At 39.1% G+C, this 115,343-nt stretch carries 106 protein-coding genes and 1 tRNA gene (2 of these 107 cut by a window edge); 61 read left to right on the top strand and 46 right to left on the bottom strand.

Features of this window, described 5'->3' with window-relative positions:
* From V6260_RS06445 to V6260_RS06435, 3 genes are all read right to left on the bottom strand, one after another.
* Nucleotides 1–1,005 carry the 5' portion of an MBL fold metallo-hydrolase gene (locus V6260_RS06445; RefSeq protein ID WP_341593214.1) on the bottom strand. 18 nt of this gene lie to the left of the window's left edge, so the window shows 1,005 of its 1,023 coding nt (coding positions 1–1,005); its start codon is at nt 1,003–1,005; its stop codon lies off the left edge, out of view.
* 62 nt (nt 1,006–1,067) lie between these two features.
* Complete coding sequence (locus V6260_RS06440; protein WP_341593213.1) at nt 1,068–1,367, bottom strand: cell division protein ZapA; 300 nt, start codon at nt 1,365–1,367, stop codon at nt 1,068–1,070.
* Nucleotides 1,367–1,597, bottom strand: a complete 231-nt coding sequence (locus V6260_RS06435; RefSeq protein WP_341593212.1) for a cell division protein ZapB — start codon at nt 1,595–1,597, stop codon at nt 1,367–1,369. Before V6260_RS06435 ends, V6260_RS06440 begins: the two co-directional genes overlap by 1 nt.
* Nucleotides 1,598–1,825: 228 nt before the next feature.
* On the opposite strand from V6260_RS06435, the gene V6260_RS06430 reads away from it, so the two are divergent.
* A complete protein-coding gene (locus tag V6260_RS06430) occupies nt 1,826–2,665 on the top strand; it encodes a 23S rRNA (adenine(2030)-N(6))-methyltransferase RlmJ (protein WP_341593211.1) in 840 nt (279 codons plus the stop codon).
* A gap of 109 nt (nt 2,666–2,774) precedes the next feature.
* On the opposite strand, the gene V6260_RS06425 is transcribed toward V6260_RS06430, so the two are convergent.
* Both V6260_RS06425 and V6260_RS06420 read right to left on the bottom strand, forming a co-directional pair.
* Nucleotides 2,775–3,593, bottom strand: coding sequence for an META domain-containing protein (locus tag V6260_RS06425; RefSeq protein WP_341593210.1), 819 nt, complete (start codon nt 3,591–3,593; stop codon nt 2,775–2,777).
* A gap of 116 nt (nt 3,594–3,709) precedes the next feature.
* Entirely contained in the window at nt 3,710–4,276 is a 567-nt protein-coding gene (locus tag V6260_RS06420; protein ID WP_341593209.1) for a PhnA domain-containing protein, read from the bottom strand.
* Between the two features lie 232 nt (nt 4,277–4,508).
* On the opposite strand from V6260_RS06420, the gene V6260_RS06415 reads away from it, so the two are divergent.
* From V6260_RS06415 to V6260_RS06385, 7 genes are all read left to right on the top strand, one after another.
* Nucleotides 4,509–5,774: an EAL and HDOD domain-containing protein gene (locus V6260_RS06415; RefSeq protein ID WP_341593208.1), complete on the top strand. Its 1,266-nt coding sequence runs from the start codon at nt 4,509–4,511 to the stop codon at nt 5,772–5,774.
* A gap of 2 nt (nt 5,775–5,776) precedes the next feature.
* Nucleotides 5,777–6,388 (top strand): paraquat-inducible protein A, encoded by a 612-nt coding sequence (locus V6260_RS06410; RefSeq protein ID WP_341593207.1) that lies wholly within the window; start codon nt 5,777–5,779, stop codon nt 6,386–6,388.
* A 14-nt stretch (nt 6,389–6,402) separates the two neighbouring features.
* A complete protein-coding gene (locus tag V6260_RS06405; RefSeq protein ID WP_341593206.1) occupies nt 6,403–6,846 on the top strand; it encodes a hypothetical protein in 444 nt (147 codons plus the stop codon).
* A gap of 111 nt (nt 6,847–6,957) precedes the next feature.
* Entirely contained in the window at nt 6,958–8,322 is a 1,365-nt protein-coding gene (locus V6260_RS06400) for a TolC family protein (protein WP_341593205.1), read from the top strand.
* Entirely contained in the window at nt 8,312–9,835 is a 1,524-nt protein-coding gene (locus tag V6260_RS06395) for an efflux RND transporter periplasmic adaptor subunit (protein ID WP_341593204.1), read from the top strand. The genes V6260_RS06400 and V6260_RS06395 overlap by 11 nt, the downstream gene beginning before the upstream one ends.
* Nucleotides 9,836–9,843: 8 nt before the next feature.
* On the top strand, nt 9,844–12,963 hold the full coding sequence (locus tag V6260_RS06390; protein WP_341593203.1) for an efflux RND transporter permease subunit: 3,120 nt from the start codon (nt 9,844–9,846) through the stop codon (nt 12,961–12,963).
* A gap of 224 nt (nt 12,964–13,187) precedes the next feature.
* Nucleotides 13,188–13,643: a hypothetical protein gene (locus V6260_RS06385; protein ID WP_341593202.1), complete on the top strand. Its 456-nt coding sequence runs from the start codon at nt 13,188–13,190 to the stop codon at nt 13,641–13,643.
* 39 nt (nt 13,644–13,682) lie between these two features.
* Here the strand turns inward: V6260_RS06385 and V6260_RS06380 are convergent, their stop codons facing one another.
* From V6260_RS06380 to V6260_RS06370, 3 genes are all read right to left on the bottom strand, one after another.
* Nucleotides 13,683–15,170, bottom strand: a complete 1,488-nt coding sequence (locus V6260_RS06380) for an exopolyphosphatase (protein WP_341593201.1) — start codon at nt 15,168–15,170, stop codon at nt 13,683–13,685.
* Nucleotides 15,163–17,250, bottom strand: coding sequence for a polyphosphate kinase 1 (gene ppk1 / locus V6260_RS06375; RefSeq protein WP_341593200.1), 2,088 nt, complete (start codon nt 17,248–17,250; stop codon nt 15,163–15,165). Before ppk1 ends, V6260_RS06380 begins: the two co-directional genes overlap by 8 nt.
* A gap of 96 nt (nt 17,251–17,346) precedes the next feature.
* Complete coding sequence (locus V6260_RS06370; RefSeq protein WP_341593199.1) at nt 17,347–17,853, bottom strand: glycine cleavage system protein R; 507 nt, start codon at nt 17,851–17,853, stop codon at nt 17,347–17,349.
* Between the two features lie 375 nt (nt 17,854–18,228).
* Here V6260_RS06370 and V6260_RS06365 point away from each other — a divergent pair, with 375 nt between their 5' ends.
* The 7 genes from V6260_RS06365 (at nt 18,229) to V6260_RS06335 (ending at nt 26,876) form a co-directional block, all read left to right on the top strand.
* Entirely contained in the window at nt 18,229–20,463 is a 2,235-nt protein-coding gene (locus tag V6260_RS06365; protein WP_341593198.1) for an ABC transporter permease subunit, read from the top strand.
* A 15-nt stretch (nt 20,464–20,478) separates the two neighbouring features.
* Complete coding sequence (pstA, locus tag V6260_RS06360) at nt 20,479–22,128, top strand: phosphate ABC transporter permease PstA (protein WP_341593197.1); 1,650 nt, start codon at nt 20,479–20,481, stop codon at nt 22,126–22,128.
* A 27-nt stretch (nt 22,129–22,155) separates the two neighbouring features.
* Nucleotides 22,156–22,983 (top strand): phosphate ABC transporter ATP-binding protein PstB, encoded by an 828-nt coding sequence (gene pstB / locus V6260_RS06355; protein WP_002957840.1) that lies wholly within the window; start codon nt 22,156–22,158, stop codon nt 22,981–22,983.
* Between the two features lie 46 nt (nt 22,984–23,029).
* Entirely contained in the window at nt 23,030–23,731 is a 702-nt protein-coding gene (phoU, locus tag V6260_RS06350; protein ID WP_341593196.1) for a phosphate signaling complex protein PhoU, read from the top strand.
* Between the two features lie 150 nt (nt 23,732–23,881).
* On the top strand, nt 23,882–24,559 hold the full coding sequence (locus tag V6260_RS06345; RefSeq protein WP_210998763.1) for a TIGR00153 family protein: 678 nt from the start codon (nt 23,882–23,884) through the stop codon (nt 24,557–24,559).
* Between the two features lie 39 nt (nt 24,560–24,598).
* Nucleotides 24,599–25,867, top strand: a complete 1,269-nt coding sequence (locus tag V6260_RS06340) for an inorganic phosphate transporter (protein ID WP_341593195.1) — start codon at nt 24,599–24,601, stop codon at nt 25,865–25,867.
* Between the two features lie 82 nt (nt 25,868–25,949).
* Nucleotides 25,950–26,876 carry a hydrogen peroxide-inducible genes activator gene (locus V6260_RS06335; protein WP_341593194.1) on the top strand — a complete coding sequence of 309 codons (927 nt, stop codon included), beginning with the start codon at nt 25,950–25,952 and terminating at the stop codon, nt 26,874–26,876.
* 18 nt (nt 26,877–26,894) lie between these two features.
* Here V6260_RS06335 and V6260_RS06330 read toward each other — a convergent pair whose 3' ends face one another.
* Entirely contained in the window at nt 26,895–27,107 is a 213-nt protein-coding gene (locus V6260_RS06330; protein ID WP_341593193.1) for a hypothetical protein, read from the bottom strand.
* Nucleotides 27,108–27,285: 178 nt separating this feature from the next.
* Nucleotides 27,286–29,817 (bottom strand): two-component system response regulator, encoded by a 2,532-nt coding sequence (locus V6260_RS06325; RefSeq protein ID WP_341593192.1) that lies wholly within the window; start codon nt 29,815–29,817, stop codon nt 27,286–27,288.
* A 187-nt stretch (nt 29,818–30,004) separates the two neighbouring features.
* Between V6260_RS06325 and queA the strand changes: the two genes are divergently transcribed.
* The 7 genes from queA (at nt 30,005) to V6260_RS06290 (ending at nt 38,331) form a co-directional block, all read left to right on the top strand.
* Nucleotides 30,005–31,036 carry a tRNA preQ1(34) S-adenosylmethionine ribosyltransferase-isomerase QueA gene (gene queA / locus V6260_RS06320; RefSeq protein ID WP_341593191.1) on the top strand — a complete coding sequence of 344 codons (1,032 nt, stop codon included), beginning with the start codon at nt 30,005–30,007 and terminating at the stop codon, nt 31,034–31,036.
* Between the two features lie 183 nt (nt 31,037–31,219).
* Nucleotides 31,220–32,344, top strand: a complete 1,125-nt coding sequence (gene tgt, locus V6260_RS06315; RefSeq protein WP_341593190.1) for a tRNA guanosine(34) transglycosylase Tgt — start codon at nt 31,220–31,222, stop codon at nt 32,342–32,344.
* A gap of 25 nt (nt 32,345–32,369) precedes the next feature.
* Nucleotides 32,370–32,705 (top strand): preprotein translocase subunit YajC, encoded by a 336-nt coding sequence (gene yajC, locus V6260_RS06310; protein WP_341593189.1) that lies wholly within the window; start codon nt 32,370–32,372, stop codon nt 32,703–32,705.
* Nucleotides 32,706–32,724: 19 nt separating this feature from the next.
* Nucleotides 32,725–34,584 carry a protein translocase subunit SecD gene (secD, locus tag V6260_RS06305; RefSeq protein WP_341593188.1) on the top strand — a complete coding sequence of 620 codons (1,860 nt, stop codon included), beginning with the start codon at nt 32,725–32,727 and terminating at the stop codon, nt 34,582–34,584.
* A 9-nt stretch (nt 34,585–34,593) separates the two neighbouring features.
* Complete coding sequence (gene secF, locus V6260_RS06300) at nt 34,594–35,541, top strand: protein translocase subunit SecF (protein ID WP_341593187.1); 948 nt, start codon at nt 34,594–34,596, stop codon at nt 35,539–35,541.
* A 174-nt stretch (nt 35,542–35,715) separates the two neighbouring features.
* Nucleotides 35,716–37,503: a bifunctional diguanylate cyclase/phosphodiesterase gene (locus V6260_RS06295; RefSeq protein ID WP_341593186.1), complete on the top strand. Its 1,788-nt coding sequence runs from the start codon at nt 35,716–35,718 to the stop codon at nt 37,501–37,503.
* Nucleotides 37,504–37,521: 18 nt separating this feature from the next.
* A complete protein-coding gene (locus tag V6260_RS06290) occupies nt 37,522–38,331 on the top strand; it encodes a transporter substrate-binding domain-containing protein (protein WP_341593185.1) in 810 nt (269 codons plus the stop codon).
* Nucleotides 38,332–38,394: 63 nt separating this feature from the next.
* Here the strand turns inward: V6260_RS06290 and suhB are convergent, their stop codons facing one another.
* The gene (gene suhB, locus V6260_RS06285) at nt 38,395–39,198 is read right to left on the bottom strand and encodes an inositol-1-monophosphatase (RefSeq protein WP_341593184.1); all 804 of its coding nucleotides are present in this window, start codon (nt 39,196–39,198) and stop codon (nt 38,395–38,397) included.
* Between the two features lie 243 nt (nt 39,199–39,441).
* Between suhB and V6260_RS06280 the strand changes: the two genes are divergently transcribed.
* Complete coding sequence (locus tag V6260_RS06280) at nt 39,442–39,858, top strand: VOC family protein (RefSeq protein WP_341593183.1); 417 nt, start codon at nt 39,442–39,444, stop codon at nt 39,856–39,858.
* Between the two features lie 40 nt (nt 39,859–39,898).
* Here V6260_RS06280 and V6260_RS06275 read toward each other — a convergent pair whose 3' ends face one another.
* Complete coding sequence (locus V6260_RS06275; RefSeq protein WP_341593182.1) at nt 39,899–40,561, bottom strand: LiaF domain-containing protein; 663 nt, start codon at nt 40,559–40,561, stop codon at nt 39,899–39,901.
* A gap of 318 nt (nt 40,562–40,879) precedes the next feature.
* On the opposite strand from V6260_RS06275, the gene V6260_RS06270 reads away from it, so the two are divergent.
* From V6260_RS06270 to V6260_RS06260, 3 genes are all read left to right on the top strand, one after another.
* Nucleotides 40,880–41,443 carry a BON domain-containing protein gene (locus tag V6260_RS06270; protein ID WP_341593181.1) on the top strand — a complete coding sequence of 188 codons (564 nt, stop codon included), beginning with the start codon at nt 40,880–40,882 and terminating at the stop codon, nt 41,441–41,443.
* 64 nt (nt 41,444–41,507) lie between these two features.
* On the top strand, nt 41,508–41,666 hold the full coding sequence (locus tag V6260_RS06265) for a YqaE/Pmp3 family membrane protein (protein ID WP_004587604.1): 159 nt from the start codon (nt 41,508–41,510) through the stop codon (nt 41,664–41,666).
* Nucleotides 41,667–41,913: 247 nt separating this feature from the next.
* Nucleotides 41,914–41,990, top strand: a tRNA-Ile gene (locus V6260_RS06260).
* 218 nt (nt 41,991–42,208) lie between these two features.
* Here the strand turns inward: V6260_RS06260 and V6260_RS06255 are convergent.
* Nucleotides 42,209–43,030 (bottom strand): DUF4437 domain-containing protein, encoded by an 822-nt coding sequence (locus V6260_RS06255; protein ID WP_341593180.1) that lies wholly within the window; start codon nt 43,028–43,030, stop codon nt 42,209–42,211.
* Nucleotides 43,031–43,179: 149 nt separating this feature from the next.
* Here V6260_RS06255 and V6260_RS06250 point away from each other — a divergent pair, with 149 nt between their 5' ends.
* Entirely contained in the window at nt 43,180–44,133 is a 954-nt protein-coding gene (locus V6260_RS06250; protein WP_341593179.1) for a LysR family transcriptional regulator, read from the top strand.
* Between the two features lie 35 nt (nt 44,134–44,168).
* On the opposite strand, the gene V6260_RS06245 is transcribed toward V6260_RS06250, so the two are convergent.
* The gene (locus V6260_RS06245) at nt 44,169–44,498 is read right to left on the bottom strand and encodes a 5-carboxymethyl-2-hydroxymuconate Delta-isomerase (RefSeq protein ID WP_341593178.1); all 330 of its coding nucleotides are present in this window, start codon (nt 44,496–44,498) and stop codon (nt 44,169–44,171) included.
* A gap of 208 nt (nt 44,499–44,706) precedes the next feature.
* Here V6260_RS06245 and V6260_RS06240 point away from each other — a divergent pair, with 208 nt between their 5' ends.
* The 6 genes from V6260_RS06240 (at nt 44,707) to V6260_RS06215 (ending at nt 49,760) form a co-directional block, all read left to right on the top strand.
* A complete protein-coding gene (locus V6260_RS06240) occupies nt 44,707–45,192 on the top strand; it encodes a CreA family protein (protein ID WP_002957817.1) in 486 nt (161 codons plus the stop codon).
* Between the two features lie 47 nt (nt 45,193–45,239).
* Nucleotides 45,240–46,013, top strand: a complete 774-nt coding sequence (locus V6260_RS06235; protein WP_341593177.1) for a hypothetical protein — start codon at nt 45,240–45,242, stop codon at nt 46,011–46,013.
* An 11-nt stretch (nt 46,014–46,024) separates the two neighbouring features.
* Nucleotides 46,025–46,663 (top strand): LysE family translocator, encoded by a 639-nt coding sequence (locus tag V6260_RS06230; RefSeq protein ID WP_341593176.1) that lies wholly within the window; start codon nt 46,025–46,027, stop codon nt 46,661–46,663.
* A 27-nt stretch (nt 46,664–46,690) separates the two neighbouring features.
* Nucleotides 46,691–47,185: a gamma-glutamylcyclotransferase family protein gene (locus V6260_RS06225; protein ID WP_341593175.1), complete on the top strand. Its 495-nt coding sequence runs from the start codon at nt 46,691–46,693 to the stop codon at nt 47,183–47,185.
* 15 nt (nt 47,186–47,200) lie between these two features.
* The gene (locus tag V6260_RS06220) at nt 47,201–48,742 is read left to right on the top strand and encodes a serine hydrolase (protein ID WP_341593174.1); all 1,542 of its coding nucleotides are present in this window, start codon (nt 47,201–47,203) and stop codon (nt 48,740–48,742) included.
* 94 nt (nt 48,743–48,836) lie between these two features.
* The gene (locus V6260_RS06215; protein WP_341593173.1) at nt 48,837–49,760 is read left to right on the top strand and encodes a histone deacetylase family protein; all 924 of its coding nucleotides are present in this window, start codon (nt 48,837–48,839) and stop codon (nt 49,758–49,760) included.
* Here V6260_RS06215 and V6260_RS06210 read toward each other — a convergent pair.
* The gene (locus tag V6260_RS06210) at nt 49,740–50,039 is read right to left on the bottom strand and encodes a hypothetical protein (protein WP_341593172.1); all 300 of its coding nucleotides are present in this window, start codon (nt 50,037–50,039) and stop codon (nt 49,740–49,742) included. The genes V6260_RS06215 and V6260_RS06210 overlap by 21 nt on opposite strands.
* Nucleotides 50,040–50,117: 78 nt before the next feature.
* On the opposite strand from V6260_RS06210, the gene V6260_RS06205 reads away from it, so the two are divergent.
* Entirely contained in the window at nt 50,118–52,649 is a 2,532-nt protein-coding gene (locus V6260_RS06205) for an EAL domain-containing protein (RefSeq protein WP_341593171.1), read from the top strand.
* Here V6260_RS06205 and V6260_RS06200 read toward each other — a convergent pair.
* The 13 genes from V6260_RS06200 to rsmD all read right to left on the bottom strand — a co-directional run bounded on the left by V6260_RS06200 (nt 52,628) and on the right by rsmD (nt 68,334).
* The gene (locus tag V6260_RS06200) at nt 52,628–53,437 is read right to left on the bottom strand and encodes a DUF2797 domain-containing protein (protein WP_341593170.1); all 810 of its coding nucleotides are present in this window, start codon (nt 53,435–53,437) and stop codon (nt 52,628–52,630) included. The genes V6260_RS06205 and V6260_RS06200 overlap by 22 nt on opposite strands.
* A 22-nt stretch (nt 53,438–53,459) precedes the next feature.
* Nucleotides 53,460–56,000, bottom strand: a complete 2,541-nt coding sequence (locus V6260_RS06195) for an EAL domain-containing protein (RefSeq protein ID WP_341593169.1) — start codon at nt 55,998–56,000, stop codon at nt 53,460–53,462.
* 109 nt (nt 56,001–56,109) lie between these two features.
* A complete protein-coding gene (gene purD, locus V6260_RS06190; RefSeq protein WP_341593168.1) occupies nt 56,110–57,393 on the bottom strand; it encodes a phosphoribosylamine--glycine ligase in 1,284 nt (427 codons plus the stop codon).
* 15 nt (nt 57,394–57,408) lie between these two features.
* Nucleotides 57,409–58,230, bottom strand: a complete 822-nt coding sequence (locus V6260_RS06185; RefSeq protein ID WP_341593167.1) for a methyltransferase — start codon at nt 58,228–58,230, stop codon at nt 57,409–57,411.
* Between the two features lie 106 nt (nt 58,231–58,336).
* On the bottom strand, nt 58,337–59,923 hold the full coding sequence (purH, locus tag V6260_RS06180; RefSeq protein WP_341593166.1) for a bifunctional phosphoribosylaminoimidazolecarboxamide formyltransferase/IMP cyclohydrolase: 1,587 nt from the start codon (nt 59,921–59,923) through the stop codon (nt 58,337–58,339).
* A 322-nt stretch (nt 59,924–60,245) separates the two neighbouring features.
* Entirely contained in the window at nt 60,246–60,536 is a 291-nt protein-coding gene (gene fis, locus V6260_RS06175; RefSeq protein WP_002957804.1) for a DNA-binding transcriptional regulator Fis, read from the bottom strand.
* A gap of 19 nt (nt 60,537–60,555) precedes the next feature.
* Nucleotides 60,556–61,527, bottom strand: coding sequence for a tRNA dihydrouridine synthase DusB (gene dusB, locus V6260_RS06170; RefSeq protein ID WP_341593253.1), 972 nt, complete (start codon nt 61,525–61,527; stop codon nt 60,556–60,558).
* A gap of 282 nt (nt 61,528–61,809) precedes the next feature.
* A complete protein-coding gene (gene prmA, locus V6260_RS06165) occupies nt 61,810–62,691 on the bottom strand; it encodes a 50S ribosomal protein L11 methyltransferase (protein WP_341593165.1) in 882 nt (293 codons plus the stop codon).
* A 67-nt stretch (nt 62,692–62,758) separates the two neighbouring features.
* On the bottom strand, nt 62,759–64,606 hold the full coding sequence (rpoD, locus tag V6260_RS06160) for an RNA polymerase sigma factor RpoD (RefSeq protein ID WP_341593164.1): 1,848 nt from the start codon (nt 64,604–64,606) through the stop codon (nt 62,759–62,761).
* A gap of 304 nt (nt 64,607–64,910) precedes the next feature.
* Nucleotides 64,911–66,662, bottom strand: a complete 1,752-nt coding sequence (gene dnaG, locus V6260_RS06155) for a DNA primase (protein ID WP_341593163.1) — start codon at nt 66,660–66,662, stop codon at nt 64,911–64,913.
* Nucleotides 66,663–66,901: 239 nt separating this feature from the next.
* Nucleotides 66,902–67,348, bottom strand: coding sequence for a GatB/YqeY domain-containing protein (locus tag V6260_RS06150; RefSeq protein ID WP_007376027.1), 447 nt, complete (start codon nt 67,346–67,348; stop codon nt 66,902–66,904).
* A 19-nt stretch (nt 67,349–67,367) separates the two neighbouring features.
* The gene (rpsU, locus tag V6260_RS06145) at nt 67,368–67,583 is read right to left on the bottom strand and encodes a 30S ribosomal protein S21 (RefSeq protein WP_002957797.1); all 216 of its coding nucleotides are present in this window, start codon (nt 67,581–67,583) and stop codon (nt 67,368–67,370) included.
* A gap of 145 nt (nt 67,584–67,728) precedes the next feature.
* The gene (gene rsmD, locus V6260_RS06140) at nt 67,729–68,334 is read right to left on the bottom strand and encodes a 16S rRNA (guanine(966)-N(2))-methyltransferase RsmD (RefSeq protein ID WP_341593162.1); all 606 of its coding nucleotides are present in this window, start codon (nt 68,332–68,334) and stop codon (nt 67,729–67,731) included.
* A gap of 206 nt (nt 68,335–68,540) precedes the next feature.
* Here rsmD and ftsY point away from each other — a divergent pair, with 206 nt between their 5' ends.
* The 4 genes from ftsY (at nt 68,541) to rpoH (ending at nt 73,320) form a co-directional block, all read left to right on the top strand.
* A complete protein-coding gene (ftsY, locus tag V6260_RS06135; protein ID WP_341593252.1) occupies nt 68,541–70,412 on the top strand; it encodes a signal recognition particle-docking protein FtsY in 1,872 nt (623 codons plus the stop codon).
* Nucleotides 70,413–70,499: 87 nt separating this feature from the next.
* Entirely contained in the window at nt 70,500–71,177 is a 678-nt protein-coding gene (ftsE, locus tag V6260_RS06130; protein WP_341593161.1) for a cell division ATP-binding protein FtsE, read from the top strand.
* Nucleotides 71,174–72,160, top strand: coding sequence for a permease-like cell division protein FtsX (gene ftsX, locus V6260_RS06125; RefSeq protein ID WP_341593160.1), 987 nt, complete (start codon nt 71,174–71,176; stop codon nt 72,158–72,160). The genes ftsE and ftsX overlap by 4 nt, the downstream gene beginning before the upstream one ends.
* Nucleotides 72,161–72,456: 296 nt before the next feature.
* Nucleotides 72,457–73,320: an RNA polymerase sigma factor RpoH gene (gene rpoH / locus V6260_RS06120; protein WP_341593159.1), complete on the top strand. Its 864-nt coding sequence runs from the start codon at nt 72,457–72,459 to the stop codon at nt 73,318–73,320.
* A 230-nt stretch (nt 73,321–73,550) separates the two neighbouring features.
* On the opposite strand, the gene V6260_RS06115 is transcribed toward rpoH, so the two are convergent.
* Genes V6260_RS06115 through gpmM form a run of 4 tightly spaced genes read right to left on the bottom strand, consistent with a single transcriptional unit; the run spans nt 73,551 to nt 78,359 of the window.
* Nucleotides 73,551–74,312, bottom strand: a complete 762-nt coding sequence (locus V6260_RS06115; protein WP_341593158.1) for a divergent polysaccharide deacetylase family protein — start codon at nt 74,310–74,312, stop codon at nt 73,551–73,553.
* 58 nt (nt 74,313–74,370) lie between these two features.
* The gene (locus tag V6260_RS06110; protein ID WP_341593157.1) at nt 74,371–75,636 is read right to left on the bottom strand and encodes a S41 family peptidase; all 1,266 of its coding nucleotides are present in this window, start codon (nt 75,634–75,636) and stop codon (nt 74,371–74,373) included.
* Between the two features lie 35 nt (nt 75,637–75,671).
* Entirely contained in the window at nt 75,672–76,811 is a 1,140-nt protein-coding gene (locus V6260_RS06105) for a murein hydrolase activator EnvC family protein (RefSeq protein WP_341593156.1), read from the bottom strand.
* A gap of 3 nt (nt 76,812–76,814) precedes the next feature.
* The gene (gene gpmM / locus V6260_RS06100) at nt 76,815–78,359 is read right to left on the bottom strand and encodes a 2,3-bisphosphoglycerate-independent phosphoglycerate mutase (RefSeq protein WP_341593155.1); all 1,545 of its coding nucleotides are present in this window, start codon (nt 78,357–78,359) and stop codon (nt 76,815–76,817) included.
* Between the two features lie 338 nt (nt 78,360–78,697).
* On the opposite strand from gpmM, the gene V6260_RS06095 reads away from it, so the two are divergent.
* The 4 genes from V6260_RS06095 to gpsA are packed head-to-tail and all read left to right on the top strand — an operon-like array spanning nt 78,698 to nt 80,950.
* Complete coding sequence (locus tag V6260_RS06095) at nt 78,698–79,129, top strand: rhodanese-like domain-containing protein (protein ID WP_341593154.1); 432 nt, start codon at nt 78,698–78,700, stop codon at nt 79,127–79,129.
* A gap of 31 nt (nt 79,130–79,160) precedes the next feature.
* Entirely contained in the window at nt 79,161–79,418 is a 258-nt protein-coding gene (gene grxC / locus V6260_RS06090; protein WP_341593153.1) for a glutaredoxin 3, read from the top strand.
* 35 nt (nt 79,419–79,453) lie between these two features.
* Nucleotides 79,454–79,939: a protein-export chaperone SecB gene (gene secB, locus V6260_RS06085; RefSeq protein WP_010553360.1), complete on the top strand. Its 486-nt coding sequence runs from the start codon at nt 79,454–79,456 to the stop codon at nt 79,937–79,939.
* A 3-nt stretch (nt 79,940–79,942) separates the two neighbouring features.
* The gene (gene gpsA / locus V6260_RS06080) at nt 79,943–80,950 is read left to right on the top strand and encodes an NAD(P)H-dependent glycerol-3-phosphate dehydrogenase (RefSeq protein ID WP_341593152.1); all 1,008 of its coding nucleotides are present in this window, start codon (nt 79,943–79,945) and stop codon (nt 80,948–80,950) included.
* 67 nt (nt 80,951–81,017) lie between these two features.
* Here gpsA and trmL read toward each other — a convergent pair whose 3' ends face one another.
* Nucleotides 81,018–81,482, bottom strand: a complete 465-nt coding sequence (trmL, locus tag V6260_RS06075; protein WP_101217074.1) for a tRNA (uridine(34)/cytosine(34)/5-carboxymethylaminomethyluridine(34)-2'-O)-methyltransferase TrmL — start codon at nt 81,480–81,482, stop codon at nt 81,018–81,020.
* Nucleotides 81,483–81,643: 161 nt separating this feature from the next.
* Here trmL and V6260_RS06070 point away from each other — a divergent pair, with 161 nt between their 5' ends.
* Nucleotides 81,644–82,510: a cation diffusion facilitator family transporter gene (locus V6260_RS06070; protein ID WP_341593251.1), complete on the top strand. Its 867-nt coding sequence runs from the start codon at nt 81,644–81,646 to the stop codon at nt 82,508–82,510.
* Here V6260_RS06070 and V6260_RS06065 read toward each other — a convergent pair.
* From V6260_RS06065 to V6260_RS06055, 3 genes are read right to left on the bottom strand one after another with little or no spacing between them, the layout of a single operon-like run.
* Entirely contained in the window at nt 82,470–83,417 is a 948-nt protein-coding gene (locus tag V6260_RS06065; RefSeq protein WP_341593151.1) for an alpha/beta fold hydrolase, read from the bottom strand. The genes V6260_RS06070 and V6260_RS06065 overlap by 41 nt on opposite strands.
* Nucleotides 83,418–83,420: 3 nt before the next feature.
* The gene (locus tag V6260_RS06060) at nt 83,421–84,836 is read right to left on the bottom strand and encodes an ATP-binding protein (protein ID WP_341593150.1); all 1,416 of its coding nucleotides are present in this window, start codon (nt 84,834–84,836) and stop codon (nt 83,421–83,423) included.
* Nucleotides 84,814–85,503, bottom strand: a complete 690-nt coding sequence (locus V6260_RS06055) for a response regulator (RefSeq protein ID WP_341593149.1) — start codon at nt 85,501–85,503, stop codon at nt 84,814–84,816. The genes V6260_RS06060 and V6260_RS06055 overlap by 23 nt, the downstream gene beginning before the upstream one ends.
* Nucleotides 85,504–85,692: 189 nt before the next feature.
* Here V6260_RS06055 and V6260_RS06050 point away from each other — a divergent pair, with 189 nt between their 5' ends.
* Nucleotides 85,693–86,181, top strand: coding sequence for a periplasmic heavy metal sensor (locus tag V6260_RS06050; RefSeq protein WP_039488264.1), 489 nt, complete (start codon nt 85,693–85,695; stop codon nt 86,179–86,181).
* Between the two features lie 72 nt (nt 86,182–86,253).
* Here the strand turns inward: V6260_RS06050 and yacG are convergent, their stop codons facing one another.
* From yacG to nadC, 7 genes are all read right to left on the bottom strand, one after another.
* Complete coding sequence (yacG, locus tag V6260_RS06045; RefSeq protein ID WP_341593148.1) at nt 86,254–86,484, bottom strand: DNA gyrase inhibitor YacG; 231 nt, start codon at nt 86,482–86,484, stop codon at nt 86,254–86,256.
* 55 nt (nt 86,485–86,539) lie between these two features.
* Nucleotides 86,540–88,216, bottom strand: coding sequence for a type IV-A pilus assembly ATPase PilB (gene pilB / locus V6260_RS06040; RefSeq protein ID WP_341593147.1), 1,677 nt, complete (start codon nt 88,214–88,216; stop codon nt 86,540–86,542).
* 128 nt (nt 88,217–88,344) lie between these two features.
* On the bottom strand, nt 88,345–88,995 hold the full coding sequence (coaE, locus tag V6260_RS06035) for a dephospho-CoA kinase (protein WP_341593146.1): 651 nt from the start codon (nt 88,993–88,995) through the stop codon (nt 88,345–88,347).
* 1 nt (nt 88,996) lies between these two features.
* Nucleotides 88,997–89,881: an A24 family peptidase gene (locus tag V6260_RS06030; protein ID WP_341593145.1), complete on the bottom strand. Its 885-nt coding sequence runs from the start codon at nt 89,879–89,881 to the stop codon at nt 88,997–88,999.
* Nucleotides 89,882–89,897: 16 nt separating this feature from the next.
* A complete protein-coding gene (locus V6260_RS06025) occupies nt 89,898–91,121 on the bottom strand; it encodes a type II secretion system F family protein (protein ID WP_341593144.1) in 1,224 nt (407 codons plus the stop codon).
* A 110-nt stretch (nt 91,122–91,231) separates the two neighbouring features.
* A complete protein-coding gene (locus V6260_RS06020; RefSeq protein WP_341593143.1) occupies nt 91,232–91,690 on the bottom strand; it encodes a pilin in 459 nt (152 codons plus the stop codon).
* A gap of 329 nt (nt 91,691–92,019) precedes the next feature.
* On the bottom strand, nt 92,020–92,865 hold the full coding sequence (gene nadC / locus V6260_RS06015; RefSeq protein ID WP_341593142.1) for a carboxylating nicotinate-nucleotide diphosphorylase: 846 nt from the start codon (nt 92,863–92,865) through the stop codon (nt 92,020–92,022).
* 267 nt (nt 92,866–93,132) lie between these two features.
* Between nadC and ampD the strand changes: the two genes are divergently transcribed.
* The 11 genes from ampD to V6260_RS05960 all read left to right on the top strand — a co-directional run bounded on the left by ampD (nt 93,133) and on the right by V6260_RS05960 (nt 108,177).
* The gene (gene ampD, locus V6260_RS06010; protein WP_341593141.1) at nt 93,133–93,687 is read left to right on the top strand and encodes a 1,6-anhydro-N-acetylmuramyl-L-alanine amidase AmpD; all 555 of its coding nucleotides are present in this window, start codon (nt 93,133–93,135) and stop codon (nt 93,685–93,687) included.
* A gap of 13 nt (nt 93,688–93,700) precedes the next feature.
* Complete coding sequence (ampE, locus tag V6260_RS06005; protein WP_341593140.1) at nt 93,701–94,552, top strand: beta-lactamase regulator AmpE; 852 nt, start codon at nt 93,701–93,703, stop codon at nt 94,550–94,552.
* 380 nt (nt 94,553–94,932) lie between these two features.
* Complete coding sequence (gene pdhR, locus V6260_RS06000; RefSeq protein WP_341593139.1) at nt 94,933–95,682, top strand: pyruvate dehydrogenase complex transcriptional repressor PdhR; 750 nt, start codon at nt 94,933–94,935, stop codon at nt 95,680–95,682.
* A gap of 90 nt (nt 95,683–95,772) precedes the next feature.
* Nucleotides 95,773–98,439, top strand: coding sequence for a pyruvate dehydrogenase (acetyl-transferring), homodimeric type (gene aceE, locus V6260_RS05995; protein ID WP_341593138.1), 2,667 nt, complete (start codon nt 95,773–95,775; stop codon nt 98,437–98,439).
* 10 nt (nt 98,440–98,449) lie between these two features.
* The gene (gene aceF, locus V6260_RS05990; RefSeq protein WP_341593137.1) at nt 98,450–100,354 is read left to right on the top strand and encodes a pyruvate dehydrogenase complex dihydrolipoyllysine-residue acetyltransferase; all 1,905 of its coding nucleotides are present in this window, start codon (nt 98,450–98,452) and stop codon (nt 100,352–100,354) included.
* Nucleotides 100,355–100,529: 175 nt separating this feature from the next.
* Nucleotides 100,530–101,957 (top strand): dihydrolipoyl dehydrogenase, encoded by a 1,428-nt coding sequence (gene lpdA / locus V6260_RS05985; protein ID WP_341593136.1) that lies wholly within the window; start codon nt 100,530–100,532, stop codon nt 101,955–101,957.
* 137 nt (nt 101,958–102,094) lie between these two features.
* On the top strand, nt 102,095–102,769 hold the full coding sequence (locus V6260_RS05980) for a tRNA-uridine aminocarboxypropyltransferase (RefSeq protein ID WP_425355703.1): 675 nt from the start codon (nt 102,095–102,097) through the stop codon (nt 102,767–102,769).
* 780 nt (nt 102,770–103,549) lie between these two features.
* A complete protein-coding gene (locus V6260_RS05975) occupies nt 103,550–104,554 on the top strand; it encodes a Fe(3+) ABC transporter substrate-binding protein (protein ID WP_341593134.1) in 1,005 nt (334 codons plus the stop codon).
* Nucleotides 104,554–106,185 carry an iron ABC transporter permease gene (locus V6260_RS05970; protein WP_341593133.1) on the top strand — a complete coding sequence of 544 codons (1,632 nt, stop codon included), beginning with the start codon at nt 104,554–104,556 and terminating at the stop codon, nt 106,183–106,185. The genes V6260_RS05975 and V6260_RS05970 overlap by 1 nt, the downstream gene beginning before the upstream one ends.
* The gene (locus tag V6260_RS05965) at nt 106,186–107,232 is read left to right on the top strand and encodes an ABC transporter ATP-binding protein (protein WP_341593132.1); all 1,047 of its coding nucleotides are present in this window, start codon (nt 106,186–106,188) and stop codon (nt 107,230–107,232) included.
* A gap of 45 nt (nt 107,233–107,277) precedes the next feature.
* Nucleotides 107,278–108,177, top strand: a complete 900-nt coding sequence (locus V6260_RS05960) for a Dyp-type peroxidase (protein WP_341593131.1) — start codon at nt 107,278–107,280, stop codon at nt 108,175–108,177.
* Here the strand turns inward: V6260_RS05960 and argR are convergent.
* Nucleotides 108,174–108,641 (bottom strand): transcriptional regulator ArgR, encoded by a 468-nt coding sequence (argR, locus tag V6260_RS05955; protein ID WP_304182617.1) that lies wholly within the window; start codon nt 108,639–108,641, stop codon nt 108,174–108,176. The genes V6260_RS05960 and argR overlap by 4 nt on opposite strands.
* 224 nt (nt 108,642–108,865) lie before the next feature.
* Between argR and mdh the strand changes: the two genes are divergently transcribed.
* On the top strand, nt 108,866–109,798 hold the full coding sequence (gene mdh, locus V6260_RS05950) for a malate dehydrogenase (RefSeq protein ID WP_341593130.1): 933 nt from the start codon (nt 108,866–108,868) through the stop codon (nt 109,796–109,798).
* Between the two features lie 93 nt (nt 109,799–109,891).
* Here mdh and ispB read toward each other — a convergent pair whose 3' ends face one another.
* Nucleotides 109,892–110,863, bottom strand: coding sequence for an octaprenyl diphosphate synthase (gene ispB / locus V6260_RS05945; protein ID WP_341593129.1), 972 nt, complete (start codon nt 110,861–110,863; stop codon nt 109,892–109,894).
* 422 nt (nt 110,864–111,285) lie between these two features.
* Here ispB and rplU point away from each other — a divergent pair, with 422 nt between their 5' ends.
* From rplU to V6260_RS05920, 5 genes are all read left to right on the top strand, one after another.
* The gene (gene rplU / locus V6260_RS05940; RefSeq protein ID WP_004587921.1) at nt 111,286–111,597 is read left to right on the top strand and encodes a 50S ribosomal protein L21; all 312 of its coding nucleotides are present in this window, start codon (nt 111,286–111,288) and stop codon (nt 111,595–111,597) included.
* A gap of 16 nt (nt 111,598–111,613) precedes the next feature.
* Entirely contained in the window at nt 111,614–111,871 is a 258-nt protein-coding gene (gene rpmA / locus V6260_RS05935; protein WP_008114963.1) for a 50S ribosomal protein L27, read from the top strand.
* A 140-nt stretch (nt 111,872–112,011) separates the two neighbouring features.
* Nucleotides 112,012–113,169 carry an Obg family GTPase CgtA gene (cgtA, locus tag V6260_RS05930; RefSeq protein WP_341593128.1) on the top strand — a complete coding sequence of 386 codons (1,158 nt, stop codon included), beginning with the start codon at nt 112,012–112,014 and terminating at the stop codon, nt 113,167–113,169.
* A 73-nt stretch (nt 113,170–113,242) separates the two neighbouring features.
* Nucleotides 113,243–113,731, top strand: coding sequence for a type 3 dihydrofolate reductase (gene folA, locus V6260_RS05925; RefSeq protein WP_341593127.1), 489 nt, complete (start codon nt 113,243–113,245; stop codon nt 113,729–113,731).
* Nucleotides 113,732–113,811: 80 nt separating this feature from the next.
* Nucleotides 113,812–114,186, top strand: coding sequence for a DUF3718 domain-containing protein (locus V6260_RS05920; RefSeq protein WP_341593126.1), 375 nt, complete (start codon nt 113,812–113,814; stop codon nt 114,184–114,186).
* 78 nt (nt 114,187–114,264) lie between these two features.
* On the opposite strand, the gene V6260_RS05915 is transcribed toward V6260_RS05920, so the two are convergent.
* Nucleotides 114,265–115,343, bottom strand: the 3' end of a protein-coding gene (locus V6260_RS05915) for a S9 family peptidase (protein ID WP_341593125.1). Its footprint extends 1,669 nt past the window's final position; only the last 1,079 of its 2,748 coding nucleotides appear in the window; its start codon lies beyond the right edge, outside the window — the gene reads right to left on this strand; it ends in the stop codon at nt 114,265–114,267.

The raw sequence follows: 115,343 nt of genomic DNA, 5'->3' as shown, positions 1-115,343 counted from the left end.
GCGATTAAGGCCTGCTTGCAAAAAAAAGTTGCTTGATTTTGCATTAAGCTCTTCCTGTTTATAAGGTTCAATAACTGACTCAGGAAAAGAGAGCATTAATTGCTCAACACTTTGATCTTTATTGTTTTCAACGTGCTCTGTTAGGGCTGTTAAAAATGAGAGTGGCTGTTTCAGCTGCTCTTTTGTTAATGTTCTGCCGTGGCCTGGTAAAATAACAGTGATTTTCTCATCATTAATATATTGTTTAAGTAGAGCTTGCCAGCTTTTGAGTTCGCCGTGTCCAGGATAGGGTAGCCAGTCAACTATATCACCACCAATAAGCACGCTGCCATTATTCGCCATAATAGTTAGATCGCCATTGGTATGGGCCTGGTGCGGTTCAATAACTATCTCGAAATTACCTAGATCAATGGTTTCACGATTATCTATTGTTATTTTCGGTTTGCTGAGTTGATACTCTCGCCAGCGAAAAAGTCGCTTTTTTGCAAGCTCTAACTTGCCACGCCACTTAATTTTTTCATCTGTAGGAAGGTTAGCTAATCGCTGATAGCTCAGCTCAATGCTTTTTTCATAGGTATCTAGTTTGTCACTATATTCTTTTTGGTAACGGTTGAAATTAATATTTACCTGTTGATGAACAATTAGCTTAGCATCAGGATAAAAACTTTGCATAACAGCCATGCCTAATAAGTGGTCGTCATGATAATGAGTGGCAACTAAATAGCATAAAGGTGTTTTGAGGCGCTTTTTTAAATCTTCGGCAAGTTGTTCAACCGCGGCAAAGTTGGCGCTAGTATCGACGAGCAAAGCGCATTTATCGCCTTTGATTAAGATTTGGTTAGAGTCATAAAAGCGAAGTTGCTCTTGTTGTTTTAAGAACTGAATATTAGGGTTAATTGTGTCCCAAGTGACGGCCGCATAGGTATTTTTTACCGATAGTAAAGTGCACATTAAAAGTAAGTACTTACATGTAGAATAGGTTATGTTTGAAATGTTTAACTTCATTTACTATCTCTATGCTGATGTTTAATTACTGAATAAAAAATAAAAAGCGCATATTGCGCTTTTTATTTTTTATGATCATTTACTAAATGCTGACTGAGTTTATCAATCAGTTTGTCTTGATACTGTTGTTCAGCAGTGGCCTGTGTTTTTGCTTCTAGCAATTCGTGGCTCAAGTTTAATGCTGCCATTAATAGAGCTTTTTGATCGTTTCTAACGGTTGAGCGTTGCTTCATTTGCTCTACTAAGTCATTTAGATTTTTAGCTGCTGCTATTAGCGCATCTTCTTGCCCTTCGGGGCAAGCGAATTGCTGCTTTTTTCCTAGCAATTCAACAGTGACCCGCTGGTTTTGCAGCTCAGACATTAGCTACCCTGTTGTGCACTTTGCAACTTATCAAGAAGACCTGATAAAGTGGTGCTGGTATCTTTTTGTTTTTCTTCGTTTTCTAAAGCCTCGAGTTGTAGTAACTCGTTGTCATCAGCAAGTTTTGCATTTTGCTCTTTTAAGTTAATAACATCTGTTTGTAATTGGTTATTACGTTCGATTAAAGAATCGATCAGCTGTTCGAGTTGTTGGAGAGTAGTGTTATTCATAAAGGCGCTCATATAACTGTAATTAATGTCATGCAAATGTAAAGCAAAGTGTGTTGATTTGCCAGTATTTACGGTGGTTTTAGCTGATTTTTCTTCTGTGTTAAGGGATAATTCATTATATGAGCTTTTTCATTCAGAGATGGTTCACTTAAACTCGGTGTAAGTTGCCAAAGCATAGGGCTTGTGGTTCACTTGCACTATTAAATTGCGTATGGCGAAAAATAAATAATGCTTAGTTACAGACACTCATTTCATGCCGGTAACCCTGCCGATGTGCTTAAACACTTGGTGTTAGCACAGGTATTAGGCTATCAGACAATTAAAGATAAACCGCTTGATTATATAGATACGCATTCGGGAGCTGGCTTTTTTGAGTTGGCGGCCGCAGATGCGCAAAAAACACAAGAGTATCAAAATGGCATCGAAAAATTGTGGCAACATAAAAGTGAACATCCAGCGCTTAATGAATACATTGAATTAATTAAGAGATTTAACGACACTGATGAACTTACGTTTTATCCAGGTTCACCAAAAATTGCAGAACATTATTTGCGCCGCCAAGATAAGGGTTGGTTTTTTGAGTTGCATCCGCGCGATTTATTATTACTTGAAGAAAATATGCAAGGTAAGCGCTCTATTCGTGTGCGCGGAGAAGATGGTTTTACCGGTTTAGTGGGATTATTACCACCAGCATCTCGCAGAGCGTGTGTGTTAATTGACCCACCATACGAAATTAAGGATGACTACGAAACGGTTGTAAAAACCTTAGTTAAAGCTCATCAGCGTTTTGCTACAGGTACTTATATGATTTGGTATCCGGTAGTAGACAGAGAACGCATTGATAATATGGAGCAGAGCTTAATTAATTCCGGGATGCGCAACATTCAGTTATTTGAATTAGGCACCGAAGCGGATACTGACGTACACGGGATGACAGCATCGGGCATGATTGTAATTAACCCTCCATGGAAGTTAAAGCAAACAATGGATGCAATAATGCCTGAGCTTGTTAGTTTGTTAAGTGAGCCAAGTGGTTTTTACAGAAGTGAACAACTCGTTGATGAGTAGCTTTAAATAGCGCTTATAATGAATGATAAAATGCCCTAGTTTCGCAGGGCATTTTATTTGAAGCAAATGCGAATGTGTTAGGTAACACTTATATCTAAGGGACTAAATATTAATTAACATAAACTGCGTTAAAAGTAGCAAGCGTACTACCGCTGTTGCTTTTAAGTTTTAGTGACTCGCCTGTAATTTCCCACTTTGAAGTATTGTTAAGTACGTTAGACATAGCTGCCTCTTGGTCCATATTCTCCGAACACATCTTTTTTGTACTCGCTAATTGACTAAGTGTAATTGTTTGCTGATTGGTGCTATAACTTCCGCTAAAGTTATTGCAGCCTAAAAAGCCATTAACACGGTAGTCTTTGTCGAACTGAATAAACGGCTCTTTAGTTGTAACATTTACAGTTTGAGCATTTATTGTTATTGCTTTCCAGTACGTATTTGTAAGCGTTACGTCTGGCTTTTCAAGGGATACTTTTGAAAGCTCAACTTTATAAGGGCCAGTTAGCTGTGATTCGGTAAATGGGTCGTTATTTGTTGTGCTTGTGTAAAGTACTTTGTCTTTATTTATGATTCTGGCGCTTAGGTTATAGCGGTGTTTATCATTAACTTTGCTGTCATCATAGATTAGTTCTACAGTAAATGGTGGGGCTTGGGTAATATCAATTACTTCTTGGGCTATTATATCGGCTTTTACATCCATTTTAGATACATTCGAAAGCGTAACTATTAACTGTGAACCAGGGCGAAGCATACTGCGATCTTTGTAGCTAACTTGGGCAGTTAGAGTAGATATTGCTTTTGCTTGCTCTATATTTTCAGTCGACTTAGTTTGTTGATCACAACCGGTTATAGCAAAAGCGCTCAGCGCAAATAAACTAAGTCCTGTAAGTACTTTTTTACGTGAATGTAATGCTTGATGCTTTTCCATGTTTGTTATCCTTACTCAATATTATCTCCTAGTGTATTACCTAGTGACTTAATCATTCCTTAACTTATTTTAAACATAAAAAAAGGCGCATTAGCGCCTTTTATAATTAAAAACGATTATTTTTTAACAAACTTCGTTAAAATCACAATGCGCTGGCCGTCAACTCGCCCTTCAATATGTTCAGGGTTGCTGGTTAGGCCAATATTTCGAACCGCTGTTCCACGTTTGGCGGTAAGGCTACTGCCTTTAACGTCTAAATCTTTAATTAGAGTAACGGTATCTCCTGCTTGCAGTACTACACCGTTGCTATCTACATGCTTTAAATCGTCATCTTCAGCAAGTACTTTTTTAGCCCACGTTAGCGTGTCTTCTTCAAGGTAAATCATGTCTAGTGCGTCTTGTGCCCAGCCATTATCCGGTGCTAAACGCGAAAGCATTCTGTAAGCCACAACTTGTACTGCAGGCGTTTGGCTCCACATGCTATCGTTTAAACAATGCCAATGTGTAGGCGTTATTTCGCTGTTATTCTCGATTTGATCTTTACATGTTTGACACGTGTAAATACATTTATCTGAGTGGGTTTCAGTTACAGGTGGTACTTCATAAACAGATAAGTTTTCAGTTGCTGCACACAGTTCACATTGATTATTACTACGTTCAATCAGGGCTTTTTCAATACTCATGGGGGCTCTTTCTAGTTCTAGTCGAGTTAACATTTGCTGCTATTATACCCCATTATAATGCTCTGGTGCTATTAGTCCCTTGATTTTGTGTGGGTATACACATAATTTAAATTTGTTCTAGTATGTGTATACGTAGAGTTACATACTATAGTTATGCATGTATAAATTATAGTCTACCGATTTTACCTAAAATGGTTCCAAATTTTTAAATGCATTTAAAGAGGTTGTATCATTGAAATTATCGAGCGAAGTTCTAGAAAATAAGTTATTAAAGCATCACGTAGCTAGGCAACCTATTCTTGATGTCAAAAAAAAGCTTTTTGCATATGAATTACTTTACCGAGACTCTGAAGAGAACGCATTCCCTATAAATACTTCAGATGAGCAGGCAACTAGTCGGCTTTTTTTTAATACCTTAATGCTTGTAGGCTTTGAAAAGTTGACAGCTAAGCAACGTGCTTTTATTAATTTATCTACGGATGCTTTACTTAATGATTTTCCGAAGCTGCTCAACCCGTCCGATACAGTAATTGAGATAGTTGAGCGGGCAAGCAATATTAGTTTGATTGCTGAGAGAGTTAAATACTTAAAAAAGGATGGCTATGTATTTGCTTTAGATGATTATGATGGCGATCCAAAATGGCGCCCTTTATTAGAGCTTATGACCTATGTGAAGCTTGAAATTGATGATCCTGTCGAAAAAACGAATGCGCATATTAAAGAGTTGAAGTGCGAGTTTCCTAATATAAAAATTATTGTTGAACGAATAGAGACTTATGAACAATTTAAGATTCTCGAAGGTTCAGGGTGTGATTACTTTCAAGGATACTTTTTTGCTCGCCCCGAAATGGTTGTTTACAGTGGTGTTGAACCTTCTAAAGTTACAGTGTTTGAGCTTTTACGTTGTACAGCTAAAGAGCATCTTTGCTTTGAAGAGGTACATCAACGTGTAGCTAAAGATGTAGCGATTACGGCGAGAATTTTAAAGCTGGCTAATATTCGCATTGGTAATGCTAATTTACACATAACTTCTATTCCTCAAGCCGTGGTTTATTTAGGTGAAGATACAATTAGGCAATTTGTCCGCGTGTTAGCGCTTAGTGAGCTAGGGCTTGAAAAGCCTTCCGAATTAACAAAGCTTGCACTAGTGCGTGCACAATCAATGGCGCTAATATTAACGAAGGTAGATAAAAGTTTAAGTCAGCAAGGTTATTTAGTCGGATTATTTTCAGTACTCGATGCTATTTTAGACACAGAGTTGAGCGTAATAATTAAGGAGTTCACTTTCGACTCAATTATTACAGATGCTCTTATTTCTTTAAGAGGTAGCTTAGGTGAATGCCTCAAGTTAGTTAAGCTTATTGAGCAAAAAGACTATAGCGAAGTAAAATTTGTAGTATCTAAAATGGACTCTGAGTTAGTAATAGAGGATGTTTATAGTTTCACTTTAGATGCAATGCTTTATAGTGATGAGATTTTAGACGCTATTGCAGAATAAATATGCGTAATTGGTTATCGGTTATAAGTGTAGTAATTGCACTAGGTTTACTTTTTCCTGGTATTACAAAACCAGTGTTAAGCATTGAAGGTAATATTGATAAATCAAAACTAGCGCAAGCGGGTATTGAAATGCTTGCCGAAGAAGGTGATGGGCGTACCCGAAGTATGTTAATGATGTTCTCGAACATGTTAGGGCTTGATAAGTTAGAAGGCGAAATAAGCGCTTACAGCAAAACACAAAGTATTTTAGGCACGGTTAAAGAGCTGGCCAATAACAACAACTTATTTGTAGCTGCTTTGGTGGCGTTATTTTCTATTGTTATTCCTAGCTTAAAGCTACTTATGCAGCTGCTTTATTGTTGTATACCTGTGGGAGGTGTTAAGCAAAAACTTGGTTTGGTTATATGTGCACTGAGTAAATGGAGTATGGTTGATGTATTTGTTATTGCATTAATAGTAACCTACCTTGCTGGAAACGCACACGGGCAAAGTGGTGAGTTACTTATTATGAATGCTCAATTTGGCGAAGGTTTTTGGTATTTTTGCGCATATTGTATTTTTGCAATTTTAGCGAGTAACTTAATAAAAACACCAATTACAGTTTCTAAATAACGACTTAAAAATTTGTGGCAATAACTGAGTTGCCATATAATTACACCGACATTTATTTTAAAGGCACTACATTGCAGCGTTTTCATTTAAGCTTACTTATCATCACCTTGTTACTCACTTTTGTGGGTCAAGCTGCTGCGTCTGTAGCTATGGTGTGTGAAATGCCGCATGACAGATCTAAAACATTCGCGCACAGTAAAATGGATATGTCGCAAAGTGATTTTAAAATGCATGAGAATATGTCTCATAACATGGCAGCAATGGATTGTTGTGACAACGAAAACACATCTAAAAATGAATGCAAATGCCCCATAAACGGCTGCGCTACAAACTCAATGCTTAACGTAGAAAGTTTATTTAGCATTACCTTGCTTGAGTCTGAGAAGGTTAACTTAAGCGTCCCATCCACACAAATTACTATACCTCGCTCACTTTACCGACCTCCTATGTTTGCTTAATTGCAGGATAGGTGTATTTAAAATTTAGATCTTTAAGCTTCAACAGCTGCTAATCACCTTTTCTGCCTTGAAATAAGACTTTTGTTTTCTTTATTTTGGCCGGAGTAGGTAATGAACCTCGTTATAAACTTTAAAATAATATTATGTAGTACTGTGTTTTTAAGTACGGTAGCTAAAGCGCAAAGTACCTTTGATTTTCAAACACAAAATTCACCCCGTTCAGTCCAAACGCTTAGCTTAGCGCAGGCGTTAAATTATGCACTTACAAACGAGCCATGGCTAAAAGCTAGCAGCGAAATGCAAGCGGCCACTGTGTCAAAAGGTATTGCTGCGGGCAGCCTACCCGATCCCGTTTTAACCGTTGGGTTATTAAATTTACCCACGAATGGATATGCGTTTGATCAAGAAGGGATGACGCAGCTAAAAGTAGATTTAAGCCAAACATTTAGTCGTGGTAATAGCCGATCCTTACAAACAAAAGCGTTAACTCAATTAGCGCAGCAGTATCCTTGGCAACGCGCCGATAGGCTTGCTCAGGTTAAAGCAATTGTAATTGAGTCATGGCTAAATGCTTACAGGGCACAACGCAGTATTGACCTAATTGAGCAAGACAAAGGTTTGTTTTCTCAGCTAATAGAAATAACAGAGGCAAGTTACGCAAGTACCTTAGGTAAAACCCGTCAGCAAAACATTATTCGAGCACAATTAGAGCTTACCCGCCTTGAGGATAAGCTTATTACGCTTGAGCAGCAATTTGAAAGTGCTAAAAGTCGCCTTGCACAGTGGCTACCTATGGATATGTTAATGCAGCCGCTTAATAGTGACTTTATTAAAACAACCCCCTTAATTGACTTTTCACAGTTAGAATTTAACCAGTTAATACCGCTTTTAATAGCTCATCCGGCAATTGTTGCTATAGAAAAAACAGTCACAGCTAAACAAACCGAAGTTACCCTTGCCAAGCAAAGTTACAAGCCTCAAGTGGGTGTTAATGTGGGTTATGGATATCGAGATGATACGCCTGTGGGAGAATCGCGAGCAGATCTACTCTCAATAGGGTTGAGTATCGACTTGCCACTATTTACCGATAATAGACAAGATCAGCAAGTTAAAGCCGCTATTGCAACTGCAGAGGCATTTAAAACACAAAAGTTGGTTGCTCTTCAAAAGCTAAAAGGGATGTATTTTAAAGAGTACAGCCAGTTAGCACGGCTAAAAAAACGTGAGCAGCTTTATAAAAACACATTATTACCACAAGTAGCAGAGCAAGCCCAAGCTACACTAAATGCATATACCCGCGATGATGGTGATTTTTCTGAGGTAATGCGTGCGCGTATTAGTGAGCTAAACGCCAAAATAGATGCCTTAAATATTACCGTCGACCAGCAAATTATTACTGCCCGACTTAATTACTATGCAAGTAGTTTAGATACCCAAGTAATGGCTGAGCAAGTAGGAGAAACCAATGAATATTAATTTAAAACTCCTTATAGCGGGCGTTGTGGGGGCGGGTGTTTTGGCGATAACACAGCAGTTTTTAATAGATAGCTCAGCAGCAGGTGAGCAGCAACATGCCTCAAAAGAGCCGCTTTATTGGGTTGCGCCAATGGATAGTAATTATAAACGCGATGAACCGGGGCTTTCGCCTATGGGGATGGATTTAGTACCTGTTTATAAAGATGATGCTAACAATAGCCCAGGTACCGTAACTATTTCTCCAGAGGTGGTTAATAACTTGGGCGTAAGAACCAGTAAGGTACAGCTAAAAACTCTGCAAAGCGATATTAATACCGTGGGATATGTACAGTACAACCAAGATCAGTTAATTCATATTCATCCACGAGTAGAAGGGTGGTTAGAAACTTTATTTGTAAAAGCACAAGGCGCACAAGTTAAAGCGGGTGAGCCTTTGTATACCTTATATTCCCCTCAGTTGGTGAACGCTCAAGAAGAGTTTTTACTAGCAGTAAATCGTAATAATAAGGTGCTAATAAGGGCGGCAAAAGCACGTTTAGAATCATTAAATGTGTCTGATGGGTTTATACAGCGTCTTCAAAATAATAAAAAAGTAATGCAAAACATTACATTTTACGCCCGTGAAAGTGGCGTGGTTGATGAGCTAAATGTACGGGAAGGTTTTTTTGTAAAACCAGGTACATCAATGATGAGTATTGCTCAGTTAGATGAAGTGTGGGTAGAGGCGGAGGTATTTGAGCGACAAGCGGCGCAAGTAAGTGTTGGCATACCCGTTACTATGACCCTTGATTATTTAAAGGGAGAAAGGTGGCAAGGCAAAGTCGATTATATTTACCCCGCGCTTGACGCTAAAAACCGTACCTTGCGTGTAAGGCTCAGATTTAATAATAAAGATCACCGTTTAAAACCTAATATGTTTGCACAAGTAAGCATTCATTCAAGTGCGAGTGAAGCTCACCTCACTGTACCAAAAGAAGCGGTTATTCGCACTCAGCATCAAAACCGAGTTGTTATCGCAAAGGGAGAGGGGAGATTTAAATCGGTGCAAGTAGATGTTGGGCATATTAATAGTACCGAAGCGGTTATTTTATCAGGCGTTTTAGAGGGCGATACGGTTGTTACCTCGGCGCAGTTTTTAATTGATTCTGAGTCGAGTAAAAGCTCTGACTTTAAGCGAATGGACATGCCTAATTTAGACTCTAGTTCACACTCGGGTATGAACATGGATATGAAGGCAACTATGCAGCCACAAACAGCCACAGTTAACGGTACTATTAATACAATAAACTTACAAAATCGTGTCATTAATATTAGCCGTGAGGCCATACCAAAATGGAATCGAGAGCCTGCCACTATGGATTTTATACTATCGCCAGAGGTAGATATCAGCCTGCTTAAACATCCTCAGTATATTAATTTTACGTTTAGCATTATTAACGATGAATTTGTGATTACAGAGGTAAAAATCGCAAAGCCAAATAGCCACTCTACTATGCAACACAGTTCTCACTAGGAGCCATTATGATAACTGCCATTATTCGCTGGTCTGTTAGCAATCGCTTTTTTGTGTTGTTGCTTACATTAATACTCATGGGGGGAGGGTTATATGTAGTAAAAAATACTCCTGTAGATGCGCTGCCTGATTTATCTGATGTGCAGGTGATTATTAAAACCTCGTATCCTGGGCAAGCCCCTCAAGTTGTGCAAGACCAAGTTACATTCCCGCTGACTTCGGCAATGCTTTCTGTGCCAGGGGCGCAAACAGTGAGAGGCTTTTCGTTTTTTGGCGACTCATATGTTTACGTTATTTTTGATGAAAAAACCGATTTGTATTGGGCGCGAAGCCGCGTGCAAGAATACTTAAGTCAAGTAGCAAAACGCCTTCCTGAAACGGCTAATGCAGAGCTTGGCCCCGATGCAACGGGTGTTGGTTGGATTTACTTATATGCACTGGTTGATAAAACAAATAAGCATGACATTAGCCAATTAAGAAGCTTGCAAGATTGGTTTTTAAAGTTTGAATTACAAACCGTGCCGGGGGTGTCAGAAGTTGCAGCCGTAGGTGGCATGGTTAAGCAATATCAAGTAAATGTAGAGCCCGATAAGTTACGCGCATATGGTATTCCGCTAAGCCTAATTCAAACGGCTATAAAGCAAGGCAATCAAGAAATGGGCGCCTCTGTGGTAGAAATGGCAGAAGCTGAATACATGGTAACAAGCACCGGCTATATAAAAAGTGTAGCCGATTTAGAGGCTATTCCTCTTGGTGTAAATGCTAATGGTACTGCGCTGCAATTGCGAGATGTAGCCGACATACGGTTAGGGCCGCAAATGCGCCGCGGTATAGCCGAGTTAAATGGAGAAGGCGAAGTAACTGGCGGCATAGTTATTATGCGTTATGGCGAAAATGCACAAAAAACAATTGAATTGGTAAAAGCAAAATTAGCATCACTCAAAAAAGGATTACCAGAGGGCGTTGAAATAGTTCCTGTGTACGATCGTTCTAACTTAATAAATAACGCAATTGATAACCTAACCAGTAAATTAATTGAAGAGCTGATTGTAGTTGCATTAGTGTGTGTGGTGTTTTTGTTTCATGTGCGCTCATCTTTAGTGGCTATTATTACCCTGCCACTAGGTATTTTAACTGCGTTTATTATTATGTATTGGCAAGGGATTAACGCCAATATAATGTCGTTAGGGGGCATTGCCATTGCAATAGGTGCAATGACCGACGGCGCGATAGTCATGATTGAAAATATGCATAAGCATATGGAAAAAACGCCATTAACCAACGAAAATCGCTGGGAGATAGTTGTTAAAGCGGCTAGTGAAGTAGGCCCAGCGTTGTTTTTTAGTTTACTTATTATAACCGTAAGCTTTATGCCGGTATTTATTTTAGAAGCGCAAGAAGGGCGTATGTTTGCACCTTTGGCTTACACAAAAACCTATGCAATGGCTGCCTCTGCGGGGCTTGCAATTACACTTGTGCCAGTTTTAATGGGCTACTTTATACGTGGAAAGGTGCTTAAGGAGAAAAAGAATCCAGTAAACCGTTTATTAGTTATGGCGTATAAGCCGCTATTAAATAAAGTACTTAAGTTTCCTAAAGTAACTTTGCTACTAGCCTGCGTGGTTGCTGTTATAGGTTTTTATCCGCTAGATAAAATGGGAAGTGAATTTATACCCCCGCTTGATGAGGGGGATTTAATGTATATGCCCACTACTTACCCTGGTTTATCGATAGGCAAAGCACGTGAAATTTTGCAGCAAACCGATAAGCTAATTGCCACGGTGCCAGAGGTTAAATCGGTATTTGGGAAAGTGGGCCGCGCCGAAACCGCGACCGACCCAGCGCCGCTCACGATGATTGAAACCTTCATTCAATTAAAGCCAAAAGGTGAGTGGCGCGAGGGAATGACTCTTGAAAAACTTAAAAAAGAGCTTGATAGCTTGGTTAAATTTCCCGGGCTAACAAATGCGTGGGTTATGCCAATTAAAACGCGTATTGATATGCTTGCAACGGGTATTAAAACCCCGGTAGGCATTAAAGTGGCTGGGCCAAAGTTGAGTGAAATTCAAAAAATAGGTCAACAAATAGAAGTGTTACTAAAAGACGTGCCAGGCACTGCATCGGTTTACTCTGAGCGAGTAGCAGGTGGACGCTACATTAAAGTAGACATAAACCGAGAAAAAGCCGCTCGCTATAGTTTAAATATTAGCGATGTACAGCAAGTCGTTGCAACGGCTATTGGCGGAATGAACGTAACACAAACAATAGAGGGGCAAGAGCGCTACCCGGTAAATTTACGTTATCCGCAAGCATACAGAGACTCACCAGAAGAGCTCATGTTACTTCCTATAGTTACGCCTTCTGGGCAGCGCATAGCTCTTGCTGATGTAGCCGATGTATTTATTGAAAATGGTCCGCCCGGAATAAAAAGTGAAAATGCACGTGTAAATGGTTGGGCGCTTATTGATATTGACGGTGTTGATATTGGCACTTACGTACAAAATGCTCAGCAAGTATTAAATAAGCACTTGGTATTGCCTGCTGGTTATTCTATTACATGGGCTGGGCAATACGAATATATGCAGCGAGCCAAAGACAAACTTACTTACGTATTACCACTTACTTTAGCGATTATTATTGTATTGCTTTACCTTAATTTTAGAAGCTTTGCTGAAGTGACTATTATTATGGCTACGTTGCCACTGGCGATGATTGGTGGCATATGGTTAATGTATTTAGAAGGATTTAATTTTTCAGTAGCAGTAGGCGTAGGCTTTATTGCCTTAGCCGGTGTTGCCGTTGAAATAGGCGTAATTATGTTGGTGTATTTAAATCAGGCCTATCAAGAAAAATCCTTAGAAGCTGAGCAAATAGGTGAGCCGCTTAGTTTAATACAGTTACAACAAGCAATTATTGAAGGCGCAGGGCTGCGGGTGCGCCCAGTAATGATGACGGTAGCGACTATTATTATTGGCTTGCTACCAGTGCTTTATGGTACAGGTACTGGCAGCGAAGTAATGAGCCGAATTGCAGCGCCTATGGTTGGTGGCATGATTAGCGCAATTGCCCTTACTTTGGTTGTTATTCCTGCCGTTTACTTATTATGGCGCAGGCAAGGGCTTAAATAACGAGGCAATAGAGCAATGTATTATTTTTTAACCTGATCTGCGCCTTGCAACTAGGCTCAGGTTACTTATGCATTGCTCTATAAAAATTACCTATAGTTTGTAAGTTGTTCTATTAAATGATTTATTATTATTTTTATTAATTTTAAGTTTTTGTTTTTAATTGTTTTTTTAGTTGGCATGTTTTGCGCAACAAAGTAGTACAGTCAACTTAGTAAGGAACACACATGCAAGTTAAAACAATTAAAGAAGTGTACGATTGGACCGTTTTATTTCACACACAAATGGCGGCAAATTTTTATAGTGTAAAGGACATACTTGATGAACATAACGCGATGCTGGTGGACTATTACCTAAATTACGAAAAAAAGCTCGCTGAGGATTTAGTGGGTTTTAAAGCTATTACCGAAATTAATACTTTAGATACTTATAGTTATGAGTACTTTGCAGAAAACCCTGACCTGATCACGTTTGAAGATATTAGTAAAGATCAGCAGTTTGATGAAAAAGTAATTCAAAACTACTTATCAAGTCAGCATCAAAAGGTGATTGAGCTATATAAATATTTATTAGAGCGCGCCGAAACTGGTAATGGTCAGGAAAAGCTTGAGCAAATATTAGAGCTGGAAGAGCAAGGCTTAAAGCAAATGATGCAAAGCACAAACCGCCATATGGATATGTAGTTACAAAAAGCAGGGGGTTGGTCACCCTGCTTTTTTGATCTAAGAGCAGTTAAACGCGATACCAACCTTTTTTAAATAGCGTTGCTCTAGCGCTAAATCGGCTTGAAGTAGGGTGTGCTCTTGAAGATAGTTATCGCAAAACTTTATAAATAATCCAGTGCTATTTGCGCTAATTTCCATATTTGGTTTTTGGCTAACTTGTCGTTTTTGATTAAATAAAATCGCTAAACGTAAAATAGTAATAAGCTTAAGTACCTGCTGCTGAGAAATAGTTATAAATTCAGAAAGTTCATCGAGTTTTATTTTTTTACGGTAAAAACGAATAAGTGAGCTGAGTATTAACTGCTCTTGCTGTGTAAAGCCCGGTAATTGGCTATTAGCAACAATGTAAGCACTGTGCTTATTAATACCTGATGAATTAATAGATAGACCAATTTCATGTAGTTTTGCTGCCCAAATGAGTAATGCAACATCGTCATCATTGTTAAGTTGCCAAGGGGATTTTAAGCGCTCATAGAGCCAAATCGCGGTATCTGAAACTCGTGTCGCGTGAGCTTTATCTACCGTGTATCTGTCGCTAACATTATTTATGGTATTACTGCGAATATCTTTGTCAGCTAACTTTTGCTGCATTTCATGAAGCAATCCCTCTCGCAGTGAAAAATCACTATAAGTTAGCTCGGTGATTGCAAACTCTCTAAAAATTGCAATTAATATGGCAAGCCCGCCACACATACTTTGCTGGCGTTCTGGTGTTAGTCCCTCAATTTCTAAATTATCAATTTTTTTTGCTTTTATAAATTGTTGTTTCAGAGTTAATAAATCGTCGTAAGTTATACAAGGGTGATGAGGGTTTTGAGCGCTCACCATAGCCAATATCGATTTTATCGTTCCTGAGGTACCAATAACGCTTTTCCAGCCCTGTGATACATAATTGGCAAAAATAGCTTCTATTTCTTGCTCTGCTTTTATTTCAGCTTTATTAAAGCGCTTAGCGTTTATGATGCCGTCACTAAAAAATTGATTGGTGTAACTAACACATCCCATATTGCGGCTTGTAAGTAGTTTATGTTTAAAATGCTTACCAACTATAAGTTCTGTACTCCCGCCCCCTATATCAATAACAAGACGGTTATCTTCGTTATGTACATAATGAGCAACCCCTTGATAAATCAGCCGTGCTTCTTCTTGCCCCGCAATTACATCAATATGAAAAGGAAATACTTTATTGGCCTGCGTTAAAAAAGCATGAATATTTTTAGCTCTGCGAAAAGTATAGGTTGCTGCTACTTTTACGTTGCAGGCAGGGAAGTCTTGCAGTGTTTTTGCAAACTGCTTAAGCACAATTAAGGCGCGATCAATTGCTTGCTGGCTGAGCCTAAACTTATCATCTAGGCCATCTGCTAAATATACACGCTGCTTTTCTTTATGTAGAATTTGTAGTGTGCCGTCAACTTCGCGAGCAACCACTAAATGAAAGCTATTTGAGCCTAAGTCGACGGCTGCTATTGAGGGATGATCATTCATTATTATAGTTGTGTTCCCATTTTTTTAGATGGTCGTAAATTGCAATTTGCGAGCGTATTTTTTTTCTGTTTCCGCGTCTTACATACGTATTTTTTTGCTCGCTGTCGATTAGCCGTGCTTTAGTGCGGTCTTTAAATTGTAGCTCTAAAATATCAATAATGAGCTGTTTTAATTTAGCATCTAAAATTGGTACGCCCACTTCAACACGATGATCTAGGTTACGTGTCATCCAATCGGCAGATGAAATATATACTTTGTCGTCACCGTTATTACCAAACACCATGACTCTAGGATGCTCTAAAAAGCGATCAACAATACTTATTACTCTTATATTGTCGCTAAACTTAGCAAGGCCTGGTATTAACGAGCACATGCCACGAACAATGATGCGTATTTTAACGCCTCTGCGGCCTGCGTAATAAAGCTTATCAACAAGCTGTTTATCAACTAAGTTATTTATTTTTAATGTGATTTTACCGGGGTTGCCGTTTTCTACATGCTGAATTTCTTTATCGATTAAATCCAGCAGCATATCGCGCGCATTAATGGGAGAGAGCATAAGGTATTCAAAATTGAATGGCTTATAGCTGCTTTCTATAAATTTAAATACACTATCGCATTCCTCGCAAATACCAGAGTGCTTAGTGAAAAGGCTAAAGTCGGTGTAAATCTTTGCTGTTTTTTCGTGAAAATTTCCGGTGCCTATATGTGCATATTTCACTATTTTATTTTTTTCTTTGCGATGAATAATACACAGCTTACTGTGCACTTTTAGTGCAGCAATACCAAAAATTACCTTTATGCCCGCGCTGCTTAGCACTTTTGCCCACTCAATATTATTTTGCTCATCAAAACGGGCTTTAAGCTCAACCATTACGGTTACTTTTTTACCATTTTTTGCCGCATTGATAAGTGAGGATATAAGCCGTGATTTACTTGCAACGCGGTAAATATTTACTTTAATTTGTGTCACTACTGGGTCAAACGCTGCTTGACGTACAAACTCTAGCAAATGATTAAAGGTATGATATGGGTAGTAAAGTAATATATCTTGCTCGGTTATGGCGTCAAATACGCTGGTGTGTTTATTAAAAGCAGTGCTTTGTAATGCCGGGAGCGGTTTGTTTTCAAGATATTGGCGGCCAACATTTGGAAAGGCTATAAAGTCTCTAAAGTTTCGATAGCGCCCGGCTGGAATAAGTGCATCGTGGTGAGTCACATTTAAACGTTTTTTCATTACTTTTAACATGCTTTCAGGCATCGCTTCATCGTATACAAGGCGTACAGGTTCAGCATAAATACGCTGCTTTAGGCCCTTTGACATTTTATCAAGCAAGCCCTCTTCTAACTCATCATCAAGATTATATTCGGCATCGCGGGTTAATTTTATTGCGTGCCCTTGAATAGTTTCAAAGTTAAAAAAGTTACTAAATACATCATTTAAAAAGTATGAGATTACGTCATCTAGCATCACTATTGTTTTACGACGGCGTGTTTTTTCTGGCGGTAAAATTATAAAGCGCGGAACCCGATCTGTAGGTACTTCAAGCATAGCAAAGTGACTTTTCTCATCACTCATTTCTACAAAGAAGTAGGTCATTGTGTCGTTTATGAAATCAGAATAATCTTTATTTTCGTCGAGTAGAATTGGGGATATATGCTGTAATACATTGTCGTGAAAATATTTTTTTAGCCAATTTGAGTGAAACTCAGTTAGCTTTTCGGGGCGATCGACATGAATATTATGGGTGGTAAGGTCGTTTAAAATTTGTTGATGAATTTGATTGAATTTTTTACCAAGCTGCAATACTTTTTTTTGTATTTGGCTTATGAGTACTTCATCTTCTTCAAAATTAGCATCGGGAAGTTTATTTAATAAAATACGACGCTTCACATCGGCAACACGCACCCTAAAAAACTCATCAAGATTATTAGAAAAAATACCTAAAAACCGCATGCGTTCAATAATAGGGTTGTTTTTGTCTTTTGCTTCTTGCAATACGCGTTCGTTAAACGAAAGCCAACTTAGCTCTTTAGCAAAGTACTCGAGGGCTTGAGTTTGTTTGATATGGGCGTTCATACTTTATTCCGTGATTAGATGCAGAATAAAATATAGTGCCGATTAATGACATTAACATGACATGCGTGTCACATTTGTGACACGCATAGAGGGAAGTTAAACTTCTTCTGTATCTACAATCAAGTCACTTGTTATTGATTCGAGTGCTTCAATAACTTCATCTTTATCCATACCATTTGGCAAAGTAACGGTAGCAACAGCACTAAAAATAGGAACACCCCAATTAGGTGCACTCTGTTGCCTTGAGTTTAAATGGGTAATGTTAGCGCCTTTATGGCGAATAACGCTTGCAAGCTCTTGGACAATTCCTGGGCGATCGTTGCCTGTTATAACCAAGTTGATTTGCTCTAGCGTGGATGGTTCAATTTCTGTGTTTCCGGTTTCAATACGGACGTCAAGCTTAGGTAATTTATTTAAAGCACTTTGTAGTGGCTGAAAATGTTCCTCAGCAACTTCAAGTTGAATTATACCTGCAAAATGACCTAGTAGATGACTTAAGTTACTGCTCAACCAGTTACCATGATTTTGTAACACGACTGACGAGATGTTTTCTACTAAACCAGGGCGATCTTTCCCTAAAATAGTTATTACTAACTGCTTCATAAATAATTCTCTTTTTAAGCCCAAAGAAAGCAAATGCGTAGGCATTAGGTGTTGTCGAATCTAAGGTGTACTTTTGTACTTGGCATAATTTATCTTTTATTAAATTAATAAAAAATAGCTATATGGATTACATGCAGTATCAATACTCATTATTGTTTACCTGAGTACTTAGTGAGTATTGACCTCGATAAATGCTTTGTCCAATTATTTTATAATTTAGTTCATTAGTATGAATTAAAAATTTAAAACCAATCCAGTCATTCTATTTATTCGCACAGTTTGTAATTGTGCGAAGCGGTTATTATTACGACTGTAACAATACTGTCATCTTGATGAAATATAATTTATAAAACGTTAAGATTTAAGGGTGTTTTGATGACTTCAAATCCGAATAAACCGACTTTTAATACGGATCGAAGCCGTCTATTTAAAGATCGGTTTGCCAAATTTGGTATAACCGCAGGTGGGGTAATGGTATTAGTAGCATTGCTATTAATATTCTTCTACCTTCTTTATGTAGTACAGCCAATTTTTGAATCAGCAAAAGTAGAAAAACGCGATAGCTTTCATGTCGCTAATTCGCAGCAAATAGCAGGCCTAGGTGTAGAAGAGCAAACTGAAGTTGCTTACCTACTAAGCAAGCAAGGGCAAGTTGATTTTTATAGTGTTGATACCGGCAGTTTTGGTAAAAAGCTCAAAACACTTGATGCGCAATTACCAAGCGATGCGACAAGTTTTGCAACCAGCGCTCCCTTTCAGGGGCATTATGCGTATGGTTTAGAAAACGGCAGCGTAATGGTTGTTGCACCTAAATTTTTAGTCACCTTTCCTAATAACGAGCGTAAATTAACGCCTCGTTTAGACTTTCCTCTAGGGGAAATGGCTCTGAAAGTAGATGAACAAGGCGCCGCAATTAAACGTTTTGCATTTAGCCACTACGAAGACAGAACAGCTGTTGTCGCACTTACAGAAGACAAACGGGTGCTGTTTAGCAGTTTTGTTGCTGAAGAAAATATGTTTACTGGCGAAGTTGAGTGGGTTGTTGAGCGCACAGAGCTAGATGTTGAAGGACGTGTAGATGAGCTATTAATGTCGCCAGATACAACCCGTACTTTTGTACGTTCTGCTAATCAAGTTTATGTATACGATACACGTGACCCAAGTGATGTAGAGCAGATTCAGTTACTTTCAGCTAACGAAGAAAATGCCAATATTGTATCTGCACAATTACTAGCAGGTGCAAACTCATTAATGCTTGCCAATGATAACGGCGAGGTTTCGCAGTGGTTTGAAGTAAACACTGATACTGGCCGTGAATATCAAAAAATACGTTCGTTTGAAACGACTAAGCAAAATAAATTAAATGTATTTACAGAGTTCTACCGTCGTACTTTTTTTACGACCAGCAGTAATGGTGAGCTTGGCGTTTACTATACAACAAGCGAAGCAAAATTATGGCAAGGTAAAGTAAGTGAAGGCGCAATACAAAACTTTGCAATTTCACCGCGTTCAAATGCTGCATTAATTTTAGCGGATAACAAACTAACCGTTTTAGAAATACATAACGAGCATCCAGAAGTTACTTGGTCAGCGCTTTGGCAAGAAGTATGGTATGAAGGTTACCCAGAGCCAGGTTATATATGGCAGTCAACATCAGCCAGTGATGACTTTGAATCTAAGTTTTCATTAGTGCCAATTTCGTTTGGTACGTTAAAAGCAGCCCTTTACGCGATGTTATTTGCTGTACCAATCGCGCTTTCGGCGGCTATTTACACGGCATACTTTATGTCGAGCAAATTACGTAAAGTGGTTAAGCCTACGGTAGAAATAATGGAGGCATTACCCACCGTTATTTTAGGTTTTTTAGCCGGTCTTTGGTTAGCTCCATTGATAGAAGAGCACTTACCTGCAATTGTTGGGTTACTCATATTATTACCTTTAGGTATGTTAGCGACTGGTTTAGCTTGGACTAAATTACCAACAAAAATCCGCCATCGAATTCCTGAAGGATCTCATTCAATTATCCTTATTCCGGTCGTTTTACTTATTGGCTGGTTTTCGTTTGCGATGAGTGGATTTGTTGAGCTTTGGATGTTTGACGGCAATGTACGTCAGTACTTAACAAATGAGCTAGGTATGACATTCGATCAACGTAACTCGCTGGTTGTAGGTATTGCGATGGGATTTGCGGTTATTCCAACCATATTCTCAATTGCAGAAGACGCCGTATTTAGTGTTCCAAAGCATTTATCAAATGGCTCATTAGCATTAGGTGCAACACAGTGGCAAACACTAATACGTGTTGTATTACTAACAGCCAGCCCTGGTATTTTCTCTGCGGTAATGATGGGACTTGGCCGCGCCGTTGGCGAAACCATGATTGTACTTATGGCAACGGGCAATACACCTATTATGGATTGGAGCATCTTCCAAGGTATGCGTACGCTTGCAGCAAATATTGCCGTTGAAATGCCTGAGTCAGAAGTAGGTAGTTCGCATTACAGAATATTGTTCTTAGCAGCCTTTGTACTATTCATATTCACATTCATTTTTAACACAGTCGCTGAGTTTGTTCGCCAGCAACTGCGTGAAAAATATAGCTCAATGTAAGCGGAGAGACATGACATGGTAAAGCAGTGGTTTAAGTCTGGTTCTCCTTGGATTTGGATGACCGGTGGTGCAGTGAGCATCAGTTTAATTTCAGTTTTAGGCTTATTAGCAATGATAGCCTGGAAAGGATTAAGTTTTTTCTGGCCTTCAGAAGTTGTGCAGTTTGAACTTGAAGGGTCAATTTCAAAACAAACCGTTATTGGTGAAGTTTATGACCGTGAATTAGTACCAAAAACGCGTTTAGCCGCGACAGGTATTGACGTTAGCGGATTTGAAAAAGAAGAAATAGAGCGCTTGCTTATTAAAACAGGTAATCGTGAGTATGTAGATTTAGACTTTCGTTGGATATTAGAAACCGACATTACTAATAAAACAACGCCAGCAACGCTTGCTGTATTTGAGCGTAGTAAAAACGGTAATTTTTATGGTTATGTTGAAAGTGTAATTAAAGATGGTAAAGCAGTCGAAGGCGATAAAATTGAAGTTCTACATGAACTTGTAGAGCGTGCCGTGGATTTAAATGACGAAGCACTTGATTTACAAAATGGTGACATTGGGCATATTAACTATGAGCTTGAGCGTCTTCGTTTAAAAGAAAAGGGCTACTTACTAGATAACGCACTCACTGATGAACGTGTTGCTGAGCTTGCTCAAGAGCGTGCTGAATTGCGTGCGCAGTATGGTGTACTTGAAAAAGATTTATTTGCACTACGTAAACAAGCTAAACGTGACCACGTAACTGTAAAAGATATGCGCGGTGAAGTAGTTACTATTCCAATGTATCAAATACTTGATGTTTGGTTTCCAAATGACATGGGCTTTTTTGCAAAGCTAGGGCACTACTTTGTGCAGCTAGGTAAGTTTGTATCTGATGACCCACGAGAAGCAAATACAGAGGGCGGTGTTTTCCCTGCTATATTTGGTACTGTGTTTATGGTTATGCTGATGGCTGTAATCGTGACGCCGTTTGGTGTTGTTGCTGCAATTTACTTACACGAGTATGCCGCTAAAAATGCAGTCACTAAAATGATTCGTATTGCGGTGATTAACTTGGCCGGTGTTCCTTCAATTGTATACGGTGTATTTGGCCTCGGCTTTTTTGTATACATGTTAGGTGGCAGCTTAGACCAATTATTTTACCCTGAAGCGGCACCAACGCCAGTATTTGGTACGCCTGGTGTAATGTGGTCGGCGTTAACGCTTGCTATATTAACTTTGCCAGTTGTTATTGTATCGACTGAAGAGGGCTTATCTCGTATTCCAAGTACCGTACGTGACGGTTCACTAGCGCTTGGCGCAACAAAGGTTGAAACGTTATGGCGCATAATTATTCCAATGGCAAGCCCTGCAATTATGACTGGTTTAATACTGGCAGTTGCGCGTGCTGCAGGTGAAGTAGCACCATTAATGTTAGTAGGCGTTGTAAAAATGGCCCCTACATTACCACTTGATGGTAACTTCCCGTATTTTCACTTAGATAGAAAGTTCATGCACTTAGGCTTTCATATATACGATGTTGGCTTCCAAAGCCCTAATGTTGAAGCGGCACGTCCGCTGGTATACGCCACTGCCTTTTTATTGGTGTCGGTGATTATTACCCTAAACATAACGGCTATTGGTATACGTAACCATTTACGTGAAAAATTCAGATCGCTTGAACACTAATTAGTAAAGATTTTATAGGTAACAAAAATGATTACAGTCGCTCCACAAGTAAACCAAGCTAATATTGGTCAAAAGTTAGACCTAGAAAATTTAACGGATGATCAAAAAGCGCTAGAGATTAAAGACCTCGATCTTTACTACGGTGATAAGCAAGCGCTTAATAAAGTAAATATGAACATTCCTAAAGGCCAAGTAACTGCGTTTATCGGGCCATCGGGCTGTGGTAAATCAACATTATTGCGTTGTATTAACCGGATGAATGATTTGGTTGATATTTGCCGTATTGAAGGTGAGATATTACTCCATGGTCAAAATATTTACGATAAGAGCGTAGATGTAGCTGCACTTCGTCGTAATGTAGGTATGGTGTTCCAGCGCCCTAATCCATTTCCTAAATCAATTTATGAAAATGTAGTTTATGGTCTGCGCTTACAAGGCATTAAAGAGAAACGTAAATTAGATGAAGTGGTAGAGCAATCACTTCGTGGTGCTGCTTTGTGGGATGAAGTAAAAGACAGATTACACGATAGTGCGTTTGGCTTGTCGGGTGGTCAGCAACAACGTTTAGTTATTGCTCGCTCAATTGCAATTGAGCCTGAGGTACTCTTACTTGATGAACCAACATCAGCGCTCGACCCTATTTCTACTTTGGTAATCGAAGAGCTAATAAACGATTTAAAGAACAAATTTACCGTTGTTATTGTTACACACAACATGCAACAAGCAGCGCGTGTATCTGATCAAACAGCCTTTATGTATATGGGGGAATTGATTGAATACTCAGACACAAATACCTTATTTACTACACCAACGAAGAAAAAGACTGAAGATTATATTACCGGTCGTTACGGTTAACTAGCCCGTTATATCGTGTTGTACAAGATTAAAAGAGAAGGTAACTATGGAACATAATATTAATAAGCATATTTCTGGGCGCTTTAACCAAGAACTAGAAAATGTACGTAATCATGTATTGAGTATGGGTGGTTTAGTTGAGCAGCAATTAAATAGCGCGCTCGATGCAGTGAGCCGTAACGATGCTGAGCTTGCTCAAAAGGTACGTCAGAATGATTACAAAGTAAATGCAATGGAAGTCAGCATCGATGAAGAATGTACGCGCATCATTGCTCGTCGTCAACCAGCGGCAAGCGACCTGCGTCTAGTGATTGCAATTGCTAAAACAATTGCGGATTTAGAGCGTATTGGCGATGAAGCTGAGCGAATTGCAAAAGTAGCTCTTGATTCATTTACTAAAGATCAACAAGACTTGTTAGTAAATATTGAAAACATGGGTCGTCAAGTTTTAAAAATGCTACATGATGTACTTGATGCATTTGCGCGTATGGATGTGCAACGTGCATTTGAAGTACACAAAGAAGATGCAAAAGTTGACCGTGAATATGAAGCGATCACACGTCAAATAATGACTTATATGATGGAAGATCCACGTTCAATTCCTAAAATAATGGATTTGGTGTGGTCAGTTCGCTCATTAGAGCGCATTGGCGATAGGTGTCAAAATATTGCGGAATACATCATTTATTTTGTAAACGGCAAAGATATTCGTCATACATCTCAAGAAGATATAGAGAAATCGTTATAAGATTTTATCTATCATTCTTTTTTACTAAAGCGGCTTAGTGCCGCTTTATGCATTGTTAGCCATGGTGAAATAATAAAAAGCGTTCACAATCGTGGTTAATACTGTAAAATTCATGCTGCAAAGCATATCAATTTGATTAAAGGGTCAGTTATGCCTACAAACGCGTTTTTAGGAGTATTTGCAAAATCTCCTATCAAACCAATGGAAGAACACATCAAGAAAGTACATCAAGCAAGTAAAGCTTTGATACCTTTCTTTAATCACGTTTTTAAAGAAGAATGGGAACAAGCAGAAGAGCTTCGTTTAACTATTCGTAATTTAGAGCGTGAAGCTGATGATATGAAAAGAGATATACGTTTACAGTTACCGCGCGGTTTATTTATGCCGGTAGAACGTACAGATCTGCTCGAACTAGTAACTCAACAAGATAAAATTGCCAATAAAGCAAAAGATATTGCTGGACGAGTAATTGGTCGTGAAATGACCATCCCTACAGTAATGCAAGCAGACTTTTTAGCTTATTTAACTCGCTGTGTCGATGCTACTAAACAGGCATCTAAAGCGATTAATGAGTTAGAAGAATTGCTAGAAACGGGTTTTAAAGGTCGTGAAGTGACCTTAGTAGAAAAAATGCTCGTTGAATTGGATGCAATAGAACAAGACACGGATGAAATGCAAATAAAAGTACGCCTCCAACTACGAGCAGTAGAAGGTGAGCTAAACCCTATCGATGTAATGTTTTTATATAAAATCATCGAATGGGTTGGCGAGCTTGCAGATATTGCAGAGCGCGTAGGATCACGTCTTGAGCTGATGTTAGCTCGTTAATTTAAAATCAGTTCAAACACGAAAGATTAAGGTTACACAATGGATATCATTGCATCTTACGGCACGGTATTAATTTTAATTGCCGCTGCAGTCGGCTTTTTTATGGCTTATGGTATTGGCGCGAACGACGTTGCTAATGCGATGGGTACTTCAGTAGGTTCTAAAGCACTTACAATCAAACAAGCAATTTTTATTGCGATGGTTTTTGAATTCGCAGGGGCTTATTTAGCCGGTGGTGAGGTTACATCAACGATTCGTAAAGGAATCATTGATGCTGCTCCATTTGCTGCACTCCCTGATTTAATGGTTTTAGGTATGATCTCTGCGTTATTTGCAGCGGGTACTTGGCTATTAATTGCCTCGTTTTTAGGTTGGCCGGTATCAACTACTCACTCAATCATTGGTGCTATCATTGGTTTTGCATTAGTTGCAGTAGGCACTGAGGCAATTCAGTGGGATAAAGTAGGTGGTATTGTTGGTAGTTGGATTATAACGCCGGCTATATCGGGCTTTATTGCATACTTAATATTTATGAGTGCACAAAAACTAATTTTTGATACAGATGCACCACTTAAAAATGCTAAACGTTATGTACCACTTTATATGGGCTTAGCGGGCTTTATTATGGCGCTTGTAACCATTAAAAAAGGTTTAAAACACGTAGGTATTAATATTGGTTCTGTAGAGGGCTATGCTCTTGCAGTTGCAGTAGCTGTAATTGTGGCTATTATTGGTAAAATTGCTATTTCTCGATTAAATATCGATCCTAAAGCTGATAAGCAAATGCAGTTTAATAATGTAGAAAAAGTATTTGCGGTATTAATGGTACTAACTGCTTGTTGTATGGCATTTGCGCATGGCTCTAACGATGTAGCTAATGCAATCGGTCCACTAGCTGCTGTTGTAAATATTGTTGAAAACAACGGTGAAATAGCTAAGAAAGCTGCTATTGCTTGGTGGATTTTACCGCTAGGTGGTTTTGGTATTGTGGCGGGCCTTGCTATTTTAGGTAAAAAAGTAATTAAAACCATTGGTGAAGGTATTACACATTTAACGCCGAGCCGTGGTTTTGCTGCTGAATTAGCTGCTGCGTCTACCGTTGTTATTGCATCAGGTACAGGTATGCCTATCTCGACTACACAAACCTTAGTGGGTGCGGTGTTGGGCGTAGGTATGGCGCGCGGTATTGGTGCACTTAACATGGGCGTTATCAGAAACATTGTAGTTTCTTGGGTAATTACATTGCCAGTTGGCGCTGCCCTTGCTATTGTTATTTTCTACGTACTAAGAACCGCGTTTGGGGTTTAATAAAAAAGTACTTAAAGACTTTTAGCTTGAAAAGATCTCAGCGCCCTAGGTGTTGGGATCTTTTTATTTGTGGAAAGAAAAAATGACTAATCTTCCAAGTATTAAGCAGCTGCAATATTTATTAGCTGTTCATCAACATCAACACTTTGGCAGAGCTGCTAGCGCCTGCTTCATTGGTCAATCTACGCTAAGTAGTGCAATTCAAAATCTTGAAGAAACGTTGGGTTGTCAGCTTATCGAGCGCGAAAATCGCAGCCTTATGTTTACCAGCATTGGTGAAGAAGTTGTTGAGCGTTCTCGTAAAATAATTAACGATACAATTAGTTTAAAAGAGCTCACTAAAAGCTTTTTAACACCGCTAAATGGTAAGTTAACCGTGGGTGTTATACCTACAATCGCGAGCTTTATAGCTGCGCCGCTTTATCATTTTTGCAAAGAAACCTTTTGTGATTTAGAGCTGGTATTAATAGAGGATACGAGTGACAAACTGCTTGATAAACTTGAGCATGGTCATATTGATTTAGCGTTACTTGCACTACCATACGAGACAGATAAATTTCATACGCAAGTGCTGGCTAAGGATCAATTTAGTTTAGTGCATCATAAGGACTACAGTGCTGCCAAGGGCGTAGTAGACTTTAATTTGTTGCCAGAGGCTAGCGTATTCTTACTCGAGCGTGAGCACTGTATGACAGGCCATGCGCTCAGTGCATGTCATTTAAACCGTGCTAGTTGTATTAACCCATTTGAAGCAGCAAGCTTACATACATTACTCAGTATGGTTGAGCATCAGCTTGGGGTGACTTTTTTACCACAGATGGCGATTAATGCGGGTATTTTAGATAATAAAAATATGGTGGCTACACCATCACAAAGTGATGCATATAGAGATATTGGCATTTTGTGGCGTAAAACTACGGGCCGAATCCGAGACTTTAGGCTGTTTAGTCAAAAGCTTGAGGTGTTTTTAAAGTATCAATGTAGTTTAGGTTCTTCAAAATCAGAATAATAAGTGAACTAAAGCAGCCTACAAAGGCTGCTTTTGATTTTGAAGATGAATTTCAAAAGGCTCAAGTTCAGGTAAAAATAATAAATAAATCCATACCACCAAGTTAAAGTAAGGCACGCAGCCTAATACAGTAAAAACCTTAACTGGGTAGCCTTTAATGTTCGCGTAGCGGTAACATTGATACGCGATTGCAAAATGTATAATCAGTAATAACATAACTAATTGTGTCATATCTTCCTCTTTAAAAGCTTTAATAGCTTGAAATTAACTATAAAATCAGTACTACGTCGCCAAAAGGTAATGTCATGTTTTTAAAGTGAAATGCATAAAAGGGTACGACATTCTTATTTGATACTGAAAGTATAGGCAATAAAGGTAATATTGGTAGTAATAAAATGATTAAAATTGTTTATTTTGGACTAGCTTGTTGTTGGTAAAACGTTTTACTTTTTGAAATTTTTTCAAGTTCATCTTTTACTTTTTCAACAGGCATTGGGCGTGCAATAAAGTAGCCTTGCCCATAGTCGACGCCAATCTCTTTTAACGCAAAAAATATCTCTTCGTTTTCAACGTACTCCGCTACAGAGCGCTTATCGAGAGACCGACTAATATCATTTATTGCTTTTACTAACGCCAAATCTATAGGGTCATTAAGCATGTCGCTTACAAATGAGCCATCAATTTTTACATGCTGTGCTGGTAGCTGTTTTAAATAATTAAATGTACTAAAGCCAGTTCCAAAATCATCGATAGAAAAATGACAGCCTAAGCTATTAAGCTTCTCAATCATTTTGCGAGTGGCCTTTAAGTTATTAATACTCGCAGACTCAGTTATTTCAAAAATTATCCGCGAAGCAGGCACGTTATACTTTTCAAGGTTAGATTCAATTAATGGCAGTAAGCGTTCGTCTAAGAAAGATTGTGCTGACAAATTAATAGCAACTTGGTTTAATTCCGGATGTTTTGCCACGCAGGCAATAGCATTACGTACAACACATTGATCCATCATAAATGTATCGTTTAGCATTTCTAATGAGGGAATAAATTGGTTTGGATATATTAATTCCCCCTTGTATTTTAAGCGTAATAAAGCTTCAAAGTAGGCAACTTTATTTTCTTTAAAATCCCAAATAGGTTGATAATGCAATTCTATATGGTTTTGCTGTAGAGCCTGTCTGATTTCATGCCCCCACTCAAGTCCGGTTTGTAGAGTGTTATTTTGCGAATCTTCTTTTGAGTAGCAATGTACTAAATTACGACCTAGGTTTTTGGCAATATACAAAGCAATATCGGCTTGTTTTAGGCATTCATTAGGATCGCAGTTCTGCGGTGTTATTTGAGTTAATCCAATAGAGCAGCTAATAGTGTATATCTGATCTTCTGATTCAAAAGTATGCTTTTCTATCGCACTACACACACCTTCTGCAACAAGGTGTGCATCTAGTAAATTCATGTCAGTAAGTATTACTGCAAACTCATCACCACCAATTCTACAAACTAGGTGCTCATCACCAATATTTGCTTTAAATAAGTGCGCTACTTCTTTTAGTACTATATCGCCTTGATGATGTCCTTTACTGTCATTTATAATTTTAAAGTGATCAAGATCAATATAAATAATAGCGTGTTCAGCACCATCATAAGTGTATTTATCTTGGCATATTTTATTAAGCTGTTGATCAAAGTAATAACGGTTGTGTAAGCCTGTAAGTGGGTCATGGTGTGCTAAATGGCGAAGTTGCAGCTCTGCTTGCTTTCGTTCGTGTATATTATCGATAGTTGCAGTAATAGTTGCGTTATTTCGACTATTTTTAATCAATTGAAGCCGGCATTCTACCCAGATTAAATTACCATTTTTATGAGTAAGCTTTACTTCTATTTGTTGCTTTTTCTCGCCGCCATTTAAAATATCATGAATAGTATTATTAAGCTTTTCTTGATCCTTAACACTGCAATAACTGCTTAGAGATTGCTGTAATGATGACTTAACACCAAAGCCACTTAGCGTCTCCCATGCTGGATTAATAAAGCGGATCAGGCCTTGTTGATCAAGCTCTAGCACTACGGTGTTTAGATGTAACAAAATACGCTGATGCGCCGAAAATAGCTCTTTATAACGAACTTCACTAGCACTTAACTGCTCTACTTTATGAGCAAACTCTGCGTAGCTGACCATAAAGTCTTCACGACGAGCTGCATGATCACACACTTTATTTAAAAATGAAGGGTCGTATGGTGCTCTAATAAAGTCGGTAACGCCTGAGAGTAAAAGCTGTTCTGCGTAATCGGCATCATCACTTTCAATAATTGTTACAATGGCCTGTTTAGAATTATGTTGAAGTATTTCTTCAACTAATAAACTTGAGCTTTGAGCGCTAGAAGAGGTTGCATCAAGTAGCACAATTGAAAACTGCTGTTGATTGTATGCATTAAGAGCAGCTTTGGCCGTTGTAACATGTGTAATGGCAAAGTTTAGCTTTAGTTGCTCGCTAATAGTGTCTGCGGTTTCTTGAATTGGCTCTAAAAGTAATAAGTTTAGCCTGCTACTTTTTTCTAAATGAGTAGAAAGTACATTAGCGAGTACTTGCGGCAACATGTCTTTATGCTCAAACGGTAATACAGCATCTATGCCGTAACTTCTTGCTGTGGTTTCTGCTATGCGTTCACAATAAATTGGCGGGGTAAGCAGTATAGGTGTATTTTTTGGGGTTTTTAAAAGCCCGGAGCGAATCATCCTAGAAAAGCGCCAACCATCAATTTTTCCAACATTAAGGCCTGTTATTATTATATCAACAGGCTGCTGTTTTAATAGCTTGAGAGCCTGCTGACTATCTTGCGCATCAATGAAGATAAAGACATTTAAGCTTTCTAAGGTGGTCCTAATCGCATGACGTTCAGCACTACTTGCGTTTAATATTAGCAATTTAAGCTGATTTGCCACGTGTTGATTACCTCTTATGTAACTTATAATATTTTTAGCCGAACAAGAATAGTGATATTTAACCATAAGAACAAGAGAATTTCATGCCAAACTCGCAAACAGACATTATAAGTTTGGCTGATTTCTTGAGCTTGATATCCGATACATATACACTTGGCGCGATTTTAAATGATGTGGATTACTAATTATGCGCGTGGCTGACTTTAGCTTTGACTTACCTGATGAATTAATAGCTCGTTTTCCTAAAGCGGATAGAACCAGTAGCCGCCTACTCACTTTAGATGGCCCAAGCGGAACTTTAGAACACAAAGTGTTTAGCGATATACTTGATTTAGTAAATGAAGGTGATTTATTAGTCTTTAACAACACACGCGTTATTCCAGCACGTATGTTTGGTCAAAAAGCCTCTGGCGGAAAAGTTGAAGTACTTGTAGAGCGAGTATTAGATGAACATCGCGTTCTTGCGCATGTAAGGGCAAGTAAGTCGCTTAAGGTCGGTAACGAGGTTATTTTAGAAGGCAAAGCCAAAGCAATAATGGTTGCACGTCACGATACGTTATTTGAGCTTGAGTTCGATCATAGCCAAAACGTGCTAGATACACTCAATGATATTGGCCATATGCCACTGCCTCCTTATATTGACCGACCGGATACCGATTCTGACCGTGAGCGTTACCAAACTGTTTATGGAGAAAAACCAGGTGCAGTTGCTGCACCAACTGCAGGTCTACATTTTGACGATAAGTTAATGACAGCACTGAAAGATAAAGGTGTAAACATGGCTTTTGTTACGCTACACGTTGGTGCTGGTACTTTTCAGCCAGTACGTGTTGATAGTGTTGATGAGCATGTAATGCACTCAGAGTACATAGAAGTACCTGATGACGTAGTTGCAGCTGTTGCGCAAACTAAAGCAAATGGTGGGCGTATAATTGCGGTAGGCACAACTTCAGTTCGTTCGTTAGAGTCGGCTGCTAAAGTTCATGGCGGCAAGTTAGATACGTATTTTGGTGATACTGATATATTTATTTTTCCGGGTTATCAATTTAATGTGGTTGATGCCATGGTCACTAATTTTCACTTACCAGAATCAACACTTATAATGTTAGTCAGCGCATTTAGCGGCCAAGACAATATTATGGGCGCTTATAATACTGCAATAGAGCAGAAGTACCGCTTTTTTAGTTATGGCGACGCGATGTTTTTAACGCGTAAGTAACAAAATATTGTTTAATACTCAGTAGAATGCATTAAAAACCCCAGCTTAGTTGTTGGGGTTTTTGTTTGTGGTAATTGTCTAAGCTGAATTTACCGCAGCTAATAGTATTAGTGAGGCAAAAAGGGTAGAATCGAGCGGTTAAATTATAGCTTGTTGGACTGTTTTTCCGACATTGAGGATGATATGAAATTTGAATTAGATTGTACTGACGGAAAAGCGCGCCGCGGCCGCTTGATTTTTGATCGTGGTGTAATAGAAACACCTGCTTTTATGCCTGTTGGTACTTACGGTACTGTAAAAGGTATGACGCCAGATGAAGTTAAAGCCACTGGTGCGCAAATATGTTTAGGTAATACCTTTCATTTAATGCTTCGCCCAGGTACTGAGATCATCAAGCAACATGGTGATTTACACGACTTTATGAATTGGGACTTCCCAATTTTAACTGACTCAGGCGGTTTTCAAGTATTTAGCTTAGGCGCAATGCGTAAAATTACTGAAGAAGGCGTTTTATTTCAATCTCCAGTAAATGGTGATGAAATTATGATGTCGCCAGAAAAGTCGATGGAAGTACAGCGCGACTTAGGCTCAGACATCGTTATGATTTTTGACGAGTGTACGCCATATCCAGCTACTGAAAAAGAAGCTAAAGATTCTATGGAGCTATCTCTTCGTTGGGCTAAGCGCTCAAAAGAAGGGCATGGCGATAATCCATCTGCTTTATTTGGTATTATCCAAGGTGGTATGTATCCAGAATTACGTGCACAATCACAAGCAGGTCTTGAAGAAATTGGTTTTGACGGTTATGCATTAGGCGGCTTATCAGTAGGTGAGCCTAAAAACGAGATGATGAACATCCTTGATCATTGTGCGTTTAAAATGCCAGAAGATAAGCCTCGTTACCTTATGGGTGTAGGCAAGCCAGAAGACTTAGTTGAGTCGGTTCGCCGTGGTATCGACATGTTTGATTGTGTTATGCCAACGCGTAATGCACGTAATGGTCACTTATTTATTACCACAGGTATTGTTAAAATTCGCAATGCAGTACACAAAAAAGATACAGGACCACTAGATCCTGAGTGTGATTGCCATACCTGTAAAAACTATTCACGAGCTTATTTGCATCACCTTGATAAATGTAACGAAATTTTAGGTGCGCGACTAAACACAATTCATAATTTACGTTACTATCAACGTGTTATGGAAGGTTTACGTAATGCGATTAGCGAAGGTAAATTAGAAGAATTTGTACAAGATTTTTATGCTCGCCGAGGCCAAGAAGTGCCAGAGCTTGCAGATATAAATTAAAATTTAAAAATATAGAGGAAGTATTATGAGTTTATTTATTTCGAACGCACACGCAGCAGCTGGTCAACCTGCAGCCGGCGGTGGCTGGGAAATGCTGATAATGTTGGCAGTTTTTGGTTTAGTTTTTTACTTTTTGATTTACCGCCCACAAGCTAAGCGCGTTAAAGAGCACAAAAGTTTAATGAGTGCTATGGCTAAAGGTGACGAAGTCCTTACCCAAGGTGGTTTAGTGGGTAAAATAGTAAAAATTTCTGAAGATAAAGACTTCATTGTTATCTCATTAAATGAGCAAGCTGAAGTAACAGTACAAAAATCTGCAGTATCAGCAGTATTGCCAAAAGGCACAATGAAGTCGCTATAAAAATAATAAGGACGACCCCGTGTTAAACAAGTTTCCAGTTTGGAAGTATTTACTTGTTTTAGCTGTGGTAGCCATTGGCCTTTTATATGCCTCTCCAAACTTGTATGGTCGCGATCCGGCTATACAAGTTTCAGGTGCTAAAGGCGCTGATGTCGATCTCAGTGTTGTAGACAAAGTAAATGCAATCTTAGAAAAAAATAATGTAACCGTTAAATCAACAATACTTGAAGATGGACAAATTTTAGTTCGTTTTAAAAATGTTGAAGAACAGCTAAAAGCGCACGACTTACTGCGCGATACGCTTAGTGATGATTACATTTCTGCTATTAATATGGCACCTGCCCAACCAGCTTGGCTAAAAGCGGTTGGTGGTAACCCTATGAAGCTAGGTCTCGATTTAAGTGGTGGCGTACATTTCACCATGGAAATCGACATGGCAACAGCGGTTGATAACCAACTTGAGCAAATGGAACAAGATTTTCGCAGTGATTTGCGCGAAGAAAAACTACGTTACCGTACTGTTCGCCGCGTAGCTGGTTCTGATCGTATGCGTGTAGAAATGCGTACCGAAGAGGACAAAAATGCAGCAGAGAGCTTCTTAGAAACTCGCTACCCGTTAAATGTCTATGTTGATGACAGCAGTAACGATAAAGCATTTTTTGCGACAATGAGTGAACAGAAACTCAAAGAAATTCGTGACTACGCCATTAAACAAAATGAAACAATTATTCGTAATCGTATCAACCAAATTGGTGTTGCAGAGCCAAACGTACAACGCCAAGGCGCTGAGCGTATTATTGTTCAGTTACCAGGTATTCAAGATACAGCGCGTGCTAAAGAAATTTTAGGCGCGACAGCAACACTTGAATTTCGTGAAGTAGACGAAAACGCTGATATTAGCGCAGCTGCTCAAGGTCGTATCCCAGCGGGTACTGAAATGATCATGAGCCGCGACGGTTATCCTGTTGTACTTAAAAAGCGTATTATTCTAGAAGGCAGTCATATTACTGGCGCGCAATCAGGCGCAGATGAATACCAACGCCCGCAAGTGAGTATTACGTTAGATAGCAAAGGTGGGGCAAAAATGAATGCCTTTACCAAACGTGCTATTGGTAAGCGTATGGCAACGGTATTCATTGAGTACAAGCCATCAGGTAAAAAAGATGCAGACGGTAAAGCGCTTCCGCCTATTAAGGTTGAAGAAGTTATTAACGTGGCAACGATTCAAGCACGCCTTGATCGCTCGTTCCGTATTACCGGCATTGATAATCCAGCAGAAGCACATAACTTAAGCTTACTACTTCGTGCTGGTGCACTTGTAGCGCCAATTCAAATTGTTGAAGAGCGCACAGTAGGTCCAAGCTTGGGCCAAGAAAATATTGAAGCGGGTATGACTGCGGTTGCACTTGGCTTTGCGTTTGTACTTGTGTTTATGCTTGTGTACTACAAAGGTTTTGGTATGGTTGCAAACCTTGCGCTTGCGGCTAACTTAGTACTAATTGTAGGTGTTATGTCTTTAATTCCGGGCGCTACACTTACGCTACCTGGTATTGCCGGTATTGTATTAACGGTAGGCATGGCGGTTGATGCTAACGTACTTATTTTTGAACGTATTCGTGAAGAGCTGGCCGATGGCCGTAGCCCTCAACAAGCGATTCATTTTGGTTACGATAGCGCATTTAGCACTATATTTGATGCTAACATCACCACACTAATTGCTGCCATTATACTGTTTGCAGTGGGCACTGGTCCAATTGCGGGCTTTGCAGTAACACTTGCGATTGGTATTTTAACTTCAATGTTTACAGCCATCGTTGGTACCCGTGCGGTCATCAACTTATTTGTTGGTGGTAAACGTATTGATAAACTCTCGATTTAAGGAGCTGACATGCAAATTTTAAGTTTGGGTAGTAGAACCCTTCGTTTCATGTCTCTTCGTAAAGTGGCCATGGGTTTTTCGACGCTATTAATTTTAGCATCGTTTGCATCAATTTTTGTTAAAGGTCTAAATTTTGGTTTAGATTTTACCGGCGGTACCGCGGTAGAAGTTGGTTTTTCACAACCAGCAGACCTTAAAAAAGTACGTGATGCACTAGCAGATAATGGTTTTGCTGATGCATCAGTGCAGCTATTTGGTTCAAGCCAAGAGATTTTAGTTCGCTTAGCACCACGTGGTAGCGATGTGAAAGCGGAAGTAATTGGTAACCAAGTAATTGATGCGCTTAAAAAAGCAGATGACAGTGTAGTAATGCGCCGTATTGAGTTTGTAGGCCCAAGTGTAGGTGAAGACTTAAAAGAGCAGGGTGGCCTCGCCATGTTAACTGCACTTATCTGTATCTTAATCTATGTTGCGTTTCGTTTTGAATGGCGTTTTGCTGTGGGTGCAGTAGGTGCACTACTACACGATGTTATTATTACTGTAGGTTTATTCTCTGTATTAGGTTTGGAGTTTGATTTAACTATATTAGCGGCAATTCTCGCGGTAATTGGTTATTCACTTAATGATACGATTGTTGTGTCTGACCGTATACGTGAAAACTTCCGTAAAGTGCGCATTGACGATACTGTCGAAATTATTGATTTGTCTTTAACGCAAACACTTAACCGTACACTTGTAACTTCAATCACCACTATTTTAGTATTGATTGCTTTGTTTGCATGGGGCGGACAAACCATTCATGGCTTTGCAACTGCATTGCTGTTTGGTGTGTTTATTGGTACTTATTCTTCGATTTATGTTGCCAGCTCTGTTGCTATAGCAATGGGTGTAAGCAAAGAAGATTTAATACCTGAAGTAATTGAAAAAGAAGGCGCAGACTTAGACGCAATGCCGTAAGAGAGTCTCAATAAATAAAAACCGCTCCAGTGAGCGGTTTTTTTATATCTATAGTTTATTGTTTTTAAGAACACATAATTGTTTTGGTGATTTATGATACTGATAAATTGCCATAAAAATGTCATATGAGATTGTTACTTTATTATTCTAATCAAATTGTAGTTAGGCAAACTCGTGACGGTTCAGCGTAAAGTCTTAGAATATATTTTAAATAATAGTGAAGTAACTACGTTGTTTCAGCCTATTTTTGATATTAATAATCAACTTATTTTAGGTTACGAGGCGCTTAGTAGAGGCCCTAGAAATAGCCCTTTGGAGATGCCTGGTAAGCTTTTTGAGATTGCACATGAACAAGGTTTAATCTCGGAGCTTGAATTATTATGTCGCTCAAAAGCAATCGAAAATTTTGTTAGGTTAAATTTGCAAGGCAAACTATTTTTAAATGTAAGCCCTAAAACGTTGCTCGATCCTTGCCATCCAAAAGGTGAGACTCTGCACTTAATCGAACACTTTGGTTTGTCTGCCAAGCGTGTAGTAATTGAAGTCACAGAGCAAGAAAAGGTTGATGACGGTTTCTTGCTTCTAAAAACTATCGCTCATTATCGGGCACTCGGTTTTACTATTGCTATTGATGACTTAGGTGCGGGTTATTCTGGTTTAAAGCAATGGTCAGAATTGTGTCCTGACTTTGTAAAAATAGATCGTTACTTCATCGATTATTGCGATCAAAGCGAAGTTAAAAAAGAGTTTTTAAAATCGATTACCGTATTAGCTAGGGCCACTAATACTGCAGTTATTGCTGAAGGAATAGAGCGAGTAGAAGAGTTGGCTTTAGTTAAAAGCTTAGGGATTCACTATATACAAGGCTTTTTATTAGAGCGGCCGAGTTTACAGCCTAGCTATGATTTTAATTCTGAGCAAATACAAACACTGAATTTTACTCAATCACAAGAGCAATTTGATAAATCTATGGCGATTGGATGGCTTGCTGTTGCACAGGAAGCTATAGATAGCGAAACTCGCTGTAAAGACGCTCATAAGGTTTTTGAGAAAAATAAATCGATTATTAGTATCCCTGTATTAGATAAAGAGAATCAACCCGTGGGGTTGCTTCATAAAGATCAACTCACCGAAGTATTTGCGGCATCCTATGGGCATGCACTTTATGATAAGCGGCCCGTTACAGAGCTAATGGATAAGCAGCCCTTAATTGTAGATGAAAATCAGATGCTTGATACCGTTAGCCAACAAATAACGGAGCAAGGTTTTGATATTCGGCGTCATATTGTTATAACTCGAGAGAGTCGTTATCTAGGTTTAGCGCCGCTTCGTGATATTTTAAAGCATATTACAGAAGAGAAAATTCGTCATGCGCAGCATGCTAATCCACTGACAATGTTACCAGGTAATGTTGCAATCAATGAAGCTATAGAGCAGAGGTTACGTGCCCAGCATAAGTTTTCATTAGCGTATATAGATCTTAATCATTTTAAACAATTTAATGATTTGTACGGCTATGCTAGCGGCGATAGTGTAATAAAATTATTAGCTGATGTAACAGTGCAAGCGTGTGAAAACAGTGCTAACTTTATAGGACACATTGGTGGTGATGATTTTATGGTTGTATTTGATCAAAATGATGCTGTTAATATTTGTAATATGATTATTCAGCAATTTGAATTACAGTCACGCGCATTTTTCACACCAGAGCACATTAAAAGTAAGGGGTACTGGGCTACAAATCGTGAAGGAGATAAACAATTTGTTCCTTTACTCACATTATCGATTGGTTTAGTTGAGCCAGATTTACAGCAATGTAAAAATAGTCATCAGGTTGCAGCACTGGCTACTGATGCTAAAAAAGAGGCCAAACGATATCGCCATAGTTATCTATTTATTTGTAAGCGCGGAAGCCCTGCTCCTGCAGTGATACGCTTCACAAGCAATAAACAGGTAATTTAAATAAAGCAGGTAATTATTATGTTGCCAATCAAAATTTCTATAAGTGTATTAAGCTTGTTAGTAAGTTTCGCACTCATAGCGCAAGAGCAGGTAATTAGTGTAGCTCAAAAGCAAGACATTCAAAACGCCCGAGAAGAGTATCTCAATGAGCTACTGGTACGTGCACTTGAGAGTGTTAACTATCCTGGGGTTATTAGGATGACTCCCATATCAGATCAACAAAAGCGCAAGTTAATAAATCTTAATGATAACGAACTAGATATGTATTGGAGTATGAGTAGCCCTGAGCGAGAAGCAGTTGCTTTGGCAATAAAAATTCCACTATTTAAAGGTTATATAGGGAAGCGAGCTTTATTAACGAATAAACAAAATGTAGTACGTTTTAAAGACGTAAAAACTCTTGATCAGTTAACTGCCTTTTCAGCTGTACAAGGGCACAACTGGCCAGATACAAGAATAATGTCGTACAACGGCTTACGAGTAAGGCCGCTTACCAATTACCAAGCCATGTTTACTTTAACGAGCCGTGGGCGAATAGATTATTTTCCTCGCTCGTTTATTGAGGTTAGCTCTGAGCTTATTGAAAGCAAACAAAGTAACTTAGTCATTGTGCCTAATTTATATATAAGCTATCCAACCGGTATTTATTATTTTGTGACTAAGAGTAAACCCGAATTGGCGAAGGCTGTTGAAGAGGGCTTAATATTGATGCAGAAAAACGGTGAGTTTGATGCGCTATTTAATGAATATTTCGCGAAGGATTTAAATACTTTACCGTATACAAAAGGCAAAACGGTTGAGATTAAACTCGATAATCCTTATTTTTAGACACAAAAAAAGGAGCTGAAGCTCCTTTTTAGTCATACCAATTACATTGGTATAAGCAGTTTATTAGCGAAGTAGCGACTCAGATAATACTGGACGAATTTCTCGAATAATTGCTTGAGTCAGTTTTGGTGAGCCACAGATAATATTTCCGCTGTGGTTGTAGTTATTACCACCGGCGAAATCTACAACCATACCGCCCGCTTCTTTAACCATTAGCTCGCCAGCAGCAGAGTTCCAAGGTTTTAAACCAATTTCAAAAAATCCATCAACACGGCCAGCTGCAACGTATGCCATATCTAAAGCAGAACAACCTGCGCGGCGAATATCGGCAGTGTGTACAAACAATGCTTTAAAAGCTTCTGTGTATGCATCCATGTGGTTTTTGTTTTTGAAAGGGAAACCAGTAGCAAGTACAGTGCCTGCAAGAACCGTTGTTTTGCTTACACGAAGACGTTTGCTATTAAGTTGTGCGCCTTGACCTTTAGAGGCCGTGAAAAGCTCACCACGAATTGGATCGTAAATAACGGCTTGGTCTAAACGACCTTTAACTTTAAGTGCAATAGAGATTGCGTAATGAGGGATACCTTTGATGAAATTAGTTGTTCCATCGATAGGATCTACAATCCATTGGTAATCTGCATCCTTGCCTTTGTGCTCACCTAGTTCTTCACCAACAATTGAGTGAGTAGGGTAAGACTGTAAAATTGTGTCGCGAATTACGGCTTCGGCTTCTTTATCAATGTTAGTTACTAAGTCGTTAGCGCCTTTTTGCTGCACTTCAACTTTTGATAAATCTTCACTTGCGCGAAGTAAAATTTTGCCTGCGTTGCGCGCAGCGCGAACCGCAATGTTTAACATTGGATGCATGGTATTACCTTTGGGTTGTAAAAGAACGTTTATATATTTCAGCCGGCGTATTTTAGCGACTTTTGACATAAAGTAAACAAAAACCCCAAATAAGTGCGGGTGTTTTTTATACAGTCCTGAAAGTGCATACCTTTTTTAAAGCATAATTATCTGTATTTAAATAAAATTAATTTTAAATAATACTTTACCTAAAGTTAAGTTGAGGTTTTATCGTAACCTCAACTTAAACAAATAAGGAAAGTTATGTATTTAGAACATATAAACTTAGTCGCGAGTGATATAGATAGTATGCTTAAATTTTACCAAGCTGTATTTCCGCATTGGTCAATCAGAAGTGAGGGTAGGGGTGATTGGCACGGAAAACCAAGACGCTGGGTACACTTTGGAGATGACACGCATTATATTGCGATAAGCAACCATGGTGAAGGTGAAAACAGAAACCTATCGGGCCATCAAGTTGGTTTTGCACACTTTGCTTATGTGACTAATAACTTAAATGATGTAGTGATACGCTTAAATAAAGCGGGTTTTGGGATAAGCAAGCAAGGTAGTGAGAACCCGTTTAGAAAAAATGTTTACTTTATTGATCCCGCCGGGTTTGAGGTGGAGTTTGTAGAGTATTTAAGTGATATACCCAGTGAGCGAAATAACGACTTATAACGATTTTTAGCACCGCAAAGCGCGGTGCTAAAATAGTGTGTTATGAGCGGTTGTTACCAGCGCCAAGCTGAGTTTTTAGTTCATTAGCAAAACTTATAAATTTTTCTTTAATTGTGCGTTTAACTTTTACTTCTACCGAACCCAATATAGCCTTGCCTTCAATGTGAATTGTTGGGCCTTGGCGCTTATTAAGCGATACCGACTTATTTTCAAAGCTGCTTAATGTACAAAACATTTTAGATACTACATTTACATGCTCTGGCACGTATATTTCGTCACTACCAAAAATACAGTTAACGTGAATAGTTACGTTTTGATGTGTAAATATAGCATCGGTAAAATCAAGTACTACAGAGCCCATATAGTTATGTAGATATATGCTTTTTGGTACAACCCATTGGCCACTTCGCTCATTAGAGCCCAATATGCTACGCAAAGTAAAGTCGTCATCGCTATTTTGTTGTGCACTGTAATTTGGAGAAAACTGCGAGTGTTTGTGTGCTTTATATTGTTGATCAGTGTTAAGTGTTAAATCCTCCACCAAGTCCATTAATGCTTCGTTTGAGCTTGCATCCATCGCTTCATCTAAACGTCGTTCAAATGCCTCTACAGAAATAACCCCGTGGCTGTAATTATAAATTAGCTGATCAATCACTTGCTCACGAACGTGTTCTATTGGGCGGTCTTCAATTTTTACAGACATTAGGAGCAATCCTTTTATTAAGCGAGTACAAACTAAAAAGCAATCAACGTACCAATATTAATACCCTTAATTATCAGTGGTTTAGTTTTGTTGTAGCACTTTTGTTTTTGTTATATTAACGATAGATTAACCAAAAGTGCAATTATCTAGCTATTTTCACTACTCAAGAAAGTTTTACCGATAAGTCTGTAAAACTTTACTCAAAGCTTGTGTGCCACAAATGTTGGTTATGGTTTAAGTTTATGATTTTTAATTAAAAATAAAGTTGGCCTAAAGCTCGCATTAACTAACTCGTCTTTAATCAAAAGGAGAAAGATTATGAAAACATTCAACAAATCTATGATTGCAGCGTTAGTTCTTGGTACTACAGCAATGGGTGCACAGGCAAGCAGCTGGGAAAACGAAAGTAAAGATGCTTGGATTGATGGTAAGGCAGAAACAGTGCTTCTGATGAACACTAATCTAAACAACTTTGACATTAACACTGATGTAAAAAATGGCAAGGTAGTACTTACAGGTAAAGTAAACAGCGACTTAGATAAAGAGTTAGCTGAAGAACTTGTAATTAGCCTAGATGGCGTAACGGACGTAGATAATAACTTAACTGTTGTTAAAGATATGGACGCGAAAACTACAGATACCGATATGGACACTGATGATAACGACTTAACAGACGCTAAAATTACCACGGTAATTACTACGCGCTTCTTATTCAATTCAGAGGTTGACGGTACAGATATCGATGTTGATACCGACAAGGGTGTAGTGAAGCTAAAAGGTTCTGTTGAATCTGAAGCTGAGAAGCAGTTAGCTGTAAAAATTGCTAAAAACGCTGAAGATGTTCGTGACGTAGTTGATGAATTAACTATCGTTGCTGAATAATACACTATACTAAAAGCCCAGCACTGCTGGGCTTTTTGCTTTGTTATTTTAAAGGAGTTACACCATGGATATAATTCGTATTATTTTGTCGATTTTATTGCCACCACTGGGCGTATTTTTACAAGTTGGTTTAGGTATGCACTTTTGGCTAAATATTTTACTAACACTACTGGGTTACTTCCCAGGCTTAATACATGCAATTTATATAATTGCCAAAAAGTAATGCCGCAAATTTATGTAATGTAAGCCGACCCCCCTAAACGGCTTACATACCTTCCTTACTTTAAATCCCCATATTTTTATATTATTGCCCACTAAAAAGATTACTATTTAAGCAGTTAGCTTACTGATTGTTAAAATAAAGGTTTTTGGTAGTGACAAGCCCTTAAAAAGTTTTTATACTGCAACCCGCTTTAGTCGCTCTGTGGCTAAACGCTTCAAAATTAACTGCCTTGCAGTTATATAAAGTTGGCCCCTTAGCTCAGTTGGTTAGAGCACACGACTCATAATCGTTAGGTCCCCAGTTCGAGTCTGGGAGGGGCCACCACTTTTCAAAGCTTTCTGTATTTTATTTCCTCCTTTCTTTATTAAATTTAAAAACTAAAACGATAAGTTTCAGTTATGACCATTGAAATAGATTAATAGGTTTGCGTACTTTTGTGCTTGTATTTTAGTATTCGAGAGGGGATAACTGTATTTTCAGATGAAGGTTTAAAGAAGTTAATAATTAGCCTCCAGCAATGACTTGGCAGAGGCGTTAGATATTTAATTAACTTGGTACTTACTGTTAGTACGAATGTAGATAGTTGTAGGCTTGTCGCCTTTATTTTCAAGTGAATGAGTAAAGCGGCCATTTGATTCTACATAGCTGCCAGCACTTAGGTTTTGGGCTGCGTTTTGCTCTTTTGAGTTGTAATTAACTGCGCCGGCAATAACCACTGCGCGAAACTCGCTAGCATCAGTGCTTATTTCACCTTTAAAGCCTGCAGGTAATTTGATCATTGAGCCATTCATATCGGCTGTGCTTCCCCATATATAAGTAGATTTAACACCGTCTACGTTTATGTCGTTTAAATCACTATCGCTTAACCATACAATGTTGTCTTTATGCAGGTTTAGCGGGCGTTCGCCATTATCAAACTGCTTTTTTGTTGGCTTTACTAAGTAAGGGCCTGAGTCTATTTCGAGGTATATTAAGTTAGTCGTACCATTTGCAGCAGTGGTGTGGTTTTCACCTGCTGGTTGTGTCCAGAATGAGCCTGCTGGCATCCACATTTTTTCAGCGGCGGGGTCGTCATTATGCATTTGCCCTTCAATAACAATACCGCGATAGGTGATGTTATGAATATGTGGTGGAGATTCAAACCCTTTCTTAAAGCGAACTAGCATACCTGTTGCAGTATCTGTTGTACGGTTACCCCAAAGATCGGCTGCGCCTGGGCTTTTATCGCCTCGAAGTGGGTTTAGGTAGCCCCAATCAATATTGCTAGCGGCAACTACTTTTGATGTGCTTTGCAGCGCAAGGGCAGGCGATGAGCTAAGTGTTGCTACAAGTGCAAGTGTTGATGCGTTTAGTAAAAATTTCATTTAATAGCTCTGTTAAGTTGGTATGTGTTTATAGTACGGTTTAAAATTCCCCCAATAAATGGGCAAATGTTCAATACACTTTCGCAAAAACGTGGATAATAGCTTTATAGTTAATATTTAATCCCTTAGTTGAATAGTAAGAGGTTTTGATGAAAATTGCTGACTTACAAGTATTGCTTAAAGTGGCAGAGCTACAATCTATTACGGCAGCTGCAAATCAATTAGATATGAGTTCATCGGCTGCAAGCGTATCTATAAAACGTATTGAAAAAGCACTTAACGCTCAGATTTTTGTACGTACCACAAGGCAAATACGTCTTACGTCTGAGGGGGAGCGTTATTTGCCGTTATGCCAACAAGCACTCCAACTGTTACAACAAGGCCAAGTACTGATTCACGAAGAGCAGCAGTCTATAAGTGGTGAAGTGCGCATGGCGGTTTCTTCAGAAATGGGCCGTAATTTAATGCGTTTTTTACTTAATAACATTATGGATAAATACAGAGAAGTAACTTTGCGCTTACAAGTTAGTGATAGCCGAGCCGACTTCTACCGTGATGGAGTTGATGTTGCTCTAAGGGCAATCACTAAAGATGCAGTAAAAGAGCTCAATTTATATGGTTTTAAAATTTGTGATATTCCTCACGTGTTGTGCGCATCGCCAAGTTATATTGCCAAGCACGGTGAGCCGTCAACGCCAGATGACTTACTTAATCATAATGCTCTTTTATATAAGTTATATGAAGTAGTTCACGATAGTTGGGATCTTTATAACGACGATCAAAAATTTAAAATTAAAATGAATAGCGACCGTGCAGTTAACGATGGCGATATTGTAAGGCGTTGGTGTATTGATGGAACCGGTATTGCCAAAAAATCAGCAATTGATGTCGCTCAAGATTTATTAAGCGGAAGGCTGCAAAGGCTAATGGCTGATTACAAAGTGCCGCTCACCGAAATGTGGTTAGTACTCCCTAGTAGGCAGCTTATTACTCCTGCTGTTAGGTTAATTCGCGATGAGTTAAAACACACAATTAATGAATTAAGACATCAGCTAATAGCTAAGGGAACTTTAACTACTGATGAGTGGCCTGCGATTATATAAAGTTTTATAGGCCACTGAATTTGTTTACTGAGAGATTAGTTTTTGCGATAAATTTCGTGCTGAATGTCGTAAATATTTACACTTAAGCTATCTGAATCACGGCAATATGTTTTTAAGCACGAAAGTAGCAGTTCGCTTAGCATTTGCTTTTGTTCAATTGAGCGCCCCGCCAATATATGTACCGCAATATGTATAAATCCTGATTTTCCTGCGCCTAGTTGATATTGCTGATAGGCAATAGCGCGCGTTTTTATGGTTTCTAACTCAAATAAATTGCTTTCAAAGGCGGTGTTGTGAATTTTTTCTACGAGAACTTGTGGTAATACAGGGAGATCTTCTGAGTGTTCAATAATAATATGCGGCATTACAGCGTTTCCTATTATGAGTTACTACTTGTGACGAGAGCCTTATTGTACCAAATACGTCCATACTCGCTAACCCCTCACTACATTAAAATGTTTACTTTAAACTAATTTAGTCGTATTTATTTTTGATGTTAGTATAAAAACAAACAGGTGGACCTTCGCTTAGTACTTATCTACTAAGTTACCTATATATTGATTAAGGATAAGTATGAAATTACCACAAAAATTTAAACGTTTAGCTTTACTTGCAGGTGCAATTGTTACGTTAAGTGCTTGCTCTGACGATGTTGCGTCGGTAAGCCTTGGGTTATTTACAACTAAAGATGTTGTGGTGAATTCGCAGCAAGATCCTATTGTTGAGGGCGTTACTTGTCATATTAGTCATATAGAGGCTAATTTGGATTTTTCTGATCCCTCTGATATGTCTATAGCGTGTCGTCAAACGGGGCCTATTACAGCGCAGCAACTACAAAAAATAGACCGTAGTAAATCGGGCGAGGTGATCTTTAAATCATCTAAAAGTATATTATTTAAATCACTAAAAGTGCGTCGTATTTACGATGCTGAAAATCGTACTTTATTGTACTTATCGTACTCAACTAAAGAATCCAGTGGTAGTCACCACCATGCGCTATCAACAGTACCGCTATACAATACTCAAGCGTGGGATTGGGCACTTACACAGAAAGACTAAACTAGCATTTAAGCTAGCACCTAAACTAAAACTTATAAGAGCACACTATGTTAGCTTTATTTAAATCAAGGCCATTATTAGAGCAGCGAGAACAGCAATGGCTTATTGATACATTTATTTGGGCTGTAGAAAACTTTGATGCTGAGTTTTTTACAAAGCACACTCAAATAATACTGCCAACGGCTACTTTTTTCCCCGATTCGGTATCGAGCATTGAAGAAATGGCGACCAACGTTTTTAGCCGCGTTACTAATTACGCAGGTATGAATGGATGGCCTATACAGTTAGTTTCACCTCAGCAATTAGAGCCTCAGGTATTTCCGCATTTTGAATTTAGTGAACAAATACGTGGCGAAGGTAGTCATTTAATTGTGCCGCCAAGCCATACTATTAATATTTCTTTTAATCCAAATCAAATAAATCAGCCACAAGATTTAGTAGCAAGTTATGCGGGTACACTTGCAACTATACTTATTCATCATGTTGGTGTATTACCACCTGGAGGTAAAGATAATTTACCACAAGCTGCCGATGCGCTTGCTTGCTTTTTAGGGTTTGGTGTAATGATGAGTAACACGGTGTATCAGTTTAAAGGGGGTTGTGGCTCTTGTTATAACCCATACGCTAACCGTGATGCTAAGTTAAGTGAAACGCATACGGTATTTATGCATGCCCTGATTAGTTACTTTAAAAACGATAAAGTGTCTAAAAAGCACTTAAAGCCGCATTTACGTGGCCAGTTTAAAAAAGCACAAAAAGAAATTAAAGCATTGGTAAATAACTCGGCCAACCCGCTGTTATTAGCTTATTCGCCTAACTAACAAGGACTTGCGTGGAATACTTAGATGAACTTTTACTGATTGTTATTGCTCATTTTTTTGCAGTAGCAAGCCCTGGGCCTGACTTTGCCGTGGTGCTCAAGCAAAGTGTACAACAAGGTAGGCGCAATGCATTGTGGACAAGCGCTGGTGTTGGCGCTGCTATTTTACTGCACGTAGCCTATTGTGTGTTAGGTGTTGCGCTTATTTTAACGCAATCGCCTAGTTTATTTATGGCGCTTAAGTACCTTGCAGGTGCATATTTAGCTTACTTAGGTGTTCAAGCTCTTAAAGCTGAAAAACCGCCTGCGAGTAATAAAGGCGAGGCTACAAAAGATATTGAAAATAAAGCCGTTCAAGAGGAACGCGTTTGGGTTGCTTTTAGGCGCGGCTTTTTTACCAATGCATTAAATCCAAAAGCCACGTTATTTTTTATGTCGTTATTTACACTCGTGATTAGCTCAACAACACCTACTAGCGTGCAGGTCGGCTATGGTGTGTACATGGCACTGGCTACTTGGGCGTGGTTTTCAATGCTTTCAATAATGCTTTCTAGAGATAATGTAAGAGGTTTTTTCCAACAACGCGGTTATTGGTTTGACCGTGGAATTGGTATTATTTTAATTGCACTTGCAGTACGCGTTGTTATTTAACTTATTCAAAAAGTGCAGGAGATAAAAATGCCGTTATATAATTTTTCGTTTGGTTCTAATATGTCATCTAAGCGTTTGTTAGCGCGCTTGCCGAATGTAAAGCGTGTAGGAACTGCGGTACTTAAAGGCTACGAGCTTACTTTTGATATGCTATTTAAAGATGGCTCAGGTAAATGCAGTATTTGTCCAAGCGATAAAGAAGGTGCGTTGGTTTACGGTGTTATTTATGAGCTTAATAAAGAAGAAAAAGCTATTTTAGATAGTATAGAAGGGCCTGGTTACGATTGTGTAGATATAACCCCAACGCTTTTAACGGGTGAGACTATAGTCGCACATTGTTATATAGCTAATACCCATGACAGCGATGTACTGCCATATGATTGGTACATAAAACACGTTCATCGCGGATCACTTGAAGCGGGCGTACCAAAAGAATACAGTGATGCCATATTAAATCGCGCACAAAAAAGCGATACCAATCAAGAGCGCGCAGCAACTGAATTTGCAGTTCATCAAAAATAATAAAATAGGATTGATATGAAATTAACCAAACTTGCCGCAATTGCACTATTAGCAGGAACTACGTTTAGCAGCTGGGCACAAGTTGATACCGACAAAATAGACGACGTAATTAAAGCGTCAATGGCACGTTTTGACGTACCCGGTATGGCAGTCGCCATTGTTGAAAACGATAAGGTGATATTTGCTAAAGGCTTTGGTGTCACTAATCTCGATACCAACAAAAAAGTAAATAAAGACACTTTATTTGGTATTGCTTCAAACACCAAGGCGTTTACAACAGCAGCGCTTGCTAAGTTGGTTGATGAAGGGAAACTAAACTGGGATGACCGCGTAATTGATCATTTGCCAGAATTTAGATTATACGACTCATACGTAACACGCGAAATGCGTATTCGTGATTTATTAAGCCACCGCAGTGGGCTAGGGCTTGGGCAAGGCGATTTAATGATTTGGCCAAGTACTGATAAGTCCATTAATGAAATTTTAGCGGGATTACAGTATTTAAAACCGGCTAGCAGTTTTCGCAGCAAGTATGCTTATAACAACTTAATGTTTGTTACTGCTGGCGAAGTGGTTGCACGTGTATCGGGTATGAGCTGGAATGATTATATCGAAAAAAATATATTACAGCCGCTGCACATGGATAACTCACGCGCGGGATTTTCACGTATTCCAAAAAGTAATAAAAACTGGGCGACAGGTCATATTCCTATGGATGGCATGCTTCATCCATTCTTTGTGAATTACCTAGAAGATTTTAGAGGCGCAGGTGCAATTGCTTCAAGCGTAAGCGATATGAGCCAATGGCTTCGTACGCAATTAGCGGGCGGTAAAATGCCAAGTGGCGAGCAACTATTTAGCGAAAAGCAACAAGCGCAAATGTGGCACCCACATATTACGTCTATGGCATCTAAAAGCGCGTTTGAATCGTATCATCAGCAATTTAGAGGTTATGGGTTAGGTTGGAGTATTGAAGACTACTACGGCTTTAAAAAGCTAGGCCACGGCGGTGGTATTTTAGGTATGGTATCGCAAGTTACGTTATTGCCTGAGAAAAAACTCGGTATTGTTATTTTATCCAACCAACAAGCTTTTGGTGCGCTTTCGGCAGTAACCCATGAAGTTCTTGAGGATGCGCTTGAGCTTGAAGATAAAGACTGGGTAGAGGATTTAGCTAAAAGCCATTTTGAAGGTAAGCAGCAAGCATATGCTAATGCAAAACCAGAAGCTCCCGCTGACTACCAACCACAATTACCAAATATTAATTACACCGGAACATTACACGATGATTGGTATGGTGATGTAATTATTGAGCAGTTAGATAGTAAGTTACGCATTGATTTTACGCATACTAAGCGCTTAAAAGGCACACTTGAGCATTACACCGGTAATACATTTATAGTTAAGTGGGATGAAAAACTACTAGAAGCGGACGCGTTTATTCGTTTTGAAATGAGCTCACAAAACCGTGTAAACAGCGCTAAAATGCGTGCAGTATCAACACAAGTTACCGACTTTAGTTTTGACTTTAGAAACCTTCATTTAAAAGCAAAATAGCTAATATTTAAAGTATTGATATAAACCAAAGTCGCAAAGCCACCATTAGGTGGCTTTGTTATATTAAGTTTTTACACCTTGTAAGGGACTTTTTATGCGTACAGCTGTTATTTCTCACCCTCATTGCCGTAAGCATAAAATGATAGACGACCATCCAGAGTGCCCAGAGCGCTTGGATGCAATTACCGATAGATTATTAGCCAGCGGTGTAGATGTTGGCTTAACACACCTACAAGCACCTAAGGCTGAGCGTGAACATTATCTACTTGCTCACGATGAAGCTTTAGTTAAACACGTTGAAAATACACTACCAACAGAAGGGCTCGCTAATTTAGATGGCGATACGTGGCTGTGCCCCGATTCATTTAAAGCAATTGAGCGTGCAGTAGGTGCTGGGTTATTAGCTGTTGATGAAATACTTGCTGATAAATTCGATGCTGCTTTTTGCTCAGTACGCCCGCCAGGGCATCACGCTAATAAAAACTCATCATCTGGGTTTTGTGTGTTTAATAACTTAGCTATTGCCGTCAAGTATGCACAAAGCAAAGGGGTTAAGCGCATTGCGATTGCTGACTTTGATGTACACCACGGTAATGGCACGCAAGATATTTTTATTGATGACGATAATGTACTGCTTTGTTCGTTATTTCAGTATCCGTTTTACCCAAATACAGCGGTTAAAAATAATAGTCATATAGTTAATTCTCCTTTGCCAATTGCTAGCAATGGCGACGACCTAAAAGACGTGTTTACTCAGCAATGGTTACCAAAATTAAAAGCGTTTAAGCCTGAGTTATTGTTTATAAGTGCAGGGTTTGATGCGCACCTAGAGGATGACATGGCAAGCTTAAAGTTTGTTGAAGATGACTATATTTGGCTTACTGAGCAACTATGTGAGGTAACAAAAGAGGGCGGATGCAAAGGTGTTATCTCGTATTTAGAAGGTGGCTATGCGCTATCAGCTTTGGGTCGCAGTGCTGTAGCCCATGTTAAAACATTAGTAGACTTTATAGAGTAATTTAAATGCTTGCTCAGGTGTTAAATTATTAATTTTATCTAAGCAACATTGCCCTTCTTTAGCTAAATGCACCTTCACTAAATGACCTAGCTCTGCTTCCTTAAGTGGTTTTTTTTCTTTACCACTTAGGGATTGATATCCAGCGAACATATCAAGAACAATAACTTCAAACTTTTGCTGTTCATCCAAATTGTAGGTGAAATCGTATAAATCATCGGCGTGTTCTATAAGTTCAATTTCATTGTTATAAATAATTATTTTTGGATAAGTACTGGTCATTTATTGTCCTAAGTCAAACTGACATTTATTTGTTGATTTAAACTCTTATATTCGTCTTTAATTTAGGGAATATAACTGATGTCTTACAATAGCCGTTATCAAAAAGTATGCGATGTTTGTACAAACAAAGTGATCACTTGTGCTAAGCATACTCCTTTAATTGAAGCGGTGAAACTGATGCGTACACACAACGTGAGTGCTATTTTTGTTCAAGACAAACATAGGATAGTAGGTGTTTGGACTGAATCAGATTGTTTAACGCTTGATTTTACTAATCAAACATTAAAGAAAGTTGCTATTCAAAAGGTAATGTCTTCTCCTGTACTAAGAGTTTCTAATCAACAACTACTTACCGATACCGCACTGGTATTTAACAAGCATGGTGTTAGGCACCTTTTAGTTACCGATGACAGCAATGTGCCTAGTGGAGTTATAAGTATTACTGACATTGTGCGTAATCAGGGACTAGAGCATTATTTACAATTTAGACCTATTAATGAACAGTACAATAAAGACATTAAAATCGTTCCCAGTTCACTCGACATCAATGAAGCCGTGACACTTATGCGAGAGCTATGTGAAAAAGTAATACTAGTATTCAATGAAATTGAAAATACATTTGGCATTATTACTCAACGTGACTTACTTAAGCTTATTACTAAGCGGCATAATCATAAAGTGTGTTGGGATTTAGCTAGTCGACCTTTGTATCAGGTTACTACGAAAGACAGTCTTTTTGATGCTTATAGATTAATGTCAGAAAGTAATGTACGTCATTTAGTTATTAACGATAATGATAAAATTAAAGGTGTTTTATCTCTTGAGCATTTAATTAGTGAAATCGAAATTGCTTACTGCTATGAGCTTGAAAAAGTACTTGAGCAACGTAATGTTGCCTTACAGCACTCACAGCGCAACTTATATTTAGCAAATAAAATAATCGACTCATCGCTTGATGGCATTATGATCACTGATTCGAATGCTATTATTATTCAGGTGAACCCAGCGTTTTCGGAACTCACTGGGTATAAAGAATACGAGGTTATTGGTAAACGACCTAATATGTTGAGCTCTGGGCGGCATGATAAAAATTTTTACATAAAAATGTGGGATTCATTAGTTAAAAAAGGTGTCTGGCAAGGCGAAATTCATAATCGAAAAAAGAGTGGTGAAATTTACATTGAGTGGTTAAGTATCATTGAAATTAAGGAGCCGGGATATAGTGAGGTTATCTATGCTGCTATTTTTAGTGATATCACTGAGCGAAAAAACGCTGAGGAAAAAGTCGTTCAATTAGCTTATTTTGATGAGTTAACAGGATTACCTAATCGGCGCTTATTTAACGATAGGCTCGCTATGGCTTTAGCTGCAGCTCATAGAGATAATCAAATGCTTGCGGTTGTATTTATTGACCTTGATCGCTTTAAAGAAGTGAATGACAGTCTAGGCCATAATGCCGGAGATAATTTGTTAAAGCTTGTATCAGAGCGTATTGTTAAAACGTTAAATGAAGGTGATACATTAGCCCGCTTAGGTGGCGATGAATTTGTGATACTGTATGAAGTAAATAGCGTTGAAGATGTGATCCGTCTCGCAGAAAAAATTTTAAATAACTTAAATACACCTTTTAAACTAGAAGGGTTTGAAGTTGGTATGACTGCATCTATTGGTGCAGCAGTATATCCTGAAGATGGTTTAGATAGTGAAACTCTTTTAAAGCATGCTGATATTGCAATGTATAGATCAAAAGATATTGGTCGTAATTCATTTCAATTATTTCAACCATCAATGAATGCTCGTTCGCTTGAACGTTTAGCCATGATGAGCCGTTTTCAATATGCATTAGAAAATGATGAATTTGAACTTTATTTTCAACCTAAACAGTGTTTGAAAAGTGGTTTAATCATGGGAGCTGAGGGGTTATTACGTTGGCAGGATCCTGACTTAGGTACTATTTCGCCTGCACAGTTTATACCCTTAGCTGAAGAATTAGGGTTAATTGTACGCTTAGACTTATGGGTTATAAATCAAGCTGGCAAAGAACTTATATTATGGCAAGGTCAAGGGTTAAATGTTGGGCGTTTAGCGATTAATGTTTCAGCATGCCACTTGAGCCAGGGACGGCTTGCTGCAAACATTGAAGATATGCTTAAACGTTATCAATTGCCTGGTTACTTGCTTGAAATTGAGCTAACAGAAAGTAGCTTCATCGGCTCGTTTTCTCAGGCTAAAGCTGAGTTGCAAAAGTTAGTTGCACTTGGAGTACATATTGCTCTTGACGATTTTGGTACCGGATATTCTGCACTAAGTTATTTAACTAAGTTACCGTTTAACACTTTAAAAATTGATGCTAGTTTTATAGCAAAAATCCCAGATGAGTACAGTAATAGTCAAATTGTGGCTGCAATTATAGCAATGGCTGCAAGTTTGGGGCTTACTGTAGTTGCAGAGGGGGTTGAATATGCCTCGCAAAAGGCACATTTAACGGAGTTAGGATGTGATGTAATTCAAGGGTACTATTTTTGTCACCCTTTAACATGTCAACAGTGGATTGATTTTTGCCAGCGAACTACCAAAAGGGATATGACTCAACTCACTGTAACTTCATAAGACGTAAATTTACGTATATTAATAACGCCTTTTTCAAAAATTAAGTACTGACCTTTAATACCTTGTAAAACACCACTTACAACAGGGTCTTTATCAAAGTTAAATGAGCTGATTTTTGTTGGGTACTCGGTTACTGGAAAGTTTAAATCAACCACATCTTCATCAAGTTGCTCTATTGCTGTTGCGCCAAATAATTCACTGAGCTCGTTGAGTTTTTCACTAATTTGCGGAATAAGCTCTGCTGCAGCTGCTTTTAAATCAATTGCTTCGTTTTGACCTTTTAGCATATTGCGCCAATTGGTTTTATCGGCAATAAATTCAGACAATGCAACTTCCACTAAACCTGATTGCAGGCGAGTTTGCACTTTAAAAATAGGTAATGCCTGAGTCGCACCCTGATCAACCCAACGAGTAGGTATTTGTGTGTGGCGGGTAATTCCTACTTTTAACCCAGAGGTGTTAGCGAGATATACATAGTGTGGGATCATGCAGTTTGCTTCGCCCCACTGTGGCTCTCGGCAAGTACCTTGGTCGTAGTGGCAAGTTTCTGGTTTCATTATACACATATCGCAACTGGCTAGCTTGCGCATACATACAAAACAGTGACCTTGAGAGTAGCTTTTTTTAGTTTTTTTACCGCAGTTAGAACATAAAATAGTGCCACTAAAGGTAAGCGTAAGCTCCTTACCTATAAATGCATTTAAGTCTACTAAGTGTTCACCTACAGGTAAGTGATATTGTACTGGTTCGGTTAAGCTCGATTTTAGTTTACGCAGTGTGCCTTGCATCTTTACTTGGCCCCTAAAGATGTTAAAAAGAGGAGTCTAACATTTTTAAGTTATATTGGCTTTTTAAGAAGTGTAAATAGTCAGTATATGGTAATGCTTTGGCATATAAATAACCTTGTGCTCTATCAGCATTCATTGATTTTAGTAGTTGATGAATTGCCTGAGTTTCTACCCCCTCTATAGTGATTGATAAGCCAAGGTTATGAGCCATATCAATCGCTGTTTGTACAATAACTTGATGAGTTTGGTTATTAGGTAAATCAAAAACAAACGACTTATCTATTTTAAGCTCACTAAAGTGATAATTAACTAAGTAGCTAAGGGACGCGTAGCCAGTCCCAAAGTCATCCAATACCACTTTAATACCTAATGCTGTTAACTCATCAACTAATTTTATAAGTGCATCTTGGCTGTCTACAAAGGCAGATTCGGTTAGCTCAAATTTAAGTAAGTAAGCTGGCACTTGGTATTTAATTAAAATGTTTTCTACTTTTTCGGCTAAATTATTTATAGTTAGATTTTTAGCACTCAAGTTTACGCTAATTGTATGCTCGTTATAGCCATTTTTTATAAACTCAACTATGTCTTTACAGGCTTGCTCTATTACCCAAAGTGTTAGCTCGTTAATAATGCCTGTGTGCTCAGCAAGTGTAATCAACTCCTCTATTGATAAGATACTGTAAGTTGGGCCTGGCCAGCGCAGCAAAGCCTCAGCGCCACTGACTTGGTTGCTCAATAAATTAATTTGAGGTTGGTAGTAAAGTGCCAGTTGGTTTGTTTTAATGGCTTGTTGCAACTTAGCAGCTAGAGCAACATCCATCATCAGGTTATTACTGTTTGACGATGACCCAACTTGATTAACGCTACCTTTTGCCTTTTTAAGGGCTAAATAACCACGCTTTAACCAATATTCAAAATCGTTACTCTTACCTGCATTACTAATGCCTATACTGTAACTAAGCTGCAGGTTCAATCCTTTAATTTCATATTGTTTTGGTAGATTACTAATTATTTTAGTCAGTAGTGTTTCTAGCACTTCTTGGTTTTGTGTTTTTGTAGAAATACAGGCAAATACACCACTGCTCAAATCGGCTAAGCGTGGGCTGGTGTTTAAATCTGTTTCGAGGTTTGTAAATTCGCGTTCATGGCTCAGTTCTAATTCAAGTTCTTTGGCTACATGCTTTATAAGTGTGTAGCCCTGAGAAGAGGTAATAATTGTGTTGAGCGAATTAAAGTGACGTATTTTTATCAAACACAAAGTTGTTGAGCGATTTTGGCTTTGTAGTGCCATAAATGCTTGTTTTAGTTTAGAGCTATTCAGTAGTCTTGTTTGCTGTGTGTGCGTGGCATGGTAAAGCGCACGTTTGCGCTGATACTTTACTCGGTCTGCTAATGCCATTGCCATTAAAATAACTTCACACAAAATAGCGACTAAAAACGCATGGCGAGTTGTAAAGGTATACGGTAAAAAACCAGTGAGTTCCATAGGCTGAATTACCGCACCAATTATTAGTGGTATCCATGAAAAAACATAAAATTTAGCCCATCTAAAACCACTGCGTAACTTGTTATATATTAAAATAATACAGGTAATATAAAGTAGTGCCATCACACCGAAAAATATAGGCGCCGCTATGTTTTCAGAGATAAACAAGCTACATACAGCAAGAATAAACATAAGCCAAAGTAAGGTTATGCTCATTCTATAGCGCCAGCATTTATCTTTATGATAGCGTAAAAACATGGTGCAAAAGGCAAGGGTAAAAAAGGCGACCCCATAATTACTAAACACCACCTTTTCGTGAAAGTATAACTGCCACTCCATTGGCCATAAGTAGAAGCCAAAGCCTAATACCGTGCCCATCAGTATTAGTGCACTGACTATGTAACCAATATAGACGAGGTAAACGCGATCTTTTATACCAAAATAAAGTACTAAGTTATAAAGTGCAGCCATAAGTAATACTCCTGCAAATATTCCCCAAATTCCAGTTTGGGACCGCATCAGGTCTATAAACTCTTTATCTCGATATAAGTTTACAGGTGTTTTACTAATTCCAAGGGTATCTATTTTAAGTACTAAACGTTCAGAGGATTTGCTCTTAAGAGAAAAGCGAATATGAGGTACGCTATATTGAAATAAAGTGAGGGATTCTTCTTTATCGCCTAACTTGTATGTATCAATTATTTTATTACTTTTAGTAAGACGATAAATAGTTAGATGGTCAACCATTGGATTATCGAAATGGGCAACTATATTTTGTTTGGTCAAACTTTTGTTTTCTAAATCAATAAGTAGCCAGTAGTTTTGTTGGGTGAAGCTCCAGGGAATGCTTGTTAAAGGTTCGTAAGTTAGTGTTTCTGGTTGGTAAATTATATCGTCAATTGTTAGAGTTTTTGTTTCATCTAGGTAATAAGCATAGTCTAAATAAACCGGGGCTGTCTTATCGATAGTATAACGTGTAGGCACAACAAGGTTTGACGCCAGTGTACTGATAATATAAAAAATGAAAATCAGTATGGCGACAGCAATGGCATGATAACGTAATGTTTTTAGTTCCAACAATATATACTTTTAAAAAAACTTTTAATTAGTGTAGCACTAAAAAAGCGCAGAGAAACTGCGCTCTTGTAGATAAATTAATTGCCTACATTAATTTTGTATTCCAAGGCTACTGCTCACGTGCAATAGCACGATAAGCTATATCAGTACGATATTCCATACCATCCCAGTCAATTTGTTTAACAAGCTCATAGGCGCGCTGCTGCGCTTGCGTAACAGTGTTACCAAGTGCTGTTGCGCATAATACGCGACCGCCTGCGGTTACAACGTCATTGCCACTTTGCTTAGTACCCGCATGAAACACTTTTTCACCTGCAGGGTAATCCACTTGTAGCCCCAAAATAGCGTCACCTTTAGGGTAATCGCCAGGGTAACCTTTAGCGGCAAGTACAACACCAACGGCAGCACGTGGGTCAAACTTAATTGTTGTTTTATCAAGTTCTACACGGTTAGCGGCTTCAATCAATTCAACTAGGTCTGATTGTAAACGGAGCATCATTGGTTGAGTTTCAGGATCGCCAAAGCGACAGTTGTACTCAATTACTTTAGGGGTACCTGTTTCGTCAATCATCAAACCTGCGTATAAAAAGCCGGTGTACGGATGGCCTTCGGTTGCCATGCCTTCTACCGTAGGGTAGATCACTTCGTTCATAATGCGCTGGTGGATTTCATCAGTAACAACTGGCGCAGGTGAGTATGCACCCATGCCACCCGTGTTAGGACCAGCATCGCCATTGTAAGCGCGTTTATGATCTTGGCTTGTTGCAAATGGTAATACGTTTTTACCATCAACCATTACAATGAAAGATGCTTCTTCACCGTCTAAAAACTCTTCAATAACAACACGACTTCCTGCATCACCAAAAGCGTTACCCGCAAGCATGTCGCGAATAGCATCTTCAGCCTCGCGCTCGTCCATGGCAACAATAACACCTTTACCTGCGGCTAAACCATCCGCTTTAACTACAATTGGCGCGCCTTTTTCTTTTAAATAAGCAAGGGCTGGCTCAATCTTTTCAAACGTTTGATAATCAGCGGTTGGTATAGCATGGCGTGCTAAAAAGTCTTTAGTAAACGATTTAGAGCCTTCAAGCTGAGCTGCGCCCGCTGTTGGGCCAAAAATAGCCATATTATGTTCACGAAATTTATCAACAACTCCCATTACTAACGGTATTTCTGGACCTACAATAGTAAGCTCCACCTTATTTTGCAGTGCAAAATTAAGTAAACCGTCTAAGTCATCAACGTTAATTGCTACATTTTCAAGTTTTGGCTCAAGTGCTGTACCTGCATTACCTGGGGCTACAAACACGGTGTTTACTTTTGAGTTTTGAGCGGCTTTAAACGCAAGTGCGTGTTCACGGCCGCCGCTGCCAATGACTAATACATTCATGGCGAAAATTCCTATTTAAAGCGGTTTTTTAAATTTCAGCGTCATGCGGTCGCTTTCACCAATGGCTTTATATTTATCAGCATCTTGTTCGCCGAGTCTTAAGCTTGGTGGCAGCGTCCATACACCTTTAGGGTGATCGGCTGTATCTTTTGGATTTGCATTTATTTCACTGCTCGCTACTAATTCAAACCCAGCTTGTTTTGCTAGGTCGACTACGTAACTCTGCTTCATGTAACCTGTTGTTTTTTGATCTTCGTCAGCACGTTCTTCAGCTAAACGATGCTCAACAACACCTAATGTGCCACCAGGTTTTAGCGCTTTATAAAAAGCTTGAAAAGCACTTAATGCACCGCTCTTATCTTTACCCATGTACCAGTTATGTACATTACGAAAAGTTAATACCATATCGGCGCTGCCTACTGGTGCAATATCTAAATGAGTTAGAGGTAAAAACTCAGTGATTTGCACTTTACTAAAGCGCTTGTCTTCGGCAACTTTAGTTTTAAAACCTGCAAGTGAACGCTGGTAAAAGCCAACAGATGAATCAGCCGGGTAGTGCGCAGCATAATAAATGCCTTGCTCTTGTAAGGCTGGCGCTAAAATTTCACTGTACCAACCGCCACCAGGCGATATTTCGACAACTTTCATGTCTGGTTTAAAGCCAAAAAATGCAAGTGTTTGAGCCGGGTGACGATATTCGTCACGAGCGCTATTTTTAGCGCTGCGTTCGCTTGATTGAAGTGCATGTTCAAGGCTCGATTCGTGGTTATGGCTAAGCGCCATAGTCGATGTCATCGTTAGTGTGGCTACAAGTAGCGATTTGAGCGCAAATTTCATTGTTTGTTCCTTCACATTATAATTTTTAATAGGTTATAGAATAATCAGAATACGTGAATTTATAGCAAACAAAAAGGGTTAAACCAACGTTTAACCCTTTGTGTGATTAGTGGCGGAAATGGCGCATACCAGTAAGCACCATTGCCATACCAGCTTCATCAGCAGCTGCAATCACTTCTTCATCACGCATTGAGCCACCAGGCTGAATTACAGCAGTAATGCCAGCGGCAGCGGCTGCGTCAATGCCATCACGGAATGGGAAGAATGCATCAGACGCCATAACTGAACCTTTAACTTCAAGGTTTTCGTCTGCTGCTTTTATGCCTGCAATTTTAGCTGAGTATACGCGGCTCATTTGGCCTGCGCCTACGCCAATGGTCATACCGTCATGGGCATAAACAATTGCGTTTGATTTAACAAATTTAGCTACTTTCCAGCAAAACAGTAAATCTTTAAGTTCTTGCTCAGAAGGTTGGCGCTTAGAAACAACTTTTAAGTCGCCTTGCGTTACCATGCCTAAATCTCGGTCTTGAACTAAAATACCGCCGTTAACGCGTTTAATATCTTGACTTGGGGCTTTAGCATTCCACTGTCCACATTCTAATAAACGAACGTTCTTTTTAGCTTCAATAATTTTTGCAGCGTCGCTCGAAATGCTTGGTGCAATAATGACTTCAACAAATTGACGCTCAACAATGGCTTGTGCCGTTGCAGCATCAAGCTCTTGGTTAAAAGCAATAATACCGCCAAATGCTGATGTTGGGTCGGTTTTAAAAGCGCGATCATATGCTTGTAGAATATTCTCGCCAATTGAAACACCACATGGGTTAGCATGTTTTACAATGACACATGCAGGTACATCAAATTCTTTAACACACTCAAGAGCGGCATCAGTATCTGCAATATTGTTAAACGAAAGGGCTTTACCTTGCAATTGAGTTGCTGTTGCCACTGATGCTTCTGCAATATCATTTTCAACATAAAAAGCAGCATCTTGATGTGAGTTTTCACCGTAACGCATATCTTGCTTTTTAGTGAACTGCATATTAATAGTACGTGGGAATTTAGTCTCGATGGCTGCTTCCTCTGTGTAATCAGGAACCATTTTGCCAAAGTAATTAGCAATCATGCCATCGTATTGAGCTGTATGCTCATAGGCTGCGATCGCTAAATCAAAACGTGTTTTGTACGTTGTTGAGCCATTATTGTTTTGCATTTCACTGATAACGCGGTCGTAGTCGCTCGCGTTTACCACTATGGTGACGTCTTTGTGGTTTTTAGCTGCTGCACGGACCATTGTAGGGCCGCCAATATCAATATTTTCAATAGCATCTTCAAGGCTGCAGTTTTCTTGAGCGACAGTATTCGCAAAGGGGTATAAGTTAACTACAACTATGTCGATAGCAGAAATGTTGTTATCTGCCATTACGCTTTCATCTTGTCCGCGACGGGCTAATATGCCGCCGTGAATTTTTGGGTGAAGAGTTTTTACGCGACCATCCATGATTTCAGGGTGGCCTGTGTGATCTGATACTTCAGTCACTTTTATGGCGTTATCAGCAAGTAGTTTACATGTGCCGCCAGTTGATAAAATATCAACGCCTTGGGCTTCAAGTGCGCGGGCAAATTCAACAATACCGGTTTTATCAGACACACTTAATAGTGCGCGACGAATGGGACGATGAGTATCCATTGTAGTTTGATTTCCTCAGTTAATGAGCTAGCTTAGAAGCGGGCATTTTAACTGATTACTACTCAAAAAACGACTTATAAAGGCTCAATAAGCGTGAGCATTTTGCAATTTAGTTAATAAACTGTAGTCATAAAAAAAGCACCCTAAGGTGCTTTTTTGCATAATACCAGTTGTATTGGATTAGTAAGTAGTAATAACGATAGAAAAAAAGTCTATAACAAGGAAAAAATTTTGCAGTGTAGTGATTCTACATAAAAAATTTTAACGACATTATGGGCTTGTTTAGCTCGTTAGAATACTCACGCTTTCAATATAAGTGGTATTAGTTCATGCCGTATTTTTTAAGCTTTTTACGTAAAGTACCACGGTTGATACCTAGTAAAATTGCTGCACGAGTTTGGTTACCACGTGTATATGTCATTACTTCTTCAAGTAATGGCGCTTCTAGCTCTGAAAGAACAAGGTCGTAAACGTCTTGCACATCTTGACCGTTAAGCTGCTTTAAATAGTGGTGAACAGCTTTTTTTACTGCATCACGCAATGGCTGCGGTTTCTCGTGTGACTGAACATGAGGGTTAGTGATAAATGGAGAAGTCACGTTTTGTTCGAACATTATTAAGTCTCTTTCTTTCTTAGTTAGCTGCTAGTGTTTTAAAGTATTGCTCTAATGCGACGACCTGTGCCTGTGGGTTGTCGAGCGCATTAAATACTCGCCTAAACTGACCATCACTGTCATGGGTTTGCAAATACCAAGATACATGTTTGCGAGCAATTCGCGCTCCCATTGGCTCACCGTAAAACATATGGAGGTTTGTTAAATGCTCCATTAATATACTGCGTACCTCTGCAATAGCAGGTGGCTGTAAATGTTCCCCGGTTCGCAAATAGTGGTCTATCTCCCTAAATATCCAAGGGCGACCTTGGGCGGCTCGGCCAATCATAATGGCATCTGCACCCGTATAGTCTAAAACCTGCTTTGCTTTTTCTGGTGATGTAATATCACCATTGGCAACAACAGGAATCGACACTGAACGTTTTATATCCCTAATCGTGGCGTACTCAGCATCACCTTTGTACATACATGCGCGCGTACGCCCATGTACAGCAAGTGATGCAATGCCATAACGCTCAGCTATTCTCGCAATCTCTACACCATTACGGTTATCCTGATCCCATCCTGTACGGATTTTAAGTGTTACAGGTATATCTACAGCGTTAACGACTGCATCAACTATCTCTTCCACAAGTTCAGGAAACTGTAATAAGGCAGAGCCTGCAAGTTTCTTGTTCACTTTTTTTGCTGGGCACCCCATATTGATATCTATGATTTGTGCACCATTTGCAACATTGAATTGTGCGGCCTGCGCCATAAGCTCAGGATCTGCTCCTGCAATTTGCACCGCGCGTATACCCGACTCACCGCTGTGATCCATACGGTTCATCGACTTTTCTGTTTTCCAAACCTTAGGATTTGACGATAGCATTTCAGACACAGCTAAGCCCGCACCTAAGCGTCGACAAAGTTGTCTAAATGGTCTGTCTGTAATGCCAGCCATTGGCGCGACAATTACATTATTCTCAAGTTGGTATTTACCGATACGCACTATATTCAATAGGCCTCTTTTCAAGGGGCGCTAAGTTTACGGTTTTTTTCACAAAAATCAAAGGCTATAAATTGAACAAAAGTAACTTTTTTTTGCCCTTTTCGTATTGACATTTGATAACCACATGACAAGTAGGTTGATTTGTTTGAAATTCATACAGGTTTTATTTTTTACAAGATAACTAGAGAATTTTTGGATATGTAAAAAAATAGTAAAGCCTGTTAAATACAGGCTTTACATGCATGTTTTGAGTTAATACTCTAGATTTAATTGTTCGATTTATTACGCTTTCTTAGTTCCACTTACTCGAGTCCAATCACCTTCAACGGCAATGTCATCTAGTTCAACAAACGGTGCATAAATGTCAGCAACCGATTGCGCTTGTTCTTCTAAAATACCCGACATGGTAATTTTACCACCTGGCTTTAATAACCCTAAAATCACACTATGTAATTCGCGAAGTGGCTGAGCTAAAATATTAGCCACTACTATATCTGCACTAAACTCAGGTTGGTTTTCTGGAAGGTAGACTTCAAGTTTGTCTGCAACACCATTTCGGTCAGCGTTATCAAGGCTTGCTTCGAGTGCTTGAGGGTCAATATCTATCCCAATCATACGCTCTGCACCTAGTTTTATAGCTGCAATACCTAAAATTCCTGAGCCACAACCAAAATCCACTACGGTTTTACCGGTCAGGTCTTGGCTTTCTAACCACTTAAGGCACAAGGCAGTTGTTGCATGTGTGCCAGTGCCAAAAGCAAGGCCTGGGTCTAGTAATACATTTACCGCATCAGGGTCAGGAATATCACGCCAGCTTGGGCAAATCCATAGTTTTTCGCCAAATTGAATAGGGTGGAAGTTATCCATCCATTCACGTTCCCAGTCTTTATCTTCAAGTTGCTCGATTTTGTATACTAAATTGTCTTTTAGCTCATCATGGCGCTTTAATAACGCAACGACTGCGTTCATATCATGATTAGCTTCGAACAAACCAATAACTGTGGTATCAGCCCAAAACACAACGGTGCCAATTTTTGGCTCGTAAATAGGGGTGTCTTTTGCGTCAATAAAGGTTACTGAAGCGCTACCCGCTTCCATTAATAAGTCGCTTATTGCATCAGCGGTTGCAGCATTGGCATTAATACGAATTTGGATCCAAGCCATGGTTATTTCCTTCAAATAGAAAAAAGGCCGCTATAGCGGCCTTTTTAGTTTATATAGTAGCGCTAAATTATTTAGCGTCTAAAAAGCTTTTCAGTAAATCAGAGCGAGAAGGGTGGCGTAATTTACGCAGCGCTTTCGCTTCTATTTGACGAATACGTTCACGTGTTACGTCAAACTGCTTACCTACTTCTTCTAAGGTGTGGTCGGTATTCATATCAATACCAAAACGCATACGTAGTACTTTAGCTTCACGAGCTGTTAAGCCTGCAAGTACATCGTTAGTTGCGCCTCGAAGAGACTCCATTGTTGCCGAATCGATTGGCGAATCAATAGTTGTATCTTCGATAAAGTCACCTAAGTGAGAGTCTTCATCATCACCGATTGGTGTTTCCATTGAAATTGGCTCTTTAGCAATTTTAAGTACCTTACGGATTTTATCCTCAGGCATCATCATGCGTTCTGCTAATTCTTCTGGATTTGGCTCACGACCCATTTCTTGTAACATTTGACGAGAGATACGGTTAAGTTTATTAATCGTTTCAATCATATGTACAGGAATACGAATTGTTCTTGCTTGGTCAGCAATAGAGCGTGTGATTGCTTGACGTATCCACCACGTAGCATAAGTAGAGAACTTATAACCACGGCGATATTCAAACTTATCAACCGCTTTCATCAGACCAATGTTACCTTCTTGGATTAAATCTAAGAATTGTAAGCCACGGTTTGTGTACTTTTTAGCAATTGAGATTACAAGACGTAAGTTAGCTTCAACCATTTCTTTTTTCGCTCGGCGTGCTTTCGCTTCACCAATGCTCATTCGACGGTTAATGTCTTTAATACGCTCAATGCTTAAACCTGTAGTTTGTTCAATAACAGATAATTTATTAACGCTACGAATGATTTCTGGCTTAACTTCTTCAAGTTTAGCTGAATACTTTTCGTTACCTGAAATTTCTAAATCAACCCAAGAAGCGTCAGTTTCGTTATTGGCAAAATGCTTAACGAAGGTTTTCTTGGGTAATTTAGCAATTTGAACTGCCTGTTTCATGATTAGGCGTTCTTGAATACGAACACGATCCATCATTTCACGCATGTTATTTACCATGCGATCAAACTGTTTAGGTATTAATTTAAATGTTCTGAAAAGTTCACCAATTTCAAAAATGGCTGCTTGTGATTCAGGATGCGAACGACCTTTAGCTTCAAACGTATCACGTGCTTTATTGTATAAATCACGTAAGTGTTCAAAGTGTATACGCGCCTCTTCTGGATCTGGGCCCGTATCTACTTCTTCCTCATCCTCATCGTCATCACTGTCTTTATCATCGTCATCATCGTTATCATCAAGTTGTTTCTCACTTAATTCTGAGCCGATGTTAGTCGCTGATATTGGGGCATCATCTTCGTTAGGATCAATAAACCCAACGATAATATCGCTTAGACGCATTTCTTCAGCTTCAAACTTATCCCACTGCTCTAGTAAGTAAGTGATCGCTTCAGGATACTCTGCGACAGAAATTTGTACTTGATTAATACCTTCTTCGATACGTTTGGCGATAACAATTTCGCCTTCACGTGTAAGAAGTTCAACAGTACCCATTTCACGCATATACATGCGTACCGGATCCGTTGTACGGCCGATTTCTTTTTCTACAGTCGCAAGGGCTGCAGCGGCAGCTTCAGCTGCGTCTTCGTCTGTCGTTGTTTCTTGCATCATTAATTCATCGGCATCAGGCGCGTTCTCGCTAACCTTAATACCCATGTCATTAATCATACTAATGATATCTTCTACTTGATCTGAGTCTATAATGTCTTGTGGAAGGTGATCATTTACTTCTGCAAAAGTTAAGTAGCCTTGCTCTTTACCTTTTTGAATCAGAAGCTTTAATTGTGACTGAGGAGTTGGATCCATAGAGATTGTTTCTTCCACTCTGATAAGTTGATACAACAGGCGCCATCACGTAGTTTGCATAAAGCCAACTAGAATAATGTGACGCAGTGAATAGCACAGTATAACAGTTTAAATCAATTTTGGCTAGGGGCTGTTGGCCTTTCAGGATTAAAGCGCCCTTGGGACGAACCCAAAGGGCAGCGTGTGTTTGGCATTTATGCTGCGTTATCGCCTATTTATGTGGAATAACCACACTGCATAGGCTCTGCATTGTCTAAATACCAAACACACTGCTATAAACTTAACCTCGAAAGATAAACAGACCCTAACTGTTAGTCGCTTTTAACGCTGTCATTAACAAATGGCACTCAAGCCTTTCGTCGCTACTAAGGCCTTGTGTCTTATCCTTTATTAATAGGGTCTCGAGTCGATGATTTAAACACTGATCTTCAATAAATTTGAAAGTATTTTTAAAAACAGTCTCTAAACGCTCTTCATTTATCTCGTGTTGCCACGTTGCAAGCTTAATTAATGGCTCGTAGTCATCCGTATCTCTAAAACACTCTAGCAACTGAGCGGTAGTTACTTCTTCTTTTTGCAAAGCTTGCTCTTGTAGTCGTAGTAATAAACCAATGCCAGCAATATTCATTTGCGCAAGCTCTGGTAAGTACGGCACGCTTTTGGCTAAATCAGGGTGCTGAATTAATATACCAATTGCTTGGCGCATAGGCGTTATTTTAAATTTTCGTTCAATAGATTGCTGTTGCTTTGGCGTTTTTAAACGGTTATTTAGTTGCTCACGTGTTCTGCCGATTAAGCGTCCTAATTGTTCAAGGATGTTTTCTTGATAAAATTCACTTGGAATTTTTTCAATTAATGGAAGTGCTGCACTAAGGAGTTTAGCTTTTCCTGAATCGAGTGTTAAATCAACTTCTTGGCTTAATTTATTAAACAACACTTTGGTAAAGTCATCTGCTTGACTAAGGCGTTGTTCAAATTGCTCTTTTCCTTCTTTTTGTACGAGTGAATCAGGATCTTCACCATCGGGTAAAAATGCAAATTGCAGTGCTTTACCATCGTTTAAATAGGGGAGTGCGTTTTCAAGCGCTCGCCATGCAGCATCACGGCCTGCTCTGTCGCCATCGTAACAACAGATTACTTTATCAGTAGTTCTAAACAATGTGTGCATGTGCTCGCTTGTTGTTGCGGTGCCTAGTGACGCAACTGCATATTCAATCCCTTGTTCAGCAAGAGCCACCACATCCATATAACCTTCAACAATCATTATATGATCAAGTTTTTTATGGGCTTGCTTTGCTTCATATAGCCCATAAAGCTCAAAACTTTTATGAAATATTCGGGTTTCAGGAGAGTTTAGGTATTTTGGACCTTGGTCTGCCTGCATTACACGCCCGCCAAAGGCAATAACGCGTCCACGTTTATCGCGTATAGGGAACATTAAGCGGTCGCGGAAAAAATCAAACTGTCTACCAGGTGTTTTTTCAGAGGCAAGTTTTAGCTCTACTAATTGCTCTTTTTGTTCTTTGTTACGACCAAGTTGTAAACATAATCCATCCCACTCACTTGGGGCGTAACCAATCATAAACTTTTTAACAGTTTCGCCACTTAAACCACGGCCTTTAACATACTCAATAACAGCAGCAGAATTACTATGGTGCTTTAATTGATGCTGATAAAAACGAGCAGTATGAAGCATTAAATCGTAGTCTGAGCGCTTTTGCGCAGCCGTACGTTCAGGTGCTGAATTTGTGCCTTGTTCTCGAGGTACTTCTAAGTTAAGCATGCTTGCTATTTCTTCAATAGCATCTACAAACTCTAGTTTTTCGTACTCCATTACAAACGAAATAGCATTACCATTAGCGCCACACCCAAAGCAGTGATAAAACTGTTTGTCCTGTGATACAGTAAATGAAGGAGATTTTTCGTTATGAAATGGGCAGCAAGCTTGATAATCTTTACCTGCTTTTTTTAGACCTATTTTTGAATCTATCAGGTCGACAATATCGGTTCTGGCAAGTAAATCGTCTATAAAGCTGCGTGGGATCTTTCCGGCCATTAGTAAAGTACATTCCTGAAATAATAAGAAGAACGAATATGAAATTTACTTTTTTATACTTGCTTGGTGCAAAATATAGTGTGCTTTAACTTACCAAAATGACAGCGAAATAAATAGGGAAGCTGTAAAAAATTTCATTTGAAGTAACCTAATAGGTGTACTTTTTATTAAAGTTAAAACAAAGAAACCGAGCGCTGGGCTCGGTTTGCTTCAATCATACTTTAATGTATGTGGGAGTTTTAGGCAGTTAATCGTTGCTTAATTAAACCAGAGATCTTACCCATATCGGCGCGACCTTCAGCTTTGCTTTTGATTATACCCATTACTTTACCCATGTCTTGCATACCTGCTGCGTTAGTATCAGCAATAGCCGCATCAATGAGAGCAATTATTTCTTCTTCACTCAATTGTTGAGGTAAAAAAGTTTCAAGTGCTACTATTTCATTGGCTTCAATATCAGCTAAATCATCACGCCCGGCATCTTTGTACTGGGTGTAAGAGTCACGACGTTGTTTAACAAGCTTCACTATAACTGAGGTAATACCCGCGTCGTCTAGTGTAATTTGCTCGTCAATTTCACGTTGCTTGATAGCAGCAAGTACCATACGAATAGGGTTAAGACGTTGTTTGTCTTTAGCTCGCATCGCATCTTTTTGCGCATCTTTTAGCGTTATTAAAAGGCTCATTTATACAAGACCTAATATATTAGTATAATTTAACGCGACGTGCGTTATCACGAGAAAGTTTTTTCATGTGACGTTTAACTGCAGCAGCTTTTTTACGCTTACGCTCAGCTGTTGGCTTTTCATAGTGCTCGCGACGACGAACTTCTGAAAGGATACCTGCTTTTTCACATGAACGCTTGAAGCGACGAAGTGCTACGTCAAACGGTTCGTTCTCTCTTACTTTAATTACTGGCATTAAAAATTCACCTACCTAAATTATGAGCGTTGCTCAAGTTGATCAAACATTGATCAAGTGGTTCAAAAATGGTGCGGTATTGTAATCCGAAGCAACACCACATGTAAAGGATAATATTAACAGAAACGCATCATCTAGAATAGTACTAATTTGATTGACGTTGATATAGCCTGCAGAACACTTGCCCCGCCTTTTTTTCTTTTATTAACAGCCAGTTATTGGGTTGTTGAAACGTACTTAACTCGGCTTCTACTTCCATATAAATGAGTGCTTCGCTGCTTAGCCATTGGTTTTTTTCTAATAAATCACATGTTGTTTGTGCTAAATCTTTGCGAAACGGCGGGTCAACAAATACTAAATTAAATGCCTCACTTTTATTTTTTTGTTCTAAATAACTCAAAGAATTAGTGTGTTTTACCTGTGCATTTTTAAGCTTTAAGGTGCTGATGTTTTGTTCTAATTGTTTAGCCGCAAACTTATCTAGTTCAATGAAGGTGGTGCTTTTTGCAAAACGTGAGAGCGCTTCAAAACCGAGCCCGCCAGAACCTGCAAAACAATCAAGTACATGAGCGTCGCGGGTATCTTGCATTAACCAGTTAAACACCGTTTCTTTAATTCTATCGGTGGTAGGGCGCAAACCTTCTACATTTTTGACTGGTAATTTACGTCCCCTAAATTGGCCGCTTATAACTCTAATAAAACCATCGCCGGATTTGCTACTAGCTTTATTTTGTGTTGTTTTATTTCTCATTTAGCTCACTAAAAAATGGTATATGGTATCTAGCTCAGATAATATTGCAGCAGATTACGTGTAGCTTCATTTTTCAACCGTATTAAAAGTGTTACTATTGAACACTTACGTTTTGAATGGTTGTTTTACTAGCATCGATTGTTAGGCATCGCCAAGCTATTTCAAATTTTAGTTTATCAGATTTTTATAAGTGGTTATTAGCAAGTATGGCAAAAAAAAGTAAATTCATGTCGTGGCTCGGTTTTGGCAAGTCAGATAAAAAAGAAGCAGAGCAAAAAGCTGAAGCTGATAAACAACAAGTATTAGCGCAAGAGCAAGCCGAAAAAGCTGAGCAAGAACGTATAGCAGCAGAGCAGGCTGAGGCTGAGCGTTTACAAGCAGAAGCAGAGACTGAGCGTTTAGAGCAAGAGCGTATAGCTAGTGAGCAGGCTGAAGCTGAACGTTTAGCTCAAGAAAAGCTAGCTCAAGAGCAAGCACAAAAGCTTGAGCAAGAACGCCTATATGAAGCAGAACAAGCCGAAAAACGAGCTATAGAGCAAGCTAATGCCGAATTATTAGCAAAGCAAGATGCAGATGCAGCAGCGCAAAAGCAAGAACAAGCAAAACGGTTAGCTGAACAAGAAACACAAATGCGCCTAGAACAAGAGCGTATTGCTGCAGAAAAAGCAGAGTCGGAGCGATTAGAACGAGTTCGTCTCCAAGAGCAAGAAGCTGCAAATGCAGAAAAGCTTGCAATAGATAAAGCAAATGCACAATTGCTTGCAAAAGAGCAGGCTGATGCTGAGAGGCAGCGACAAGAACGAGAGCAGCGCCTAGCTGAGCAAGAAGCTCAAATGCGTTTAGAGCAAGAACGTATAGCCGCTGAAAAAGTTGAGAATGAACGCTTAGAGCAAGAGCGTATTGCGGCTGAAAAAGTTGAGAATGAGCGTTTAGAGCAAGAGCGTATTGCGGCTGAAAAAGTTGAGAGTGAACGTTTAGAGCAAGAGCGCATTGCAGCTGAAAAAGCCGAGAATGAGCGTTTAGAACAAGAACGTATTGCAGCTGAAGAAGCCGAGAATGAACGTTTAGAGCAAGAACGTCTAGAGCAAGAACGTCTTACTGCTGAGCTTGCAAAAGATGAAGCAAAACAAGCAGAAAAACCAAAAAAAGAAGGTTTTTTCTCTCGTCTTAAAAAAGGCTTATTAAAAACTCGTGTAAATATAGGCTCTGGCTTTGCTTCAATCTTTAGTGGTAAAAAAATTGATGACGAGTTATTTGAAGATCTTGAAACACAGCTACTTACCGCCGATTTAGGTGTTGATACCACCATGAAGTTAATCGATAGTTTAACTGATGCAGCTGATCGAAAGCAGCTTAAAGATGGTGATGCCTTATATGAGCTAATGAAGCAAGAAATGGCAGCGATGCTAAAAACTGCTGAGCAGCCTTTAGTTATTAATAAAGATAAAAAGCCGTTTGTTATTTTAATGGTAGGTGTGAACGGAGTTGGTAAAACAACCACGATTGGTAAGCTAGCTAAGCAATTTCAAAATGAAGGTAAATCGGTCATGCTTGCCGCAGGAGATACGTTTAGGGCCGCAGCTGTAGAACAGTTACAGGTTTGGGGTGAACGTAACAGTATTCCGGTTATTGCACAGCACACAGGTGCAGATAGCGCGTCGGTAGTGTTTGATGCATTTCAAGCCGCGAAAGCACGAAATGTTGATGTATTAATTGCCGATACAGCTGGGCGCTTGCAAAATAAAGATAATTTAATGCAAGAACTTGAAAAAATAGCCCGTGTAATGAAAAAAATTGACCCAGATGCACCTCACGAAGTAATGCTTACTATTGATGCTGGTACAGGTCAAAATGCTATTAGCCAAGTAAACTTATTTAATCAATGTGTTGGTTTAACTGGTATTACACTTTCAAAACTTGATGGTACTGCAAAAGGCGGTGTTATTTTTGCGGTTGCCGATAAGTTTAATATTCCAATTCGTTACATTGGTGTTGGTGAAGGTATTGATGATTTACGCGCTTTTAAAAGCGATGACTTTATTGATGCGTTATTTAGCCAAGATGAGGACGACGTTTAATTTACCAAAAGAGGGAGCTTGCTCCCTTTTTAATTGCGAGGATTACCAACGTTATTAATAAGCTAATGGCGTTGGCATAATAAAAAGATGATAAATTTTCAGCAAGTAAGTAAAACTTACCCTGGTGGGCATCGTGCACTTGAAAAGGTTAATTTTCATATTAAGCCTGGCGAACTCGCTTTTTTAACGGGCCACAGTGGCGCCGGTAAAAGTACGTTACTTAAGCTAATTAGTTTAATGGAGCGTCCATCTGCAGGTAACGTGTTTATTAATGGAGTTGATTTAAATAAAGTTAACTCGCGTCAAATTCCTTATGCTCGTCGTGATATTGGTATTATTTTTCAAAACCACCGTTTATTAGAGCGCTATACCGTTTTTGATAATGTAGCATTACCTTTAATTATTGAGGGCACTCATCATAAGCAAATAGCGAAACGAGTGCATGGCGCGCTTGATAAAGTGGGCTTGATAGATAAAATAAGATGTCATCCTTCTATGCTCTCTGGCGGTGAACAGCAGCGAGTAGGTATTGCCAGAGCCATTGTAAACTCCCCGCCAATATTATTAGCTGATGAACCTACTGGTAACCTCGACCCTGAACTTTCAATGGAAATATTAAAGTTGTTTGAAGACTTTAATAAGCACGGTACAACAGTGCTTATTGCCACACATGATCTTGGTTTAGTGGCGCGTATGAAGTACCGAAGCCTAACTTTAAAAGACGGTCGTATGCTTGAAGATCCGCTTGCTGGGGGAGCATTATGAGTTTACTTTTTAAAGGTCGTCAAAATAGTAACGATAAGCAACAAAAATCGATATTAGCGGGTGGTTATTTTTTTATACTTAATATATTTCGCCAAGGCGTACATAGTTTAGGTGAAATGTGGCGTACACCGCTTGCTTCAATGATGACTATTGCTGTACTTGGGTTGAGCCTAACTTTGCCAGCTACACTGTACTTAGTTGTTAAAAACGTACAGCAAGTAAGTAGTGGCTTTGAAGAAGCCAGTGAAATATCTTTGTTTGTAAAAGAGAGTATGAGTGAGCAAGAAACACAAACTTTGGTGAAGCGTTTGGCGCTATACCCAGAGGTTGAAAGTATAGAGTTTATTTCAAAACAACAAGCTCTTACTGAGTTTAAAGATGTTTCTGGCTTTGGGCAGGCTTTAGAATACTTAGACAAGAACCCACTACCAGATGTAGTACTGGTTACGCCAACAAAACGTAATAGGCAGCCAAATGCTGCTAAGGTACTTTTGGCAAAGCTTGAGAGCGAACGTGAAGTTGACTTTGGAAAGCTTGATATAGCATGGTTAGAGCGTTTAAATGCACTGCTTGATTTACTCAAAGAAAGTGTAATAACTATCGCACTATTATTACTCACCTCAGTGACTCTCATTATTGGCAATACTATCCGCTTGTCGATTATGGACAAAAAAGAAGAAATCCAAGTAATGAAACTTGTAGGAGCAACGAATACATTTATACATGCACCATTTTTATGGACAGGTATATGGTACGGCGTAATAGGTGGTTTATTTGCTTTTATATGTGTTGGGTTAATGATGTGGTGGCTTTCGAGCGCAGTAAGCAGTGTTGCAGGCGTGTATCAAACAAGTTTTTCGCTTATTGGGTTATCGCTTAGTGAGCTTGGCTTTTTAGTATTACTTGCCACTAGTTTAGGCTTTATTGGCTCGTACCTATCTGTAAATCGCTATATTAAAGAAATAGAACCCGATAAAGTATAAGTGAACCAATTCAACTTGATACGCGTAGAGTATCAAGTTGGATACATCCTTAGTTTATTAAAACTGTCATATTTGTGTATTATCCTCCTCTAAAGTAATGAGTTGTAAATAGCGTGTTGCGACAGAGCTAATTGCTTGCAAACCCTTAATTCATCACTTATTCAGTCGCTTGTAGTAGACTAAATACATACCAAAAAACTACTTGATTTATACTTTAAAAAAGTTTTAAATTGGGGTTAGCACTCTTGAAGAAAGAGTGCTAAGATGGTTTCAAATGTTTATCACCGAGGTGAAAAATGAGAAAAGATTTATACGCAATGGCACTTACAGTAGGACAACAAAGCGCAAGCATGGACGGTTACCTTCAAGCGGTAAGCACTATTCCTATGCTTAAAGTTGAGCAAGAGCAAGAACTTGCTAAAAAGCTTCAGGAAGAAGGCGATCTTGGCGCTGCTAAGCAACTCATTATGTCGCATTTACGCTTTGTAGCACATATTGCTAAAAGCTACTCGGGATACGGCTTACCACAAGCTGACCTTATTCAAGAAGGTAATATAGGCCTGATGAAAGCGGTTAAACGTTTTGACCCAACAGTAGGTGTACGTTTAGTGTCGTTCGCAGTGCATTGGATTAAAGCCGAAATCCATGAGTTTGTTTTAAAAAACTGGCGCATAGTTAAAGTTGCAACCACAAAGGCACAGCGTAAATTGTTTTTTAATCTTCGTAAAAACAAAAAGCGTTTAGGTTGGTTCAATCAAGCTGAGGTTAGCACTGTTGCTAGTGAGCTAGGAGTGAGTGAAAAAGAAGTACGTGAAATGGAATCGCGCATGAGCGGCCAAGACATGGGCTTTGACCTAACAGGCGACGATAATGATGACGCGCCTACAAGTACTTACTCTCCAGTGCAATATTTAACAGATGGTTCTGCTGACTTAGCTGACGATATAGAGCAGCAGCAGTGGCAAGAACAGTCTCATACTCGTTTATTTAGCGCACTTAAAACGCTAGATGAGCGTTCGCAAGACATTGTAAGTGCTCGTTGGTTATCTGACGACAAAGCAACATTACAAGAGCTTGCTGAAAAATACAGCGTATCAGCTGAGCGTGTTCGCCAGCTAGAAAAAACAGCAATGAAAAAGCTGCAAAGCGCTATGAGCTAATCGCTCTAAAGAATGAAATTGACAAAGCCCTGCATGAAAATGCGGGGCTTTTCGCTTTATAGCTATCAATTTTCAGTTTGAAGCTGTTTGATGACAAATAACAGCGAATATATATTTTTAAGTGGGTAAACTTATAATATATAAAGCTAACACTATTGCCAGAGGCGCTAAGTTATTCTATAAATTAGTTCTTTTTGGCTGACATACACATGGCTTTTTTAAAGTCCTTATTATCGAGCACTTATTTCTTTGTTCTCAGCTTGCGCTAACTGTATATATTTTTTTTCTACTAATTGCGACACGGGCACAAGTTCAAACCCTTGCTCTGTTAACTGTGGCAACGCCTGGCGTAAAAAATTAATAGTTTCTGGGTAGGGGTGGGCAATTGCAATTGCAAATTTGTGTTTTGTAGCTTTGTGCTTTAATTCATCGAGCCTAAATTGCAATTGCTCTGGCGTTGTTATGTTGTCTAAAAATACGTGACGGCCAACATTCTCTACACCTAAAAAGTTTGCAGCATTTTGTGCTTGGCTTAAATCAGTGGTACGACTATCTAAAAAGTATAAGTGACGCTTTTTAAGTACTTCCATAGTCCACTTCATGGCTTGGCTTTTTTGTGTAAGTGCTGAGCCCATGTGATTATTAACGCCCTTGACTTGGGGTAAGCTGGCTAGAGCCGTTCCTAAAGTTTGTTGTAATTGTTCTTTATTCATATTTAAAGTTAATGCGCCTGGACCAAGCTCTTTGCCGTTAAGTGCCTGCATAGGTACGTGTAACAGCAGTTCTTTATTTGACTGACTCGCAAGCGTTGCAAAAATTTGAGAATAAGGTGTGTGAGGCAAAATTGAATACGTCAATTGCCCAGGTAAGGAAAGGAATTCTAAGTCCCGTTGATGATAACCTATGTCATCTATCACTATTGCTATTTGCTTGGCGCTAACACTTGTGCAGGCTAAGCAAATAAACAGTATTAGCCATTTTATTATTTTCACGTTTATAGTTTTTATTATCTTTTTTAAATCTCAGTAGGTTGCTTTAAATAAAGCTGTTTTATTGCATGCTGAGTAATTGTTTTGCTTTAACTAATTGCAGATCGGCTAAGTTACCGGTGAGTAATTTTGCGTTACTGTTAGTTTGCTCACTTTTTATTATAACGGCTTTATTAGTTTGTGAAAGACTTGTTTGATTAATCGCCACATCAGGGGTTATTCCTATGCCATCAATAGATTGGCCAAGGGGGGTATAGTATTTAGCTGTAGTGAGTTTAAGTGCTGTGTTTCCATCACCTAAGGGGATTAACGATTGCACAGAACCTTTACCAAATGACTGGCTGCCAACAATAGTAGCTCTTTTGTTATCTTTAAGTGCAGCAGCGAGTATTTCGGCAGCTGAGGCTGAGTTTTCATTAATAAGCACAACAATAGGCGCACCTTTTAAAATATCACCTCGTTTAGCGTAAAAGGCTTGGTTAGCATCGTAAAAGCGTCCTTTGGTAGTAACAATAGTCCCACTTTGTAAAAACAGGTCAGATACTGCAACCGCACTTTGTAATGTACCGCCTGGGTTATCTCGTAAATCAATTACTAAGCCTTTTAGCGGGTAGCCAAAATGGCTTTGTAAAGCAGCAACCTGCAAGGCCACCTCATGTAAAGTATGGTTAGAAAAGTTATTAATAGCTAAATAGCCAGTGCCAGAGTCTAAAAGCTCGCTGGTTGCGCTTTCTAAATTTATTTCACGGCGTGTAACATGAAAGGTAATCAATTCTTTTGTGTTATCGCGCTTTATAGTTAGGTCTATGTTTGCAAATTTACTTTCGCGTATTAACGTTGCTACTTCGTCGATTGTACGGCTATTTGCGCTGTTATTATTTATGCTTATTACTTTATCGCCCGGTAATACTCCCGCTATTTTGGCTGGCGAGTTATCGACTATGTCAACAATGGTCATTACTTCATCAACGTTTTTAACTTCAATACCAATACCGGTGTAGTGGCCATTTGTATTGTCAAATAATGACGTAAGTTCATGCTCATCTAAATATTTAGAGTAGGGGTCGAGTTTTGAATACAAACGTTCAAATTGTTTGTTGTTATAGTTGATATGGTCGCTATTTTGTAGCGCTAAATCTTCTACGTAGTAAGCGTGAATATTAAAGATGATTTCATCTATTTGTTGGCTTTTAAGCTCCTTTATAGAGCTTGCATATAAGCGTGTATTAAAAGCTAATAAGGTAAGTAATATGACCAAACACAGGTTTATAAAAAAGCCTGTGTTTTTTTTAATGACTGTATTAGATGCGTTTTTTTTGGTTGTCATCAGCTGCTCCTAATGCGGTGCAGCGGTTTATTCAATTAAATGCGTCTGCACCATTTTACAGGATTTACTGCGTGTCCTTTATGGCGTATTTCAAAGTATAGACCAGAACTTGCCTGTCCGCCGCTTTGACCCACTAATGCAAGTGTTTCCCCTTCGCGTACCATATCCCCTACATCCCTCAGTAGTGTTTGAGCGTGCCCATATAGGCTCATAAAACCTTCACCATGGTCTACAACAATTACCCAACCATAGCCTTTTAACCAATCAGCAAACACAACTTGACCATTGTGGACGCTATTGATATTAGAGCCTTCTTTTGCACCAATTAGCACGCCTTTCCAGTCAATACCACCATGTTTACGTTGGCCAAATGTATGTTTTAATTTACCTTTACTTGGCCAGTCTAATTTTCCTTTACTTTTATATAGGCCAAGCAATTCTATTTTTTGTGCTTTCTCTTTTTCGATGTTTTCTATAGTTTTAACAAGGGTTTGCTGGTTTTCTTCTAAATAATCTATTGAGCTTTTAGTGTTAGTAAATTGAGATTGTAAGTTCTTAAGATTAGCTTGACGTTCATTTTTAGCATTAACTAAAGCTGTGTAACGCCTTTTTTGTTCTTCGTACAAGGCAATTAACTTTTGCTCTGTTTTAGTTAGCTTTGCTTGATTTAAAGCTATTTGTTCTTGCAGGGATTTTATTTCTTCAATTTGTTCTATTCGAGCTTTGTTTAAATAGTTGTAGTAACTAAGTGTGCGCTCAAATTTAGCTGTGTCTTCTTGATTTAACAGCATTTTAGAGTAGTCGTCGTCACCGGCCATATAAGCGCTTTTGAGTTGCGCTGCTAAAATTTTCTGAAACTTAGTGTGCTTTCTATCGAGCTCATCGGCTTTATTTTGTAACTCTTTTTGCTGTGTTTTAGTCTCTTTTACAGATTGCTCTGCCATGTTAAGTGCTTTGGCATTTTTAGCTATATCGAGCTCATGGCTTTTGAGTTTCTTTTGTAGCGCTGCTATTTTTTTTCTTTGGGCGTTATATTCAGCCTGGCTTTGCTCAAGTGCATTTTGAACTTCTGATAAGTCTTTTTTAGTACGCTCTTCATTAGCGACTGCAGATGCAGTCACTAATGAAGTTAGTATTAAACCGCACTTTATTAACCGATTAATACGTCTATTCATGTGTTATTTCAACATCATGATGGGTGTACCAGTCATTTCTTTTGGTTGCTCCATGCCCATTAAGTGAAGCATTGTTGGGGCTACATCACTTAAGGCTTTACCTTGCATTGGCTCTGCATCGCGACCAACATAAATAAAATGCACCGGTTCGCTAGTGTGGGCAGTATGTGCTTGGCCTGTTTTAAGGTCAGCCATTTGTTCAGCATTACCATGATCGGCTGTTATTAGTGCTTCACCACCGAATTCTTCTAGAGTATCAACAACACGCCCGATACAGCTATCTACAGCTTCACAAGCTTTAACAGCTGCTTCAAATACACCTGAGTGACCAACCATATCGCCATTAGGGTAGTTACAAATAATAGCATCGTATTTTCCACTTTTAATTGCTTCTACGAGTTTATCTGTAAGCATTTCTGAATTCATTTCAGGTTGTAGATCGTAAGTTGCTACTTGCGGCGAAGGAATTAACTCGCGTGTTTCACCTTTAAATTCGCTTTCACGTCCGCCACTAAAGAAAAATGTAACGTGTGCGTATTTTTCGGTTTCTGAAATACGAAGCTGTGTTTTGTTATTTTTTTCAAACCATTCACCTAATACGTTTACTAACGGTGTTGAACCAAAGGCAATAGGTGCATTTATATCATCTGCGTACTCTGTCATCATTACAAATGCACTAAGCTCTGGTGTTCTTTTTCTTGCGAATCCATCAAAATCAGGCTCAACAAAAGCGCGAGTAATTTCGCGGGCTCTATCTGCTCTAAAGTTAGCAAAAATTAGAGTGTCGCCATCGTTTATTGAAGCAGGAGTGGCGCCTGTTGGCGTAATAGTCGTAGCTGCTACAAACTCGTCGTTTTCGTCGCGCTCGTACGCTGCGTTAAGTGCTTCAACACCATTATCAAAATTAAAGTCGCCTTCGGCGAGCGTCATTACGTTGTAAGCTTTTTCTACACGGTTCCAACGGTTGTCTCTGTCCATTGCGTAGTAACGGCCAATAAGTGATGCTAAACGTCCGCACTTAAGTTCATTAAATAACGCTTCAATTCGTTCGATTGATGCTTTTGCGCTACGTGGAGGAGTGTCACGGCCGTCTAAAAAGGCATGGAAATAGACTTCTTTAGCACCACGTTTTGCAGCAAGCTTTATGCTAGCAACTATATGATCTTCATGGCTATGCACACCACCAGGGCTTAAAAGACCCATTATGTGAACTGCTTTTCCTGCACTTACCGCTTTATCAATGTTTTCAACTAAGGCCGGGGTTGAATCAAATTCGCCATCGTTAATTGCTTTAGTGATACGGGTAAAATCTTGATACACAATGCGGCCCGCACCCAAGTTTACATGGCCAACTTCTGAATTACCCATTTGCCCGTCAGGAAGACCAACATCTAAACCTGAAGCTGATATTAATGTGTGTGGGCGGGTGGCCCATAAATTGTCTAATACAGGTGTGTTAGCTGCAAGAATGGCATTGCTTTGCTCATTCTCGCGGTATCCCCAACCGTCTAAAATCATTAATACCAGTGGTTTTTTATGTTCTGTCATAATAGCTCCTGAAAATTAGTATCTGTTGATGGATACAGTGCACCTAAAAAGGTTTATTAGCGTGGTTTTAGCATACCGCGTTTTTAAGCTAGGATCAGCATTGAAAACAAGATATTAAATTTTTTCACTGATACCTTTAACAACTAACCTGAACCCCGGTTAAGAGATTTATTATTCAGAGTTCAGGTTAGCTATATATGGGGGGGGGTATCGTTTTTTAAATAGCTCTAAGTGCTCCTAAACTCGCATTTTAGGTTGGTTTGGGTATACTTGCGTGGCTAGAGTACAAAATACTTAAAACATCATGTTTTAAAATATAATTTCATAGTGGAAGTAGAATGGAACAATATATTGAATTTATTACAAATCATCCCATTTTAAGCCTTGCTTGGGTTGGTATTGTTTTTCTTATTGTGAGCGGCTTGATAAAAAGTAAATTTTCAGCAATCCGTCAAATAACCCCTCAACAGCTTACGCTTCTAATCAATCGTGAAGACGGTAAAGTTGTTGATATTCGTGCGCAAAAAGAATTTGCTGCAGGACATATTGCTAATTCTGTACATTTAAGCCCTGAAAAAGCGAAACAATCTGACTTCTCAAGCCTTGAAAAGTATAAGAGCAAACCCATTATATTGGTATGTACCACAGGTATGACCGCTCAAGGTACTGCGACTGCAATGCACAAAGCTGGTTTTGAACAAGTTTATGTATTATCTAGCGGTATGGGAGCGTGGCAGTCTGCCAGCTTACCAACTACAACAGGTCGCTAATAAGTTTAGCTAGACCGATAGAGGATTTATTATGAGTAAAGTTGTTTTATACACCAAAGCGTATTGTCCATTTTGTCAGCGCGCTCTTTCGCTTTTAAACAGTAAAGGCGTTGAATATACAAATTATGATATAGGTGTGCAGCCTGAGCTACGCGATGAAATGATTGCTAAAGCCGGTGGTGCAAGCACAGTACCGCAAATTTTTATTAATGATGAACATATCGGTGGCTGCGACGACATGATGGCTATTGAGGCGCAAGGCAAACTTGACGCGAAGCTAAGCGCTTAATTTAAATTATAATAACGAACAAGTTAGGAATAACAATGAACGAAGAAAATCAAAACGTAGCAGCTGCAGAAGCTGGCGCACAATTTACTATTCAACGCATTTACACTAAAGATGTATCGTTTGAAACGCCAAACTCTCCTGCCATCTTTCAAAAAGAATGGACACCAGAAGTTAAGCTAGACTTAGATACACGTTCAAATAAGCTGGACGAAGGCGTATTTGAAGTTGTTTTAGCGCTAACTGTGACGGCTTCTCTTGGTGAAGAAACTGCGTTTTTATGTGAAATTCAACAAGCAGGTATTTTTACTATTGCTGAAGTTGAAGAAGTGCAACTTGCGCACATGCTAGGTGCATTTTGTCCTAACGTGTTGTTCCCATATGCACGTGAAGCTGTTTCAAACCTCGTTAACCGTGGTACTTTCCCACAGCTTAACCTTGCGCCAGTTAATTTTGATGCGTTATTTGCACAATACATGCAGCAACGTACTGCGCAGGCTGACCAGGCTTCAGCAGACGCATAACTTATGAGTACAGCAACTACAGCTGTTACTGTATTAGGGGCGGGGTCTTACGGCACCGCCCTTGCTATTTGTTTAGCCCGAAATGGTCACCACGTGACACTTTGGGGAAGAAATAGCGATGACGTTGCCACGCTTGCAGCTGAGCGGAAAAATCAACGTTACTTACCTGATGCTCCTTTTCCAGATACTCTTACTCTTGAAGCTAACTTACAAAATGCCGTTGCTAGCAGCGCTATTGTACTTGTTGTTGTGCCAAGCCATGCTTTTGGCGACACACTTGCGCAGATTAAACCTGCATTGCAAGACGGTGCCAAAGTAGCGTGGGCAACTAAAGGGCTTGAGCCTAATACAGGACGCTTATTACAAGAAGTGGCTTTGCAAGAATTGGGTGATGATATTCCACTTGCGGTACTGTCGGGCCCTACGTTTGCAAAAGAAATGGCGATGGGTTCACCTACTGCTATTTCAGTGTCTTCTACGTCGCCTGAATTTGCTCAGCAACTCGCTGACTTGCTTCATTGTGGTCGCTCATTCCGTGTGTATAACAATGATGATTTTATTGGTATACAGCTCGGTGGTGCGGTTAAGAATGTAATTGCAATTGGTGCAGGTATTTCGGATGGCGTAGGCTTTGGTGCAAATGCGCGTACTGCGCTTATAACCCGAGGGCTTGCAGAGCTTACTCGCTTAGGTTGTGCTCTTGGTGCTAAACCAGAAACCTTTATGGGAATGGCAGGCCTTGGCGATTTAATACTAACGTGTACAGATAACCAATCACGTAATCGTCGATTTGGTTTAGCGTTGGGTAAAGGCGAAAGTGTTGATGCTGCTATTGAGTCAATTGGTCAAGTAGTGGAAGGCTTTAGAAATACCAAAGAAGTGTATTTATTAGCGCAGCGTAGCGGTGTAGAAATGCCGATTACCGAGCAAATTTATAAAGTGCTTTATGAAAATAAAGATATGAAAGAAGCTGCAATGGCGCTATTAGGCCGAGAGCAACGTTCTGAATAACCTTATAAGCGTTTATAAACAAAAAACCGATATTATGTCGGTTTTTTTGTTGTTTGGTACAAGGTGTTTATTGCGCGTTAGGAAAGCCCAACTGGCGCCACGACTCGTAGACAAACACAGCTACTGCGTTTGATAAGTTCATGCTGCGGCTATTGGCTTGCATAGGAATACGCACACGCTGCTCTTTTGGCAGTGCTTGGATCATATCGTCAGGCAAGCCGCGAGTCTCTGGGCCAAATACCAAACAGTCACCCGCTTCGTAACTTGCTTCATGGTGAAACTGACTACCTTTGGTTGTGCATGCATACACTTTTTTTGGTTTACATTTTTCAAGGTAATCTTCAAATGAGGCATGGCGTTGAACATGACTAAATTCATGATAATCAAGTCCTGCACGTTTCACGCGCTTATCGTCCCACTCAAAACCTAATGGCTCAATTAAATGTAATGCATAGCCGGTATTGGCACATAGGCGAATAATATTACCAGTGTTAGGCGGTATTTCAGGTTGGTATAAAACAATATCCAGCATAATGAGCCTTATAAAATAATCTGTAGTTTGACGAAGAGCAGTATACACGAAACCTTTTAAAAAAATGATATACTCACACTATTGAATACTCCTAATTATCGGATTAAAACGTGCATAACCGTAGCTACGAATTTTGGGTTAAAACTTCCAGCATTGTTACCATGGCAATGGTTAGTTTAATGATTGGCGCGAAAACATGGGCTTGGCTGGCTTCTGGCTCGGCTTCAATGCTTGGCTCGTTAACTGATTCGTTAATGGATATTACTGCCACCGCCATGAGTTTTTTAGTGTTAGGCTACGCACTGCGCCCAGCGGATGACGATCACCGGTTTGGGCACGGAAAAGCTGAAGCACTGGCAGGACTTGGGCAAGCTGCGTTTATTGCAGGCTCAGGTTGCCTACTTGCTTTTCATGGTATTGAGCGTTTATTTAATCCTATACAGTTAAGCCATTCTTTATTAGGTGTGTGGGTAAGTATTTTTGCTATTGCATGTACGCTGGTAATTGTATTTGTGCAAAATAAAGTAGTTAAGTACACCGATTCAATTGCTATAAAAGCCGACTCAGTACATTACAAAGGCGATTTAATATTAAATGCCGCTGTGCTATTAGCTATTTTATTATCTTATTATGGTGTGTTGTATGCCGATCCTGTTTTTGCGATAGGTGTAGCGGGTTACTTACTTTATAACAGTTGGGATATAGCGCGCGATAGTGCCGATCATTTAATGGATAAAGAGCTCCCAGACGATGAAAAGCAAAGCATATTTGATATAGCCAAAGCCCACGCTGATGTACATGGCGTGCATGATATTCGTACTCGCCAAGGCGGAAAAGTTAAGTTTATCCAAATGCACTTAGAGCTTGATGATCATTTAAGTTTGATTCGCGCGCACAATGTGGCTGATGAAGTAGAGGCTATGCTCAAAGAGCGTTTTGAGTCTGAGGTAGATATACTGATCCACCTCGATCCTTTGTCGGTGCTTGCTAAGCCGTTACCGACTCACAAAACTGATACAAACTTTTAAGCAATGGCTGGCGTATTTCATCACGTTCAAAAAATAGTTCATGTTTAGCATTAGGAAAGCTTTCTAATACAGTGTTTTCGAGCCTGTTAGTCAATTTGTAAAGCGCTTTATTATCAACGACTTCATCATTCTGAGCGCAGGCAATATAAAGTGGTGTATCTACTTTTAGCCTATCTACCGACGATATAAAAGAAAATGCCGCATATAACCATCCGTAAGTCACTCCACCTAGTTGTAGCAAAGGGGTTTTTTGGTAGGTTTGTCTAAATAATTCGTAGCGCACTTTGCTGCTAGTTAAAACATTTTGCGAAAATTCGTCGGGCGCATAATCGCTTTGCCCAAGCGCGTAGCTATACTGAAAGCCAAACAACTTTGCACTATTTGCAACTAGCTTAGCTAAAGGCTTTGGTGTGTTTTTTGTGTATATGTCGAGCATTGGAGCTGATAAAAAAGCACCGTTGTAACTGTTTTCAAAATTGGCTAAGTAATTTAGGGCAATTGCACCCCCCATAGAGTGACTCAGTAATACTTTTTTGCCTTGCCAATGTGTGTCTACTACTTGCTTGTTGAATAAATCCAAATCTATACAGTAATTATTAAAGTGTTTTACATAACCTTTGTGCTTGTTTTTTAGGTGGCGATAAGAGCGTCCTTGACCTTGATGATCAACTATAAATACAGCAAAGTTATTATTGTAAAGCTCCCACAATAACTCTTTATATTTATCGAGCCCTTCTATACGACCAGAACTTATCACTACTGCTATGTGTGCGTTGCTAGGCTTTACATACGCATAAAATAATTGTCCACATGGCGTATTTAAATAAGATTTAACGAGGGTCTTTTCGTAAAAGTCTTCAATGGTAGGTTTGTTACTTTTAAGCTCGCTCTCATTGCTATAAAACATGTTTTACTCTTTTATTATTGGCAAGGTTATATTAGCACATAAGCCACCTTGTTCTTTATTTGATAGTACTAAACTGCCACCATGCGCAGTAATAGCATTTTTAGCAATCGCCAGCCCTAAACCTGTACCACCACTTACGCGGTCGCGCGCATCTGATTGCCTAAAAAAGGGCTCACAAAGCTTGCTCAGTTGGTCATTGGGTACACCATAACCATCATCACATATTTCTATATAAATGACATCTGAATGCTTTAAGGTAATGCTAATCGTATTATTTGCGTATTTAATAGCGTTGCGAAGTAAGTTTTCAAGTGCGCTGGCAATAAGTGTTTCGTCACAATTAATATTGATGTCTGCGGTGCCTACTATCTTTAGCTGCTTATTATTTTGTTTTGCTTCAAACTGTGCATCGTTAATAACGTGATCTACAATTATTTGTAATGATTGGTTTTGCAGGGAAAGTGCTTGGCTCTTTGCCTCTAAGCGAGAAACTTGCAGTACATCGGCAATCATTTTATCGAGTTGGTTTGCTTCTTTTTCTATACGTAATAGATATGATTGGCTAGCGTCGTTAGCTTGCATTTGTGCAAGACCGGTAGCCATTTTTAAACGTGTAAGGGGGGAGCGCAATTCATGTGATATGTCGGCTAATAAGCGCTTTTGTGAACTAATTAAAAGCTCTAACTGATTGGCCATGCTGTTAAAGTCTCGCCCTAGTATTCCTAGCTCATCTTTTCTGTTTACAGAAATGTCAGCTCTTGCGCTTAGGTCACCTGCTGATAGTTTAATAGCCGCTTTTTTAAGACTATTTATAGGAGCTATTAAGTTGCGGCTAAATACAAAGCTTAAAATAAGAGATGCTACAATCGCGATAACTATTTTCATCCAATTAGGCATAAGCTTAAAACGCATTAATAAAGGCGGTTGGTGGTTAATATCTATTTCATAAAGATAAAAACTTCCTTCAGGCACGTTTATATTAACAGGGCCGAAGGCTTGATATTTTTCAGTGAAAATAATCTGCGGTGACATATTTTGTGTGAAGTTTAATAAACTTAAGTCTATACTTTCTGGAACTTCTTTACTGCTAAGAGAGTCTTCGCTTTGAGCTGCGCTTAAGTACAAAAGCTTACGTTTTGATAGGCGAGGGTGTACTAATACTTCGCTTAGGTTGCGCTTATGTTTAATAGCTGTCCGCTCAATACTTTTAGCGGTATATATTAGGTTTTTTTTCATTGGGCCATAAAGAGGCTCGTTAGTTACCGCGTTAATAGCGGTAATATTACTTAAAAATATAAGCGCTGCAACGGTGCCGATTATAGTTAACCAAAACCAAATAAATATTTTAAAAAACAGATAGTGCCTAGGGTGTTTTAACCAAGCAAAATAAGTACTTTTACTCGCCTTGGATAAAGACATAACCCGTACCTCTCATTGTTTTAATTCGCTCACCAGGAATATGCTCTGCTATTTTTTTGCGGATATTACTTACATGCATATCGATAGAGCGATCAAAAGAAGCTAAACGCCTACCTAGTACTTCTTCACTGATTTGCTCTTTACTAACCACTTCACCTGCATTTTTACACAATAGCGTGAGTATTTCGTATTCTGTACCAGTAAGGGTTAGTGTAGAGTCATCTATTGAGGCTTCTCGAGCTGCAAGGTTAACAGTAATGCCATTAACGAATAACTTACTCGTTGTAGCTGCATTTAAGCTATTGATGTGCTCTATACGGCGAGTTATCGCTTTTACGCGGGCTAGTAATTCACGGTGATTAAAAGGCTTGGGAATGTAATCATCGGCGCCTAGCTCTAGGCCAAATATACGGTCAAAGTCTTCACCTTTTGCTGTAAGCATTATCACCGGTGTGAGTTTTGTTTGCCTAAGTTGTTTAAGTACTTCAAAACCATCAAGCGTTGGCAACATTACATCTAGCAATATAAGGGCATAGTCATTTGCTTGTGCTAGTTTAAGGCCTTGTTCACCGTCGTGTACGCTTTGTATTTCAAACCCTTGAGCAGTCAAATATTCACTTAACAGCTCACAAAGGCCAGTGTCGTCATCAATCATTAATAGTTTCATTTACAAACCCTTAGAGTTGTTTATAGCGTTATTTTACCCGCTAAATAGTGCAAAGGTGAATCTTTACACAACCTTTACACTGCTTTGCGTTACTTTGCGTTGAGTTAGGTATAGTGAACTCAGTTGATTAAGCAGTTACAAACAACCGAACTGAACCAATAGTTAAACCAAATAATTAAGGTAATGATTATGACTAAATTAAACACACTTTCAAAATTAGTACTTATCTGTGGCTTAGCAACAGCAACGCTTGGTGCTGGTAGCGTATTAGCAAAAGGCGATGGGCATAAGCAAGGCCATTCTCAAGCTCGTTTTTTACTTTCTGAGCGCGGCGTTGAAAAATTAAACCTAACAGATGAGCAGCAAACTAAGCTAAAGGCCATTTTTGAAGCGCAAAAAACACAAATGAAAGCACTGCGTGGCGATGATAAAGAAGCCCGTAAAGCGATGCGTGAAGCGCACAAAGCAAAAATGGATGCATTACTTTCGGCTGCAACATTTGACGAAAATGCAGCAAAAGAGCTATTAAATGAACGCCATGAAAAAGGTGAGCAATTTGGTTTAATTAAACTAAAAACGCAGCACCAAGTAATGCAAGTGCTTAACGCTGAGCAAAAAGAAAAGTTTGCTAAAATGCAAAAGCGTATGAATAAAAAGCACCGTAAACAAAAAAGCTAATTTTACTTTTTTGTAAATACTAAAAAACCAGCTTAATGCTGGTTTTCGTATTTAGGGCGTTATAAAGATAAATTATTTAAAAAAGTCATCTTCATTTTTAGCCATCATAGCCTCAATGTCTTCAATCATATCTTGGCTAAACTCTTGCGCAGATGTAATTGGTGCAGAAATTTTATTATTTTCGAACGACCATTCACCTAAATCAATAAGTTGACAGCGTTTTGAACAAAACGGACGATATGGGCTTTTATCTGACCATTCAACTTTATTTTTACACGTTGGGCAGCTTACAACTGTTGGCATTTTCTACTCTCTACAATTTTACTTTATAGCTTCAAAAAATTTTAGAGCTACATAATTACATATTTGTTACGCGGTTAATTTCAGCTAGTGACGTTAAACCATCAGCCGCTTTACGTAAACCCGATAAGCGTAAATTATTGAATCCAGCTTTAAGTGATACATCAGCTATTTCAAGCGAGTTACCACCGCGCATAATAATTTGGGCAATCTCAGGGGTGATTTGCATTACTTCGTAAATACCCACACGCCCTTTGTAACCATCGGTACAGCTATCACACCCTTTAGGAATATATAACGTCATTTCTTCAATTTGCTCGGCACTAAACCCTTGGCGAGAGAGTTCTTCGCTAGGTAGTTGCTCAGGCGTTTTACATTTAGGGCATAATCGTCGCGCTAGACGTTGGGCTATTATTAAGCTGATTGAGCTTGCTACGTTATAAGCTGGTACACCCATATTTAATAAACGGGTGATTGTTTCAGGTGCTGAGTTTGTATGCAATGTTGATAAAACCAAGTGACCTGTTTGTGCCGCTTTTATTGATATTTCTGCGGTTTCTAGATCTCGTATTTCACCAACCATAACTACATCTGGATCTTGACGTAAAAATGCTCGCAGTGCGTTGGCAAAAGTCATATCTGCTTTAATATTAATTTGTACTTGATTTATGCCTTCCAAATTAATTTCAACAGGGTCTTCGGCAGTACTAATATTTCGTTCTGGCTGGTTTAATATATTTAAGCCTGTGTACAGTGATACTGTTTTACCAGAACCTGTAGGCCCAGTTACTAATATCATCCCTTGAGGTTGGGCAAGCGCATCCATATATAGCTTTTTTTGCTCAGGCTCATAACCTAATACATCAATCCCTAACATAGCGCTTGATGAATCAAGAATACGCATTACTATTTTTTCACCCCATAGGGTGGGCATGGTACTTACACGAAAGTCGATGCTTTTTCGCTCTGTAATTTTTAGCTTAATACGACCATCTTGTGGTTTGCGCTTTTCAGCAATATCAAGTCGTGACATTACTTTTATACGAGCAGAAAGCTTATTTGATAGCGTGTTAGGTGGGTTTGCCACTTCATGCAAGATACCATCGATGCGAAAACGAATACGGTATTTATGCTCATAAGGTTCAAAGTGTAGATCAGAGGCACCTTTTTTAATCGCATCCATTAAAATTTTATTAATATAAACAATAATAGGCGCATCATCGTTGTCATCATCTTGTGCTGCTGTGTCTTTAGGCCCTTCAGTATCTAAATCAGCAAACTCTTTAAATTCGTCGTCACTTAAATTTAAGCTACCAGAAGCATCTAATAGTTGTTCAATTTTGTTTTCTAGTTGAATGTAATCAACAACAATTATTTCGCATGATAATCCGGTACTAAATTCAAAGTTTTCAAATGCACCATAATCAGTAGGATCCGAAGCGGCTATGTATACTTTTCTATCTTTTTGAACAAGTGGCAAAATATGATGCTTACGAATCAGTTTTTCTTTTACAAGGTTTGCCGGAATAGATACAGGATCAAAGTCTTTTAAATCAAAGTAAGGTACGCGGAACAAATCAATACATTGTTCAGCTAAATCTTTGCTATCTATTTTTCCACATTTAGAAATAAGCTCGGCTGTAGAAGTAAACTCGCGTTGTCTGGCTTTCACTGTCTCGGCATCAATTCGACCAAGGGTAATAAATTTTCTTAGTAACGGTGAGTTAATATTCATTGCGCACCTGCTTTTATTCTTTAATAGTTAGCAATTTATCAGAAAAAAGAAGAGGATTATATTACCTTTCTTTTTTTTGAAGTTATTTAGTAATCCAAATGCGGATTTATGCGAATTGAGGTTTGTTATTAGAGTTTAGTCGTATTTTTTAATGCATACTGTAGGTAATTTTTATGGAGTTCAACAAGCTCTGCTCGCACTTGCGTTAATTTTTGATCATTATTCAAAATATCATCCGATTTTTGACGTTTATCTTCACGCGGCATTTGAGAGGCAATGATACTTTTAACTTGTTCACCCGTCGTATTGTCGCGTTTAACAGTACGCTCTATTTGTACAGCCGTTGGTACATCAATTAGTAAAGTATGATTGCAATATTTATCAAGGTTATTTTCAAATAATAAAGGGGCAACTAATACAACATAAGGGCTTGTAGCGAGATTTAAATCACAAAGTATTTTTTCACGAATTAGAGGATGCAGTAATGTATTTAGCCATTTTTTTTCATCGCTATTGGTAAATATTTTTGCACGTAATTTTAACCGGTTTAGTGTGCCGTTGGGATGTAAAATATCATTACCAAAATGAGCTATAATGGCATTTAACCCAATACTGTTGGGCTGTACTACTTCACGAGCGATTATATCGGCATCTACTATAGTAATGCCTAGTTCTTCAAATATGTTACTAATCGCTGTTTTACCAGAGCCAATGCCACCAGTTAAGCCTAATACCCAGTTACGTTTTGGATAATCATTTTTAACGACTTGCTTGCCCATATTAATAACCAATTAAATTAAAATAAGTATTTTGAATTTGATTACCCCATAACAATGTAATCCACCCAGCCATTGCTAGATAAGGGCCAAAGGGGATGGGCGTTGCTTTATCTTTACCCTGAATACTTAATAATGCAATACCTATAATTGCACCAACTACACTTGAAAGTAGTATAATCGTTAAAAGTGATTGCCAGCCTAATAGTGCGCCGAAAACAGCGAGTAATTTAAAATCGCCGTAACCCATACCTTCTTTACCGGTTAATAATTTAAATAACCAAAACACAGTCCATAAGCTTAAATAACCACACGCTGCGCCTATAATGGCATCCGCCGGGTTTATTGTAACTCCCATTACTGCAGCAATAAGGGCAAGCCATACAAGTGGAAGCGTAAGTTGATCGGGTAGTAGCATGTGGTCAATATCAATAAAAGTTAGTGCTACTAAGACCCATGTAACGAAAATATATAAAAGGGCGTGCTCTGTCGCACCAAAACTATAAGCAACAATAAGGCTTAAGATTGCTGTAATTGCCTCAACAGCAGGGTAACGAAAAGAGATAGGATTACTACAGTTTGCGCATTTACCTTTTAGTAATATCCAACTAATAACGGGTATATTTTGCCAAGGCTTAATAGCATTTTTACATTTAGGGCAAGTAGAGTTGGGCTTTATTAAGTTAAATGGTTCGTTATTTACTGGAGCATTATTTTTAAGATCATTTTCTAATAAAACGCGACATTCATTTTTCCATTCGTGCTGCATCATTAGCGGTAAACGATAAATTACTACATTTAAAAAGCTACCTACACATAAACTCACTAAACCTACAGTGGTTAAATAAAACCATAATTGGCTTTGCATTACTTCAAAAATACTTTGCATATAAAAACCGAATAAATTAAACAACAGAACCTAATTGGAAAATAGGTAGGTACATAGCAATGATCAAACCACCAACAAGTACACCAAGTACAGCCATAATTAGCGGTTCAAGTAAGCTTGAAAGGCCATCAACAGCATCATCTACTTCTTGTTCATAAATTGAAGCCACTTTAGCAAGCATACCATCAAGTGAACCAGATTCTTCACCAATAGCCACCATTTGTACGACCATATCGGGAAATATTTTAGAATTACGCATTGCCCAGTTCATTTGATTACCAGAACTTACTTCTGCTTTTATTTCTAAAATAGCATAACGATAAACTGCATTGCCTGAAGCACCTGCAGCAGAGTCGAGGGCATCAACAAGAGGGACACCTGCAGCGAAGGTTGTTGAAAGGGTGCGGGCATAACGAGCAACTGCCGCTTTATTTAAAATCATACCAATAACCGGTAATCTTAAAATAATCCTATCAGTTGCATCACGCACCTTTAAGCTTCTAAAGCTTGCTTCTTTAAAAATCCAGCCGGAAGCTAAAATAGTAATAAGAGCTACCCACCAATATTCCTGCATAAACTCTGATATACCAATAACAAATAGAGTAAAAGCAGGTAGTTCTGCTCCAAATCCAGCAAAAATGTCTTGAAATTGAGGGACCACAAATATTAGTAGAATTGAAGTAACAATAAGTGCTACGACTAAAACAGCAATGGGATAAAACATTGCTTTTTTGATTTTTGATTTTAGCGCTTCAGATTTTTCTTTATAAATAGCGACGCGGTCAAATATTTTATCAAGAGCGCCCGATTGCTCACCCGACTCGACTAAATCACAATATAAATCATCAAAGTATCGAGGGTATTTTCTTAGTGCTGAGGAAAGCGTTTGGCCTGCTTTTACATCACCACCAATTGCATTCATTAATTTGCTGACACTTTTGTTATTTGAGCCGCTAGCAATCATTTCAATTGATTGTATTAATGGAACACCTGCTGTGAGCATGGTTGCAATTTGACGAGTTACTAATGCTATATCTTTAGGGGTTATTTTTTGTGTGTGTACGCCAAATAAGGGTTTAGCTTTGCGTTTTACTTTTGAGGGGGTGATACCTTGTTTACGTAGTTGTGCTTTGACTAGAGCAATATTGATGCCTGTGAGCTCACCTTCAAGGCGTTTACCTCGGGCGTTTACACCAGTCCAGGAAAATGTATCGAGGCCTTTTTCTTGTTTTTTTAGCATGAGTAACATTTACCACACAGGAATAATATTCGGTTATAAACTAATAAATGAAGTCTAGTTATAGTTGCTGAAAAAAAACGCTCCAAAGAGCGTTTCGATATTGAATATGCTTATTTTGATGGTGTTGCAGTTGTTGCAGCAGTGCGACAGTTAGCAGGTAATAGCTTTGCTTCTAAACTTTCACCAGTACAAGCCCAGCTTATAGAGCCGCCTTCATCGGTAGGTGTTAATACTAGTTTTCCAGAACTAACTTTGTCTTCATCAAATGCGACTTTAATAACACCGTCAGCACCTACCGTCACAGATGTAACTGCATTTCCTTTGATATTAGTAGCAACATCAAGACCGGCTTCTGTATTACTTGTTGGATATTTTCCAGTCGACGCATATGTTTCAATAACAGCAGCTTTTGCACCAGCTGATAAGCTCATACCTTCACTTACATGTGCGCGTTTGGTGTAATCTTGGTATTGCGGTAATGCAATTGCAGCCAAAATACCGATGATCGCTACTACAATCATTAATTCAATTAGGGTGAAACCCTGTTGTTTTTGAGTCATTGTTTTCATGTTTCCTCTCCTAAAGGATAGATTTTATAAGTTAACTAATTATAAGAAGTATAGAGAACCGACTTAAATTTAACTAACTTACTTTACAGATTTACTTTTATATAATTTAAATAATATAAGCACAGCTAAGTATTGATATTTTTAGGCTCAGAAACATACCAACATAATTTATGTTAGCACTGTTTTTTATTATTGAGCATATATCTTTTGTTAAATAAGGCTCTAATTTAACAAAATGTTACAAACTAAGCCTTTTGGGTTATTAAATGCTTTTTTATATATTTTGTCAATGAATTAGCTAAACCTACTTTTTTGTATCAGGCTTTTTATTATTCGAATCGCATCGATAAATCAATTGATTGTAAATTCTTTGTTAGTGCCCCACTTGATATAAAATCAACCCCTGCCTGTGAGTAAGTTTTAAGTGTTTCTAACGTCATGTTACCTGAAACTTCAAGTTTGGCGCGTTTGTTAGTTAAAACCACAGCTTGCTTAATTTGTTCTACGCTAAAGTTATCAAGCATCACTATATCAGCGCCAGCTTCAATGGCTTGTTTGAGCTCTGGAAGTGTTTCAACCTCAACCTCTACAGATTTTGTAGGGTGGTTTTGCTTGGCTTGTGCGACTGCTTTATCAATCCCACCGCAGGCTGCTATGTGGTTTTCTTTAATTAGGAATGCATCAAATAAGCCAATACGATGATTTGCACCTCCGCCACATTTTACAGCGTATTTCTGTAATGCGCGCAGCCCTGGTATGGTTTTTCGGGTATCAAGTAACTGTGTTGTTGTACCACTTAGCTCTTTTACATAATGGGCTGTAGTGGTGGCTGTACCCGATAAGGTTTGTATAAAGTTAAGTGCAGTCCGCTCAGCTGTTAATATCGAACGTGCAGAGCCGTTGGCTGTAAATAATAGGCTGTTTGCTTTAACAGCGTCGCCGTCATTAATAAGTACGTTAACATCAACACTTGGGTCTACTTGTTTGAATACTTCAAAGATGATGTCTTTTCCACAAAAAATGCAATCTTCGCGAGTGATTACTTTAGCATTTGCTTGCTCGCTTTGAGGGATAAGTTGCGCGGTAATATCGCCTTCTTGTGCGGTTTGATAATTTAAATCTTCGTCAAGTGCAAGAGTAACAAGCTGAGTAATAAGGGTGTGCGAAATAGACATGGAATGCTCATAAGCGTTAATAAATTCAGTAAATTTTACTATGTTTATAAAAGAAAGAGAAGTGATTGCCTTTTCGCCAATGTAAAGGTAAACGCGGGAAGTGAATTTGCATCTACAGGTGTGTATTTATAGTATGAGTTATTTTTAAGGCTCTGTGTGTAGATAGTTACAGGTAGGGTCTTATACCTGTTTGTTACTATCATTGTTTTAACAAATCCTTTAGCATCAGTGCTATGTATATCTTGATATTTATATAACAGACGTCTCATGGAAATAGATTTAAACGGTGTTTTAAGTGCTGTAGCGCAGCGGCCTTGTTCGTATTTTGATGAGCGCCCTGATGAGGCTGATATTTCTTTATTGGTTATTCACAATATATCGTTGCCTGCTGGGCAGTTTGGTACACCCTTTGTTGATGAGTTATTTATGGGTAGTATTGACTGTAATGCTCATCCGAGCTTTAGTGATTTAGATGGTTTACGTGTATCTGCACATTGCTTCATTAAGCGCACTGGCGAAATTATACAATACGTGCCTTTTAAAAAACGTGCTTGGCATGCTGGGCAATCTGAGTTTGAGGGCGTACCCGCTTGTAATAACTTCAGCATTGGCATTGAGCTTGAAGGAACCGACACAGTTCCCTATTCTTTAGCGCAGTACAAAACATTAACTACACTTAGTAAATCTATAATAGTGCGCTATCCAAAAATTACTCCTTCGCGTATTGTGGGGCATTGTGATATTGCTCCAGGTCGTAAAACGGACCCTGGAAGCAGCTTTAATTGGCCATTGTTTTTTAATACGCTTGAACAACTAAGTTAAGAGAGTTATTCCTATGATTTTAGTTTCTATAATAATTGCATTGATACTAGAGCGCTTAGGAGCTCGGTCTAACTACTGGCAAATAAGCTATTACGCAAATGGCTATTTAAACCGTTCTAATAAGTTGTTGGGTAAAAAAGGTTTATTTGATTCTGCTGCAGGGTTTTTGATCTGGTTATTTATTCCAGTTATAGCTATTTGGTTAATTTATTTTTTATCTGACTTTGTACTGTGGCAGTTAGCTATAAATGTGACGGTGCTGCTTGTTTGTTTTGGTTGTGCCAAGCAGCGCATTTTGTATAAGGCATACTTAAATGCACTTACTCGCGATGATGCGACTGCTGCATCTTTGTATGCGTTGCAAATTGGTCAAAAACGTACAGCGGGCGAAGAAGGAGGTGAAACTTTTGGGCAAACCCTCGCTTGGGTTAACTTTAGGTTCTATTGTGCCGTTATTTTTTGGTTTGTTGTACTAGGTGCTGCAGGTGCTGTGTTGTACGCATTGGTTCGAACATTTGCTGATTTAGTACGAAATGATCATAAAGTATTATATGCCAAACGATTTAAGCTAATTCATAAATTATTATTTTGGCTCGATTGGTTACCTGCGAGAGTTACTAGCTTTGGTTATTTAGTTATTGGTAATTTTAATAAAGGTACAAGTTGCTGGTTATACTATGTACTTAACTTTAAATCCCCTAACCGTGATGTGGTTACTTGCACTGCATTGGCGGCTGAGCAAGTTGAAAAGCGCTATTATGGTTGTACTTATGAAGCCACTTGTATGATTAAATTAGTTAAACGTAATGTATTATTTTATTTAGTATTAATTGCGCTGCTTACTTTATTTGGCGGGCTTTCTTAAGCTTAAATTTTCACTTATTTTTATTTACTCATTAACGCTCTATATATTGTAGGGCGTTTTTTGTGCGTGCAAACTCTTTGGCTATTAATTTTTTCAATTAATTCAACTAGAGCTATTATTCTAAATTGCTCTGGTCAGACCATTTGTTTTCATCTTGTTAACGTTTAGGTCAATTTACCTAACTAGCGTATTATTTGAACTTCGTTCAAAATGCGTTACGCTACGCTGATTGCTCAAATAACCAGTAAATTGACAGCTATTTACCTTTTTGATACCGTATTGAAAATTTTTGGTATGACCAATTTACCTTTTGAGTAGGTTATCCAACTCTAAGCCTTGTTTCTCGGGCTTTGGTATTTATACAATGCGGACGTTGATTCATGTCTTTAAAGATTAAAGCAGCAAAGTTATCTGATGTTATTTTACAGCAACTTGAGAATATGATTCTTGAAGGCTCTTTAGCACCAGGTGAAAAGTTGCCGCCAGAGCGTGAACTAGCAAAGCAGTTTGAAGTGTCTCGTCCGTCATTGCGTGAGGCTATTCAAAAGTTAGAAGCAAAAGGTTTAGTTACGCGCCGCCAAGGTGGTGGCACGTTTGTAAAAAATCAGCTTGAAGAAGGTCTTACTGATCCGTTGTTTGATTTGATTAGTAAACACCCTGAATCACAATTTGATTTACTAGAATTTCGTCATGCTCTTGAAGGAATTGCTGCATATTATGCGGCATTGCGCGGGACCAGCAATGATTTTACTAAAGTAAAACAAAGCTTTGATAAAATCGCTTTAGTTAATGATGATTTACAGCAAAAAGCAAAAGCAATAAATGCTTTTCATTTTAGCGTAGCAGAGGCTTCGCATAATGTTGTTTTATTGCATTTGGTTAGAGGTATGCAAGCGCTACTTGAGCAAAACGTACTGCAAAATTTAACTGTTTTATTGAAAAAATCAGATATTAGCAGCCAGTTAGCCCAACATAGGCGTTTATTGATGGATGCCGTTATTGACGGTAATCCAGAACAAGCCCGTTTAGCAAGTAATGCTCACTTAGCGTTTATAGAAGAGGCACTACTTGAAGCTGGGAAAGAACATTCGCGAATTGAACGTAGTTTGAGACGCACCAAACAAAATTAAGTTAGTACATAACTACTTTGAACACACAAATTAAGTCGTTGTGATATTAAATTAACAATATTCGTATTTTAAACATAAGGAAACCTCCATATGTCTGAAGTCAATAAAATTGACGTAGACGCGCTAGAAACACAAGAGTGGTTACAAGCTCTTGAATCAGTTGTGCGCGAAGAAGGTGTTGAACGAGCTCAGTTTTTACTTGAGCAAGTATTAGAGCAAGCCCGTTTAGATGGCGTTGATATGCCAACGGGTATTACCACGAACTACGTTAATACTATTCCTGTAGATCAAGAGCCTGCTTATCCAGGTGATGTAAACCTTGAGCGCCGTATTCGTTCAATTATTCGTTGGAACGCGATTATGATCGTTCTACGTGCATCGAAAAAAGATCTCGACTTAGGCGGCCATATGGCGTCTTACCAATCATCTGCTGCATTTTATGAAGTGTGTTTTAACCACTTTTTTAAAGCACCAAATGATGTAGACGGTGGTGACTTAGTTTATTACCAAGGTCATATTTCTCCGGGCATTTATGCACGTGCATTTGTTGAAGGTCGTTTATCGGCTGCACAACTTGATAACTTTCGCCAAGAAGTAGATGGTAAAGGTTTACCGTCGTACCCACACCCTAAATTAATGCCTGAATTTTGGCAGTTCCCTACTGTTTCTATGGGCCTAGGTCCTATTGCGTCTATTTACCAAGCACGCTTTTTAAAATACTTAGATGGCCGTGGCTTAAAAGACACTAAAAACCAACGTGTGTACGCGTTTTTAGGTGATGGTGAAATGGATGAGCCAGAATCACGCGGTGCAATCTCTTTTGCTGCACGTGAAAAGCTAGATAATCTTTGTTACTTAATTAACTGTAACTTACAGCGTCTAGATGGTCCAGTTATGGGCAATGGTAAAATTATTCAAGAACTAGAAGGCTTATTTAAAGGCGCTGGCTGGAACGTAATTAAAGTTGTATGGGGCAGCGGTTGGGATATCCTTCTTGCTAAAGATACAACAGGTAAATTACTACAATTGATGAATGAAACAATTGATGGTGACTACCAAACATACAAAGCAAAAGATGGCGCGTATGTACGTGAACACTTCTTTGGTCGTTACCCAGAAACAGCTGCACTTGTTGCAGATATGACGGATGACGAAATTTTTGCGCTTAAGCGTGGTGGTCATGAGCCATCTAAACTTTATGCTGCATTTAAAAAGGCTGAGCAAACTAATGACCGTCCAACTGTAATTCTTGCTAAAACTGTAAAAGGTTACGGCATGGGTGAAGCAGCTGAAGGCAAAAACATCGCGCACCAAGTGAAGAAAATGGACATGAGCCATGTTGAACACTTACGTGATCGCTTAGGCCTACAAGATTTAGTATCTGAAGAGCAAATTAAAGCTCTTCCATACTTAACACTTGAAGAAGGCTCAGAAGAATACAAGTACTTACACGCGCGCCGTGATGCACTTAAAGGTTACACACCTACACGTATTCCTAAGTTTACTGAAGAGCTTAAGTTACCAGAAGTAGAAGCATTCAAACCGCTACTTGAAGAGCAAAAACGTGATATATCTACCACAATGGGCTTTGTACGTGCACTTAACGTGTTACTAAAAGACAAAGGCATTGGTAAAAACATTGTGCCAATTATTGCCGATGAAGCACGCACATTTGGTATGGAAGGTTTATTCCGTCAAATCGGTATTTACAATCCACACGGCCAAAATTATACCCCTCAAGACCGTGATATTGTTTCTTACTACAAAGAAGCAACATCAGGACAAGTACTTCAAGAAGGTATTAACGAGCTAGGTGCAATGTCGTCATGGGTAGCTGCTGCAACATCTTACAGCACGAACGATTTACCTATGATCCCATTCTACATTTACTACTCTATGTTTGGTTTCCAACGTGTTGGCGACATGGCATGGATGGCTGGGGATCAACAAGCACGTGGTTTCTTATTAGGTGCAACGGCAGGTCGTACTACGCTAAATGGTGAAGGTTTACAGCACGAAGATGGCCACAGCCACATTCTTGCAAATACGGTTCCTAACTGTATTTCTTACGACCCAACATACGCATTTGAAGTTGCGGTAATTATTCAAGATGGTATTCGTCGTATGTACGGTGAAAACCAAGAAAATATTTACTACTACCTAACGCTTATGAACGAAAACTACCATCAGCCAGCTATGCCAGAAGGCGCTGAAGAAGGTATTCGTAAAGGTATTTATAAGCTTGAAAGTTACGAAGGTAAGAAAGCCAACGTACAGCTATTAAGCTCAGGTACTATCATGACTGAAGTACGTAAAGCGGCAGCCATTTTAAGCGAAGATTACGGCATTGCCTCAGATGTTTACTCAGTAACCTCATTCAATGAGCTTACACGTGATGGTCAAGACGTTGAGCGTTTCAACATGCTTAACCCAGAAAGCGAGCAAAAAACACCGTACATTACGAGCGTATTAAACGACTCAGTGACTGTTGCTGCTACCGATTACATGAAAAACTACGCAGAGCAAGCGCGTTCATTTATTCCAAGCAGCAACTATAAAGTGCTTGGTACAGATGGTTACGGGCGTTCTGATAGCCGTGAAAACTTACGTCGTCACTTTGAAGTTAATGCAAGCTACGTGGTTGTTGCTACGTTATCTGAACTTGCTAAACGCGGTGATGTTGAAAAGTCAGTGGTTGTTGAAGCAATTAAAAAGTTCGACATTGACACAAACAAACTAAATCCACTGTACGCATAAGAGGTTTGAAATGAGTATTGAAATTAATGTACCAGATATCGGTGGCGATGACGTAGAAGTAACCGAAATTTTAGTAAGTGTTGGCGACAAAGTAGATGTTGACCAATCGCTACTAACCGTTGAAGGCGACAAAGCCTCAATGGAAGTACCTGCTGCGCAAGCAGGTACAGTAAAAGAAATTAAAGTAAGTGAAGGCGACACGGTCACTACCGGTTCGTTAATCATGATCTTTGAAGGCGAAGAGTCAGGTTCACAAAGTGAGCTAGAAGCGCCAGCTAAAACTGAGGCATCTGCACCAGCAGAAGCTTCAGGTTCTTCAACTAAAGAAGTAACCGTACCAGATATTGGTGACGACGAAGTTGAAGTAACAGAAATCATGGTTGCTGTTGGTGACAGCGTAGATGAAGAGCAGTCAATTTTAAGTGTTGAAGGCGATAAAGCATCTATGGAAGTACCTGCACCTTTTGCCGGTACAGTAAAAGAGATCAAGGTAACCGAAGGCGACAAAGTAAAAACAGGCTCTTTAGTGTTTGTTTTTGAAGTTGCCGGTTCAAGTGCTCCTGCATCAGATGCACCTAAGCAAGAATCTGCACCAGCAGAAGCTGCTCAAAGCACACAGCCAAGCACAAAAGAAGTAAACGTGCCTGATATTGGCGATGATGAAGTTGAAGTAACTGAAATTATGGTTGCTGTTGGCGATACGGTTGAAGAAGAGCAATCTATCTTAAACGTTGAAGGCGACAAAGCGGCAATGGAAGTACCAGCGCCGTTTGCAGGCACTGTTAAAGAAATTAAAGTAACCACTGGCGACAAAGTTAAAACTGGCTCACTTGTGTTTGTATTTGAAGTGGCGGGTAGCGCACCTGCACAAGCTTCAGCACCTGTTGAGCAAAAGCCAGCTGCCGCACCTGCAAAAGCAGAGTCTGCGCCAGCTCCTAAAGCTGAGAAAGCAAGTAATGAAAGCTTTGAAAACAACAACGCATATGCACATGCATCGCCAGTTGTTCGCCGTTTAGCGCGTGAGTTTGGTATTAACTTAGCAAACGTTAAAGGCTCAGGCCGTAAAAACCGCGTAGTTAAAGAAGACGTGCAAAACTACGTTAAAAACTTAGTTAAGCAAGTTGAGTCAGGCCAATTACCTGCTGGTAAAGGTAATGCGGGCGGTGGTGAACTTGGTTTAATTCCTTGGCCGAAAGTAGATTTTGCTAAATTTGGCGAAATTGAAGAGAAAAAACTATCGCGTATACAAAAGCTTTCAGGTAAAAACTTACACCGTAACTGGGTACAAATCCCACATGTTACACAGTTTGATGAAGCTGATATCACAAGCCTCGAAGTATTCCGTAAAGAGCAAAATGTACTTAGCGAGAAGAAAAAACTGGGTGTTAAAATCACACCACTTGTGTTTGTGATGAAAGCAGCGGCAAAAGTACTTGCTGAATTCCCAACATTTAACTCGTCACTGTCTGAGGATGGCGAAAGCTTGATTCTTAAGAAATACATTAACATTGGTGTTGCGGTAGATACACCTAATGGCTTAGTTGTTCCTGTATTTAAAGATGTGGACAAAAAAGGCATTATGGAACTATCTCGCGAGCTAATGGATATTTCTAAAAAGGCGCGTGAAGGTAAATTAACGTCGTCTGATATGCAAGGTGGCTGTTTTACTATTTCAAGCTTAGGTGGTATTGGCGGTACGGCATTTACGCCGATTGTTAATGCACCAGAGGTTGCTATTTTAGGTGTATCTAAATCTGAAATGAAACCTAAGTGGAATGGTAAAGACTTTGAACCAAAACTAATGGTTCCGCTGTCTATGTCGTACGATCATCGTGTGATTGACGGTGCCCTAGCAGCACGCTTTACAGCAACGCTTGCTAGCTACATGAGTGATATTCGTCAATTAGTGATGTAATCGCTACAATATGAACAAAATCAAATCCCAGCCAGTTGTTTTTAGCTGGGATTTTTACTATATGCAATGATACAATCTTTGCACTATTTGTGAATTGCTCTGGTTTTCTGCCCATGCAGAAACATGGCAGTTAAATTTTAGGGCTGTGTCCCGTTCAAACAATTAAGGTAATAGCATGAGCAACGAATTAAAAACTCAAGTTGTTGTACTAGGTGGTGGTCCTGGTGGTTACTCTGCGGCTTTCCGTGCTGCTGACTTGGGCTTAGAAGTTACATTAGTAGAATCTCGTGAAACATTAGGTGGTGTATGTCTTAATGTTGGTTGTATTCCTTCAAAAGCACTTTTACACGTGGCTAAAGTGATTGATGACGCTGCAGAAATGTCATCTCACGGTGTTACTTTTGGCGCTCCGCAAATTGATTTAGACAAAATTCGCTCTTGGAAAGAGTCGGTTGTTGGCCAGCTTACTGGTGGCTTAGACGGCATGGCTAAGATGCGTAAAGTTAAAGTTGTACCAGGTTACGGTAAGTTTACTGGCAGCAACACTTTAGACGTTGAAGGTGCTGACGGCACAACAACTATTACGTTTGATAACGCAATTATTGCTGCGGGTTCTAAACCTGTAAGCTTACCGTTCATCCCAGAAGATGACCGTGTAATTGATTCAACGGGTGCATTAGAACTTAAAGACATTCCAGAGAAGCTACTTGTTTTAGGCGGTGGTATCATCGGCCTTGAAATGGGGACTGTTTACCGCGCATTGGGTTCTGACATTGATGTTGTTGAGTTTGCAGACCAATTAGTACCGGCTGCTGATAAAGATATCATCAAGATTTATCAGAAATATGTAAGCAAAAAATTCAATGTTATGCTTTCAACTAAAGTTGTTGGCGTTGAAGCGAAAAAAGACGGCTTATATGTCACATTTGAAGGTAAAAATGCACCAGCTGAACCAGTACGTTACGACAAAGTACTTGTTGCAGTAGGCCGTACGCCTAACGGTAACTTGCTTGATGCTGATAAGGCAGGTGTGAATGTTGATGAGCGTGGCTTTATTAATGTTGATAAGCAACTTAAAACAAACGTAGACCACATTTTTGCGATTGGTGACTTAGTTGGCCAGCCTATGCTTGCGCATAAAGCGGTACATGAAGGCCATGTTGCTGCTGAAGTTATTTCTGGTCAGAAGCACTTCTTCGATCCTAAATGTATTCCTTCAATTGCTTACACTGACCCAGAAATCGCTTGGGTAGGTGTTACTGAGAAAGAAGCAAAAGAGCAAGGCTTAAGTATTGAAACTGCGGTATTCCCTTGGGCAGCATCAGGTCGCGCAATTGCATCTGCTCGTACCGAAGGTTCTACTAAGCTTATCTTTGATAAAGACAGTGGCCGTATAATCGGTGGTGCTATGGTGGGTATTAACGCAGGCGAAATGCTTGGCGAAATCGGCTTAGCAGTTGAAATGGGCGCAGACGGTGAAGATTTAGCACTTACTATTCATGCTCACCCAACATTGAACGAGTCTATTGGCCTTGCAGCTGAAATTTTTGAAGGTTCGATCACTGATTTACCAAACAAAAAAGCGGTTAAAAAGAAAAAGTAATTTAACTTTTTAATTTAGTTTTTTAAAAACCCAGCCTTAGCTGGGTTTTTTATTTTGCGGACGTGGGTTTACACTTTGCAATGCGCTACAATACGCGCCGATCAAATTTAAGGTAATTAATCACTGTGGCCAACTCTATTAAAAACTCCGTACTGGCATTACGTGCTCAGCAAATTAGCGAATCACGTCGCGAGTTTAATGCCCGAGGCGGTAAAATGAACCGTTGTGAGCAGTGTTTAATAGCCAAGCATTACTGTATTTGTGATGATGCAGAGCAAGCAAAGTGCGACGCTGCTGTGTGCTTATTGATGTATCATAATGAAAGCTTTAAGCCTTCAAATACTGGGCGTTTAATTGCTGAAATAATACCTGATAACTACGCATTTAGATGGGATAGAACAGATCCTGATCCTGCGCTTTTAGCTTTAATTAATGATCCGCAATATCAACCTATGGTGGTGTTTCCAGCCGAAGATGTGCAAGAGGGAAGGGCTGTAACAGATGTAAATGTTACACCGGGTAAAAAACCATTATTTATATTTCTTGATGGCACGTGGCGAGAAGCTAAAAAAATGATCCGTAAAAGCCCATACCTTGATAACTTGCCTGTACTCTCTGTAACCGCAGATAAACTATCTGATTATCGTTTACGTGTAGCGCCGCATGCACATCAACTTGGTACCGCTGAGGTTGGCATTATGGTGCTTGCCCTTGCGGGTGAAATGGATGCATCTACTAAATTAGAACAGCATTTTATTAAGTTTCGTGATGCGTATTTATTAGGTAAGCGAAATGAAGGTAGACCAGAATAGCTAAACTGCTATTTTTAGAAAAAGAAAAGCGCGCTCTATCTCTAGGCGCGCTTGCGGAATCTTCTAATTTTCTGCATCCTGCAATTGAATTTAATCAACTCCAATTTTTACTAATCCATGTTTATTACTATATTACTTTTTAGTTCTATGTAATGTAGACCATTTGGGCCTGTATCCTTAAACTCCTAACATCCTGTAGGGTAAATACTATTACCAAATCCTTAATTACACTTCCTAGTGTATCCCTATTCTAACCAATCCATTGTGTTGCCTTAAAAGGCCTGTCCTTTTATTCCTTCAACATCCTATTGAACAACCTAACCTTGTTGTTATCCTTTTCGCATCTTCCTGACGCTGTCCTTTTTACAACATTGCGTTGTGATACTCATCCTGAGCCTGTCCTAAAATTCGTGTTGTCCTTATAACCTAATCATTGGTTGGTTGAGTAAGTAGTCTATTTCCTTTTACTCAATAAGCGTCATTGCTTATTTAATGTATAAAGTATAGTGCAATAGAGCAGCTAAAATAGAGATAAAACTACATTTAATTAGTTTTTTTGTAATAGGAATGAAAATAAATTCACTGAAATTCAATGTTTTAAGTGTTTTTTGGTTGTTTTTTATCTTATTTTTTACTCATTAGCTGTCATATCTGTAAGACATCTCTTACACCGCATTTCCTTTTTGGGCGTTATTCACATATTTACATTTATTTAAAGTGTGCACTTTTTAGCTTAACACGATAGAATTCTTTGATAATAATTGCTATTTAGGTGAAGTAATGAAGAAAGCTTTAGCACTGTGCTTGGGGTTAATTACGTCTATGCCAGCCTTGGCAAGCGATGTGGTTAATATTTACTCTTTTCGTCAGCCATTTCTAATTCAACCAATTTTAGACGACTTTACAAAACAAACTGGTATTAAAACCAACGTTGTTTTTGCTAAAAAAGGGCTAATTGAGCGTGTAAAGCGCGAAGGAAAGCACAGTAAAGCTGATTTAGTATTAACATCTAATTTTAGTGCGCTTATTCAATTAGAAGATTTAAAACTAACACAAACTATAAAAAGTGACAGTGTAAATAATAATGTTCCAGCCGCTTTTCGTGACGGTGATGGCCAGTGGGTTGCTCTTACAAAGCGTGTGCGTAATGTGTATTCATCTAAAGAGCGAGTTGGGGCATTACCTGAGCTGACTTATGAAGATTTAGCAGACCCTAAATACCAGGGGCAAATTTGTACCCGCTCTGGTAAGCACCCTTATAACCTTGGCTTGGTTGCTTCGATGATTGCACACCATGGTGAAGCGCAAACCAAAGAGTGGCTTGAAAGTGTTAAGGCTAATTTAGCACGCAAGCCTCAAGGTAACGACCGTGCTCAAGTTAAAGCTGTTAAAGAAGGTTTGTGTAACTTGGCATTAGGTAATAGTTACTACTTTGGCAAAATGCTAGAAGATAAAAAACAAAAAGGTTGGGCAGAGGCCGTAAATATTAACTTTCCGAATCAAGTTAATCGTGGCTCACACATAAATGTATCGGGTGCGGTTATTACCAAATATGCTAAAAACCCTGAAAACGCACTAAAGCTCATAGAGTATATGACCGACAACAAAGCACAAAACATGTATGCCTCATTAAATATGGAGTATCCAGTTAAGTCGGGTGTTGAATTATCAAGATTGGTTGCCTCTTGGGGTAGCTTTAAAGAAGACAGTTTGCCACTTGATGAAATTAGTAAATACCGTCCGTTAGCACTTAAGCTAATTGATGAGGTGAAATTCGACCTTTAATGAATGCTAAATTTAAGCTGTCGAAATGGCAGCTATTTGCGTGGGCAACAGGCTTAATGCTGTCGGCCCCATTGTTTTTCCTATTATTTGAATCCTTACAAGGCGACTCTGAGGTATTTTCCCACCTTTGGGATACAGTGCTGTGGGATTATATTTTAAATACGGTACTACTTGTTTTTGGTGTGTGTGTACTTAGCTGCGCCATTGCTCTGCCGCTTGGTTGGCTCACTGCGTATTGTCACTTTCCTGGTAAAAAGCAATTTGAATGGGCACTTATGCTGCCTCTTGCCATGCCAACCTACATAATTGCTTATGTTTATACCGACTTACTTGATTACGCAGGCCCCGTTCAAATAGCCCTTAGAGAGTGGTTTAGCTGGCAATCCCCTAACGATTATTGGTTTTTTGATATACGCACTTTACCTGGTGCAATAGTCATGATTGCCTTAGTGCTTTACCCATATTTGTTTTTAATCTTTAAAACGGCTCTTCGTGAACAGTCATTTAAGTTAGTGCAAGCGAGTCAACTAATGGGCTTGTCTCCTTGGCAAAGCTTTTTTAGGGTAAGTTTAGTGCTTTCGCGCGGGGCTATAGTCGCGGCACTTGCACTGATTAGTATGGAAACCATGGCTGACTTCGCAACAGTGAGTTATTTTGCCGTGAGTACATTAACAACCGCCGTATACGATACGTGGTTTGGTTATTACTCACTTACAGCGGCCGCTAAAATATCGGGTGTCATGCTGCTACTTCTATTTTTAGCATTAATGGCCGAGCGCTTTAGTCGCCGTAAGCAAGCCGTGTTTGAGCGCCAATCAGGTGTTAATAGTGAGTCGTTATATATTCTAAAAGGTAAGTCAGCATGGTTAGCTACATTATTTTGTAGTGCTATTTTAATCCTTGCGTTTATTATTCCTATTGCTGTGCTTTTAAGTTATGCAATTACTTACTTTGATAAGGCATGGAATATCGAATTTTTTAGTTACGCGTGGCAAAGCTTAAAAGTGGCAGCAATAGTGAGTGTTGCAACTATTGTATTGAGTATCTTTGTGGTGTTTTATCAACGCGTAGCTAAACAAACATACCCTTTAATACCAGGTCGGTTAGCAAGTACAGGCTATGCGCTACCCGGTACTGTGCTTGCAATTGCGGTGCTACTGCCGCTTACTTTACTAGAAAACTCGATTAATACAGCGCTAGAACCTTATAACTTAGATATAGGGCTATTACTTACAGGCAGTATTTTAACTATCATACTTGCTTATGTTGTGCGTTTTTATGCTATTGCTCATGGTGCTATAGAATCAAGCTTTGTACGGATCAGCCCCTCGCTCGATATGGCCAGCCAATCTATGGGTAAATGTTTAGGGCAAACACTGCGTTTAGTGCATTTACCTTTGTTACGAAGAGGATTACTGACCGCTGCGTTATTAGTGTTTATTGAATGCATGAAAGAATTGCCTGCAGCTTTGCTGTTACGACCTTTTAACTTTGAAAGTTTAGCAACACATGTTTTTCAGTACGTGAGTGATGAGCAATTAGAGCTTGCATCTATATCTGCATTATTTATTGTTATTGTTGGGTTTATACCTTTGTATTTTATTAACCGTTCTATGGAGCAGCGCAGTTAAATGAGTAGTTTAATTTTACAAGGCGTGAGCTATCACTACAGTGCCACGCAAGTGCTGCATAATTTAGATTTAACGGTTGGCAAGGATGAAATAGTGTGCTTACTTGGCGCTAGTGGCTGTGGCAAAACAACAACATTAAAAGTAATTGCAGGGTTAATTGAGACTAATCAAGGTAGTATATTTATAGATGGTAAGCTTGTAAGCGACGAGAAGTCGTTTGTCTCACCAGAGCATCGTAATATAGGAATGATGTTTCAAGATTATGCGTTGTTTCCGCACCTTACAGTGGCCGATAATATTGCCTTTGGGTTAAACAAAATAAATAAAGAGCAAAAGCGCGCGCGTGTTGAAGAAATGCTTAAGTTGGTGCACTTAACTGGTTGTGCAAAACGTTTTCCACATCAGCTTTCTGGTGGGCAACAGCAACGTGTAGCTATAGCGCGGGCACTGGCTTATAAACCTAGTTTATTATTGCTCGATGAGCCCTTTTCTAATATTGATACGCAAGTGCGTTTTGAGCTTATTGCTGATATCCGTCGCATTATTAAAACGCAGCAAGTGTCAGCTGTATTCGTTACGCACTCAAAAGAAGAGGCCTTTGCTTTTTCAGACACGCTTGCCATTATGCATCGAGGTAAAATTGCCCAGCAGGGCTCACCAGAAGCGCTTTTTGCTATGCCAAAGTCAAAGGAGGTTGCAGAGTTTCTGGGTCAGGGCATATACTTAGACGCACAAGCATTAACAGCAACTGAATATAATACGGCGTTTGGTGTCGTTAAATCGCAAGTTGCGCATACGCATAAAGCTAAAAATGGGCAATTATATATTCGCCCTCATCAAATAGAGTTAGCGTGTAAAAATTGCGATGAAAACAGCCAAGCTATTACTATTTTAAGTCGTCGATTTATTGGCTCTGCTTATGTTTATAGTATTGTAGTTGCAGAGCAAGAAATTGAAGTTGCTGCACAATATGGCCAGTCATTTGAGAAAAATGAACAGGTTATTATAAAAATAAAACCTCACACAGTGAATTTTTTCGAATCATAATTAATGTGCTATTCGCTGTGTTATATAAAAAGCTAAGGAATAATAATGGCGCAAGCGCAGTCTGGGATTTGTGCTGAGGCAAACTTACATGGTTTGCACTTATTTTTTAATGTATTTGACGCTCAAGATGAATCACTGCGCGCAAAATTAAAACAAGTAAGCGCTATTGAAGAAGAGTTTAGCGATCAATTTTCTGAAGCTATGCTCTCTTGTATGGTTGCAATTGGCGCGCAGTATTGGCCGCATATTTTGCCCGAATATATCCCTAGCGAACTACAAAGCTTTCCTAATATAAACCATAGCGATTTTGTTATGAGTGCCCAGCCATGTGACTTATTTATTCAAATACGCTCAGACCGAGAAGACGTTAACCATTTATTTGCACTACAAATTTTAAAGTTATTTGCCCCTGATGTTGAGCTGGTGGAGCAAATTCGTAACTTTCGCTTTTTAGATGGTCGTGACTTTAACGGTTTTATTTATGGAGGCAACACGCCACATGGCAGGCAAAAGCGTGCAACTGCGTTAGTTAATAAGCCAAATAGTTTTGAAGATCAGGGCAGCTATATTCATGTGCAGCGTTTTAAACACGACTTAACTGTATGGCAGCACTTATCACTGAGCGAGCAAGAGCGAATTATGGGGCGTACGCGTTTAGATAATACACTAGTTGAGCCAGCTATTAGGACTAGTCATGCATCGCGAAGTGAATTAAAAGATGAAAATGGTCATGCGCTATTACTCAATCAAAGCATGCCTTATGGCGATGTTTACGAGCAAGGAATGCTAAGTATTACTTGCTCTGCATCGGGTAGTGCGTTTGAAAAAATACTTACGAGTCGCTTAGGGACAGGGGAGTGTTATGATCATTGGCTTGATTTTACTCAAGCCGATATGGGGTCTGCGTTTTTTGCACCCTCAATTGGTTTTTTAAAGCAGCTTTAAACCGTATCAAATAAAATACGCACGCGCTCTAGTGTCACGTCTATTTCAGAGATCTTTGCAGGGGCGATAAAAATAGTGTCGTCGCCGGCAATAGTTCCTAATACCCCATCAGCTTTACCTAATGAATCTAATAATCGTGCTATTAATTGTGCTGCACCAGGACTAGTACGAATAATGATCATCATTTCATTGTGCATGATGTCTATTACTAATTGACGTAATGGACTCTTAGCAGTAGGCACCCCCATTTCAGCAGGTAAACAGTAAACCATTTCTTGCTTTGCATTACGTGTGCGCACAGCACCAAATTTGCTTAACATGCGTGATACTTTACTCTGACTTATGTTGTCAAAGCCTTGTTCTTTTAACGCATCAACTATTTCGCCTTGAGAGCCAAAGTTCTCTTCTTTTAAAAGCGCCTTAAATGCTTTTACCAGTGCTTCTTGTTTGTCTTGTGGTTGCATGCTCTTTATTCATTTTTGTTATTTATAATGCAAATTCTACACAAAAATGAATAATTATGCAGCAGTTGTTTAGTTAACTTGCCAGTTTGATGCGATAAACCACCAATGTTTACAACTATGGTCGAAAATATCTAAAAATAGGCAGGATAAATTTGTTTTTAGTCGCTAATTTCATTATCTTAAGAGCCACAAATGTTTCCTACCTCAAATTACGGAGAATTCCAATGAAAGTTGCTGTATTAGGTGCTGCAGGCGGTATCGGACAAGCGTTGTCTTTATTATTAAAAACAGGCTTACCAGCTGGCTCTGAATTATCACTTTATGATGTTGCACCAGTAGTACCAGGTGTTGCGGTTGACCTTTCTCACATCCCAACAGATGTTAAAGTAGCAGGCTTTGGCGCAGATGAATTAAACAAAGCGCTTGAAGGCTCTGACATCGTTCTTATCCCAGCGGGTATGCCACGTAAACCAGGTATGGATCGTGCAGATTTATTCAATGTAAATGCTGGCATCATCAAAACTTTAGCAGAAGGCATTGTTGCCAGCTGTCCTAAAGCGTTAGTAGGTATTATTACTAACCCAGTAAACGGTACAGTTCCAATCGTTGCTGAAGTATTCAAAAAAGCAGGTACTTACGACGCTAAACGCGTATTTGGTATTACTACACTTGACGTTATTCGTTCAGAAGCATTTGTTGCTGAACTTAAAGGCGTTGACGTAGCAACTGTAAAAGTACCAGTAATTGGTGGTCACTCAGGCACAACTATTCTTCCTCTACTTTCTCAAGTTGAAGGTGTAAGCTTTACAGATGAAGAAGTTGCTGCACTTACTCCTCGTATCCAAAATGCGGGTACTGAAGTTGTAAATGCTAAAGCCGGCGGTGGTTCAGCTACGCTATCTATGGGTGCTGCAGCAGCTCGTTTTTGTATGTCTTTAGTTAAAGGCCTACAAGGTGAAGAAGTTGTAGATTACGCTTATGTTGCTGTTGAAAATGGCGATGCAGAGTATTTTGCTCACCCAGTACGTTTAGGTAAAAACGGCGTAGAAGAGATTCTTTCTTACGGCGAGCTAAGCGCATTTGAAGAGAAAGCTAAAAACGATATGCTTGAAACACTGAAAAAAGACATCAAAGAAGGTGTTGATTTCATGGCGTAATAGCCAATTGAGCATTAAAAAGCCTGCATTTGCAGGCTTTTTTGTGGCTCGAGATTTATTTACTCTTAATCTATATTAAGAGGTTAGCTAAGATTAATGATCGCGGTCAACGGCTATGCGGGCTAAGCTAACTAATGCTTGTTTATATTCAGATTCAGGTAAAAAGTCTAAGCAAGCAATCGCTTTATCGGCTTCGAGCTCTGCTTTTTGCATTGTAAACTCAAGCGCATTAGTTTGTTTGAGCGTAGATAAAATTTCTTCTAAATGCTCCATACCATTACAGTGTTCAATAGCATCACGAATTAATTGTGTTTGATGTGCATTGCCATGCTGCATTGCATATATAAGTGGCAAAGTTGGCTTACCTTCGGCTAAATCATCACCTATATTTTTACCTAGTTGATCAGCATCTGCATTGTAATCAAGTACGTCATCAACAAGCTGAAAAGCGGTGCCTAAATGCATACCGTATAAATTAAGTGCTTCAAGTGTCGCTTGGTCTTGCTCTGTGATAATGGCGGCAAGGCCAGTTGCTGCTTCAAACAATTTAGCCGTTTTAGAATAAATAACCTGCATGTAACTGGCTTCAGTTGTATCTGGGTCATTGCAGTTCATTAACTGTAATACTTCACCTTCAGCAATGATATTTGTTGCATCAGCAAGTACTTGCATAACCTGCATCTTCCCAAGCCCAACCATAAGCTGAAACGAGCGAGTGTAAATAAAGTCACCTACTAATACACTTGCTGCATTTCCAAACTCAGCATTTGCTGTTGGCGTACCACGTCGTAAATTAGATTCATCTACAACATCGTCGTGTAAAAGTGTCGCTGTATGAATAAACTCAACGATAGTTGCAAGTGTAATATGATCTTTACCCTGATAGCCTAAGGCTCTGGCTGCTAAAATTGCCAGCATTGGGCGCACGCGCTTACCACCGCTGTTAACAATATATAAACCGAGTTGGTTTACTAACGCGACATCTGAACGCATTTGGGCATATATTAGTTGATTGACGTCATTCATATCGCTTTCGATTAACGCCTGGATAGCTTTTATATCCATTGATCTCCGAGCCAATTTTTATGTGTGAACGGCGCAGATTGTACAACAAAAAATGCACTAGCTCGATATTTTGTGACGATTGATTGAAAAAACACTATTAAAGTACTTAATTTAGGCTGAATTAGCTTAGAAGCCTGTTTGATTTATGAACAAGATACAACATCTCTCATGATTAGTAATTGCACTGTAGACAGTCTGTTTCCTTACGTGAAATAATTTTAGTTTAAGCTTAAAAAGCGCTTGGCAAAGGGGCTAATTAATATAAAATGGAGGAAATATTGAATTGCTCTCAATGCAGCTACTTTTTATTCATTTTAATTACAAAATAGGCTTGCTAGTTATTTCGCGTTAGCGTAAACTTCGCGCCCTATCGAAGAATATTTTAGTTGCGTCGATTTGAGGGCGCACAGACGGAGTTAATTATGTACGCGGTTTTCCAAAGTGGTGGTAAACAGCATCGTGTGACTGAAGGTCAAACGATTCGTCTTGAAAAATTAGACGTTGAAACTGGTGCGGCAGTAGAATTTGATTCAGTACTTTTAGTTGCTGATGGTGAGAAGATCGAGATCGGTGTACCGTTCGTAAACGGTGGTAAAGTAACAGCTGAGGTTGTTTCACATGGTCGCGGTGAGAAGATTAAGGTTGTTAAATTTAGACGCCGTAAGCATTCTCGTAAGCAAATGGGCCATCGTCAATGGTTCACTGAAGTTAAAATCACTGGCATTAGCGCTTAATTAGAGGTACTTAGAAATGGCACATAAAAAAGCAGCTGGTAGTACTCGTAACGGTCGCGATTCAGAAAGCAAACGCCTAGGTGTTAAGCGTTTTGGTGGCGAATCAGTTCTAGCGGGTAGCATCATTGTTCGTCAACGTGGAACTCGTTTCCACCCTGGCGCAAACGTAGGTATCGGTAAAGACCACACTATCTTCGCAAAAGCAGATGGTAAAGTTCAATTTGAACAAAAAGGTCCTTTAAACCGTAAATACGTAACTATTGTAGCTGAGTAATCAGTAAGGTAGTTAAAAACCCCGCCTTTGCGGGGTTTTTTGTTTTGTAATACAGTCAAATATATACCCAAGCCTGCATTTGCGTTGGCTTGGGTATATAATAGAGTTATTAAACAAGCCAATCCCTAAAGTGAGTAATCATGAAGTTTGTAGATGAAGTAGAAATCCGTGCAGAAGCTGGAGACGGTGGCAGCGGCATTGTGTCTTTCCGTCGTGAAAAATATGTACCTGATGGTGGACCTGATGGTGGTGACGGTGGAGACGGTGGTAGTGTTTATCTACAAGCTGATGAAAACTTAAATACCCTAATTGATTATCAGTTTGAGCGCTTTCACAGAGCTGAACGTGGTACTAACGGTCGAAGCCGTAACTGTACAGGTAAAAAAGCCGACGATTTGTTTGTTATGGTGCCGGTTGGTACACGTATCATGGATGTTGACACCCAAGAGGGACTAGGTGATTTAACTCAACATGGTCAAAGAATTTTGGTTGCAAAAGGTGGTTTCCACGGCTTGGGGAATGCACGTTTTAAATCAAGTACTAACCGAGCACCTCGTCAAAAAACATTAGGTACTCCGGGTGAAGTACGTAACTTAAAATTAGAGTTACTACTATTAGCCGATGTAGGCTTGCTTGGCTTGCCAAATGCAGGTAAATCTACGTTTATTCGTAGTGTATCGGCAGCACGCCCTAAAGTAGCTGATTATCCATTTACGACGCTTATTCCTAATTTAGGAGTTGTGCGCCCAGAAGCAAACAAATCATTTGTTATAGCTGATATACCTGGGTTGATTGAGGGGGCATCTGATGGTGCAGGCTTAGGGATTCGTTTCTTAAAGCATTTAGAGCGTTGTCGTGTGTTATTGCATATTATTGATGTAATGCCAGTCGATGGTTCTAACCCTGTAGATAATGCATTTGCCATTATTAATGAGTTACACCAATACAGCCCTAAACTTGCTGAGAAGCCGCGCTGGTTAGTTTTTAATAAGATAGATCTATTACCTGAAGAAGAAGCGAAAGCGCTATGCGAAGCGATTGCAGAAGAACTGGGTGAAACTGAAAATATTTATCACATTTCAGCAATTAATAAACTTAATACTCAACCTTTAATCCACAACATAATGACACTACTTGATAGCATGCCTAAAGAGAAATTTGTACAGGTTGAAGATGAAGAAGTTGAATTTAAGTGGGATACCTATCATGAAAAAGCCACCAAAGGTAAAGGTGACGATGATGATTGGGATGACTGGGATGAAGATGATTACGATGTAGAAGTTGTCTACGAGCGTTAATTAAATAGAATTTATTAAAAAGGAGCTGATGCTCCTTTTTCTTTGTTTAGTAATAAAGTACTAGGTGTTAGATATGATAATTTCAATGATTGCTGCAATGGCAAATAACCGCGTAATAGGCCTTGATAATAAAATGCCTTGGCATTTACCGGCAGATTTACAGCACTTCAAAAAAGTTACAATGGATAAGCCGGTAATCATGGGACGCAAAACATTTGAGTCGATCGGACGTCCTTTGCCTGGACGCCGTAATATAATTATTACTCGAAATAGCGAATATCAGGTTGATGGTATAGAAGCTGTATCGACTCCTGAGGCCGCATTAAAACTGGTTTGTGATGAAGAGGAAGTAATGGTTATCGGTGGCGGTAATATTTATGAGCAATTCTTATTGAAGGCAGAACGTTTATATTTAACCTTTATAGATTTAGATGTTGAGGGTGATACGCAGTTTCCTGACTATCAAAATGTAGCATCTTGGCAGGTAAAAGATGAAGAAAATAAACAACCAGATGAAAAAAATAAACATAGTTATAAATTCGTAACTTTGTATAAAGTATAATAACAATATTGCAGAATTCTAAGTAGGTTGGTACAATATTAACCAATCATATAGTAACAAAGTACCATAAAGGGTCTGTCATGTTTAAATTATCAAAACTAGTTGTTATTGCTGCAGTTGCAGCTGGTTCATTTTCGTATACAGCACCTGCAAATGCTGAAGACCAGTTAGCTGTATCTATTTGTGAATACATTGCAGCGGATGATAAAAACCGTTTACGTAGTAAGCTTAAAAGTTCACGTGTGAAAATACGTAATATCTACGATGCTGTATTATGCAATGGTAATAACTTACTACGTCATGCGGTTGCTAGTAGTGCAGTAGATACAGGTGAGTACATTGTTAAAAACTTGTCTAAAAGCTCACTAGCTGATGGCGCAGATATAACTTGGGCTGAAGGTAATTACGCTGGTTCACCTCTTATTGCTGTGATTAAAGAGCGTGCAGGTCTTTAATTTTTGATTAAAAAAACCGCGTTTAATACGCGGTTTTTTTATGGCTAAGTAATCTACTGATCACATACAAAAACATATTTACTCTTGTATAAACACTTCACCTTCTAACATCCACTTAGCAGCCGGTTTGCCTTTTAAGTAATGATCAAAGTACTGCATCATACGCACTGAAAAATCGACCTGATTAGGAAATTTTTTCAAGTGGTGTGGTTCCCCTTCGTATTGTAAAAATGTAGCGTTTTTTCCTGCACGACGTAGCGCTAGGTAATACTGTACGCTTTCATGCCAAGGTACCGCATCATCTTTGTCGCCAGACATGATTAAAATAGGCGTGTTAACTTTGTCTGCAAAAAATACTGGTGAGTTTTGTATGTAAAGTTCTGGCGCCTCAAATAAATTTTTGCCAATACGGCTTTGCCCTGTTTCGTATTGAAATTGACGAGCAAGGCCCGATTTTAAACGTATACCACTGTAAGCACTTGTCATGTTTGATACTGGTGCACCTGATACAACTGCTTTAAACATATCTGTTTGGGTTATCATAAATGCACTTTGATAACCTGCCCAAGAGTGACCTTGTAAGCCTATTTTATCTGGGTCGGCTATGCCTAAATCTATTAATTTTTGGGTGGCGTTTATCATCGTTTGCGTTGACGATTTACCCGGGTGACCTATTTCAAAACGAATATCAGGTAAAAATACCGCATAACCGTTTGAGGTAAACATAGGGAAGTTAGGGCGGTGGTTTAATTCCATTTTTGGAAAATCAAACATACGCTGGCTCATATAACGGTAAAAATATACAACTACAGGTACTTTATCGCCTTTTTTATAGCCCGCTGGTTTTATTAACACGCCTTGTAAATCTTCACCATCAAAGCCTTTATAGCTTATTAGTTCTGGCTTTTTCCCCCAGGCAAAATTACTAATTTTTGGGTTTAGGGTAGTCACTTTTTTTGGTGAGCTAAAGCTAACACCTGTTTGGTAGTAATCAGGAAATTGGCTATAAGTTTGCGAGGTGAATAAGTATTTGTCAGCCTTTTTGGCCTTTTTAATCATATCAAAGCGTTTATTACCGCTAAGCACTTTGGTTATTGTGTTAGTGGTTAAGTCGAGCTTTGCCACTTCGCTTTGTTTAGTTTGTAAATTAATAGCAG

The sequence above is a fragment of the Pseudoalteromonas aliena genome, from assembly GCF_038155085.1.
Lineage (GTDB): Bacteria > Pseudomonadota > Gammaproteobacteria > Enterobacterales > Alteromonadaceae > Pseudoalteromonas > Pseudoalteromonas aliena_A.
The sequence above is the reverse complement of the archived record's forward strand: the minus strand, read 5'-3'. Positions and strand labels throughout refer to the sequence as shown.

What these genes read in the sequence shown, in the direction of transcription:
- prmA (WP_341593165.1), bottom strand. Translation starts at nt 62,691, where the DNA reads ATGGCTTGGATCCAAATTCGTATTAATGCCAATGCTGCAACCGCTGAT.
- ampD (WP_341593141.1), top strand. Translation starts at nt 93,133, where the DNA reads ATGGAAATAGATTTAAACGGTGTTTTAAGTGCTGTAGCGCAGCGGCCT.
- coaE (WP_341593146.1), bottom strand. Translation starts at nt 88,995, where the DNA reads ATGGGCAAGCAAGTCGTTAAAAATGATTATCCAAAACGTAACTGGGTA.
- fis (WP_002957804.1), bottom strand. Translation starts at nt 60,536, where the DNA reads ATGTTCGAACAAAACGTGACTTCTCCATTTATCACTAACCCTCATGTT.
- V6260_RS05970 (WP_341593133.1), top strand. Translation starts at nt 104,554, where the DNA reads ATGAATGCTAAATTTAAGCTGTCGAAATGGCAGCTATTTGCGTGGGCA.
- pilB (WP_341593147.1), bottom strand. Translation starts at nt 88,216, where the DNA reads ATGAATATTAACTCACCGTTACTAAGAAAATTTATTACCCTTGGTCGA.
- V6260_RS06185 (WP_341593167.1), bottom strand. Translation starts at nt 58,230, where the DNA reads ATGAAATTTGCGCTCAAATCGCTACTTGTAGCCACACTAACGATGACA.
- V6260_RS06380 (WP_341593201.1), bottom strand. Translation starts at nt 15,170, where the DNA reads ATGAATGATCATCCCTCAATAGCAGCCGTCGACTTAGGCTCAAATAGC.
- V6260_RS06205 (WP_341593171.1), top strand. Translation starts at nt 50,118, where the DNA reads ATGTCTTACAATAGCCGTTATCAAAAAGTATGCGATGTTTGTACAAAC.
- V6260_RS06110 (WP_341593157.1), bottom strand. Translation starts at nt 75,636, where the DNA reads ATGACAACCAAAAAAAACGCATCTAATACAGTCATTAAAAAAAACACA.
- phoU (WP_341593196.1), top strand. Translation starts at nt 23,030, where the DNA reads ATGGAACATAATATTAATAAGCATATTTCTGGGCGCTTTAACCAAGAA.
- secF (WP_341593187.1), top strand. Translation starts at nt 34,594, where the DNA reads ATGCAAATTTTAAGTTTGGGTAGTAGAACCCTTCGTTTCATGTCTCTT.
- V6260_RS06385 (WP_341593202.1), top strand. Translation starts at nt 13,188, where the DNA reads ATGCAAGTTAAAACAATTAAAGAAGTGTACGATTGGACCGTTTTATTT.
- V6260_RS06425 (WP_341593210.1), bottom strand. Translation starts at nt 3,593, where the DNA reads ATGGAAAAGCATCAAGCATTACATTCACGTAAAAAAGTACTTACAGGA.
- rpmA (WP_008114963.1), top strand. Translation starts at nt 111,614, where the DNA reads ATGGCACATAAAAAAGCAGCTGGTAGTACTCGTAACGGTCGCGATTCA.
- V6260_RS06410 (WP_341593207.1), top strand. Translation starts at nt 5,777, where the DNA reads ATGCGTAATTGGTTATCGGTTATAAGTGTAGTAATTGCACTAGGTTTA.
- ispB (WP_341593129.1), bottom strand. Translation starts at nt 110,863, where the DNA reads ATGGATATAAAAGCTATCCAGGCGTTAATCGAAAGCGATATGAATGAC.
- V6260_RS06240 (WP_002957817.1), top strand. Translation starts at nt 44,707, where the DNA reads ATGAAATTACCACAAAAATTTAAACGTTTAGCTTTACTTGCAGGTGCA.
- V6260_RS06345 (WP_210998763.1), top strand. Translation starts at nt 23,882, where the DNA reads ATGCCTACAAACGCGTTTTTAGGAGTATTTGCAAAATCTCCTATCAAA.
- V6260_RS06025 (WP_341593144.1), bottom strand. Translation starts at nt 91,121, where the DNA reads ATGCTAAAAAAACAAGAAAAAGGCCTCGATACATTTTCCTGGACTGGT.
- V6260_RS06225 (WP_341593175.1), top strand. Translation starts at nt 46,691, where the DNA reads ATGCCGTTATATAATTTTTCGTTTGGTTCTAATATGTCATCTAAGCGT.
- rplU (WP_004587921.1), top strand. Translation starts at nt 111,286, where the DNA reads ATGTACGCGGTTTTCCAAAGTGGTGGTAAACAGCATCGTGTGACTGAA.
- V6260_RS06060 (WP_341593150.1), bottom strand. Translation starts at nt 84,836, where the DNA reads ATGTCTTTATCCAAGGCGAGTAAAAGTACTTATTTTGCTTGGTTAAAA.
- ftsE (WP_341593161.1), top strand. Translation starts at nt 70,500, where the DNA reads ATGATAAATTTTCAGCAAGTAAGTAAAACTTACCCTGGTGGGCATCGT.
- V6260_RS06095 (WP_341593154.1), top strand. Translation starts at nt 78,698, where the DNA reads ATGGAACAATATATTGAATTTATTACAAATCATCCCATTTTAAGCCTT.
- V6260_RS05975 (WP_341593134.1), top strand. Translation starts at nt 103,550, where the DNA reads ATGAAGAAAGCTTTAGCACTGTGCTTGGGGTTAATTACGTCTATGCCA.
- V6260_RS06245 (WP_341593178.1), bottom strand. Translation starts at nt 44,498, where the DNA reads ATGCCGCATATTATTATTGAACACTCAGAAGATCTCCCTGTATTACCA.
- V6260_RS06335 (WP_341593194.1), top strand. Translation starts at nt 25,950, where the DNA reads ATGACTAATCTTCCAAGTATTAAGCAGCTGCAATATTTATTAGCTGTT.
- V6260_RS06440 (WP_341593213.1), bottom strand. Translation starts at nt 1,367, where the DNA reads ATGTCTGAGCTGCAAAACCAGCGGGTCACTGTTGAATTGCTAGGAAAA.
- tgt (WP_341593190.1), top strand. Translation starts at nt 31,220, where the DNA reads ATGAAATTTGAATTAGATTGTACTGACGGAAAAGCGCGCCGCGGCCGC.
- V6260_RS06340 (WP_341593195.1), top strand. Translation starts at nt 24,599, where the DNA reads ATGGATATCATTGCATCTTACGGCACGGTATTAATTTTAATTGCCGCT.
- gpmM (WP_341593155.1), bottom strand. Translation starts at nt 78,359, where the DNA reads ATGACAGAACATAAAAAACCACTGGTATTAATGATTTTAGACGGTTGG.
- lpdA (WP_341593136.1), top strand. Translation starts at nt 100,530, where the DNA reads ATGAGCAACGAATTAAAAACTCAAGTTGTTGTACTAGGTGGTGGTCCT.
- V6260_RS06265 (WP_004587604.1), top strand. Translation starts at nt 41,508, where the DNA reads ATGGATATAATTCGTATTATTTTGTCGATTTTATTGCCACCACTGGGC.
- V6260_RS05920 (WP_341593126.1), top strand. Translation starts at nt 113,812, where the DNA reads ATGTTTAAATTATCAAAACTAGTTGTTATTGCTGCAGTTGCAGCTGGT.
- argR (WP_304182617.1), bottom strand. Translation starts at nt 108,641, where the DNA reads ATGCAACCACAAGACAAACAAGAAGCACTGGTAAAAGCATTTAAGGCG.
- cgtA (WP_341593128.1), top strand. Translation starts at nt 112,012, where the DNA reads ATGAAGTTTGTAGATGAAGTAGAAATCCGTGCAGAAGCTGGAGACGGT.
- aceF (WP_341593137.1), top strand. Translation starts at nt 98,450, where the DNA reads ATGAGTATTGAAATTAATGTACCAGATATCGGTGGCGATGACGTAGAA.
- V6260_RS06370 (WP_341593199.1), bottom strand. Translation starts at nt 17,853, where the DNA reads ATGAAGCAGTTAGTAATAACTATTTTAGGGAAAGATCGCCCTGGTTTA.
- yacG (WP_341593148.1), bottom strand. Translation starts at nt 86,484, where the DNA reads ATGCCAACAGTTGTAAGCTGCCCAACGTGTAAAAATAAAGTTGAATGG.
- purH (WP_341593166.1), bottom strand. Translation starts at nt 59,923, where the DNA reads ATGGATACTCATCGTCCCATTCGTCGCGCACTATTAAGTGTGTCTGAT.
- V6260_RS06150 (WP_007376027.1), bottom strand. Translation starts at nt 67,348, where the DNA reads ATGAGCCTTTTAATAACGCTAAAAGATGCGCAAAAAGATGCGATGCGA.
- queA (WP_341593191.1), top strand. Translation starts at nt 30,005, where the DNA reads ATGCGCGTGGCTGACTTTAGCTTTGACTTACCTGATGAATTAATAGCT.
- V6260_RS06050 (WP_039488264.1), top strand. Translation starts at nt 85,693, where the DNA reads ATGACTAAATTAAACACACTTTCAAAATTAGTACTTATCTGTGGCTTA.
- grxC (WP_341593153.1), top strand. Translation starts at nt 79,161, where the DNA reads ATGAGTAAAGTTGTTTTATACACCAAAGCGTATTGTCCATTTTGTCAG.
- V6260_RS06215 (WP_341593173.1), top strand. Translation starts at nt 48,837, where the DNA reads ATGCGTACAGCTGTTATTTCTCACCCTCATTGCCGTAAGCATAAAATG.
- rpsU (WP_002957797.1), bottom strand. Translation starts at nt 67,583, where the DNA reads ATGCCAGTAATTAAAGTAAGAGAGAACGAACCGTTTGACGTAGCACTT.
- ppk1 (WP_341593200.1), bottom strand. Translation starts at nt 17,250, where the DNA reads ATGAACGCCCATATCAAACAAACTCAAGCCCTCGAGTACTTTGCTAAA.
- V6260_RS06365 (WP_341593198.1), top strand. Translation starts at nt 18,229, where the DNA reads ATGACTTCAAATCCGAATAAACCGACTTTTAATACGGATCGAAGCCGT.
- V6260_RS05965 (WP_341593132.1), top strand. Translation starts at nt 106,186, where the DNA reads ATGAGTAGTTTAATTTTACAAGGCGTGAGCTATCACTACAGTGCCACG.
- V6260_RS06390 (WP_341593203.1), top strand. Translation starts at nt 9,844, where the DNA reads ATGATAACTGCCATTATTCGCTGGTCTGTTAGCAATCGCTTTTTTGTG.
- ftsY (WP_341593252.1), top strand. Translation starts at nt 68,541, where the DNA reads ATGGCAAAAAAAAGTAAATTCATGTCGTGGCTCGGTTTTGGCAAGTCA.
- rpoD (WP_341593164.1), bottom strand. Translation starts at nt 64,606, where the DNA reads ATGGATCCAACTCCTCAGTCACAATTAAAGCTTCTGATTCAAAAAGGT.
- trmL (WP_101217074.1), bottom strand. Translation starts at nt 81,482, where the DNA reads ATGCTGGATATTGTTTTATACCAACCTGAAATACCGCCTAACACTGGT.
- V6260_RS06280 (WP_341593183.1), top strand. Translation starts at nt 39,442, where the DNA reads ATGTATTTAGAACATATAAACTTAGTCGCGAGTGATATAGATAGTATG.
- V6260_RS06105 (WP_341593156.1), bottom strand. Translation starts at nt 76,811, where the DNA reads ATGAATAGACGTATTAATCGGTTAATAAAGTGCGGTTTAATACTAACT.
- yajC (WP_341593189.1), top strand. Translation starts at nt 32,370, where the DNA reads ATGAGTTTATTTATTTCGAACGCACACGCAGCAGCTGGTCAACCTGCA.
- gpsA (WP_341593152.1), top strand. Translation starts at nt 79,943, where the DNA reads ATGAGTACAGCAACTACAGCTGTTACTGTATTAGGGGCGGGGTCTTAC.
- V6260_RS06020 (WP_341593143.1), bottom strand. Translation starts at nt 91,690, where the DNA reads ATGAAAACAATGACTCAAAAACAACAGGGTTTCACCCTAATTGAATTA.
- secB (WP_010553360.1), top strand. Translation starts at nt 79,454, where the DNA reads ATGAACGAAGAAAATCAAAACGTAGCAGCTGCAGAAGCTGGCGCACAA.
- V6260_RS06395 (WP_341593204.1), top strand. Translation starts at nt 8,312, where the DNA reads ATGAATATTAATTTAAAACTCCTTATAGCGGGCGTTGTGGGGGCGGGT.
- V6260_RS06435 (WP_341593212.1), bottom strand. Translation starts at nt 1,597, where the DNA reads ATGAATAACACTACTCTCCAACAACTCGAACAGCTGATCGATTCTTTA.
- V6260_RS06400 (WP_341593205.1), top strand. Translation starts at nt 6,958, where the DNA reads ATGAACCTCGTTATAAACTTTAAAATAATATTATGTAGTACTGTGTTT.
- V6260_RS06430 (WP_341593211.1), top strand. Translation starts at nt 1,826, where the DNA reads ATGCTTAGTTACAGACACTCATTTCATGCCGGTAACCCTGCCGATGTG.
- rsmD (WP_341593162.1), bottom strand. Translation starts at nt 68,334, where the DNA reads ATGAGAAATAAAACAACACAAAATAAAGCTAGTAGCAAATCCGGCGAT.
- V6260_RS06270 (WP_341593181.1), top strand. Translation starts at nt 40,880, where the DNA reads ATGAAAACATTCAACAAATCTATGATTGCAGCGTTAGTTCTTGGTACT.
- V6260_RS05960 (WP_341593131.1), top strand. Translation starts at nt 107,278, where the DNA reads ATGGCGCAAGCGCAGTCTGGGATTTGTGCTGAGGCAAACTTACATGGT.
- V6260_RS06420 (WP_341593209.1), bottom strand. Translation starts at nt 4,276, where the DNA reads ATGAGTATTGAAAAAGCCCTGATTGAACGTAGTAATAATCAATGTGAA.
- V6260_RS06255 (WP_341593180.1), bottom strand. Translation starts at nt 43,030, where the DNA reads ATGAAATTTTTACTAAACGCATCAACACTTGCACTTGTAGCAACACTT.
- rpoH (WP_341593159.1), top strand. Translation starts at nt 72,457, where the DNA reads ATGAGAAAAGATTTATACGCAATGGCACTTACAGTAGGACAACAAAGC.
- pdhR (WP_341593139.1), top strand. Translation starts at nt 94,933, where the DNA reads ATGTCTTTAAAGATTAAAGCAGCAAAGTTATCTGATGTTATTTTACAG.
- aceE (WP_341593138.1), top strand. Translation starts at nt 95,773, where the DNA reads ATGTCTGAAGTCAATAAAATTGACGTAGACGCGCTAGAAACACAAGAG.
- purD (WP_341593168.1), bottom strand. Translation starts at nt 57,393, where the DNA reads ATGAATGTATTAGTCATTGGCAGCGGCGGCCGTGAACACGCACTTGCG.
- ftsX (WP_341593160.1), top strand. Translation starts at nt 71,174, where the DNA reads ATGAGTTTACTTTTTAAAGGTCGTCAAAATAGTAACGATAAGCAACAA.
- V6260_RS06200 (WP_341593170.1), bottom strand. Translation starts at nt 53,437, where the DNA reads ATGCAAGGCACACTGCGTAAACTAAAATCGAGCTTAACCGAACCAGTA.
- ampE (WP_341593140.1), top strand. Translation starts at nt 93,701, where the DNA reads ATGATTTTAGTTTCTATAATAATTGCATTGATACTAGAGCGCTTAGGA.
- folA (WP_341593127.1), top strand. Translation starts at nt 113,243, where the DNA reads ATGATAATTTCAATGATTGCTGCAATGGCAAATAACCGCGTAATAGGC.
- V6260_RS06330 (WP_341593193.1), bottom strand. Translation starts at nt 27,107, where the DNA reads ATGACACAATTAGTTATGTTATTACTGATTATACATTTTGCAATCGCG.
- mdh (WP_341593130.1), top strand. Translation starts at nt 108,866, where the DNA reads ATGAAAGTTGCTGTATTAGGTGCTGCAGGCGGTATCGGACAAGCGTTG.
- nadC (WP_341593142.1), bottom strand. Translation starts at nt 92,865, where the DNA reads ATGTCTATTTCGCACACCCTTATTACTCAGCTTGTTACTCTTGCACTT.
- V6260_RS06250 (WP_341593179.1), top strand. Translation starts at nt 43,180, where the DNA reads ATGAAAATTGCTGACTTACAAGTATTGCTTAAAGTGGCAGAGCTACAA.
- V6260_RS06030 (WP_341593145.1), bottom strand. Translation starts at nt 89,881, where the DNA reads ATGCAAAGTATTTTTGAAGTAATGCAAAGCCAATTATGGTTTTATTTA.
- dnaG (WP_341593163.1), bottom strand. Translation starts at nt 66,662, where the DNA reads ATGGCCGGAAAGATCCCACGCAGCTTTATAGACGATTTACTTGCCAGA.
- V6260_RS06065 (WP_341593151.1), bottom strand. Translation starts at nt 83,417, where the DNA reads ATGTTTTATAGCAATGAGAGCGAGCTTAAAAGTAACAAACCTACCATT.
- V6260_RS06290 (WP_341593185.1), top strand. Translation starts at nt 37,522, where the DNA reads ATGTTGCCAATCAAAATTTCTATAAGTGTATTAAGCTTGTTAGTAAGT.
- pstB (WP_002957840.1), top strand. Translation starts at nt 22,156, where the DNA reads ATGATTACAGTCGCTCCACAAGTAAACCAAGCTAATATTGGTCAAAAG.
- V6260_RS06275 (WP_341593182.1), bottom strand. Translation starts at nt 40,561, where the DNA reads ATGTCTGTAAAAATTGAAGACCGCCCAATAGAACACGTTCGTGAGCAA.
- V6260_RS06220 (WP_341593174.1), top strand. Translation starts at nt 47,201, where the DNA reads ATGAAATTAACCAAACTTGCCGCAATTGCACTATTAGCAGGAACTACG.
- V6260_RS06070 (WP_341593251.1), top strand. Translation starts at nt 81,644, where the DNA reads ATGGCAATGGTTAGTTTAATGATTGGCGCGAAAACATGGGCTTGGCTG.
- V6260_RS06235 (WP_341593177.1), top strand. Translation starts at nt 45,240, where the DNA reads ATGTTAGCTTTATTTAAATCAAGGCCATTATTAGAGCAGCGAGAACAG.
- suhB (WP_341593184.1), bottom strand. Translation starts at nt 39,198, where the DNA reads ATGCATCCAATGTTAAACATTGCGGTTCGCGCTGCGCGCAACGCAGGC.
- pstA (WP_341593197.1), top strand. Translation starts at nt 20,479, where the DNA reads ATGGTAAAGCAGTGGTTTAAGTCTGGTTCTCCTTGGATTTGGATGACC.
- V6260_RS06210 (WP_341593172.1), bottom strand. Translation starts at nt 50,039, where the DNA reads ATGACCAGTACTTATCCAAAAATAATTATTTATAACAATGAAATTGAA.
- V6260_RS06055 (WP_341593149.1), bottom strand. Translation starts at nt 85,503, where the DNA reads ATGAAACTATTAATGATTGATGACGACACTGGCCTTTGTGAGCTGTTA.